Below are 106,228 nucleotides of genomic sequence, written 5' to 3'. Positions count from 1 at the left end.
CTATATCCGACGATTCCTACTGCCTTTCCGACTGGAGCTCTGAGGCCGCGATAAATCAGGGCAAAAGCACACACACAGAAAAGAGACTGGCACGCGTTCGCGCTCTTGCAGAAAGGCCAGGAATGGGCACTCCAAACGAGCCTGCCGCCCGGAATTCAGAGAACACGAAAGCTCAGTACCAAAAGAAATGGAAGAAGCCGCAAAGGAGTGAAAAAACACGTACCAATGGTTTTCCGAGACTATTCGATTGAACCGACGGACCGAGCATCAATCACTTCCGCGGCCTCGCGGGCGATTTCCAGCTCCTCGTCTGTCGGCACGATTAGGATTTTGGCTCGACTATGGGAGGCTTGCAGCTCCGACGTTTCAGACGCGTCCATTGCGTTTTTGCGTACATCGATCACGATTCCGAACGGCTCTAGACCCGAGCAGATTTTGTAGCGGATGGGAGCGGCATGCTCACCGATACCGCCCGTAAAGATCAACGCATCGATGTTACCCAGCACAGCCAAGTAGCCCCCGATGTATTTTTTGATCGCGTAACAGTACATTTCGACGGCCAACCGGGCGTCTTCGCCGCCGACCGCAGCACGCCGCAAAATTTCGCGCATATCATTCGCCCCGACGAGCGCCTTGAGCCCGGCGTTCCTGCTTAGAAGGCACTCCATGTCTCTCGCTGAATAATTGCGGGAGTTCATCAAATGGAGGACGATGCCGGGATCGATGTCGCCGCACCGCGTACCCATGATTAAGCCCGCCAAAGGCGTCATGCCCATCGATGTATCGACGCTACGGCCGTGCTTAATGGCTGTAGCGCTCGCCCCATTACCCAAGTGCAACGCGATGAAGTTGCACGACTCCGGCGGTCGCCCCAGATGGGCGGCGGCTCGTTTCGTGACGTACGCGAACGAGGTTCCGTGAAACCCGTACCGGCGTATTCGATCGTCCCGATAAAATTTTTTCGGCAGCGCGTAATGGTAGGCGTGAGGCGGCATGGATTGGTGAAAGGCCGTATCGAACACAGCGACCTGAGGCACGCCTGGCCAGAGTGCGCGGCAAACCTCAATGCCCAGCAAATTTGGCGGATTATGGAGAGGCGCGAGCGGAACAGCCGCTCGAATCGCCGCCATGACCGAATCGTCGACGACGACAGCGGAACGGAAAGTCTCCCCTCCGTGCACCACACGGTGGCCGATTGCAAAAAGCTCGTTCGGGTCCGGCAACTCGCCAGACTCGTCGAGCCTCCGCATCACTTCGGCAAAGGCTTGACGGTGGTCAGCGAATCCATGCCCCTCACCACCATCTTCAGGCGAAGAAGTGTGAGTCTCTCCAATTCGTTCGATAATGCCTGACAGCAGGACACGTTCGTCACTCAGATCAAACAACCGATACTTTACGGACGAACTACCCGAGTTGAGGACCAAAAGCTTCCTCTGCATGAGTTCTCAGCCAGCTTGTGGGAGTGCGTCTACGAAATCCTTTCCGGGCCGCGCCATCGTCGCTCGCTCATTATTGAGGCCATGTCCAATTGGCGAACTCCGGCTTGTCCACACCGTGCTCATACGCATAATTGCTGCACTCGATCTGCATGTCGCGAAGCTTTTCCTTGACATGGGCGCCCGCAACCAACAGCCCCGGCACGCGATTAATCACATCGATCGCCAGGCTGAAACGGTCGATTTCGTTCTCGATGGCCAATTCCAGCGGGGTATTGATATTTCCTTTCTCTTTATACCCTCGCACGTGCAGGTTCTTATGATTGGTTCTTCTGTAAGAGAGGCGATGGATCAGCCACGGATACCCGTGGAAATTGAAAATAATCGGCTTATCCAAGGTGAAGAGACTGTCGAAATCGCGGTCGTTAAGGCCGTGGGGGTGTTCGCTTGCAGGCTGCAGCTTGAACAAATCGACCACATTGATGAAACGGATCTTCAATGTCGGGAAGTGCTCGCGCAGGAGCATGACAGCCGCTAGCGCCTCTTTCGTTGGGATGTCGCCGCAACCCACCATGACGACATCCGGCTCCGAACCCTGGTCGTTGCTCGCCCAATCCCAGATTCCCAGGCCCTTGATGCAATGCTTTATCGCTGCTTCCATGTCCAAATACTGCAAATGCTTCTGTTTGTCCGAAACAATCACGTTGACGTTATAGGTACTTCGGAGGCAATGGTCCGCCACGCATAGGAGCGTATTGACGTCGGGGGGCAGGTAAATACGGGTCACTTCGGGGCTCTTGTTGACCACGAGATCGAGAAACCCCGGATCCTGATGAGTGAAGCCGTTATGATCCTGTCGCCATACGGTAGAGGTGATCAAGAGGTTCAGGGAAGATACGGGAGCGCGCCAGGGGATGTCGTTGGCGATATCCAGCCATTTTGCGAACTGGTTGAACATCGAGTCGATCACGTGGACGAAGGCCTCATAGGTCGAGAAGAATCCGTGCCGCCCGGTAAGCAGATAGCCCTCGAGCCAGCCCTCCAGCGTGTGCTCCGACAACATTTCCATAACACGCCCCTCCGGCGATAATTCGCCGCCGTCGGCGTCCTCCGGCAAGTAGTCGGCCAGCCACATTTTTTTGCTGGCTTCGTACACATCATCCAGCTTGTTGGAAGTGGTCTCGTCCGGACCGAATACCCGGAAGTTACTAGGATTTAGCGCCAGAATGTCGCGCAAAAAGCGTCCGAGGGGCCGCGTATTTTCCGACTCCACGGAACCAGGTTTCGGCACCTCGACCGCATAATCGCGAAAATCGGGCATCCTTAAAGCTTTACGGAGCAAGCCACCATTGGCATGGGGATTGGCGCTCATGCGCCGATTCCCCCTGGGAGCCAGAGCCTTCAACTCGGGAACGAGGCGGCCGGTGGCATCGAACAGTTTCTCCGGCTCATAACTTCGCATCCATTCTTCGAGCATCTTGAGGTGCTCCGGATTCTGGGCGACTCCTGCGAGCGGCACTTGGTGCGAACGCCAGAAACCTTCTATTTTGTGGCCGTCGACCGTCTTGGGTCCTGTCCACCCCTTCGGGCTGCGCAGCACGATCATAGGCCACCGCGGGCGGCTCAGGCCACCGCCCTGGCGGGCTTCCTGCCGAATCCGACGAATTTCGAGCACGCAATGTTCTAAAGTAGCCGCCATCGCTTGATGCATGGTTTCCGGATCGCTGCCCTCGACAAAATAGGGCGTCCATCCATATCCCGCGAACAGCTGCTCCAGTTCCTCATGGGAAATGCGCGCCAGGACGGTCGGATTATTGATCTTATATCCATTGAGGTGGAGGATCGGCAGTACCGCACCGTCCCGAACCGGATTGAGGAATTTATTCGAATGCCAGGAGGCTGCGAGAGCTGCGGTTTCTGCCTCGCCATCGCCGACCATTACGGTAACCAAGAGATCGGGGTTATCGAACGCCGCACCGAAGGCATGGGAAATGCTGTAACCTAACTCTCCCCCTTCATGGATCGATCCCGGCATTTCCGGCGTGCAATGGCTGCCGATTCCGCCTGGAAACGAGAATTCCCTGAAGAACAGACGCATCCCCTCTTCGTCTTCATTTTTATTCGGATAGATTTCGGAGTACGTACCCTCGAGATAAACCGGCGCCAATACGCCTGGCGCTCCATGACCGGGGCCGGTGATGAAAATCGCATCAAGATCGTACTTATTGATTAGGCGATTGAGATGAACGTAGCTGAAACTCAAGCCGGGACTGGAGCCCCAATGACCGAGCAAGCGTTTTTTGATATGCCCCGGCTGCAAAGGCTCTTTCAGCAGAGGATTGTCCTTCAGATAAATCATGCCCACCGCAAGGTAGTTGCACGCCCGCCAGTAGGCATCGAGTTTTTGCAGCTCGTCGGCCTCGAGTGGGTGTTCCGCGATAAAAGACGCCATGGGCTTACCTCGCTGTTTGTTAGCTGATGAACTTAAGAAACAAGGCCGATTAAAACTCGGCCTTCATCATTGACTTTGCTTCGAAAACAACCAATTTTAGTTTGACAAGCTTAGATGAGCATAATTTGATTACTTTTATCCGAAAAACCATGCAAATGCCGACGCGAACATCTATGAATTCGCGAAAACTTCCCACAAACGGCAACTCTTAAACGAGAACGTCGTGACACGGGTTGGAACGCATGAGAAACCGCACACGATTTTGGCGTCCATCCGGACTCGCCATAAAATGACGGCCTTCAAACATCGCCGGCGCATCAACTTTTGAACCCTCTCCGCAAGCTTGCCTCGCAAACCGTCATCTACGGCTTGAGCAGCATCATCGGCAGATTCCTCAACTATCTGCTGGTTCCGCTGTACACCTATACGTTTCCGGCGCAGGAATACGGCATCGTTTCGGAGTTTTATGCCTACGCCGGCTTTTTCGCCGTACTCCTGGTGTTCGGCCTGGAAACGGGCTTTTTCCGCTTCAGCAACCGGGAAGAACTCCGGTCGGACACCGTATACTCGACGGCGCTCGTCTTCTTGATATTGGCGAACCTGGCGTTTGTCTCCGGAATCGTCGTATTTCGCGAACCGCTTGCGGCGCTGCTCCGCTATTCGGAGCATCCGGAATATCTGGTGTGGTTCGGCGCGATTCTGGCGCTCGATTCCATCTCCGCACTGCCGTTCGCCAAACTGCGCTCCGAAAACCGGGCTTGGCGCTTTGCCGGCATCAAACTGATCGAAATCGTACTCGCCATAGGACTCAACCTGTTCTTCCTGGTTTATTGCAAAAAGGCCGAGGAGCTTTGGCCGAACTCGCTTGGAGCGCGTTTGTACGATCCGGCTATCGGTGTCGGCTATATCTTCCTGGCAAATCTTGCGGCCAGCGCGTTCAAGCTCCTGCTGCTCCTGCCGCAATTCCAAAGCTTGCGGCATGGGCTCGATTCGCGACTCCTGAAAAGCTTGCTGGCTTACTCTCTGCCGATGGTGGTGATCGGATTTGCGGGGATGGTCAACGAAATGCTCGACCGCGCCATCCTGAAATTTCTGCTGCCCTATGATCTTGCAACCAATCTGCGCATGCTGGGCATCTATGGCGCGTGCTACAAGCTGTCGATCCTGATGTCGCTCTTCATACAGGCCTTCCGTTATGCAGGCGAACCCTTCTTTTTTGCATATGCCGGACGGGCGGACGCAAAGCGCGCTTATGCGCTCGTGATGAATTATTTCGTGATCTTCTGCGTATTCATCTTCCTGGTGGTGACCCTGTACATCGACGTATTCAAGTACTTCGTCGGCGTGGAATACCGGGAAGGGCTTCACGTCGTGCCCGTTTTGCTCTTGGCCAATCTGTTCCTGGGCATCTACGTCAACCTGTCGATCTGGTACAAACTCACCGATCGAACCCTGATGGGGGCATGGGTATCCTTGATCGGCGCCGCGCTCACCATCGGCCTGAATATATGGTGGATTCCGATCATGGGCTACATGGGCTCGGCCTGGGCGACGCTGGCGTGTTATGCCACGATGACCGTCATTTCCTACGCTCTCGGTCAATACTATTACCCGGTGCGTTATCCGCTAGGAAAGATCGTGGGCTATCTCCTGCTCGGATTATTGCTGTACGGCGGACACAAAGATCTGGTGGAGTCGTGCGGCTTGACGTCCTGGACGGTCGGCACGGCATTCCTCGGGCTTTACCTCCTGATCGTCGCCCTGGTGGATATGCGCCCTATGCTCAGAAAACGGCAGCCGGCGTAAGGCTCGCTCTCGGCAGAACGTCGACAGACTGAAAATCAGTAGCGGTCATACGGCCCCGCCGCATGCCGAAGATGCTGAGCCAGATAATCCGGTCGATGCATGGGACCAGCCAAAATCAGGCCAGCCAGAAATCCCCCCACGTGTGCCCAGAACGCCACGCCACCGCCAGCCTCTTGCAGGGCTGGGAGTCCACCTGCGATCTGGATGAAGAACCAATATCCCAGCATGGCAATGGCAGGCAAAGCCACGGTAGTCACATAGAATCCGAGGAAGATCAGCGTCACTATTCTGGCCCTCGGATAGAGCCGAGCATACGCTCCCATTACTCCTCCGATCGCGCCGGACGCACCCACCATGGGTATTGCCGCAGCCGGATCGGTGAAGATCTGAGCGCCGGCGGCGGCCAAGCCACATGCGAGATAAAAAATAACGAACCGTATCGGCCCCATCGAGTCTTCGACGTTGTCGCCGAACACCCAAAGGAACCAGAGATTTCCGATGATGTGAAACCACCCGCCGTGGAGGAACATATGGGTCACCAGGGTCAGGACGGACGTGTCCCCGGTCAGCTCGCAGCCCAGATTTTCTCCGAGGGGAATGACGGTTCCGGCCGGTACACGATCGAACAGCTCACCCGGGATCAAGCCATAATTGCACAAGGACCACGCCAGCGGCTCGCCGTTACCCAAGCCTTGAACAAAAACCCAACTGGCGATATTCAGGCCGATTATCGCAATCGTCGCCACTGGCCTCCTGACAATCGGATTTTCGTCTCGTAATGGGAACATAGATTCCTCGCATGTCTTGTGAGTGGTATTTGGGAAACCCAAGGCCGTCGCGACACTCGACTCCAGCGCCATGCTAATTGGAGTCCGGGAGAAAAAGAAGCCAAGATCAAGCGAACCTGTAAACGGCGCCACTAGCCGCTATCAATAAAGGTCGACCGGATCGACGTCTATAGACCAACGGACTCGCTTGGCTTCATCAAGTTCCGAAATCAACGGCAGCAGTGACTCGATAAGTCCGTGCAGCAGATTGCGCCTGGCGGATTGAAACAGCAGTTGATAACGCTGCCGTCCGGCTCGCCGCGCCATCGGTGCGGGAACCGGCCCCAACACCAACAATTCGGGCGACGGTCGCTCGTTCGCAAGATCGGCAACTCGCCCCAAGAAGCTTCGCGGCGCATCGATGTCGGTCGCCTCCGCCCGCCATAGCGCCTGATAGGTAAAGGGGGGCAACTGCGCCGCTCGGCGCTCGTCCGTACAGGCTTTTGCAAAACCGGAATAGCCGTCCCTGATCAACACATGAAGCAATGGGTGGCCAGGGTGCCGAGTCTGCAAAACGACGGTGCCCATTCGTTCTTCCCGCCCGGCGCGGCCCGCTACTTGAATAATCAATTGCGCAGTCCGTTCGCCGGAACGAAAGTCGGTGCTGTAGAGGCCGGAATCCACGTCCGTGATTCCGACCAGCGTGACCCGCGGAAAATGATGGCCTTTCGCCAGCATCTGGGTGCCGATCAGGATATCCATCCGGCCTTCGTGAATGTCGTTCAAAAGCGTTTCCAATCGTCCTTTGCGCCGCGTGCTGTCGCGGTCGATGCGCACTATGCGGGCGCCTGGGAACAACTCTGCCAACGCGTTCTCCACGCGCTCGGTCCCGAGCCCCAAGGGGCGAAGGTCTTCACTGCCGCAGCCGTTACAAGAACGGGCCAAGGACTGTTCGAACCCGCAGTGATGGCAACGCAGACGCCCGTCACCGGCATGAACGACCAAGTTCGCGTCGCAACGTCGGCAACGGGCGACCCATCCGCAGGCGTGACAAATCAAAGTCGGCGCAAAACCGCGCCGATTGACGAACAACAGCGCCTGCTCGCCGCGGCTCAATGTGTCGGCAATATACGCGATCAGTGCCGGCGAAAGCCCTTCCCGCAAGCGATGCCCTCGAATATCGAGCAATCGGAAGCTGGGTTGGAGCGCCCCGCCTGCGCGATGAAGAAGCCGCAAATGCCGATACCGCTCCTGCGATACGTTGCAGAGACTTTCCAAAGACGGCGTGGCCGACCCCAACAGAATAGGAATGTTGAACAGCCGGGCTCGCATGACGGCCACGTCGCGCGCCGAGAAGCGGAAGCCATCCTGCTGCTTGAATGAAGTGTCGTGCTCCTCGTCCAGAATGATCATCCCCGGCGACTTCATCGGGGTGAAGACGGCGGAACGGGTACCGAGCAGAATACTCACCTCTCCTCGCTGCATTTGTAGCCAGGAACGGCAGCGCTCGGTTTCCGTGAGCCCGGAATGAAATATCGCGACCGGAACCGAGAAGCGGCTGCGAAAGCGGGCTTGCAACTGAGGCGTCAGATTGATTTCCGGCAGCAAGATCATGATCTGCTCGCCTCGCGCCAAAACCTCCTGCGTCAATTGCAGATACACTTCGGTTTTACCGCTGCCGGTCACGCCTTCCAGCAAGAAAGCGGCGTACGCGCCCATGGCCTCCCGAACGGCGGCTATTGCGCGCTGCTGGTCCTCGTTGAGATCGAAAGGAGGAGATTTGAGTGAATTGTGGGCAGGTACTTGCGCTTCCCGGCTCTGGCACCAGCACGCCAAACCTTTCCGAACCAGGCCGTCTACAGCACCGCGCCAGTCCCAATCCAGTTCGCTCAAAAGACTATGAGGAACGCCGTTCGGATGCTCGCGGAGCAATCCGATCAACGCCGTTTGGCGAGGGGCTCTCTTGCATGACTGCGCCGCGAAAGCATAGTCCTCCGTGACCAGGCGAAGAACCCGTTCTCCCGCGAGCTCGGCCGCACTGCCCTTGCGCAACAGGACGGCCAGAGCCGCTGCGACGACCTCACCGATAGGATGGTGATAATAACGGCTCGCCCAGTTGAGCAACCGGAGATCGTCGGAAGACAGCAAGGGATCGCTGTCGAGTATCGCTAACGCCTCCTTCAAACGTCCACGGTCCACCTCCGATTCTTCCGCAATGTCCATCAATACGCCAATTTTTCGGCGACGGCCGAAGGGAACTTCGACGCGGACGCCAAGCTTCAAACTCTGAATATCGGAAGCTGAAGGAGGAAGATAGTCGAACAGACGTCGCAAAGGCACCGAAACAGCGATCTTAAGAATTTTCGTCATGTTCAACGAACTGCCACAAATCCCGGGTAGAATCGGGAAAACCGCAACACGCTTAGCAGAAAAGCAAAATCTTGCTTATCCACAGTTTCTGTGGATAACTTTGTGGAATAGATGTCGGGATGTTGCCGAAAAATGCATGAAGACTAGACTTTCATTAAATTGTAAAGATTTTGACCAAAACTTACTTTTTATAATTTTATCAATGACTTATTCGGTCACAAAAAAATCTAATCGCGGCAGCACTGATTCAAATTTTTCCTTGACAAACAAATTGAATACACTGTGCATAAGTCGACCGACGACAGCAACCGGAAATCAAGTGTTTAACCATTCTGCAATGAAAGACAACAATCGAACGATGGAGGATCTATGGAGATTTATCATCTACAGGTGTTACGTACCGATGCCTCTGGCATGCCGCTGGAATGGATAGGCTACCAAGAGGCGGCAAAGCTTTATCATCTAGGTGAAGTAGCCTATAGCTGCGGTACCCACCTGTATACGCTGCGGGGTGGCATTAATGCCAAGACGGGGCGCCGCAGTCTCATCGAAGTCAATTCGATCATCGCCACACACCACCACCATAACAACGGCTACGGCATCGATCCCAACTACGTTCCGCCCTTAAGCAATCCTGCCCTATTCCGCCGCGACAACAATCTTTGTCTCTACTGCGGCCACCGATTTCACCATAGCGACCTTTCCCGCGACCACATCACTCCGATCAGCGTCGGAGGCGCCGACACCTGGAACAATGTCGTAACCGCATGCAAGCGCTGCAACAACCATAAAGCCGGACGAACCCCGGAACAAGCCGGCATGCAACTCCTAGCCATTCCGTTCACCCCAACCCACGCGGAATATGTCTACCTACAAGGACGCCGGGTATTGAGCGATCAAATGGAATTCTTGAAAGCGCATTTTCCCCGCAAAAGCCCTTTGCATCAGCGGTTAAGCTAGCGCCTTCAGCTCCCTCAGATGGTCTGCAACATCCGACAAAGAGTACGCGCGCTTCCGGCTAGTGTTTGCCGATTTTGTCCGAACCGACCAGACTGATCGCTTCCCAAAGCATGGAAACCGCCGGCACCAGAATCTGCCCGCGTCTCGCCTGATAAACAGCCAATCCCACCAACAAAAGAAAAAAGGCCGACTGCAAATCCACTAGCCCGCCACTCGCGGTGGTAAGGCTGCGGTCAAATGCATTGAGACCCTTGGTTGCGTGCTGACCCAGCGTGCGGACGGGTGTGGCCGACAAGGGTTTAACGGAAAATAAAGCGGCTTGCTCCGCATACCTTGCAACATCGATTGCACTCGTTTCCGCGGCGTGAAGCAGCAAAACGCTACCGGTAAACGCATTGAGCTTGACGCTGGTAACGCCCGGACATTCGGCTAAACGTTCGGCGAGAGCGGCAAAAAAGGCCGAATCATTGCGCTTTTCGGGAATTCTCAGCCGTAATCGACCGGCTAGCTCGTGAACGACGAAGGCCGAGACCATCTTTAGCCTTTCATATCGCTTTCCGCAGCGGCTTGCTCGGCGGCTTCGAATCCTTCCGCTGCGGCCGCCTGCTCTGCCAGCTCCGCTCGAACCTCGGCCACCAGATCTTCGAAGGTTTCGCCGGCTTCAGCCGCCCATTCGCGGCCTTTTTCGAACAGCAGGATGCCGGTCTTCACGGCTGCTCGTGCAACTGGCCGCAGCGCCGGCGCAAGAACGACACCGGCCGCCACCATGCCAAGCCCGATCACAACGCCTTTGGCCACACCGTTTTCAAGAAAATCGCCGAAACCAGCCATCGCTACCTCCCTGGATTCCAGAAACCCCATTGATAAGAAAAAACCTCGGCCGCATAAAAAGCCAAGGGTATTATGCCAGCGGGCCAAGAACCACGAAAAGTTTAAATAAGGGAAAGCTAAACTGACGCGTACGAGAGCCTGTACTCGGGGGTCCGCAGCTTATCGTACTCCGCTCGAATGAGCCTCGGGCCGTACTTCCGCTCGAGACGGCGGATCGTAAAGTGGCTATGTGCCATAACTTGAAAGTGCTGAATGAACACGCTGTTGACCAAAGCGCCGCCGACCGCCCCCACAATCGGGACGATTTCCGCCGCGGCTTTTTCCGAGACCGTTATGCCGAAACGGCTCGAGATCATCATAATAAAATCCACCAACATCGGCGCGCCGGCCCGATTGCCTAGGCCGTTCCGAGCGATATAGCTGGAGGCTGCCGCAACGGGCCGCTCCAAAGCGAGACGCAACCCGTAGTACCCGGCATCAGCCGCATCATCTTCCTTAGTACGCCCACCCAAGGCGAACACTTCGAGACATGCCAGACGGGTCGCGATATCGTCGAGATCTTCGCCCTCGCTGCGGGCGATATCGGCAATCGAACGCAGCATGAGAACGGTCGTAAACGGCAGCTCCACCAGCAAGGCCGGACCGCCTAAAAAACCACCGACCGCGCCGCTCGCGATGCTGAGCAACTTGTAATACACGTCGCGGGATGGCGTCCCCGGCTTATTGTCCAAGCTCGTGACCGCCACGCCCAAAGCCTTCCAAATGGCATTCTCGGCGCAGCGATGCAGTCTTCGGTACCATGGCGTTGGCAAAAGCTTAAGCCCTTTCTCCAAGGGTGTGCCGACCGCATCGGCAAGCCTGACGGCGAAGGCGGGATATTCTAGATGCCGATATGCCCGCTTGAGACTCAAATAGTCTTGGTGCGACAAAGCCATGGGTCTGCCACTCATAATCCGATCGCTCGCTCGGCCCGAACCGCTGTTTGCAAAGAGCGTGAAAATAGCCGCACGAGATTACAGTTATATGACGGCAGCCGTCGAGGGCCATGTTATTACCGCTCCCGTGCCGCCTCATGGAACGCTTTTCAATAAGGCGAGAGCAAATCCCAAAACCATTCTGATCGTACATTGAGGTTGCCGCGGCCAGATCCGACCAACACTGTCAGATGATTTGAACTGCCACTCCCGATTCGAAGCTGCCATTCGTAGCGGTCGTCCATGCGCCTGATTTTCGGCTAAAGCGGAAGATCGCGGATTGATGATTGCGACTTTGCCTGAACGTCAGCTTTTGATATTGCCCACGTAGCGCTTAGTACCCAAAGCTGCTGGGCCTTATTATTAACCCGGCCTATAAATATAGGCCGGGTTAATCCGGGGCAGGGATGCCCCGGCGCGGCGACAAGCCGCGTGAGCCCAGGCCGGGCGTGTACCGGGCCTGGGCGGCGGCCCGAAATACCAGGAGGGTATTTACGGGCCTGATTAATAAGGGCTCCAATGGCAGTTCTCCAGACATACGATCCCTACCCCTTTTTTTACTTGGACAAGGTGTCCTTCGAATATCGGTTTAGTCTCCTCCCGCCCCGTAAGGGAGCCGATATTTGGATCGAAATGACGGACAGCCACTTTCATCCTCGGCATCCAAATATTTCAATGATTCGTCGGCCACGCCCGCGATAACCTGCGATTCTGGCAAATCCGATTCTTTCATCAAATGCGTTATGGCGAAGAGGCGTTTCGCGTAGGAGGTGACTATGACGAAACACAATCGCAACGTGTATGGGGTAGTCCTACAGCCGTTGACAGTATTGCTTGTCTTTGTGGCATTAGCCTCATCTTCGAGAGCGGACGCTCCAAGACCCGCATTTACCGAACGCGGCATCGAAGGAAGGTGGGGATTTTCGGGGGAGTTCGGGATGATTGTGCCCCCCGCTGGCCCTCAAGCGGTGCCAACGGCCGCCCTTGGCACGGCGATCTTTGATGGCCACGGAGGCTGCGCGGTCACCACGACTGTCAATATCAACGGGACTATCCTCGGACCTCTCACGTCCAAGACGTGCACCCATTCGGTCAATCCCGATGGCACGGGCACCAGTGTCGCCGAGTTCTCGGGAACGGCCTTTGATGGGCCTTCGACAGTCGCGTTTGTGATCGTCGACCGCAATCGCGAGATCCGATTCATCAACACCACCCCCACGGTCGCCGGATTTGCCGCCAAGCGGCAGTAGCTAGAGCAGCTCGACAATGGCGTCGCATCTCCTGAATGACTCTTCACGTCAACACTGTTATGACCGCAAGCCTTAATTCCTGCACAAACAGCGATGACGGCAACCGCAGCGAAACCATGAAAGGAGGACAATATGGCACGAGTAGAAGGATTTGAGCCGGCGAATAGCGACCAGGTACCGGTAGATGCTAATGGAAATCCCGTCGCCGTGGGCGTGTGGGGCGACTCCACCACCGGAGTAGGCGTGTTCGGCACGAGCGGCGCTCTCCCTCCTAACGTAGCGAACATCCCTACTAACATCGCCGGGGTGGAAGGCCACAGCATCCAAAATCCGGGAGTATTTGGCCGCAGCATCGAGGGCGAAGGTGTCGCGGGCGAAAGCTTGCAGAGCCTAGGTATGCTTGGCCGAAGTGCAGCCGGCACCGGCGTATTGGGCGTTACATTTGTTCCAACTCCCGACGCCTCCGGTGTCTTCGGCTCCAGCACTACCGGTGGTAACGGCGTGACCGGCTTCGTCGGCGAGGCCACCGGCGTGGTGGGAAGTAGCATCAGGGGTACCGGCGTCCGCGGGACTAGCGGCGATGGGGATGGCGTACTTGGTGAACGTTTCGGTGTACCTACCGGCGGCTTCGAAGCCGGCGTACGCGGACTCTGCGATGCCGGGTTCGGCGTCGTGGGCTCCAGCAACTCTCTAGTGGGTGTGTTCGGCTTAGCCGGCACAGAGCGAACAAGAGGCATTGGCGTAGCCGGAGCAGCAGTCAATACCGGCACCGGCGTATCTGGCGTAGCGGGAGAAGGCACGGGCGTGCGTGGCGATAGTGCCTCTGGCTCCGGTGTGAGTGGCAATAGCCGCGGTGGTTTCTTCAGCGCCGGTGTGAGTGGCGATAGCAGCGGTGGTTTCATCAGCGTTGGTGTGTGGGGTACAAGTTCTGCTCAAAGGGGCATTGGCGTGTACGGCAGAGGGGGTGAAGATGGATGGGCAGCATTTCTCGATGGAAAAGTCGAGGTTTTTGGTCCTTTAATCAAGTCCGGTGGTGGCTTCAGGATCGATCACCCCCTTGAGCCGGCGCACAAGTACCTTGCTCACTCATTTGTCGAGTCGGCCGAGATGAAGAATGTTTATGACGGGGTTGCGGCTCTTGACGGGAATGGGGAGTGTTTTGTGGAGCTTCCTGAATGGTTTGAAGCCCTCAATTGCGACTTCCGCTATCAGCTCACCTCTATTGGCGAGCCTGCCCCTAACCTTCATGTCGCTCGGGAGATTTCAAACAATCGCTTCAATATTGCGGGAGGTAAGTCGGGGATGAAAGTTTCTTGGCAGGTAACAGGCATTCGCAAGGATTCTTGGGCGCAAGCACATCCATTAATAGTAGTGGAAGAAAAGCCTGCGGATGAGCAGGGTTATTATCGGCACCCAGAGTCGTACAATCAGCCCCCGGAAAATAGCACTTTTTGGAAGGGGAACTCTGAATTAAGGCTTCAGCTTGCGGCGCAACAGGAAGGCTTATTCAGCAAAGAGATTGACCAGCTACGAGCCAAACAGATGGCATCTCCAGAAGAGCCATCGAAGATCGACCGCGCCCGCCTTGAGGAGGAGTGGCGACGGGTGGAGGAGTTAGTGCAGCGAATGGGCCAGCCGACCCTGAGTAAGGATAGCGAGTAAACGAGGGCCTCGGAAAGCCACCACAGGCAGGACACAAAGTCCGCGCACGAAACGGACGGTCACGTCTACATCGGTTTCACTTTCGATGTAGGGTGCGTTGCGTGCACCCTGCATCGTCGAACCGTATGCAGCGCACAGTATCTCCTTCATCATTTTCTAGCTTTTAGCTCCCCTGAGTACATTCCGCAAATATTTGCGGAATCTCGACTGATTGGCTTGATTGGCGGGGTTGTCCTGCAGGTTGCCTATGCCGCAAGACTTCCCTGAATGTACTTAGAGCGTTTTCATCTCGCTCGTACGGCAAAACAGGCTTGGCGAAAGTCGTTGGCGCCTTCGGCTCGGGTGAATTGATTCAAGCATTCGTAGGTCGGCAATCCTTTGCCGACGAAGACGCTCGGCGGGACGTGTCGTCGGGAAAGGATTCCCGACCTACTCGCGAGTGCCCGTACAGGCGGTATGAAAATGCTCTAGCCCTGCCTGTCAGCGCCCAAGCCTAACTGTGCGTATATCGACTCCTCCCCGAGCGCAAGAAACCGATCGATAGGGATGGCGACAAGGAAGCGCATGCAGTCGTATATCCGGCATCTTGAAGTGGGCTCTTGGTGGCCCGTGCCGACATGGAATCTGCGCACGGAGCGCCAATCGCTACAAGCGGCACGCGAGCTGCCGGCAAAGTTATCGGCGTCAATCCGTGTGGGTACAACCCTCTTAGCCATGATGGGCGATCGGTCTCAAAGCAAGCGAGTGAATAGGACATCAAAACTCTGCGAACATCATTGTCACGAAGCCACGGCATAGGCGCTGCGCGCCAGCTTGCGCCGTGGTCGGCACGGCGGCCGCTATAGGGATGGCAGCCCGCAGCGCGGCGTAACAGTTCCGCATCAACTTCGAAATCTTTTGATCACACTCCATGGTTATCCTTGAACGTGTTTATCGGACTATCGAAGTCTCCAATAGCGATCATCCAAGGCCCCGGTACCGGAATGCCGCTTTTCTCTCGGCCTTGACCATTGGCCGATAGAGACACGTGACGAAATGTAGTTCACGGAAACATCAAGAAATGCGCATAGGATCGCCCCGGTACACGTATAACCTGGCTTGGGGATTAATTCCGATACCCCCCAGCGGGACTTGACGGGTATTCGGTCGCAAGGGAAAGTGCGCCGATAAACTCGAACGAGCCGGCCTTGGTCGCGCTGGACTCCGAGTCATGCCCCAAATTGAACAAATGCAGAAAGCAAATATGGAAAAAGCCATCGAAAAGAAAAGACGCCCGCTGAAATCTCGTAAGAGAAATCACCGCCAGGGCGAAACGGCGGGCACCCACCTGACGGCCAGCGTACCCCGCGCTCATTCGAACGAAACCGCGGCGGCCGTTCAGGCTCGCTTGAAAGAACACCGCTTCGATCATGCTGAATTGATCTGTGTCACCGATCCGGAAGATCGGCTGCTAGGGTGTATCGTTCTGGAGGATTTGATCGCCTTGCCCGCGGAGACGCCTATGGGAGACGTTCTTAAGGCACTGCCCATGGTCCGCGTAGACGAAGATCAAGAGAAACTGGCGTCCTTGGCGCTGCACCATCGGCTGACCGCGGTTCCCGTCGTCGACCATGGGGGACATTTCCTCGGCGTGGTACCGCCCCTGGCGCTGATGCACATCTTGCGACACGAGCATGTGGAAGATCTGCACCGCCTCGCCGGGATCAAACGCGAGACGCATCAGGCGCGGGAAGCTATGGAATCGGCCCCGCTGCGGCGAGCGCGGGACCGGTTGCCTTGGTTGATGCTTGGTTTGGCGGGCAGCGCCTTGGCGACCCAGGTCGTTGCGCAATTCGAGGCACAATTGCAGGACCGGATCGCCATCGCCTTTTTCATTCCGGGTTTAGTTTATATCGCCGATGCCATCGGCACTCAGACCGAGGCCATTGCCGTACGCGGGCTATCGCTCTCTCATGCGAACCTCCGCTCGCTGCTCGGCGGGGAAATGCGAACCGGCCTACTGATCGGCCTTACCTTGGCCGCCGTCACTCTCCCTATAATCTGGCTGATCTTCGGGGACTTTTATCTGGCGCTGGCGGTTGCCGTGGCGTTGTTTTCGGCCGGCTGCGTGGCGACGACGATCGGGCTCTTTCTTCCGTGGCTGTTGGGGGAGTTGGGAACGGACCCCGCCTACGGCAGCGGCCCCCTCGCAACCATTCTGCAGGACGTCATGAGTCTTTTGATCTATTTCGCCGCGGTCAACCTCTTTTTATTTTAGAAAGCGGCAGGGAATGCAGTGACTTCGCTCAACCCGGCTTAAGCTGCCCTGCCCCCTCCGCCGGCTGCGAAACCGATGATCTTGCTCAGGCTACGATCTATTTCCGTTACGACGCTGTTCATCTTTTGGCAATAACGCTTTAATGGCGCTCCGGGATCGACAGCGTCAAGGATCGGTCTCAAGGCCATCAGCTGATCTTTTGGCAATCCGGAGCCACAATGTATGCATCCACACATCGGTCTAGATCATCTCACAGGCTACCGCTTTCAGATCATCGAGCTCAGTGCGGATACCAACACGGTACTGCTCCACTACGAAGAAACCGCCTGGCCGCAGGAGGTCGAACCCACCCGCCGGATGGCGTGGACCGAATTCGTCGATCATCTTATCCAGGGCCACTTTGAAATCCTGCGAGATCCCGCCCAGTCGGACCGGTGAAAATGGTTGTCGCGAAGCCCGTGCGGCATGCAGCCTCGTTATCGGAATCGAGGTGACAGGCTGCTCCACGGGAATGGGGCATTCGCGTTTATCGCCGGTTTCGCCGATCGGCGATCACGGGCCCGTTAATCCGTCTTACGGGCTGCCGATGCCTCTCGCCCCATCAGAAAATTGGCGATGCGAAAGAGCTTCTGCCGTCCTTGGGGCGGAGAAAGCCCCCGAGTCAGAGGGAAAGCCAATTCCGCCAGTTCTTCCGCGCGCTCTCGTGTGAGCGTGGCGCAACGCCGCCGGTACTCGATCAGTGCGTGCCGTTCGGAAGGGGTAAGGGAAAAAGGCGGGGGTTCCGCCTCGGAATAGTCGTCGATGACGGCGGATTGTCCGGCATCCGGCCGATAGACCACCACGGTGCCGGCCGAGATGTCGCCCAGCCGTTTGTTGTCGGCGTTGCACCCCATGGCGATGAGCCCGAACGCGTAGCCGACCGGCAAAGCGTCGACAAAGCGCAAGGTGTTGCGGATGAAGGCGGCATCCCAGCCCGCCGGCGTTCCGTCTTCGCGCAACACCGCCAATTTGCACAGGCGTTTTCCCGGCGTAGCGCCGTCGTTCAAGGCCTCGAACGCGATGTTGTAAAACCAGCCGAGGACGAAATAAGTCAGTATGACAAGACCCTGCCCCAATGCGCCGAAATACCGCAGCACCACCACGGCGCACACGAAAATCAGAAGACGTATCAGGGCGTCGATCATAAAGGCGCGCGCCCGCGCCGCCGGCCCGGCGACACGAAGTCGAAGCTCGCAGCCCTCCGGGGTGGCGACGGATCGGACGGTGTCGAGCGGGGCGGCGGAAGCGGTCATGGCGTCAAGCGATGAAGATGTCTTTGTAGGCCTTGTACGTCGAGCCGATGAACACGGGCATCAGGATCAGCCAACCCAGGGCCAAGGGGATGGTCGCGAGGAATCCCAGCACCATGCCCGCAATGCCGTAGACCAGAAACGGCATGATGTTGCGGAGACACCCCCTAAAGCTGAGACCCATGGCCTCAAGCGCTCCCTTATCATGAAACACGACCAAGGCCGGCGCGAACCAAACGGCCATCATCACCGGAACAAGCAAGGCCATCATCACCAGAACGGCCAAGAGAAGCACCATCAGATCCGGCGCTTCCGGCGGGGTTCCCGACAAAAAGCCCACTGCACCCGAAGCCCCGAGTGCAACCGCGAATACACCGAATCCGATCACCGCGCTTCCGAGCAGGTACAGCAAACCGACCAGCAGAAGCGTTGCGAAACGGCTCTGGAATCCCGCGAACAAATGGCCGAAAGCGAGCCCTTGACCTTGTTCGAGGGAACGGCAACCGAGCATCAAACCGCCGAACAGCACCGGGTAGGCCAGGCTGAACAAGAGGTTCACAAACGGAATCAAGTTGAGGACGATGCCCAACAAAAGCATGACGACGACAATTCCGATCCAGGTTCCGGGTGCCTCCTTGAACAATCCCCAGCCTTCGCTCAACCATGCCCAGCCGCGCCCGGCATCGTTCCGATTCGGCTTTTCCAGAAGCACGCCGTTATTCTCTGGAATGGGATCGGCCACTCGCGACCGGGGAGCCTGAAAGGGATTGTGGGAAGCATCGTTGGAAGACGGATCACGACCCGTAGTGTCCATAGGAACCTCTCTTCTTTTTGGTTTAGTTAAAAAACGCCGCTACGCTTCATGTCCCAGTAGCGGTTAACGAGCGCCACCGGCAGTTCCGCCGGGGCGACATCCAGTACGGCGACACCCTGGGCGCGCAAGGCGGCCAATTGCCGCCGGCGCTCGCGGCGGTAATCCACCGCCGCCGCATAGGCCAAGGCGCCATCCAAATCGGTTACCGGCTCATGGAGGAGAGCGTCCAAGGACGTTTCCCTCAAATTCGCCAGGAGCACCAGATGCCGCCGCCGCAGAATGGCGAGGGCCGGCGGCAGCGTGGATTCGTCTTCGTCGCGCAGATTGGTGAGGAGCACGATCAGCGAACGTTTGCTCAAGCGCTCGCATAGGGCCTGGCTGGCGATCAGATAATCGGACGTTTGCAGCGAGGGCTGAAGGTCGTGCACGGCATTGAGCAAGCGCTGCACCGTGACGAGCGATTTGCGGGGAGCGAAGTAGCGCGGCTCGGCCTGGGCAAAAGTCGAAAGCCCCACGCCGTCGCCTTGGCGCAAAGCCACGTAGGACAACAGCAGCAGCGCGTTCAGCGTATGGTCGAAATGCGACAGGGCATCGTCCTTGGCACGCATGCGCTGGCCGCAATCCAGCAGAAACACGATGTTCTGGTCTCTTTCGTCCTGATACTCGCGGGCGATGGGTTTGCGCTTGCGGGCAGTGGCCTTCCAGTCGATTTGCCGCAAGGCATCGTCGCGGCAATACTCCCGCAACTGGTGGAAGTCCAGACCCTCGCCGCGCCGCCGCCTGCGCAGAACGCCGATCTGGGACAAGCGGTTATCGGTCGCGAACACCGAGTATCGAGTGATTTTTTCGAAATCCGGGTAAACCCGCACCGTCTCATCGCCGCCGACCCGGTACTGGGTCAGCCATAGGCGCAGCGGCGAAAGAAGCCGCAACTCGATCCCGCCGAAGACATGGGGCCCCCGTTCCAGGGGCTGCGCCATATAGCCGAGTTTCGCCCAATGGCCGCGCGACAGCTTGAAAAACAAGGGCAAGCCTTCTGCGGAAAACGTCTCGGGATGGCGGTCGAACACCCAGCCCGCGACGCTGCGCTCGGGGCTGGCGAGGCGGAGACGGACGGTTTGCGTCACCCCTACGGGCCAGGCATCCTCGATTTCCCGCTCGACCCGCACCGGATTGCGGCGACTGAGGGCCAACCACCCGTCCGCCAGTGCCGCGCTCAGCAGCGCCGCCCCGGCGAATTGCCAGACCGCAAGCCATGACGGCCACACCGCCACGAACACGGCGAGACCGAACCAGGCGGCGAGCGCGATCAAAAGGACGCGATGAGGCAGGAGCACGAGAAACCCCGGTCAGAAGCGCGGCGAGGGAACCTGGTCCAGCAGCGCCCGGAGCAGCGTGTCGGCACTCGATCCCTCGATATCCGCCTCCGGAGAAGTCGCCACGCGATGGCGCAACGCCGGCAAAGCCACCGCCTTGATATCGTCCGGCGTGGCGTAACTCCGCCCCGACAGCAGTGCGCTGGCGCGGGCCGCGCGGACCAAAGCGATGCTGCCTCGGGGACCCGCGCCGATGGACAGGCGCGGATGCTCGCGGGTAGCTCGGCTTATCGAAACGGCATAGCGGAGCACCCGGTCGTCCACCTCCACGTGGGCCGTCAACCGCTGCAGCGCCGCCACTTGTTCCGGGCCGATCAGGACCGCCACGTTATCCACGGCCAATTCGCCCCCGGACCGGCGCTCGATCACCTGGCGGGTGAGCGCCAATTCTTCCTCCAGATCGGGGTAATCGATGCGTATCTTGAGCAGAAACCGGTCCAATTGCGCTTCCGGCAGCGGATAAGTGCCTTCCTGTTCGATCGGATTCTGGGTGGCCAGCACCATGAACGGTTGAGGGACCGCCATCGAGCGGCCTTCCAGAGTCACCTGGCCTTCCTGCATCACTTCGAGCAGCGCCGCCTGGGTCTTCGCCGGAGCGCGGTTGATCTCGTCGGCCAGCAGGAGATGGGTGAAGACCGGCCCTTCGCGGGTAATGAACTGGCTGCTGCCCATATCGAAGAAGGTATGGCCGACCACGTCCGAAGGCATGAGGTCGGGCGTGAACTGAATCCGCGCGAAGCGTCCGGAAAAGGTCTTCGCCAGCGCCTTCACCAGCAGCGTCTTGCCCAGACCGGGCACGCCCTCGAGCAGCACGTGCGCGCCGCAGAGCAAACCGATCAGCACCTCGTCGATCATACGCTCCTGGCCGATCAGCACCTTGCGGAGCTCGGCACGAATCGACCGGAGCAGCACTCCGGCCTTGTCCACTTGTTCATCGAGCAAACGGGTTACCGCCATAAATCCTCACAATCGTTGTTCGAGTTCTTGCACCGTGCGCACGCAATCGACGAAATGCCGCGGCGAAAGCTTGTCCGGTGCGGCCAAGACCGCCGTCACCCGGTTCTCGGGAATCCCGCTCATACCGGAGAGAATTCTCGCCTGTTCCGACTCGGAGACCTGCGCGATGTGCGGATGCCGCTGAAGAACATGTCTCCGCAATTCCTGCCGCATCACGTTTTCCCAGTGAGCCCGCCCATCTTCGCCGTGACGCCAGACGGCGCGTCCGACGGCGGAAAGATGCTCGATCAGGCTGCGCCTCGCCGGATTCGCCGACGGCAGCATCCCGCCGAACCGCGGCACGATACGCCAAAGCCAGGCCGCGATCAGCAGCGCGCCGCTGATCAGCGCCATCCACGCGGATTCGGCCAGCCATTCCCAGAGCGTCGGAACCTCGAGCCTGGTAGCCAGACGCACTTCGCCCTGCGGCTGGTAATGCCGCATCAGCCCCCAGATCAGTTCGGCGTGATCGTGCTCGCCGATCCGCCGATTGGAGAGAAACGTGAAGCCGTCGAGTACCGTAATCCGGCCTTGGCCATAGTCGTAATGCAGCACGGTGCTGCGCGTATCGACCACTCCCGCTTTCCAGACCGGTGCCGGGTCGGTCGGCACCAGACCCCAGCCGTTTGACCCAAACGTCCTTTGCAGCCGCAACGGCTTGTCCCGCGCCGGAAGACGCACTTCAACCGTATCCGGCTCGTCGTCGGACCGCGCATCCGAAGGTTCGCACATCTGCGCTCCATCCTGTTCGTCCTCCGCGCCGTCTTCCTCCGTAGCGGCGGTTTTCTTGGGCTCGATCTTCGGGGGTTCGTACCATCCGATCCCCAGACGCTTGAGGACGGGGTCGTCGACTTGGCGGTATTCCGCCGCAACGATCAAATAGCCGCCGCGGCTCACCCAATCGAACAGGGCGTCGGCGCGGCGTGCATTGACGTAGATGCGGCGGCCGCGATCCAGCAGCAACACCCCGCCCGGCGTCAGTTCATCCAATACCAAGGCATTGCTGACCCGCGCCACCGGCCGCCCGAGCCGTCCCATGAGACGGTCGAAAGCCAGATAGGGATCGCGTCGAGCCTCCTTGCCCGGTTTCTCCCAAGTCGTGACCGGTACGTAGTCGAAGTTGGAAAAAAACCAGGCGGCGCTCAGCGCGACCAGCGCCAAAACCCCTGTCGAACTCCAGATCACCGTTCGGCTCAGAGGTAGTGAAAAAACCGTCGCGAGCGGTCCGAGTCCGCGCCGAGAAGCGGAGGCGTACAAGGGGGTACGTTGAGCATCGCAGGCGCGGACTTGGGTCGCGCAGTAGGTTTTTTTACTGCCTCTCATATATTAGTCCGCGAAATGATCAGACCAGCGGTCGCAGAGATCGGCGAGTTGCGGCACGGGCGGCGCGGCATGGGCGTAAGCCGCGAGCTTCCAGGCCCGCAACAGCTCGGCGAAATAACGCTCGCCGGCCTCGTCGATTCGCCCCCGTATCCGCTCCAGGCAATTGCCTTCGGTATCCCCCGGGCGGAAGTCGACATAAGCGCGATGAATCAAAGAAACCAGCGCCCCGCGATAAAGCAGCGACAGTGCGGCGGCATATTCCCCCGCCTCAAGGTGCCGTCTCGCAGCGGAGACGAGGTCCGCCGGCAGCGAATCCGGCCGCACGTCCAAGCCGAACAGGGTTTCCGGAACGCTGCGGACGGCAGGACTCCGGATCAGCCATCTCTCGCGATAGCGATAAAGCAAAACGATCAGGCCCGCGGTCAGTACGGCGGCTGCGACAAAGCTGAGGCTCCGGATCGCCTTCGCCATCCACTCGGCAAACGTCTTCAACAGCTCCAGCGCACCGGAATCGTCCGATGGCGACTCGCTCTCCGAATCGCGGTAGCGCCACGTCCAATCCTGAACTTCCCGGCCGAATACCGGATCGGCCAACACCTCCCGAATCGCCCGTTCCGCTTCGCCGGTCTCGGCGACGCTCGCGGGAGGCTGGTCCGCGAAGACGTCACCGGGAGCTTGAAACCAGAACAGGCCGGCGAAACAAAGACACGCCATCATCAGGGCCGCTTTCCGTGGAGTCTCCTCCCGCCCTTCCGATTCCGCCTCGATGCGCCGGCTCAGACGGCGAAAACCCAGCTCGATGTCCCAGCCTTCGAGTTCGTTGCGGCGATTGAGATACAGCGTGAAGCCGGCGGCGACGTAGAACGGCTCGATCAAAGTCTCCCCCGCCAGATACGCGAGGTCGGACAGCACCAAGAGCCAGGCGTCCGACTCGCCGTGAAAAAGAGCCGCCCAGTCGAAAAGCGGCTCGATCTCCCGCGGCCGAAACAGTTCGATCGAAAGGATCAGCGAAATCTGGAGAAATGCCGAGAAATGCGCACAGAGATAGGTGAGCCACACCGCGCATCCGCGCGTCTTGCTATCGAGCGCCCGGCGCCGAGCCGCCGCCGCTCGCCCGCGCTGGCCCTCCAGTTGCGCGATTGGAAGATGAAACGAACGGGCCAAGCTGAAACGCCCTAGGGTCAGCCCCATGAGCAAGCCGGAATTCCGGATGAGCCGCGGCAGCGACCGCCAAATCTCCCGCGTGCTCGGCGCCCGTCCGAACGAGGCTTCCGCGTAGACCTTCAACAGTATTCGATCGAACAGCGGCTTGAACCACCACACGCTGATCGCGGCAACGGCGGGCCACTGCCACAGGAGAAGAAACACGATCAGAGCGAACGGCACCATGGTGGCGAACCAGGCACGATAAACCAGCCGATGCCAGTGCCGCAGCACAACCAATCCCAGATCCAGGGCCTCCCAGGGCGTGCGTCGGCGGAGATCCAGACAGAGTCGTTCAAGCTGCACGGCGGCTTCGTCCGACGAGAGAGAAATAGGCCAGCAGCGAGAGCCAGAATGCCATCCCGACGCCGTATTTGAGCTCCACGGGAAGCGTTCGGATCGGCGACCAGAACGCTTCCACGAAAGCGGCGCAAAAAGTCAGTCCGGCCGCTGCGTAAAGGAGATGCACCGCCCGCTGCGCCGCCCGCTTGACCGCATCGGCGCGGCGGAGTCTCCCCGGCGCAATCAGGGCCAGTCCGATTTTCAGGCCGGCCGCACCGGAGAGTACGGCGCCTATCAGCTCCGGCGCGCTATGCCCCGCGACGAAGCCCCAAAACGTCTCGATATAGCCGACTTGCGTCAGATACCCCGCCACCGCGCCGATCACCAGCCCGTTATAAATCAGGAAAAATACGCTCCCGAGGCCGAAAGCGATGCCCCCTGCAAAGCACTGGAAGTCGATGCGCACATTGTTGGCAATGTAGAACCCCAGCATCATCACGTCGTCGGACGCATCCCGAGGCCGCCCCAGCCGTTCCGCCGTCGGGGCGTACATTTCTTCCACGGAACCCACCGTTTCCGGCGAGAGCAGGAAATAAACGCCGTCCGGATAAAACTGAAGCACGGCGAGAGAGAGAAACAAAGGCAGGAAAAACAGCGCCGCCGAAGCCCAGACCAGCCTGGCCTCGCTCCGGACCAGAACCGGCAAATCGTGCAACACGAAACGAAGCCACCGGCCTCCCCCCGCCCTGCGGGCGCCATAAATGCGCTGATGGACCGCCAAGACCCGATCGCGCAGCGCATCGAGCAGAGGCTCCGAATAGCGGCGGTCCCGCGCCAGGGATAAATCCCGGCACAGCCCCCGAAACTGACGCGGCAAACTCTCCACCGTGATCGCCGCCAGCCCCGGCTCGGCACCCGAAGCATCGCTCCGCTCCCCCCTTCCGCGAAGCCCGCCCGCCAGCCACCGATCCCACGCGTCCCAATCCGCTCGCCGCGTTTCGATGAATTGATATTCCTTCACATCCCGGTCCGAAAAGATTTGAAGGCTTAGTTTAGTCCAGGTGGGCGATCTTGGCCGCCGACCATGCTCGTTCCCAAGCTCCCGCTTGGGAGCCCCGCATCGGAAGCTCCGGCTTCCACTCGTCCCCGAAAATGAACGACTAAACTCAAACCCATGCCCCGTAGCCGCTACCATATCCTGCAAAATCAATCGCCCCACTTCCTAACGGCAACGATCAACCACTGGCGGCCGCCGTTCACCCGCCCGGAAACGGTGAATATCGTGCTGGATTGCTGGCGGTTCCTGCAGCTGGAATCCGGCTTCCAGCTCTACGGCTACGTCATACTGGAAAACCACCTGCATCTCATCGCCGCTTCGCCCAATCTGAGCCGGGATATGCAGCGCTTCAAGTCCTACACGGCCAGGCAAATCGTCGCGTACCTTAGCGCAGCGCGGATCGGCCAAAATATTGGAACTGCTGGCGCTATTCAAGCGACATCACAAAACCGAGAGCACCTACCAGATTTGGGAAGAAGGCAATCACCCGCAACTCATCGAATCGGAAGCGGTCATGCGCCAAAAAATGGACTACATCCACCAGAACCCCGTCAAACGCGGCTATGTGGATCAGGCCGAGAGCGTTTTTCGCCGCAGCATAGCGGTGTGAATTGGGAACTCGGCACACACCCCGAATGCAGGCACAAATATGGTTGTAGGTCGGCAATCCTTTGCCGACAAAGACGTCGGGAAGGGATTCCCGACCTACGGCAGCTCACAGGAGGCAAACTCCACGCGCAGCGGAAAGTTTGGTGTCCTTGTGTAGCCGATTGTTGGCCTTGCCTCGAAAATATCAACGGCTCGTTGCTCAGCCAGGAAATCGAGTTCCTTTTCTTCTGCGGTGGTCATGTAGGTGACATCCAGCGGAACTACTCTATCAATAGCGTCGAGTTGTCTCTTTATACCCCGCAAGTCAACGCCTTTTTCATACACAACCAAAAGATCGATGTCCGATATAGCTCGTGTTTTCCAAAATACTGAACCGAAAGCATAAACCTTAGCGAGAGAAGCCACTATCAGACTATTACCTCTTAGTGCAGCTATCAAAAACGAAAATGCAAAGTCTTTAAGCACTATTAATAGCTCCCAAAAATTGAGCCCACTTTAAAACAGCTGTCTCCGCTGAACGCGCTGCATTGATGGATTCACAGGAAAGTCGGCAATTGGGATTAGAAGCCAGTATAAAGTCACATTTTCCATATACATCAATACCGGTTCGAATTGCATCAGCGGTGAGGTCGTAATCATTTAGAGCTAAGACTCTCAGAGGCTTTCCGCTAAAGCGATTAACTAAATATAATCGATTATTGAGCCTGGTTACACTCGATACTGCCGCATGCTGCCTGAGACCACGTAGGATAAAACGTGTTTCTTTTGGAAGATATTCTCGAAATTCTTTTTCATTTGCTGCGGTATATAGATCGCCTAGCCCTCCAACGCCGAACGGCACACTCGCGGCGTACGAAAGCACGCTACCATCGAAGTATGCATTTCTTGGAATATTTAAGAGAAAATGGACTCTGGAATTTTGACAGGCGGCAGGAATATTGGTTAGGTAAACCTGTTTTTGTGACATCACCGCCACAATAATCTCGCGCTCACATTCCTTGACATGCAATGTAATCAAATGATCTTCAATAGGCACGGCTTTAATTATTTCTCCATGTGAGATCAGTTTGTCGCAGGCCCATGATGCAGCCGAATAGTCAGAGGACGTCATAATTACTATCCATAAATATGGCTTCAAACCCTACGGGGAACTGCCGCCCGTTTTCGTCCACTCCCGCTAAGTGTTTTGCTTCAAAGTCATCAACATGCTGACGGAATTGAATTAAAAGCAGCCTTTCGCCTTCGTCTAATAAGTGTATATTTGCATCACAGACACTAAGGATCTTGCGATTGTTCGGTATGATCTTTGACCTTATTTTCCGTATCCATTGGTTTGGGAGTGTGCTTTCCGGGTTAAACCGCTCATCTGTCATTGGTCCATACTCATGAAAGATAAATGCGTTTTCGCTGAGAAGCGATTCAATTCTTTGTCTTACATCTTTCCTAGACTCATATCTTTGTACTCCAAAAACATCTGCTATCCGTTGTTTGTGCATCGCCTTCCAATCTAGAAGCATTTCGATTGGGAACTTGTCCTCAGCCTTGTCAATCATCGTATGACATGTTGGACACAAAAGGATCAAGTTTTCATATCTTGCACGTTGCTCAGGAGTTAACTCTTGATTAGAACGAGGCCCAGCATCTCCAGCGCTAATCACGTGAGCAATCTCAGCGATGTGAATAACCTCCTCTTCTATATTCCGAAAGATTTCAGTCAAGCAGCCCGGATTCCCGCAAAACCCGCCTGAATCAGCGAACAAGCGCAGCTTAGTAGTTGTTGGTGGTGAAATTCTTCCGTTTACGCAAGTCATGGCTTTCAGGGGCTTAACAAATGATTGAGCGGTTTCTGTTTATCATCCGCGATGCTTTTACCAAACATCCCCCTGCCAGACAACGCGCCCCCGATTTTCATGATCTATCCTTCTGTCTATCTTCCCGTTCCGCAAGATAGGCCGATCTGGATATCCGCGCATGCTGGCTTCTCCCACGGAATTATCCCATCGCTACGGAGTCCTGCTCCTGCAACAGGGCATCGCAAGTCAGCCCCGCCCGCCCTATGTGAGATGGCTGCACTACTACTGGGATTTCTGCCATAAGTAGGCCTTTGAGCCCAACGATCGAACGAATCTTCCGGCTTTTGATGAAACGCTTCGCGCAAAGAACCAGGCAGATTTAAGGTCGAGATCCAGACGTCCATTAAGAGTTTCGTAACCAGCAGCTCTGCAAGGACGCAGGGCTTTTTTTCTGAACAGTGTGGCATGTAAATCCGTCCGCCAAAGCCTGAAGCCTTCGGCGAGCGTCCCACCGATCTTTGTTATAATCCCGCGGTCCAAGTCTCAAGCACGTCCATTCCACCACCTTCCCCACCCTTAAATGCCCGAGCACATCCTGTTTCTCACCGGCAAGCTGGCGGAAAAGCAGTTGCGCCGCACCCTCGAGGAGATGGAGCCGGAGTTCGGGTATACCGTGCATCAGCTGGGGCTGACGGTGGCGGCGCTGATGACGGCGGATATGATCCGGCGGCGGCTCAAGGACACCTTCGGGGCCGACCGCGTGCTGGTGCCGGGACGCTGCCGGGGCGATCTGGAAACCTTATCGAAGGACATGGGCATTTCCATCGAGCGCGGGCCGGAAGAATTGCACGATCTGCCGGAGTTTTTCGGCAAGAAGAAGAAAAAGCCGGACATCACGCGTTACGAACTTCGCATATTTGCGGAAATCGTCGACGCGCCCCGGATGGACATTGACGGCATTCTGCGCCAGGCGCGGGACTACCGGAAGGACGGCGCCGACGTGATCGATGTCGGCTGTTTGCCGGAGACGCCGTTTCCGCATCTGGAGGAAGCGGTTCGCGCGCTCAAGGCCGAGGGGTTTCAGGTCAGCGTCGATTCGCTGGAAAACGACGATCTGCTGAGAGGCGGCACGGCGGGCGCCGACTATCTGCTCAGCTTACATGAAGAGTCGCTGTGGATCGCCGATCAGGTGCCCTCGACCCCGATTCTGATCCCCGCCAAGCACGGCGACCTGGATTCGCTGGATCGAGCCATTCAAGCCATGCGGGCCAAGGGCCGAGAATTCATCGTCGATCCTATCCTGGACCCCATCCATTTCGGATTCACCGAGTCGCTGGTCCGCTACCACGAGATTCGGAGGCGCCATCCTGATGTCGAGATCATGATGGGGGTCGGCAATCTGACCGAGCTCACCCATGCCGACACCGCCGGCATCAATGCGACCCTATTGGGAATCTGCTCGGAACTGCACATCAAACAGATTCTCGCCACCCAGGTCAGCAAGCATGCCCGCAAGGCTGTGCGCGAAGCCGATCTGGCGCGCCGCATCCTGTTCGCCGCGCGCGAACTGAATACTCTGCCCAAGCATATCGACGACCGGCTGATGGCGCTGCACGAACGCGCTCCATTTCCGCTCAGCCGCGATGAAATCGACGAAATCTACCGGCAAATCAAGGACCCGAGCTATCGCATCCTGATCAGCCCCGAGGGCGTGCATATCTTTAACCGCGAAGGCTTTCACACCGCCGCAGACCCGTTCGAGCTGTATCCGAAGCTGGGCGTGGAAACCGACGGCGGCCATGCCTTTTATCTGGGGGTCGAGCTGGCCCGGGCGCAAATTGCCTGGCAGCTCGGCAAGCGTTACTCGCAGGACGAGCCCTTGCAGTGGGGCTGCCACGTGGAAGCGCCCGAGCCGACGATCGATCCGCACGCCTACAAACCGGCCGGGTCGACTTTGCAGAAAACACCGAAAGACGAAGAATGATTCGCGAGACCATCATCACGAGCTGCTCGCCCCAAGGCGTTGCGCATATCGCGCCCATGGGCGTGCACGTATTGGACGACGAACTGCTCATCATGCCTTTCCGGCCGTCCACGACCCTGGATAACGTTCTGGCCACCCGCACGGCCGTCATCAATTACACTGACGACGTGCGCGTCTTCGCCGGCTGCCTGACCGGCCGGCGCGACTGGCCTCTGCTTCCGGCGGAAAGCGTCCCCGGCCAAAGGCTGGCCGAAACCCTCGCCCATGCCGAACTGGAACTCCTGCGCTGGGAGGAGGACGAACTCCGCCCGAAGCTTTATTGCCGCGTGGTTCACGAAGCGAATCACGCCCCGTTCCGCGGCTTCAACCGGGCGCAATTTTCGGTACTGGAAGCGGCTATCCTGGTCAGCCGCCTGGATAGGCTGCCGTGGGACAAGATCGAATCCGAACTCGCCTATCTCCGCATCGGCCTGGACAAGACGGCTGGTCCCAACGAACTGGAGGCTTGGGGCTGGCTGATGGATGCGGTCGAGGCGTTCAAACACGGCAAGACGGACAAGGCAGCTCCGATATGACCGGCATGCTCGCGAGCGTTGCCAGCCTTGCCGAAGCCCGGCAGGTTCGGGAAATCGGCGTCGACATCGTCGATTTGAAAAATCCCGCCGAAGGCGCCCTGGGTGCCCTGCCCGTCGCCGATGTCGGCCGCATCGTCAGCCAGCTGGGCCGCGACCGGCCGGTCAGCGCCACCGTCGGCGATCTGCCGATGGAAGCCGATGTCGTGTTGTCCGCCGTGAAAGCAATGGCGGCGACCGGCGTCGATTACGTGAAAATCGGTTTTTTCCCGGGCGGGGACTGGGCCGGCCTCATTCATGGCTTATCCTCCTTAGCCCGCCGCAATGTACGTCTCGTTGCCGTCCTGTTCGGCGACGAATCGCCGGAGCTGCATTGGGTCGGAGAACTCGCTACGGCCGGTTTCGTCGGAGCGATGCTGGACACGCGCGACAAGAAAAAAGGATCGTTGCGGCAAGTATGCCGGAATGATTATCTTCGGGCATTCGTTGCCGAAACCCGCTCGCACGGCTTGCTGTGCGGCTTGGCCGGATCGCTTCGCGTGCCGGATATCGCGCCTCTCCTGGCATTGAAACCCGATTACCTGGGCTTTCGGGGCGCTCTGTGCGGCGGGGATCGTACCGATGCCCTGGATCCCGAGTCCGTACTCACCGTTTTGAACCTGGTCCATGGCGAATGCGTTAACGCATCGCCGCGAATCACCGCGTAATTTCGAAAACCCATGCTCTACGACTCGCTCCGTCCTCTGCTGTTTCGACTCGACCCCGAAACCGCCCACCATCTAAGCCTGGCCGCTCTTCAAGGCTTTAGCCGGCTGGGATCGCTGAATCCCCTTCATCATTCGGCCGCCCCCAAGCCGCGAACGGTGATGGGCCTCAGCTTCCCGAATCCGGTAGGTCTGGCAGCGGGGCTCGACAAGAACGGCGAATGCATAGACGGCCTGGCCGCTCTGGGCTTCGGCTTCATCGAGATCGGCACGGTGACGCCCCGCCCGCAACCGGGCAATCCGAAGCCGCGTTTGTTCCGCCTGCCCGAGGCCGAGGCGCTCATCAACCGCATGGGATTCAATAATAAAGGTGTGGACTACCTGGTCGAGCAGGTCAAAAAGGCGCGTTACAGCGGCATATTGGGCATCAACATCGGCAAGAACCGCGATACCCCATTGGATCGGGCGCTCGACGACTATCTGATCGGATTGCGCAAAGTGTATCCGCACGCCAGCTATGTCACGGTCAACATTTCCTCTCCCAATACGCCCGGCCTGCGCGACCTCCAGGCCGGCGAAAACCTGGACCATCTGCTGTCCGGCTTGCGGCAGGAGCGGGAGAATCTGACCCAGACTCACGGCCGGCGCGTTCCGCTGGCCGTCAAGATCGCGCCCGATCTCGAACCGGGGCAAATCAAGCAGGCGGCGGACGCCCTGGTCAAATACGGAATCGATGCGGTGATCGCCACCAATACCACCGCCTCCCGAGAAGGCGTCGAAGGACTCGCTCACGGCGAAGAAACCGGCGGACTCAGCGGCCGCCCTTTGTTCTGCAAATCGACCGATGTGGTCGCCCGACTCGGGCAGGCTTTGCAGGGCGCCGTTCCCATCATCGCTTGCGGCGGCATCGCCGGCGCCGAGGACGCTCGCCGGAAATTCGAGGCCGGCGCGGAATTGATCCAACTCTACACCGGCTTCATCTACCGGGGCCCGGCTTTGATCAGGGAGATCGTCGAAGCTTTGTAACAGCCGCCCTAGTCTCTCCCTACGGCTCGAAAATTTCTGACTAAACTTGTGACTCAGGTTGCAAAACAATAATTAACCCAGAGATCGAGCCATGCTGAAATCCTTCGTAGAAAACCTGAATTTATCCCGCCAGATGTACCTGGCCATGGGTGTCGGCATCGCCGGCGTCGCCTCGGTGACTTTCATGAGCATCAAGACGGCGGGCGAAAATGACGATATTACCGGCGTAATCATTACCGCGGTCGCGGCATCGGTCACGATGCTGGCACTGGCCGCCTATTTGGGCCGGCACTCCGCAAAACGCGCCGAAAAACTGGTGGACGCGCTGAGCGCGATGGCCGCCGGCGACTTAACCAAGAACATTTCCCTGGAGGGCAAGGACGAATTCTCGTGGATGGCCTGGAAATGCAGCACGGTGATCAAAAACCTGGCCGGCATGGTGCGGGATATCGTCAAGGATGCCGAACAAGTGGCGGCGGCGGCGGAAGAATTGTCGACGATCACCGAGCAAAGCCGGCAGCGCGTCTTCAACCAGAACGAGCAAACCGAGCAAGTCGCCTCGGCCATGACGGAAATGTCGGCGACCGTCCACGAGGTCGCCCAGAACGCATCCCGCGCCGCCGAAGCCGCTCAGGACGCCAACGAACAGGCCAAGAACGGCACCACGGTCGTCAAGCACACCATCCAAAGCATCAATGGCCTCGCGACCGAAGTGGAGAAAACCTCCGAAGCCATCAACAAGCTGAAAGAGGATAGCGTGGCCATCGGCGCCGTTCTGGACGTGATTCGGGGCATTGCCGAGCAAACCAATCTGCTGGCCCTCAACGCCGCCATCGAAGCGGCCCGCGCCGGCGAGCAAGGCCGCGGCTTCGCTGTGGTGGCGGACGAAGTCCGCACTCTGGCAAGCCGCACCCAACAATCGACCCAGGAAATCCAGGGCATGATCGAACGCCTCCAGACCGGGGCGAACCAGGCCGTCTCCGCGATGGTGCAGGGCAAGAGCGCGGCCAAGACCAGCGTCGATCAAGCGATCAACGCCGGCGAATCGCTGGAGATCATCAATCGCTTCATCGACACCATCAAGGACATGAACACCCAAATCGCGGCGGCCGCCGAGGAACAAAGCATCACCGCCGAAGAAATCAACCGCAATGTTGTCAACATCAGCGGAATCTCCCATGAAACGGCTCAAGGCTCCGAGCAAACGGCAGCCGCCAGCGAGGAATTGGCCCGACTGGCCTCGCACCTTCAGGAACAGGTCGGCCGCTTCAAGATCCGCTAGCCGTCCGCCGCCGATCGATTTCGGTTCGGAACATTTGTTGCCCATAACTGGCGTGATCGTCCTCAGTAGGTCGGCAATCCCTTGCCGACGAAAGTGTCGGCAAGGGATTGCCGACCTACGAACTCCCACCCTTACTTTCCCGAAGAGGATGGGCACGGCTTAAGGCCTTTGCCCATCCTGCGTGCTGAACCCGATTTCGACTGCCAGTCGGGACCGTGCCGGTCCGAACCTGCGTCGAATCCGGAAAGTCGCCGCTGAACCGGTCGGCTGACAGGATTCATTCGATACCGCATCCGTACATCTCCTTGAATCGCGAATGGCGATTTTTTGCGATAATCCCCGTTCGCATCTCGTCCCCTGCTTTCCAACCCGCCGATGAAATCCAAACCTTCACCGCTGAAATCCGTGCCGGCACTGAAAGCCGCGGCCCAGCGCGCTCTCCAGAGCGGGTATTTCAAGGACGCGATCGCGTCTCTGAAGGACCTCTTGAAACAGGAGCGCCGGCAGGAGTCGGAAGACCTGCTGGCCGAGGCCTATCTGGGACGTGCCCGCGAACTGGCCGGGAAGGGCATGTTCCAGGAGGCGGCGATGCTGTGGGAGAACCATGCCGGTCTTCGCCCCGGCACGCCGCTTTCGGGGGAGTACCTGACCTGGCTGCTCAAGGCCGGGCAGATGGTGAAGCTCGGCCAGGCGCTGGCAGCGGTCCCCGATGACTTTGTCGCCTCCGCGACCGGGCGGCGTCTGGTCGAGGCCGCGGCTTTGCTGGCCCTGGAAAACGACAAGCTGCTCGATGCCCTGCCCAGGGAGCATGCCATCGTCCGGCAGCAGCCGCTGCTCCGGAAAGCCCTCGCGGCTTATGCGGAGCGCCGGGAAGCCGAAGCGGAGGAATGCCTGCGGCAGGTATCGTCCCGCTCGCCGTACCGAAATCTGCGCACTCTGCTCAAGGGCCTCCTCGCGGTGGAACGCGATCCCGACGGGGCGTCGGAAGTCCTGGACCGCGTCGATCCCGATTCGGCCTGCCGGAATCTGGCCGCGGCTCTGCGCGAACAGTTGGCAACCCCTGCGCCGGACGTGGCGGCTTATCTCAAGCTTCCGCCGAAGCTGCGTGCCGTCGCCGACAAGCTGAAAGGCTACGGCAAGAAGGAACTGGCGCTGTTGCGGGACATCCAGAACGCCGCCCAGGCCAAGGGTGCCCGGCCGCTCCTGGAAGCGGTCCTGCGTCACCGCGCCGAACTGGGCGAGGCCGAAAGCCGCCGCTTCTGTCTCGCGGCCCTGGCGGATTCCCCGGAGGCCATCCCGCTCTACGAACGGGCGTTCGGCAAGCTCACCCCGTTCGAACAATGCCGCATCAAGGCGCTCCACGCCGAAGAGATACTCGATTATCCAGAGGCCAGCCGGTATTGGCAGGAATGCATCGCTCTCTTGAAGAATGCCCCGCAGGGCCGCGATGAACCTCTCACCCAGGCCCTGATCTTCCGCCATGTGGCCGACCTGGCCGAGAAGGAATTCCCCGAGTTGGCCATCGCTTGCCTGGAACAGAGCCTGGAACTGGACCCGGACGACAAGCCAGCCTACCTGAGGCTGATCGGACTGCTGGAGCAGTTCGACGACGCCAAGGCCGCACTGTCCTGGCTGGACCGCGCCGTGAAGCGCTATCCGCGGGACCCGGAGGTTCTGCTTCCGGCGATGCGGGCGGCCCAGCGACGCAAGGCGTTCAAGAAGGTGGCGAACTATGCCAAGACCCTCCTTGAAGTCGACCCCATCAACAGCGATGCCCGCCGCTTTCTGCTGGAGGCTCATCTGGGCCACGCCCGCAAGCAGCTGAAAGCCAGGCGCGCGGATCTCGCGGAAGCGGAATTGGCCGTGGCCCGCAAGCTCGATCCCCAGCGGCGCAGCGCGGCCCTGCTCTGGCTCGATGGGCTGTCGGCCTTCTGGCAGGCCGACAACGAACGCTGCCGGAATCTTTGGCAGGAGGCATGGGCCGCCGCGGGCGGCGGCGCGGCGGCCTGGTTTCAGTGGGCGATCGAAGTGCTCGCGGCGGATATGCCCCTGAAGGGTTCCGACAGGCTCGTCCAGGGGCTGGACAAGGAGCATTCGGCGGACAAGGCGGAACTCATGGCCCTGGTCAGGCTGCTCGGCCAGTACCGCGGGGAGGGGCGGCAGAATCTTTCGCAGGCTCTCCACAAGCTGGCGCCGATGCTGAAGCGCAGCTTCAAACAGGCGGAACTGTCCGAGGAGGATTTCTTCGGCCTCTGCCAAGGCTTCGGCGCTGCCGGCCAATACGAGCTTCTGGGCGAATGCGCGAAACAGGCGGCGAGGCGGTGCCGCTACGCGCCGGTGTTCGCGTATTTCGAGGTTTATGCGAAATGCCGGGGCGATGCGGGCAGGCTGCTGCCCATGGATGGGCTCCGGCTACAGATGAATCTGGACCAGGCGCACCAGGCGGGCGACCGCCGCACCGCGGCCTTGATCGATCAATTCCTGCGCAAGCACGAGGAATCCCTGCAACCCGATTTTCATGAGGCTTTTCCGGACGGGCTGGACAGTCTCGACGAGGAGGCGGCCGAGCGGTTCGCGGAGCGCATCGAGGAACTCGACCGCTTGTCCCCCGAGGAACGGGCGAAGGAATTGCTCGGCGACTATCCCCCCGAGCAGCTCGAGAAGCTATCGGAGAAGGATGCGCTGGGTTTGATTCTCGACAAATTGCTGGGCGGCCTGGGTGTGGACGCGAGCCGGATTCTGGACGGACTGCCCCTGCCCGGCCGCGGCAAGAAATCCAAGAACACGAAAAAATCCTAGGAGAGTCCATGGAAACCCCTTACGAAGTGCTGGGCGTGGAGGAAGACGCCGGCGACGAGGCAATCAAGAAGGCTTATCTACGCAAGGTCCGGGAATTCCCGCCGGAGCGGAACGCCGGGGAGTTCCGGCGTATCCGCAAGGCTTATGAGCTCATCGAGACCGACAAGAAGCGCCGGGAATACCGGTTGTTCCATCGGGAAAAGCCCGACGTTTCCGTCCTGCTGCGCCAGATTCTGCGACCGGGCCGGCCGGAACGGCCGGATGCCGGCACCCTGATCCGGACGCTCACCGAGGGCCTGGCCGAGCATTTGTCCGAGACGCACACCGATACATGATGGACGAAGCGAACAAGATCCGTCTGCTGGAAGAATTCCGGCAGTACCTCGATACGCCCGCCGGTTTCGAGGAAGACGCGGCGAGGCAGACCGACCTTTTCACCCTGTTCGGTGAGCTGGCGGCGCTACGCACCGAGGTCCGGACCGAGTCGCGCCAGTTCCGCACCGCTCTCGATACGGTCGGCGAAGCGCACGAATGGCTCAGGGACAGCCAGAGCAATCTGAATCGGACTTTGGAGCGGTTTCAGGGCGAGTTTTCCACCCTGCGCCGCAGCGCCCTGCGTTCCGCGCTGCTGGATCTTCTGGATGTGCACGACCGGCTCTCCGCGGGTCTCAATGCGTTGCGCAACTACCGTCCGGTCAAGGGCTGGTTCCGCATCAAGTCGCGTCCGGAGGACCGGCGCTTTATCGAGAGCATACGCGAAGGCCAGGGCATGAGCCTCAGACGGCTGGAGGAAATCCTGGCGCGCCACGAGGTCCGGCCGCTGGAGGTCATGGGTCTGCCCGTCGATCCCCACACCATGACCGTGCTGGAACTGGACCGGCAGCCCGATCTCGAAAACGGCATCGTCACGGCGGAACTGCGCAAGGGATTTCTCTGGGGCGACGAAGTCTTACGTTTAGCGGAAGTCAGGGCCAACAAACTATGAGCGACATCATCATCGGCATCGATCTCGGCACGACCAACTCGGAAGTGGCGATTCTGAAGGAGGGCAAGGTAACCGTCATCCCCGACCGGGAAGGACGCAAGATCCTGCCGTCCTTCGTCGGCATCGGCGAGCACGGCGACGTCCTAGTGGGCGAACCGGCGCACAATCAGTACATTCTCTACCCGGAGCGCACGGTCAAGTCCATCAAGCGCCACATGGGCGAAGATCTCAGGGTGGAGCTGGCGGGCCAGCACTTCAGCCCGCAGGAAATCTCCGCCATCATCCTCAAGCGTCTCAAGGCGACCGCCGAGGACTACCTCGGACGGAGCGTGCAAAAGGCGGTGATCACCGTCCCCGCCTATTTTTCCGACGCCCAGCGCCAGGCCACCCGAGAAGCAGGGGAGATCGCCGGTCTCGACGTGGTGCGCATCATCAACGAGCCCACGGCCGCGGCGCTGGCTTACGAGGCCAAGACCGGAACGCGCAAACGGATACTGGTGTACGACCTGGGCGGAGGCACCTTCGACGTGTCGGTGGTGAGCATCGAGGACGATGTGGTGGAAGTCCTGGCCAGCCACGGCAACAACCGGCTGGGCGGGGACGATTTCGACGCCCGGATCGTCGATCATCTGGTCGAGCACATCAAGCGCGAGCACGACTTCGACATCACCGAGTCGCGGCAGATCATGGCGCGTATCAACCGGGCCGCGGAGAGCGCCAAGCGAACCCTGTCCGACCAGCCCTTCGTGCGCATCGACGAGGAATATCTGTTCGAGAAGGAGGGGACGCCCATCCATTTGTCGCTGGAGCTGTCCCGCTACGAGTACGAGCAGATGATCGCGGGCTATATCGACGAAACGCTGGAAGCGGTGCACATCGCCCTGCGCGGCGCCAACCTGACCGCTTCCGACATCGACGAAATCCTGCTGGTGGGCGGCAGCACCCGCACGCCCGTCGTCAGCGAGCGGCTGTTCGGCGAGCTTCGCAAGGAGCCGCACCGGAACATCGACCCCGATCTGTGCGTCGCCATGGGCGCGGCCGTCCAGGCCGGGGTGATCGCGGGAGAATCGGTATCCGCGGTGTTGGTCGACATCACGCCCTACACCTATGGGACCTCCGCCATAGCCGAACTCGACGGCGAACTCTACCCCTACGTCTATGTCCCCATCATCCGCAAGAACACCCCGCTGCCGGTGAGCAAGACCGAGGCCTTTTACACCAGCTTTGACGGTCAGCAGGAAGTGGACGTCCGGATTTACCAGGGCGAGGCCCCGGACGCCCTGAACAATATCGAAATCGGCGAATTCAGGGTGAAGGGCCTGCGCAAGGTGCCCGCGGGCAACACCGTCACGGTCAGCCTGGATCTGGATCTGAACGGCATCCTGCACGTCTCGGCTCGGGAGAAGGACACCGGCCTTTCCAAGTCCATCACCATCAACAATGCCATCGCCCGTTTCCAGGGAGAGGAGATGGGGGCGGCCAAGGCCCGCATCGACGCCCTGTTCGGGCCGGCGGCCGGAGCCGAAACGCTTGTGGAAGGAGCGGCTTCGGAGCGGCATCATACGGAGGTCAAGGCGCGGGCTCTGGTGGAAAAGGCGGAACGCCTGCTGGAGAAAGCGTCCGAGGAAGACCGCGAGGACATGATCGACCTCATCGAAGATATCAGGGACGGCATCGCCGCCGGCGATCTCCAGGCCGTCGAGACGGCGGTGGAGCGTCTCGCCGACATTCTCTATTACCTCGATACCTGATGGAGCGCTGCCCCACCTGCCAGGCCCGGTTGCGGGAGGACCCGGTGTGCGCCCGCTGCCGGACCGATTTGAGCCTCCCGCTCGCCGCCGAGGCACAGGCGTGCGCGAAGCTGCACCAGGCCGTCGCCCGGCTCGGCGCGGGCGACGCCGCCGCGGCCCGGCAGGCGCTGGAGGAATCGCTGCAGCTCAAACGCTCGCCCCTGGCCCTGCTGCTGCGGGGATTTCTGGCTCGCCGCGGGCGCTGAGCCTTTCGACCGAGGCGATCCTTTGCAAGGAACATCGCCCGGCCCCCTTTGAACCTAAGGAACGGCGGTTGACCGCTTATTCCATCCGGCATTCGAGTGAACATTATCGTAGGGTGGGTTAGCGAAGCGTAACCCACCGGTCCGAAGTCGTTCGGTGGGTTACGGCCTCGCCACCTAACCCACCATCGATGGGTTTCACTTCGCTCTACCCATCCTACAAGAATGAATTCCTCGGAAAGTCGTAGGTCGGCAATCCTTTCCCAATCGCAAACGGTGTCTTCGGGAGCGCCGAAGCCACCCTTCCGACGAACCCGTTGGCCCAACGGCCGGGTCTACCGAAGGGTCTTAGGAATTACCGGGACGGGCTTATCCCCGCCTACCTTTTAACCACCTTGTCTGGTCGTTCGATAAAAGGAAACGGCGATGCCGGAACTGGCTGCGGATCAGAGCGGCTTCTTGCCGACATTTTCCAGGATCGCGCTCACAGCGGGATGCTTGAGTTTCCTGCGTTCCGTGATCGCGTAGAACCGTTCCCGCACGGAATCGATCCGGCCTATGGCTTCCACGTCGTACTGACGTTGAATCTCCTCCTCGACCGCAGAGGGCGCGACGAACAGCCCGGTTCCGCCACTGCCGAAGGTCTTGAGCAAGGCGCTGTCTTCGATTTCCGCTTGGATTTTCGGGCTGATGTTCTCGGCGTCGAACCACTGATCCAGCGAGCGGCGGAGCGCGGTATTGCCGGTCGGCAGCAAGAAAGGCGCTCCGCTGAGGGAACGGGGAAAGTCCGGGCGGTACGCACTGGCTAACTCGGGGATTCCGAACACCGTGACTCCGCACTCTCCCAACAAGTGGTTGAAAGCTTTGGCACCGTTCGCCGGCGTGACGGGGACGTCCGACAGCACCAAATCGATGCCCTGCAGCGACATCTCCGCCAACAGGCGTTCCGCCTTATCCTCATAGCAAAGAATCTGCACCGGCTCCGGCAGGCGGAAGGCCGGCTCGATCAGGCGGCAGGCGACCAGCTTGGGCAAAGCATCCGCCACGCCCACCACCAGCCGGAGCGCCCGCCCGGTCGGCCGGCCTTTGAGCGTGTTGGCCAGCTCCTGACCAAGGGAAAAGATTTCATCGGCATAGTGGAACACGATGCGGCCGGTATCCGTCAGTACCAGTTTGCGGCCATTCTTGTAAAACAGCTTTTCTCCGATGGTTTTCTCGAACACCGCCAATTGACTGCTAATGGTGGGCTGCGCCAGATGCAGCTTCTCGGAAGCGCGGGTTACGCTTTCCTCGCGAGCTACATTCCAGAAATAAAACAGATGCTGATAGTTGATGCGCCCCATAAGAACAGATTAATTGATTTTATCTATAAATGAATTTCAAACATTCTATTTTATTATAATAAGCTCAATCTATAGGCTATGCCCCGTCAGTCAATTTCAGCGTGAATCAACGATGCAAAAACTGTTACAGGGGCTACACCGATTTCAGAACGACCTTTTCGGTTCTCAGCGCGAGCTGTTCGAGCGGCTGGCAAAAGGACAGCAGCCCGAAGTGCTGTTCATCACCTGTTCCGACTCGCGCATCAATCCGAACTTGCTCACCCAGACCGAACCCGGCGAACTGTTCATTCTGCGCAACGCCGGCAACATCGTGCCTCCCTATGGCGCGGTCATGGGCGGCGAAGCCGCCACCATCGAATTCGCGGTGGCCGGTCTCGGGGTCAAGGACATCATCATCTGCGGACATTCTCATTGCGGCGCGATGAAAGGCCTCTTGGAACGGCCATCGACCCGCGACTTTCCGGCCCTGAGCCAATGGCTCTCCTATGCGGAATCCACCCGCCGCGTCGTTCACGATAAGTATGTAGACCTGGAGAGCGCTTCCCTGCTCAATATCACCATTCAGGAGAACGTGCTGGCGCAAATGGAGAATCTGCGCACCCATCCGGTGGTGGCCTCCGGGTTGGCCCAGAACAAACTTAAACTGCACGGTTGGGTCTACAAGATCGAGACCGGCGAAGTATTCGGCTATGACGCGGGAAGCGGGCAGTTTTTGCGGCTGACCGAGCAGCGCCCCATGCCATCCGTACACGAACGCACACTCATTGCAACGGAAATCTAGGTCCTCGCATTTTTCTATCGTTGAAGCTCTTCCTGAACTTCCGACCGCCCAAAGGGCAAATCGTGTTATGAACGCACAGACCTTGCGACTATCCGCTTTTCGCGCCGCCTGGAAAACGGACCTCCCCGCCTCTATCGTGGTTTTTCTGGTGGCCCTGCCGCTCTCCATGGGTATCGCCATCGCTTCCGGCGTGCCTATGGCGCACGCCGCCTCGGCCGGCCTCATTACCGCCATCATCGGCGGTGTCGTCACCGGAGCATTGTCCGGCTGCACGCTTCAGGTGAGCGGGCCGGCGGCCGGCTTGGCGGTGATGGTCGCTTTGTTCGTTCAGGAACACGGCTTCCAAACCCTGGGCGTCATCGTGCTGCTCGCCGGCTTGGTGCAACTGGCTGCGGGCCTGTTGCGGCTGGGCCAGGTGTTCCGGGCCGTGTCGCCGTCGTTGATCCAGGGCATGCTGGCAGGGATCGGCATTCTGATCTTCGCCTCCCAGTTCCATGTCATGGTGGACGATATGCCTCCCGGGACCGGCAAGGAATTCGGCGGCATCATCAATCTGTGGACCTTGCCGCAGGCGGTATGGAAAGGAATTTCCGAAACGGTTCACCGGCCGGCGGCCCTGATCGGGCTGCTCACCATCGTAACCATGTTCTTGTGGAACAGGCTCACGCCGCAAAAGCTCAAGCTGCTGCCGGCTCCCCTTCTCGGCGTCGCGGTCGGCACCTCCTGCGCCGCGATATTGCAGGCGGACCTCAAGTACGTGCCAGTCCCCGACAATCTGCTGGAAGCGTTACGCTGGCCCGGCGGATCCGATCTTCGAGCTCTCTCCTACCGGGCGATTTGGCTGGCGGGCCTGTCTCTGGCCTTCGTAGCCAGCGCCGAATCGCTGCTGACCGCCACCGCGGTGGACTCTATGCAGCGGCATGCGCCGCGTACCCGCTACGATCGGGAACTAGCCGCCCAGGGCGTCGGCAACATCCTGTGCGGACTGGCCGGTGTATTGCCGATGACCGGCGTGATCGTCCGCAGTTCCGCCAATGTGCTGGCCGGTGCGAGAACCCGGCTATCCACGATCCTGCACGGCGTCTGGATGTTGGTGTTCATCACCCTTCTACCGGGCGTCCTGAGCTTGATTCCGGTGGCCAGCCTAGCGGCGGTGCTGGTCTACACCGGCGTCAAACTGATGAATCCCAAAGCCATGCGCACACTGTGGCGCACCGACCGGGCGGAAGCCGGCATATACGCGGCGACCCTCGGTACCGTGGTAGTGGTGGACCTCCTGACCGGCATTGCTGTCGGAATCGCTCTGGCGTTGGCTCGATTGCTGTGTAGCTTCTCGCATCTGGAGGTTGCGGTCGAAGAGGAAAAAGGGAGCGTCCGGACCACGATCCGCCTCAAAGGCGCCGCAACCTTCATCCGTCTGCCGAAGCTCGCGGCGGCCCTGGAGCGGGTCCGTCCCGACGCGCACGTGCACGTGAATTTCCACGAACTGACGTATATCGATCATGCCTGCTTGGATCTTCTGATCAATTGGGAACAACAGCATAAGGCAGCCGGCGGCGAGCTGGTCATCGACTGGGACAGACTGCGCGCCGTCTTCCAGCAGCACGCCTGGGGAGAACGGCGCATCGAGGCCGCATGAAGATCCATCCTGACGGGCCGTGGCCTGGAGTTTGCCGAAGGATTCCGCGGACCGGCTGCGACGCGGTCCATCCGGGTTGCAGCTATTGAGGGAAGTCCGACAGGACTCCATCGGACGCAGAACAATGATGGACTGGAAGAGTTCCGTTCAAGATTGTTACCATGCGTTCGTACAGCTTGCTGTGACGAATCCTCGCAATACCGCGCCGTTTAAGTCAAACCTAAGGAAATCGGAGGAGGCCTTGTATGTGCGAGGTCAAGGCGAACCAACATTGAGGAAATCATCATGAACATTAAAGAAGAATTGGAAAAATTTCGGGACGGCTTACTTCAGCAACGGGACGAACTGCGGGTGCAGCTCAACTTGGCGAAACTCGAGGCTCAGGAAGAGTGGAACAAGACGGAAGAAAAGCTGGAAGAGTTCAAGAGCAAGCTCGCCGGAGTCGCCGACGAAGCCAAAGACGCCTCGGAAGATGTCTGGACCAGCGTCAAAATGCTCGGTGAAGAAGTAAGAAGCGCCTACGAACGGATCAAGAGCCGGATATAACTGCCACCGCATCTTTCGGCATCCCGCCTGCGAAGGCGGGATGCGCCGCCGCGTCAGCAACAGCGTTTGACGCCGCTCCATCGCCGATGCAGCTCGGCATCAAAAAACTCTTTGCGGCTCAAAGGCTCCCCGCCCTCGCCTGCGTGGTGGACACGCCAATGCGCCAGATACTTTTCATAGGCATCGTCGCCGGTCATTTCCCGCAGCAGATGCCATAGCGTCTTGACTGTTTTCATCATTTAATAATCCACTTCGGCAATTCACTCCCGAGATCGAAAGCCGCTTAGGAGTTCAGCGTGATCAATTACAACCCCAAATCGTGGTGGGGCCTCATTTTCAAATTTCATAAAAGCGACACGTTCAGAAGGCTGTTGCCGGCCATGAGTTCGGTCGCCTTATTCACCGCGGCCATAGCCTATATCGATCGCGATCTGCTGCCCGAGGAATTCAAGGGCACGAATCTGGTTCACTCCCTACTGGGCTTCGTCATCTCGCTGCTGCTGGTTTTTCGAACCAACACGGCGTACGAGCGCTGGTGGGAAGGCAGGCGGCAGTGGGGAACCTTGGTCAATACGTCCCGCAATCTGGCGCTGAAGTGCAACGCATTCCTTCGACAAAACCATCCGTCCAGACTCATCATCGCCAAACATATTGCCGCTTATGCCTCGGTGCTGAACGAGCATCTCCGCGATGCCGAACCGCTGCAACGCCGACCGGCCGGCGTGCACCGGCCGAATCTTATCGCCAACAGCCTGTTCAGGGAAATCGACCGACTGCACCGGGGCGGAGATCTCGCCGGAGTGCATTATCTGAACATCAACAGCGAACTCACCTCGCTGACGGACATCTGCGGCGCCTGCGAACGCATCAAGAAAACGCCGATCCCGTACTCCTACAGCCTTTTCATCAAGAAGTTCATTTTCGTCTACATCGTCACCATGCCGTTCTGCTTCGTGCACGAATTCGGGTACTGGACGATCCTGTTCACTACTTTCGTGTTCTTCGTTCTGGGCAGCCTGGAGCTGATCGCGGAAGAAATCGAGAATCCCTTCGGCGACGATGCCAACGACCTTCCCACGGAAGAACTGGCTAAGATGATCGGCTCCAACGTGAGCGAAATTTTGCTGAAAAAGCGGGCGACCGTCGGCTCCAGCGTGGCGAAATACGCCGATCCCGGATCCCGCGCATCGGTCACCTCGGCGCATTGACGGTTTTGATGAACCCGTCCGCTTCCCGGCGCGAGGCAATGGCCTTGCGTCGGTTTATGCGCCTGCGGGGAAGGTTTGGGTGGTGATGTCCCATTTGGTCGGACTTACACCGTGCCGGTTGCCATTGGCTCTTTAGAGTATTTTTCATCCCGGTGTACGGATTCGTGTCGGGCGGGAAGAACGTAGGTCGGCAATCCCTTGCCGACTTATCGGCTCGGCAAAGGACTTTGTGGGAAGGGGCGTCCTGGCACTCCCAGGACGCCCGTTTGCGATTGGAAGGGGGACTTTGGTGCTCCCAAAGTTCCCGTTTGCGATTGGAAGGGTCGCGACTAAAGCGACCGTTTGCGATTGGGAAGGGATTGCCGACCTACATATCGGGCTCCCTGATACCGAATCGGAAAATGCTCTAGGGTCAGGCGTTTACTTTTTTGAATTTGGCTTCTTTCATTTCAAGAAGCAAACAACAAAGGTCTGACTGTGTCTTGCAGTTCGCCGGCAAGCCGAATATCGACAGTATTTCGCCGCCGAGACAAAAACGGCCCTGAAGTTTTCCGTTCGAAGTGCCCGTGTCACGGGCACTCGGTACGACAGGTTGACCTTTACACCCGTTTAGTGTCAATTTTCCGTCACTGAACTCTCTCAGGACTTACTGCTCAAGGAGTGTCCTATGGTGGTGCAAGATCAGGATTATTGGAAGGATCGGGTTTCGGTGCCCGGAGAAGTGCGCAAGGTACACAAATCCGGAAAACCCGTGCGGACCAGATGGCGTCTCGTGCTCGCGGCGCTCCTCGGCCTTAGCGCTCTCGGGCTCGTGCTCGTGCAAAGCCACGGCGGGTTCGGCGGGCTTGCCGATCGCGTTACGCCCCTGCCTGCTGCGCTGCAAGACATTCATGCATCGGTCGAGCAGGCATTGGGCAAACTCTTCAGGGCCGAAGACGACGATAAATTGACGCCTCTCGTCAACGAGCTATCGGAAAAGAAAAAACGGTTTTATGACCGAATCGCCGACTTTGGGGCCGAGGCTAAAGCCAGGTTGTCGATAGACGAAACCTTTTACGGGCTGGAGGATGCCGTGGACGGGTTCTGGCAGGACGGTTTGAGCCGAATTGATCGAGCGGTTCGGCAGGACCTTCTGGTCAAGGGGGCCATTCTGGGCATTCTGTTGCTCATTTGCGTTGGCTTCGGCTCGGGTCTGCTGGCCGTGTTTACCCGATCGGTCCGGCAACTGGACGAATCCATCCGAAGACTGGGAGCGGGAGACTTCGGCAAACCCATCCGGGTTACCGGACCGAAAAACCTTCGGCTTCTCGGTGATCGGCTCGACTGGCTGCGCACCCGTTTGCTGGGCCGGGAAGAGTCGAAGCAACAGTTCATGAGCAAAGTCTCGAACGAATTCGAAACGCCGCTTTCCGGCATTTTCGAAAGCACCGGCCTGCTTATGGCCGAGGCGTTGAATCCGAAGCAACGCGACCTGTTGGCGCGGCTGAGCCAGGACGTTCAGAAACTGCAAAACCTGTTCGATGAGTCGCTCCACTATGGCCAGGTCAAGGACAATCCATCGCCGCAACCGAAGGACGCGGTGAACATGAAGACGTTGCTGGCATCGGTGATCGAAGATTATCGGGACTCCCTAAATGCGAAGTCCCTCACCATCAAGGAGTTGATCCAGCCGGTCGAATTCCTCGGTGTTCCCGACCAGGTGCGGACGATTGTCGACAATCTGCTCTCCAACGCCATCAAGTTTTCTCCGGAAGGGGGCAAGATCCGGATCATTCTTCGTGACTTGGGAACCGGTATGCAACTGGAGGTCGAAGATGACGGTCCCGGAATAGACACCACGGAGCGTACGCGGATATTCGAGCCGTTTTTTCGAGGCAAGGCGGCCCACATGACCGACACCGAGGGTGCCGGCTTGGGGCTGGCGATCGTGAGCGAGTGCGTGGCCAATCACCAGGGAAAAGTCGAAAGCATCGAACCGCGGCAGGACGAACAGGGCGCCCGCATCCGGGTCGAACTTCCGCTGGTGGAGGTTTCTTAAGTAAAAGCAGCCCATATAACCTATGTAGGGCGGAATAGCGTATCCCAATCGCAAACGGTCATCCGGGTAGTGCCCCGACAACCCGCCGCCGCATGGGAACCTTCCATTCGGCGCATTACGCTAAAGCTAATGCGCCCTACACTAGCTGAGATTATCCAAACCTGCGAGTTTCAGGGCATAGGATGTGCTGAACAAAGTGAAGCGCATCGATCTGAACTGCCCCGGACTCGCGAGCGAAGCGGGACAGCGTAGCGTGGCGAGGCCGCCCATAGGGTGCCGGACAGGGATTGTCCGGCATGAACCCATCGATCGCGACCGATGCGCCTCCTATCGTCGGCAGCATCCTATACCAGTCAAGAGTCGGTTTGGGTCAAGTTATCGATGGGAAGACACTCCATGAAACTCTCCGACTTTCACCATAGATCTATCGCACCCCGAGGACGGCTGTTCATTAGGGAATAACCGGTTTTGCTGCCGGGCGCACGCGGATTCCTTCGAAGACATAGCAAAGAGCCTGTACCAGCAGGCCCTCGAACCCTTCGACACGCTCAGGACAGGCCCTTCGACGAACTCAGGGCGAACGGCCCACTGGACAGACTCAATGTCTTGTCAGGCGGGACCGCCGACCGACTTGATGAACTCGTCCGCCTCCCGGATCGACACTTCCATGGACCTTATAAGCGCCGAAATATCGGTTTGGAGGCTGTCGAGTTCGCCCCGCAGGGAGGCGATGGCTTGGGCATTGAGGTTGTGCTTCAGGAATAGAACCTGATCGCGGAACGTCAGCAATACCGGCTCCATTTTGGATTCGGCGCGTTTCATGGCGGCGATGAGCTGATCGTAGCGCCGGCGCGTCCCCGTGAGCTTTTGCTGGCTGCTGCGCTTGAGCGACGGGTTCTGGTATTGGGAGAGTTCATTTTCCCATTCGTCGAACAAGGCTTCCGAAACGTCCTCGATGTCGTCGATCCGTTTCCGAACCTCGTCCGCCTTGGCCCGGCTGCGCTCGTATTCGGCGTCGAGCTCCCGGTACTTCTCTTCCAGGCTGCCGCCCTTGAAGCCGGTGAGCGCGGTAAACCGATCCAGCGCGTTCTTGAACTGTGTCTTGGCCTCTTCCTGGCTGTCGCGGGCCTTTTCTACGCGGTGAACGAGAATGTCGCGCTTGTGAAAGCCCAGCGACTCCGCCGCCCTGTAATAAGCGGAAGAACAACCGGTCAGGATGAGGAACAGGAGCAGGAAAAAGCTCCGCCGCGCGACGAGCTGTACATGGTTGGGCATGGGAAAGCGGCTCCGAAAACGAACAGGCTCAAGATCGTACTACATTCAGATCGAGAAAATCGCTCGAACAGGCGATGCACGGATCGTAATTGCGGATCACCCGCTCTCCGTACTGCCGCAATTCCTCATCGGTTCTTTCCGGGCCGAACGATTGCAGCGCTCCGAAAAGATCCTCCTCGATACACGCCTGGTTATGCATGGCCGGAGAAACGATCCGTGCGCGCATCACGCGACCCTGGGCATCGACTTCGTAGCAGTGCCAGAGAATGCCCTGCGGAGCTTCGGTACAGGCGAATCCGGTCCCGGCACGAGTTCGAGCCTCGACGTACGATGCCTGCGGCTCATAGCCGTCCAGCAGGCGAATGGCATCGGTTATGGCGAAATACACCTCCACCGCTCGCGCCACGATACTGTGGAAAATATTTCGGCTGGGAAAAGCGATGCCGGCTTTGCGCAGAGCCTCGGCCACCGGACCGGGCAACAGGTCCCGGTTCAGGTTCAGCCGCGCCAAGGGCCCCGCGAGATAAGGCCTTCCCTCGATCAATGAATAATCGGTCTTGGAATGCGGATCCCGGTGCACTTGGAAATACCTTTCGAAACTCTCGACGGCTATGTCCAAGCCGGTACTGGAAACGATGGTGCCGCCACACATCGGGTACGCGTCCGGATGCCGCAGGGCCACGTTGATGAACGATTGTTCGCTGGAAGGCAGATCGATGCCGCCCGTCCAAGCCACCAAGGACTCCGCTTCCGGCAAGGCCGCGCGCAGCCGCTCGACCGATTGCCTGACCTGGGCCTTGGACGGCGCATGGTGAAATCCGCCGATGCGGACTCCCGCCGCGCGGGAAGACGAGGCGTGAAACAGGCGGATCAACTCGCAACCCAGATTATGCAGACGCAGTCCGCGACGCACTTCGTCCGGAAAATCCCGAGACATTTCCGCGAGGCTCGAAAACCCAAGGAAATCCGGTGCGGCGAGCAAATGAATGTGCAGCGAATGGCTCGCGATCCACTCGCCGCAGCACATCACCCGCCGCATCGCCTGAATCCAGGCTGTCGGACGGCAGTCCAAAGCCGATTCGAGGCCTTGCACGGCGCTCATTTGATAGGCTACGGGACCGGTCCCGCAGATGCGCGCCAGCGTGTCGGGCACGTCGAAACATGCCCGTCCTTCGAGAAATGCTGAGAGCAGCCGGGACTGCTCGAAGATGTGAAGCGCAAGGCTTTCGATCCGCGCGTTGCGGATGCGCAAGTCCAGGATGGCATCCCCGTCCAGCCGCGCGGGTCCGGATCCGGTATCGACAGCTTGTTGTTCACTCATGAATTCGATTGCCATCGCCTTGCTACCTCGTAAAAAGTGATGGCGATCGATTTAAGCGGAGACACATGTTTCGGCTAGGTTCACCCTCCCTGCAAGCCAATTCCGGTAGAAACGCCGCGGCGGAACTTCCGCGCGAGCGACCGCATGCCCGGCGGTCCTCGACGATACCCCCTTGTCCGGTGCCAAAGCGCGCAAGCCTCGCTCGAAAGCAGTTCGACGCGAAAGCGCCGTGACCGCTCATCGCCCCGCTCCTCCGAAAAAACCGGGAACGGAAAAAGATCGCAAAAAAACCCTTCTTGGCAAAAACAGCGACCGAGAGGCCATGTCACACTCCCTGTAACGTCCATGAAAATATCCGTTCCGGTCATCGACCGGGTCGCGGCAAACCGAAGCACGCCAAAAGGCTCCATCGGAGCGGAACTAGGTTACTACCGCCGCTCCACCTTGCATAGAACTCGTTTCGAAAACCGATTTGAAAGCGTCACACCGGCATTCATCCACGGCTACACTTTTAAGATCGAAAACCCCAAAAGGCCCCCTCACTCATGGCTCGTGTCATCGCCATCACCAGCGGTAAAGGCGGCGTCGGCAAAAGCAATCTGGCCGTCAATCTGGCCTGCGCGCTGTCGGAGCACGCGGAAAAGACCTGTCTGTTCGACGCCGATACCGGTCTCGCCAACGTCAATGTGCTGCTGGGCGTACATCCCGAAGCCACTCTCGCCGACTGCCTGAAGGGGCGAAAGCGTCTGGACGACGTCATACTCCGCTACCGCGAGAATTTCCACATCGTTCCCGCCGCATCCGGCATCGCGGAGTGCGCCAATCTCGAACCGGAGCAAAGGCACCGGCTGATTCTCGGCCTGGCCGATCTGGATTCGAGCTACGACTACATCCTGATCGATACGCCGGCCGGCGTGGAAAACAACGTGCAGGATTTCTTGCTGGCGGCGGGCACGGCGATTCTGGTCATCACGCCGGAGCCCACGTCGCTGACCGACGCCTTCTCGCTGATCAAGATCCTGAAAAACCGCGAGGCCGAGATCGATTTTCACGTGCTGGTCAACATGACCAAAGACCGCGCCAGCAGCCTGGAGGTGTTCAACCGCTTTCGGGGCGCGATCAAGAACTACCTGGGCTTGGACGTCGATTATCTCGGCTATGTGCCGCTCGATGAGGCTCTGCTGGATGCCGTGAGCTTGCAGACGCCGGTGACGCAGACCCACCCGAGTTCTCCGGCGAGCTGGGCCATCAAACAGATTGCCGAAGTCATTCGGGAGCGGCTGCCGGCCACAGGGGATGCATCGAACTTCAGCCGCTACTGGGACAAGGTGGAAACCGATCTGTCCCGGCAGGCACCGGAACCGCCGGTCACGGACGCTGACGGCAACCCGGATCGACCGCCAAGCACGGAGAACGATGCGCCTGCGGCCGAGCGCGCGCCATTCGTCCCAACGCCGACGCGCGAGTCCATAGAATCCCAGATCGAAACCTATCTCAAACGGTTCAGCGCTTTTCCGTTCGATACGATTCAAATGCTTTATCGGGATCTCGAAGTCAAGGGATTTCCGGAAATCGATTTAAAAGAGATTTGCACGACGCTGGAAGCCATTTACGAGCGACGCTACGAACGGCCTATCAAAAGTCCCGACAGCACGATCGTTCAGTTGCTGGCGAACGCTCGCGGGTCGGACGAAAAGACCCGCCAACTCGCGGAATTCCTCAGATCGAGCTACGAGCGGCAGTTCGGATGCAAACTGATCGATCCTCTGGTCGAGATGGAACGCTGGATTTCCGAGGAGGCTTTCACCGAGGCGGATTTCGAGCGCTTGCTCGAGAAAGCCCGAGAATGGTTTCGAATCCGCTTCGGGAAACCCTACGCGGACGAAAAGGACCGGCTGATCGAACAGCTTAGAATCGAGATTGGTGCCTTGGGGGAGCGGGAAGCGGCGCTGCAAGCCAGCGCCGAGATCCTGATGGAAGCCTTGCGACCGGTTCGGGATTCCAAAATGCGCTTGGACGAACTAGCGCAGCGAAAATAAAGCCCATTCTCGATCCTGTTAGCCTTTGCCTAACAGGAATCCCTTCCCAATCGCAACGCAAACGTCGCTTTAGTCGCGACCTTTCCCGACACGACGAATCGTCGGCAAAGGATTGCCGACCTACAAATCTGTGTCGCCAAGTAGGTCGGGAATCCTTTCCCGACGCAACGGATGTGTCGGCAATGGATTGCCGATCTACAAGAGCTTATTTCGGCCTATACACCGGCGCGGCGCCGATAGAACTTTAAGCGATCACAAATCCAGCGCATTCAGCAAGTCGTTGGCTTTGGCGTCACGCTCGCCCAGCGGTTTCAGATCGAACCGGGTTTCGATGAATTTCAGGATCGATGTGCCGTCATAGAAGGTGTGATCGACATACCCGCGCTTGGCGAACGGGGAAATGACAATGGTCGGCACGCGGTTGCCCGGTCCCCAGCGGTCACCCGGAGGTGGCGGGACATGATCCCAAAACCCGCCGTATTCGTCGTAAGTGACGATGATCACGCTGTTCCGCCAGAGCCGGCTTTGTTCGATCTTGCGGATCACCGCCACCGCCTGCATCTCCCCGGCCAGAAGATCGGCATAGCCGGGATGCTCGCTATGGGCTCCGATGGGCTTATAAAAGGAAACCGCCGGCAAATTTCCTTTTTCGATGGCCTTCAATAAATCCGTTTCGTCCTTGAGATGCCTGGCCCTTTCGCGGGTTCCCTGGGCGTAGCGGTCGAAATACGCGAATGGCTGATGATGGTACTGAAAACTTTCGTCGGCTTTCCCTGCGATCGCGTCATTCCAGCCGCCGGAATACCACGCCCATGAAATCTTTTTCTCCGACAGGCGATCGCCGATCGTGGGAAAAGTTTGCGGCGGCAAAAGCCGGCGCGGATCGGTGATCTTCGGACTGTGAGGCGTCTGCATCGTCTGAATGGTGTTCACGGCATAGCCGTCGGGCGTAAACACGCCGTCCTTGATCAACTCGCCTTTCTCGTTCAAGACGACGGTCGATTCGGCCGGCGGGTCGTCGTGATGCGGCGTACAGGCGCAGACCAGCCAAAAATGATTCAAGAGCGACCCGCCGAAAGCGGCCTGAAAGAAACGATCCGCCAGCGTGTATTTTTCTGCGTACTCCCACAACGGAAGCTTGCGGCCGTCGTAATACCCCATGGCCAGGCCGCCGGCATCCGACACGGCCGCGAAACGATCCATGCGCCCGCCGTTGATTTGGGCCTGGTGTTGATAAAATCGATGTAGCGGATCGCCGATTTTTTGATCGATCGCAACATACTGGCTGATCTCGAACGGACGGTTCGGCAAATCCGAAGGAAAGCGCTCGTCGGGCACAGGCGGCTTCTTTTCGGTATTCATTACCCTGGGCAGGGTGGCGTAGACCCCGCCTTGACGATCGGTCTGCCGCATCGTTTCCTCCGGCGCATTCGCCAATCCGTCCGCTCCCGGAAACAGTCCGTAGAGATTGTCGAAGCTGTGGTTCTCAAGATAAATCACCACGATGTGGCGAATCCGGTCCAATCCTGGGTTCCGGCTCGATTTGGCCGAAGCAGATAAGGGCGTCGAGAGAATCAGAAATATCAGGAGGACATTCAGGCAGGCTGTTTTTTTCATCGCGGATGTTCGAAAGACTTAAGTCGCTGATGCCGTCAAATTCGTAACCGGTTATTTTACGCAGTCCAGTGTTACGTCGCGTGACAAATCCGCTCAGACTGATGCCCAAGCCAAATCGCCCGAGTGCCCGCAGCGATAGAAACATGACTGTCAAAGTCGATAAGCAGCCGACTCGGCCCGTGATCCTGATCGGAGCGAGCAATCTCGCACGGGCCTTTCCCTTGGTCGTGAACGGTCTGCGAGCGGGATTGCGGGAGCCTTTGGACGTGCTGGCGGCGTTCGGGCATGGCCGATCTTACGGGCTCTGGAGCCGGATGCTGGGCCGAACGCTTCCCGGCATCGTCCGGTGCGGGCTGTGGACCGCTCTGCGGAAACACGGTTCGGACAGTCTTCCACCGCTCGCGGCCGTGACCGATATCGGCAACGATCTGGTTTACGGCGTCACCGTTCCGCAGCTGCTCGCCTGGGTCGAAGCCTGCCTGAACCGGCTGGCCGAGCAACGCGCCGAAATCGCCTTGATGGCCTTGCCGCTGGAAAGCGTCGAACGGCTTAATCCCTGGAAGTTCGAATTGTTGCGCAGGACTTTCTTCCCGGCGCACCGAATCGCGTGGCCGGTGCTGTTCGATCGTGTGAACCGCTGCCAGGAAGAAATGCGGCAGCTCGCGAGGGTATACGGCATCCGCTTGATCGAGCCGCCGGCCACCTGGTACGGCTTCGATCCGATCCATATGCTGCGCCGCCGGCAGCCGGAAGTCTGGCGCGAATTGTTTTCACAGTGGCCGGCCTGGGATCGGTCCGCTTCCATTGCCTATCCGCCCTTGGCGGAGTCGATCCGCCTGCGCGCGATTCGTCCCGCCGAACGCTACCTGTTCGGCCATCGACAAATCACTTCGCAGCCGGTCCTGAAGCGGAACCGGTTCAAGCTTTCGATGTACTGAGGGCAAAAAAACGGGCTCCGCGGAGCCCGTTCGTGGATGGGTCGGATCGGAAAGTGTCACTCTTTGCCGATCTGGTAAATCTCTTCTTCGTCGTCCTCGACGATCTTGCCGGTCGCGGCGTCGACTTCCATCTTGACCTCCTTGCCATCGGCGGTCTTGATGTCGAATTCATAGGACGCATCGCCGTTGGACTCGATCTCGTATTCGGTCTCGACGATCTCGCCCGGATGCTTTTCGAGGGCGATCTTCTTGGCTTCCTCTTCGCTGATCTTCATCTTGGCCTTGAACAGCGGATCGTCGGCGCTATCGACTTCCTGTTCCTCCTCGGTAATTTTTCCCGTGTTGGCGTCGCATTCGTATTCCCAGTCCTTGCCGTCCGTGCCGGCGATCTCGAATTCATAGGTAGGGGCGCCACGCTCCTTCTTGAACTCGAGCTTGACGACCTCTCCGTCTTTCTTGGCCAGCGCCGCCTCCAGGCATTTTTCCATGCTGACCTTGGTTTTCGGCATTTTGATTTTTTCGGCGAATGCCGCGGTCGCTCCCAAGGACAAAAACAGTGCGGTGAATGTTGTTATTGTGATGCGTGTTTTCATCGTTTGCCTCCGTTGGCTTCTGGCGGGAACATCGGACTCCCTAGAGATTTTGATTCAGCGATCCGCGTTTGTTCTTCAAATCGGATGCCGGATTCGAGTATAAGAGCCTTCTTATTCATTAACAATAACATGCCGTACCCCCTACATCCGGTAAGGGACTCTTTTCGGTACCCGCGTCGCCGCTGATCGGCCGGCGCGTGTTCGACTCGCGTCGAGAATCCAAGCTATCGCACGAGCAGGTGAAACCGCCTACATTCGGGATATCGCCCTTCAGCGCTCCTCGAGCCTGAATTTCATCGTGAGCGTGGCGCGCTGGGCCACGGCGCGGCCTTCGCTGAAGGCGGGCTTGAAGCGCCACCGCCGGATCGCCTTGAGCGCGGCCTCGTCGAATACCCGCTCGGGGCTGGCCGCCACCACCCTCGCCGCGCTCACCGTACCCGAAGGGCTGACGTCGATCTCGATCCGCACCCAACCCTCGATTTTTTGCGCGCGGGCTCGGGGCGGATATTCCGGCAATACACGGGAGAGTACGACCAGATCCCCGGCGCCGGAACCACCTTCGCCGGTCGAGCCATTCCCCTCTCCGGTCGGCTTCTTTTCCGGATTCCATTGCCCAGGGGGTGCCGTAAGGCGTGAGTCGGAGCCCGACACAGGGCTAAGCGGGGCGCCCGTGCCCTGTTCGGGAATATCCAGCCGAGGGGCCGGTACGCCCGGCGCAGGGGCCGGCGCTTTCCGAGGCTTGGGGGCGCCGGTACGGCCGGACCCGCGCGCCGGCGCTTTGCCGGAAGGCTTGGCGGGACCGGATGGCGGGCGCCCGGTCGACGGCCGGGACTCCGGCGCGACCTCGGTCATCGGCTTGGGCGCGGGCGGCGGAACCGGTTTCGACTCCTCGGTCTTCGGAATGATGCGAATGAAATCGACCGGCTGCGGATTGGGCGTCGATATCAGCCTGGTCTCACGGTGACTGATCAGGGCGCCTATCAATAACAGCAAGGCCAGATTAATGACCGCCGCCGCGGCGAAGGCTCCGGCCAGGACCCATCTCGAGCGGCTCGAGATCCCGGCAAGGGAGGTTTTCATGGCGTGTCTGGAGCCGTACTGGCCGCGACCGAAATGTTGACGAAACCGGCGAGGCGCAGCTGATCCATCACTTTGACCAGCAAGCCGGTGCTGGTATGGGCGTCTGCCAGAATGATGGCGGCTTGGGCCGGATTGGCGAGGCCCAGTTGTTCGAGCCGGGCGCGCAACAGGCGTATGTCGATGGAAGCATCGTGCAGCCAGATTTGTTCGTCGGCGGTGATGGTGATGATCACCGCCGCATTCTGCTGCGGCACCGCCGTTGCGGCCTTGGGACGCTGAACCGCCACCGCCGACTCGCGGATAAAGGAGGTCGTCACCAGAAAAAAGATCAGCAGGATGAACACCATATCGATGAGCGGCGTCAGGTTGATCGCATCGGCGCTTTCGTCGCCGCCGTCGGTGCGGCGCGTGAACAGGCTGCGTTTTCTCATGGCTGCCGCAAACGGTCGGCATAGCGGCGCTCGAAGGCCCTAGCGCGGCGGTTGAGGTTGTAGCCGACCCCTACGCCGAAAAGTCCCATCACCAGGCCCGCCAGCGTCGTGATCAGCGCCTGGGAGACGCCTCGCGCGACGATGCGCGTTTCCGCACTGCCGAATACGCGGATCAGGTCGAAGGTTTCGATGATGCCGGTCACCGTGCCCAAGAGGCCCAACATCGGCAGAATGCCGGAAAGGGTCTTGATCAGGCGCAGATGGCGGCGCAGGGCAATTTTCATCTCGATCACCGCGGCGGGGGAACGCACAAGCGGCACACGTCGCTCCAAGAACCTGGGCAATGTGCGGAGAAAGAACCAGTAGCGCTCCAAGACCAAGGTCCACAGCAGCAGGGAGACGGCCAGCAACGGCCACATCACCGGGCCGCCCAAATCCATCAGATCTTCGACGTGCTGCTCGGATTTATGAAGAAAGCTCAAGAAAGTTTCGAACACCCGGCTGCCCATCGTGCCTCCTCTTCGTGGGCGAATTAGACCCTGTTCTTCGGCGGAATGTCCCCATCCGCCGGGGCATTCCGCCGTTCGAGGCGAGCCGCGAGCGCAGCCGAGGCATGCGCATCGAGCAAGGCGGCGAGGGTCTGGCTCTTCCCCAGCAGCAGGCTGTGCAACAGCAGGATCGGAATGGCGGTAACCAGCCCCTCCACGGTAGTGACCAAGGCCTCCGAAATCCCGCCCGACATCAATTTCGGGTCGCCCGAGCCATGCAGGGCGATCGCCTGGAAGGTCTTGATCATGCCGGTCACCGTGCCGAGCAAGCCCAGCATCGGCGCAATGGCGGCCACCAATTTCAGGAAAGGCAGAGCCCGCTCCAAGTGTGCCTGTTCGCCGGTCAATGCCTCTTCCACGGTCAGGTACAGGACCTCCTCCTCGTTCGTGTTCGCTTGTTCGAGCCGCGCGAGCACCCGACCCAGAGGGTTGTCGAGCCGGGGTCGCGACGACTGTAGCTGGTTTCGGATACGCTGCCCGATCCGCGTCAGCTCGACGAAGCGGTAGGCGGCAAGTGCATAGGCAACGCCCGCAAGCACCAGGATCAGGTAGCCGACGACGCCTCCCTGGGCTATGCGTTCGCGCAGAGTCGGAACCTGCACCAACAACTGCAAGGTTTGCCCAGCCGAGGGATCGATGGCCACCGGCGCCAGCGACGGCGCCTCCACGCGGGCATACTCCCGAGCCAAATCGAGGAGGTTCGGGGCCGGCTGCCTGGGCAGTTCGATCAAGCGGTCGACCTCGGGTGAATAAACCAGGTAACGTCCTTCGGAGAGGAAGCTGAATCCTCCCAGACGAAGCACTTCTTTCTCGGCTGCCTGCCCGCTCGGTGCGTAAACCGGAGCCCGGAAGCTTGCGATGCTGCCCAGGGCGTCGAGCTGGTTCTGCAAGCTGGCGAACAGCTGCGTCAGTTCGTGGGCGTTCGGCATATGGCGGCTATCGGCGAGCCGGTCGATCAGTTCCCGTTGGTGCGAAGGATCGCCCGCCAGAACCTGCTGCACATAATAGGGCTTGAGATTCGCGGCGCTCTCGCGGATGCTTAAGAACAATTCCTCCTTGGCCGCCAGCACCGTCGTCAGTTCAGCCTCCACTTCCGACGGCGGGGCCGGCTGTTCGGCTTTCGCCTCGAGTGCGGCCAGGGCGGACGGAAGAAAAACCCCGAACACCGCACAGGCGGCCGCAATTCCCAGGACGCGGAGCACGCAAAGCGGCCTCACGGTGACTTGGGCCCCGGCAGCGGCAGCACCATCAGGTGCGGGGGTTCCAGCTTGCGCGCCGTGCGTAGCCCGCGGGCGATGGCTTCGTTCTCCTCGCCGGACAGTCGCTGCCAGCGCCGCAGGTCGTTGCGCCAGATGCCCGATTCGTGCCCATCCAGGGTCTGGTAGTAGAGCGCCAGGCGACCGATGCTTAGGAAATCCACCAGGCGTTCGTCGTTCCCCGTCCGGAGCACAGCCCGGTAAGCTTCGACGCTCCTCGCATAGTCGAGCTCGACCCGGTAGGCTTCCTGAACGCGCCGATATTTCTCAGCCGCGGACGCGGCAGGATCGCGGATCAGTTTTTCCAGCCTATCGAGCCGATCGCGGCGCTCTTCGAGAAGGAAAGGAGGGCCATTTTCGATCCCTTGCTTCAATGCGGAAACAGCGTCGGACAAGATGCCGTTCAATCGCTGGTCGAGCTCGGAAAGCGTCTGAAGCTTCGCTTCCGCCGCGTCCAGCGATGCCGACGGCTCGGACGAACTCGCCCCTGGCCCGTTAGTGGGCTGAGATGGCGCCGCCAAGGCCAAGGACGGAGCGACGGCCATCAGGCAGACGGCGAAAACGAATTGCGCACTTCGGCGAAGAAACACCTTGGGTCGGACCGATGTCCAGGATTGTATTGGCCGCAGGATATCACAGGCTTTTCATCAGCAAGCAACGGGAAAACTTCCCGACCGGAGCGTTGGGACATTTCTCTTGCCGCAAACTTCCGATGTGAATGCTACGCCGTCTCGCGGTCATGGATCGGTTCCTAATCGGTAGTCTTCGGGAAACCATGCTTCCCGAACTTGAGCGCGCTATTTACTCGGTAACGGAAACCGTTGCTCGACGCCGCACCAGCAGAAGCAAGAGTGCTCCCGGCAAGGCCGTCAATAGATGCAGGGCACCGAAGATCAGGGATACGGCGAGGCTTTGCTCGGGCGTCAATCCGGCGGGAGCGAGCAAGAACACCGCGGCCGCCTCCCGCTTGCCCCAGTCGGAAACCAGCCCCGGCAGCGAACTGACGCCCAGCAATAACAGCGGCCCGAGCATGAGCACAGTCAGAGCGTCGCCGGAAATGCCGAGCCCGACGGCCGCCAAGGCGAAATTCGCGGCCAGCAGTAGCTGGATCAGCACGGACAACCCGTAGTGTCGAGGCGAGCGCAGCGGATTGCAAATGGCGAGCACGACGCCGGCATGCAGCCGCGCCATCGGCCAGAATCTTCGGAAGACGAGCACGGCGACGCTCACCGCAGCGATCAGGATCAGGGCGAACAAGCCGATCTGAAATCCGGGAAATTCGCTGTACAACCCAAGGTAAACCGGCGTCAATCCAAGCACCATGAGCAGCAGGACGATCTTGCCGGAGAACCGGTCTATGACCTGGCCGATAATGAGCTGCCAGGTTTCGGCGCTGCCCCGCATCAATTGAAACCGCGCGAGTTCGCCGACCACCAGCGGCGGTCCGCACTCGCTGACGCTTTGGCTGATCCAGAGGACACGGATGAAGTCCTTGAAAGGCGCACAGATTCCCAAGGCACGGCTGATATACCACCAGCGCAGCGCAAACACGGCTATCGAGAGCAGGAAGATTCCGACGATCGCGACACCCATGGCGGGATCGCAGCGGCTGAGTTGAGTTATCAGCGCGGAGCGGTCTATCTTGGCGAAAATGAAGGTCAAGACCGCCAGCATCATGATAAAGCGCACGCTCCGGCGATTGAGCCACGCCCCCGATTTCAGGAGAACTTGTTTCACTACTTTGATGCCTTATTTATATGGAGATCATCGTCGGCTCGGGCGCCGTGAAATCGAACCCCGCGCGTAGTCTTAGAGCATCTTTCATCGGTTTTTTCGTCATCGTTCTCGCACTGGGATTGCCCGGCTGCTCCGGCGATTCGCCGGAAGCCATGTTCGAGAATTACCTCGACCGCCTCGCGAACGTGACCGAGGTCGACATCGACGAAGCTATTGCACCGCCCGCCGTGCCGCCTTATCCGCGGCTACGGGACATCGTGCTCCCGATCGATGATATCCGAATCGGCGTCATCACTTATCTCGAAATGACCCGATGCGGGCTGGTCGGCGAAATCAGCGCGCGGAACAGCTCTCTCGGACGAGTACAGCGGGAAAGCGGCCGCTTCCTTTACGAGCTGAATCTGTTTCGGAAACTCTCCGAGTGCGAAGCGAGACTTGGAGGACCGGGCGAAGACCCGGAATTCGGCCGCAAGATAGAGTCCCTCCGGCAAGCGAAAGCCGACAATTTACCCAAGGCATTCTGGAACGCGACCTTCGCGGCCAAGGAATTCCGCGTCTTCATGGATACGGCAACCGCCCCGCTTCTGCGGAGCGAAAAGATTTCCGTGGCCCGCTTCGAAAGGCCGATTCGGTATCTCGCTTCGCTGGGCGCGAAACTCGAGGAAGCGCCTTCGATACCTCCAAGCGAATTCGAACAGCACTATTTCGAACTTCAAACCGATAAGACCGGCGGCAAAATCGTACGCGCCCTGAGCCTTAGCGGGTTTTATCTGGACCGGGTCGGGCTGCTTCTGGAACAAACCGCATCGACCGGGCGAATGTGTCCCATGGGCAAAAAAACCCGGCGGGCCGAGTATCTGTTCAATGTATTCGTCAAGTTTTACGCCGGCGAAGTGCAATCCTACATCAGCCGGCTTCATCAAACCGCATCGCCATTGATCGAAAGCGTGAGGCATTTGAAAGAAAGCCAAAGGGCCGAAATCCCGCCAGCATTCGACAGCTATTACGCCGCGACGCTCGACCCGGCAACCGAGCAAGGCCTGTGGCATCGCTTCAACGCCGCACTGCAACGCCACACCCGCGCCTGGCAGGCAGTATTGAAACCCTGCGGAATGATGCCGGGGGGACCCGCGGCTTAAGCAAGCAGGTCAGATTTCGTACTTGCCCGAATTCTGCGACGGGACGACTGATGCCATTTCATGGGAGTCGAAGGAAGCGAACATATCCCGCGCGGAATGACATGTCGGAAAAGACGGATAAAATTGTTCTGACGAGGGCGACGCGGAACGGCAACCGCTCCTCGGCATTACCAAGATCCGGCGTTTATTTGATACAACAAGGAAAACCCATGAGCACTCTGACACTCGATATCGCCAATGCCATTATCGACGGCGCATTCAGAAAAGCGCGGGACTTAGGATTGGCACCGCTGGCAGTGGCCGTTTTGGACGAAGGCGGTCACTTGAAGACGATGCAGCGGCAGGACGGCGCATCTTTCATGCGAGGTTCCATCGCCTTGGCCAAAGCCTGGGGAGCCATAGGGATGGGCGTATCCTCGCGCGAATTGGGTAAAATGGCGAAAGAACGTCCCCATTTCATGACGGCCTTGACCGAAGTGGCGGATGGCCGGCTCATGCCGGTGCCAGGCGGTGTGCTGATCCGCTCGGCGGACAATCGGATCGTTGGCGCGGTCGGAATCAGCGGCGACTTGTCCGATCTCGACGAAAGTTGCGCGATTGCGGGAATCGATGCCGTCGGCCTAATCCCGGATTATGGGAAGAAATAACGATATACTGGCGTTTGCGTTCCCGGTCCGGCTGTGGCGTGGCCGGCGGGGCGGTCTCGGCTTGTTCGGCACAAGCCGGGCTCCGTCGGTGCAGCGGCATTTTCCGGACAGAACGACCGAACCCGGCACACACAACTTATTCGGTATCGACTCGGCAATATTGGTGTTTATACTGTTTGCCTTTTTTACCGCGAAACCCCAAAAAACCTGTAGTGAAGAACCTCGTCAAGACTCGAATTCCGACCGGCTACGGCGAATTCACCCTTTATCTTTACACCGAGCACGGCAAGGACCACCTTGCCTTGGTGAAATCGGACGTAAACGGTGAGAGCGGCGTCCCCGTCCGGGTCCATTCGGAATGCCTGACCGGCGACGTCTTCGGCTCTCGGCGCTGCGACTGCGGGGATCAGCTCAAACACACCCTTCAATATCTCGGACGCTCCCGCTGCGGCGTACTGCTTTATCTGCGTCAGGAAGGACGCGGCATAGGCCTCCGCAAAAAGCTGGAAGCCTATAATCTCCAGGACCGCGGCCTCGACACGGTGGAGGCCAATATCAGCCTCGGCCATCAGCCTGACGAACGGAATTACGGCGTCGCCGCGCTGATGCTCAAGGATTTGGGCGTTCGCTCGATCCGGCTCATCACCAACAACCCCCGTAAAGTCGACGAACTCACCGAATACGGGATCGAGGTCGAGGCGCGCATTCCCATCGAGGTCGGCCATCATGACGACAATGCCGGCTATCTGCGTTCCAAGGCCGAAAAGCTGGCCCATTTGCTGACATTCCGGGAAAGCACGCCGTTCCACCGCGAATTCGCATTCATCGAGCCGTTGATAGACCAGCTGTCGCTGGCCCATGCCCCGGCGGAAAGCGGCCCTTTCGTCACCCTGACCTATGCCCAAAGCGTCGACGGCAGCATCGCCGTCGACAGCCAGGTTCCCTATGCCCTGAGTTCGAGGCAGTCGCTGACGCTCACCCATTTCCTGAGAGCGCACCACGACGCGCTGCTGGTCGGGGTCAACACCATCCTCAGCGACGATCCCCAGCTCAACGTCCGTTACTATGAAGGCGAAGATCCGCAGCCGGTCATTCTCGACAGCAACCTGCGGACGCCGCCGGACTGCCGCGTTCTGAAGCAGTCGAAAAAGCCGCCCGTCATCGTGACCACCGGCGAATCGGACCCGGCCAAGCGCGAGGCGCTGCTCTCGGCCGGCGCGAAAATTCTCGTGGTGGGAGCAAGCGAGGACGGCTGCGTCGACTTGAAAGAAACCCTGACGAAACTGCGCCAAATCGGTATCCGCACCCTCATGGTCGAGGGGGGATCGAAGATCATCGGCACCTTTCTCAAACATCATTTAGTGAACTACTGCGTGATTACAATAACACCAAAAATCATAGGCGGGCTCAAAGCCATCGACGATCTGTGCCGCTCCGGCGAGCAAGCCCCTTTAAGCATCACGGACTGCCAGTACCATGTCCTGGGTTCCGACATCATCGCCTTCGGCCCGGTCGGATACGTCTGATGCGAGTACAAGCCGTTTGTCATGTAGCCCCCAAATCGGTGGCGGTGCAGGAAATCGATCTGCCCGCCCCACGGACCGGAGAATTACTGATCAAAGCCCTGTGCTCGGCCATCAGCCCTGGCACCGAATCCCTGATCTTCCGGGGCGAGGTGCCCGAGGATCTGCCTCGGGACACGAGCATCGGCAGTCTGCAAGGAAACTTCAGCTATCCGTTCCGGTACGGTTATGCCCTGGTCGGGGAAGTCGCCGCCGTGGGAGCGGACGAAGACCGGGACTGGCTGGGCCGCCGGGTCTTCGCCTACCACCCCCACCAAAACTACGCCGTCGTCGATAAGAAGGATTGCCTGGTCCTGCCGGAGGGCGTTCCGGCGGAGCGCGCACTGTTTCTCGCCAATATGGAATCGGCGCTGAATCTGGTGTTCGATGCGGCGCCGCTGCCCGGAGAGCGGATCATGGTTTTCGGGCAGGGCATCGTCGGACTGCTCACCACCGCCGTCCTCGGCCGATTTCCGCTCGGAGAACTGATCACGGCCGATCCTCTCGCGTTCCGCCGACAAAAATCCACCGAGATGGGCGCGGCCCTGGCCATCAACCCGGCCGTCAAACGCGAAGTCGCGGCGCTTAAAGAGTGTCTTTTCTACGACGGCGCCGACGGGCTGGATGCCGCCATCGAAGTCTCGGGAAATCAGACCGCTCTGAACCAGGCCATCGAACTGACCGGTTTCGCCGGCCGTATCGTGATCGGTTCATGGTACGGCCAAAGCGAGGCGCCGCTCGATCTCGGCGGCCATTTTCACCGGCGGCGCATCCGGTTGGTTTCGAGCCAGGTGAGCACGATCGACCCGCGCCTTTGCGGACGTTGGAGCAAGAAGCGGCGGCTCGACCTCGCCTGGGAGTGGCTGGCCGAAATCCGCGCGGAACGTTTGATCACCCATCATTTTGCGCCCAGTGCCTGCCAGGAAGCCTTCGAGCTGGTCGACAGCAAGCGGGCTGGGGTGTTGCAGCCGATTTTCGAGTACACCTGACGATCCGAGGAACCGCGATGTACCAGCTAGCCATCACCCGCGACTTCATCGCCCGCCATTTCCTGATCGGCGGAGACTGGGGCGCCGAGAATCATGAGCACAGCCACCACTACAAGGCGGAAGTACTGATCGAGGGCGAACAGCTCGACCGACACGGCTATCTGATCGACATCGTGGATCTGGAGCAGGCGACCATGGCGCTGATCGGAGAGTTCAAGGACCGCGTACTCAACGATCTCGAACCTTTTCGCGGCCTCAACCCCAGCCTCGAACGCTTTGCCCGCATCTTCTGGGAACGGCTCAGAGATCGGGTGACGCTGCACGGCGTAAAGATGACGATCAAGCTTTGGGAGAACGACCGGGACTGGGCGGCCTTCGGCGGGACGCTTTAACTCCGGCGGCTGTGGACATTCCTTTCCACGACTATCTCGAAGCCAAGTTCGCGCTGGACGAGCGCAGCCTGAACCGCGAGGTCCAAACCGAGTTTGCTCGGTGGCTATCGGGCAAACCGCGCTTGACCTGCCTCGACCTCGGCACCGGTACCGGTGCTTCCGTGCTGCGGCTTCTGAAGCTGGCCCCCGAAACCGATTTGCACATCACCGCCGTGGATCGGGACGGGACCCTTTTGTACACCGCCCGAGAAAGAACGGCTGATCTGCTCCGGCAGAAAGGCTTGTATGTCTCGGTGGAACCGGCCGGCATCCGCGCCCGGCAAGACGGCCGTGAAATCGCCGTGGATTTCGTCTGCAGCGACTTACGACACTTCGAACCGAATGAAGCTCCCGGCTCTTATGACGCGGTCATTGCCCACGCGGTGATGGATCTTCTGCCGCTCCGGACCATGACCGGACGGATCGCGCGCTGGCTGCGGCCGAAGGGAATCTTTTACGGCAGTGTCAACTATGACGGCGAGACCGTGCTGTTTCCGGTCTATGCCGATGAAGCGTTCGAAAACTCCATCCTTGCCGTATACGACGCTTCCATGGAAGAGCGCCGGGTATGGGACGAAAACAGCGGCGGCGCACGCTCCGGAAGACGGCTGCACCGCGTCCTCGGCGAAACCGGCTTCGAACCGATCGCCTACGGCAGCTCCGACTGGAACATCACCCCGCTCCGCCGCATTTATCGCAACCGCGATGCCGTTTGCCTGGCCGCCCTGCTGAACATGATCCGGGACGAAGCCCTAAGATCGGGACAATTCTCCACGGATTCGCTCGACCGATGGTACCGGGAACGCTCCGAGCGATTGACGGCCGGAGAACTCGGCTTGATCATTCATCAGATCGATCTGTTGGCGGAGAAGGTTTGATCTTCGGTATTCGGCGGGTTACGCGGGGGTGCCCGCTAACCCGCCCTACGAGCCTATGGATTCCGAATTAGAATTAGCTCGTTACTTCGCGCCCGGATGACGCGGGCCGCCGTGGTGCTTCCATTTGTGAGCGCGCTCGCCGAACGGGGTCAGCTCATCGAAGACTTTGCGCTGTTCCGGGGTCAGCGTGGCGTAGAAGGTCTTGGTCGCGGCCAGGGCTTCTTCGAGATAGGTCTGTTTTGCCTTATTGTGGGCGATCATTTTTTCCAGACGCTCCGGGGCCGGCAGGTTCTTCATGGCCTCGCGGTCGGGACGGGACTGTTTCTTCTTTTCCTTGATTTCCTTGATCTTGGCGGACCAGGTATTCCAGTCGGCTTCCTGCGCCGACGTAAGCTTCAATTCCTTGCGCAGCTCGGCCATCCGTTCCTCCATGAAGCGCTCCCGCCGCTCTGCCCGCGAACCGGCGGGACCCTGGTTGTAAGCGCCGGATTCAGGCTTGGCTTCTCCGGACTCGGCGATAGCGGCTACGGGGGTGAGCAGGGCAAGACTTATCAAGAGTGCTTTAGGATAAGATTTCATGTGGATTCCTCCGGTTTTGTGAAACGTCGGCCGAAGCCGATTCTGTTTAGACCGCCGGGACCGTCCCGCCGTCTTCGGAATCTATTTCACACCGGCCATGTATCGGACATGTGTCCGGCAGGCGGTGATTTTGTATCATTTTTTATCGTTGGCAGCAGGCGATACAAAACGATACAAAAGCCCATGACTCACGCCGGCAACCGCGGTAAAAAGCCTCCATGGAAACCACAGAGCATATCCTCGTCGTCGACGACGACCGCGAAATTCGCCTACTGGTCGGCGACTATCTTAAACAGCACGGCTACCGCGTCAGTCTGGCCGCCGACGGCCGGCAGATGCGCGAAATATTGGAAAGCAGCGGAATCGACCTTATCGTCCTCGATCTGATGCTGCCCGGCCAGGACGGCTTGAGCCTGTGCCGCGACCTGCGCGCGCGTTCCGATCTTCCGGTACTGATGCTGACCGCCCGCGGCGAGCCTATCGACCGGGTGCTGGGGTTGGAAATGGGCGCCGACGACTATCTCGCCAAGCCCTTCGAACCGCGCGAACTCCTGGCCCGCATCCGCAATATCCTGCGCCGCGCCCGTTCGCTGCCGAACAGGGGTGTTTCGGACTCGGCGCATCGCTGGCGATTCGCCGGCTGGACCCTGGATGGGCAGACGCGCCAACTCACCTCTCCCCAGGGCGTGGTAGTCGCGCTATCCGGAGCCGAATACCGCTTGCTGGAGGTATTTCTCACCCATCCCAACCGGGTGCTCACCCGCGATCAGCTCATGGATCTGATCCGCGGCCGAGAGGCTGATCCCTTCGATCGCTCCATCGACCTCCGGGTCAGCCGGCTGCGCCAGAAGCTGGGTGATAACGCACGGGCGCCAAACCTGATCAAAACACAGCGGAACGAGGGCTATGTACTGGCCGCCGTGGTGGAGCAGGAATCATGAGGACACCTCGAAAAACCTACTGCGCGTCCCGATTGCTGCGTTGCGCGGTGCTCGGAATCCTCATGTACTCCGCGTACACTCCGGTTCCTGTGCTCCGGACGCCTTGCACTCGGGGCGCTCGCGACGGTTTTTCGAGGTGTCCATGAGCGTCTCCTTTCCGCCCCGCTCGCTTGCCGTCCGGCTGTTTCTTCTGCTGCTCGCCGGGGTGCTGATGGCGGTCTTCGTTACCGTGAGCCTGGCATTGCGGGAGCGCAGCCACATCGTGCACAGTTTTCGGGAACAAAGCGCGGCCGATCGCATCGCCGATATCCTGCACCTGCTCGCTGCCCTGCCGCCGGAACAGCGCCTCGCCACGGTCCAGGCCCTGCCGTCCGGGCAATGGCGCATCGAACCTGCGGAGGGAACGGCGGAGCCGACGCCACCTCTGCCGTTCAATCGCAACCGGTCATCCGGGGAAGGGGCATCCAGGCACTCCCTGGATGCCCGTTTGCGATTGGAGCACCCGGATGACCCTTCATTCACCGCCGCTCTCAGCGAAGCAGCCGGACCATCGATTGCGGTGGAAGCAGCATGGCGAACCCGAAACTCTGACTGCCGGGACCAACCGGCCGATTGCCAGCCGTCCCGGACCGTCGGTGCACAGGTCCGGTTTGCCGACGGACAACGGGTTCTGATCGAAGCGCGCCGCGAACTCCCGCCGCCACGACAACCGAGGGCCGAGGGATTCGTCACGAGCCTTTCGATTTTGGCGGGTTTTTTGGCGATCGTGGCCTGGTTCGCCGTCCGCCTGGTCCTACAACCCTTGCGGCGCCTGGTTCACGCCGCCGAGTCGTTCGGCCGCGATCCGGAACATTCCTCCATGGACGAATCGGGACCTGTCGAAGTCAGGCAAGCCGCCCGGACCTTCAACCGGATGCGGGAACGCTTGCGCTCCCATATCGAAGAGCGAACCCGCATCCTCGCCGCTATCACCCACGACTTGAAGACGCCGCTCACCCGATTGCGCCTGCGGCTGGAGCAGTGCCGGGACGAGCCGCTTCGCGCCCGGCTGGCGGAGGACGTGGCGGCCATGCAGGCGCTGGTCGACGAGGGGCTGGACCTGGCGCGCAGCCTGGACTCGGGGCCGCCGCAGCAAACGATCGATCTCGGAGCCCTGCTGCAAAGCCTCTGCGACGATACCGTCGATGCCGGCGGCAAGGCCCGTTTCGAAGGACCGGACGGCGCGCTGATCTCGGGCCGGCCGGAAGCCCTGCGACGCAGTTTTCTCAACCTGATCGACAACGCGGTGAAATACGGTGGGGAAGCCGATGTGAGTCTGGAGCGCTCCGGCGATGACTGGCTGATAAGGGTGCGGGACTCCGGCCCCGGCATCCCGGAAGAGTATTTGGGCGAAGTGATGCAGCCGTTTTTCCGCCTGGAAACCTCGCGCTCGCGGGAAACCGGCGGCACCGGCCTGGGTCTGCCGATCGCCGCCAACCTGCTCGGCGCCCAGGGCGGAACGCTGAGCCTCCACAACCGCCCGCAAGGCGGCCTCGAAGCGCGGGTGCGCTTGCCGGTGTTTCGAAACCGGCCAAGGACTTGACCCATTTGTCGGCAAGGGATTGCCGACCTACGACTTCGTAGGGCGGGTTAGGCGCACATCGGTACGGCGCGGCCGTTGATCGCTGCGCTAAGCGTGCACCGTAACCCGCCGAAACGCGCGGTGCCTTGCCGTTCGCTTCGGCGGGTTACGGTGCACGCCAGACTCATTGAGCTACGAGAGGGTCGTGGGGGCGCACCTAACCCGCCCTACCAATCACTTTTTTGCCCGGAAAATGCAATAGCGGACCATCTTGTCGCGGAACACCTTGTACTGGGCGAGCGCGACCTTGAAATTCGCGGTCTGTGCCTTGCTGCGGAGTCCCAGCCATTGCATGGTCAACTGCATCGGATAGGTCCACAGGGCAGTCAGGTACATTCTGCGGGACGAGGGCATGGTTTCGGCCGTGGCCTCGGTGATGTGCACGTCGCGGAAGCCGCATTCCTCCATGCCGGCCTGGAACTCCTCGACGCTGGCGAGGTTCGGCACGGCCCACCCGTTCAGGCAATCCATGACCGCCTGCCATTCCTCTTCGTTGAATTCCCGGCGCGTGGCATAGCCGTCGCAGGCGATCAGCGTGCCGCCCTTGCGCAGCAGGCGGTAGGCTTCCCGGAAGAAATCCCGCTTGTCGGTCGCATAGCAACTGCTTTCGACCGCCCAAACCACGTCGAAGGATTCGTCCGGGAACGGCGTCTTGCAGAAATCCGCCTGCTGAAAATCAACTTTATCGGACACCCCGTGGCGCTCGGCGTTCCGCTTGGCGTGCTCGACCTGCCGGGCACTGACCGTGACGCCGGTGGCGCGGCAGCCGATATGCTTCGCCAGCCAGATCGAGCTGCCGCCGATGCCGCAGCCCGCATCCAGGACATGGTCTTCCGGCTTGATGCCGGCGATTTCGGCGAGTATGCGATTCTTGTTCAGCAAGGCCTGGCTGTGGGTCTTGGTATTCTCGTCCCAATAACCGTAATGCAAGGCCAGGTTCTCGTTGTCGAACCACGCCGTCCGGTAATCCCAATAACAGTCGTCGTAATGCTTCGCGGTGTCTACGCGAATGTCTTCCTCGGAAAACTCGGCGCCGTGGCGCAGGCTATCGTTGCGGTAATCTTTGTTCGGTTCGAGATAGTACGACATCGGTCTTTTATAGTTGTCAGTCAAAAACGGAAAATCGGTTCGGATGTCCGGCACGTTCGGTTGGCGCGCCGGCCGGGAAGCGGGCGTAATGATAACCCGAAGGATACGGATCAGCCGCGTCTTGCCGCACGGCAATAGAGTCCGCCGCGAAAGGACGGGACGCGCAACAGACGTCCGACGCCGTCCAGCAGCGTCAGAATCCGGGCAAGATAGGGCGGCATGTCGCCGCGCGGGATGAAGGTCCAGGAGCCGATGCGCTCGACCTCGAATCCGGCGGTTTCCAATAAATCGGTCAATTTTTTCTTCCCGAGAAAACGGTCCGTGCTCAGATGCTTGGTGCTGAGCCTCAGCCAAGGCGCAATTCGGGTGTACCAGACATATTCCGCGTTCGGCGTGAGACAGACGAAGACGCCGCCCGGCTTTAGAACGCGGCAAGCCTCGCGTAGCGCCTGCCGCTGATCGAGCATGTGCTCCAAGGCGCCGACGCTCAGCACCGCATCCGCTTCGGCATCGCCCACCGAGCTCAAGCTTTCGGCGGGCGCCACGCTCAGACGGATGCGCTCGCCATGCGGGTGTCCAAGACGAAGATGCTCTGCCTGCTCGATCATGCTGGGCGAAAGATCGGTGCCGTGCACGCGCTCGAATCGGGCGGCCAGGGGAAAAAGATGCATCCCGGTGCCGCAGCCGATTTCGACCAGTGAACCGTGACCGGCGCGTTCCAGCAGGCGGGCTATGATGCCGAGCCGGTAGCGCAAAAGCTTTTCCGCCTTGCCGTGGCAATCGCGGTAAACCGGCGCCAGACGGTCGAAAAACGCCCGAACGTCGTCCAAGCCTTTTATCGGCGTAGTGCGAAGACTCATGGCATCATCCCGGGCGTTGCGGCCGATAGAGCTGAAACAGGGAGTGCAGAAACGAGGCGCATAGCGCGAACGTCGCCGCCACGGCGAAACCCGTACAGTGGAGCTCGACCGGCAGCAGGCACAGAACGAATACGACGATGGCGATCACCGAGACGGAGCGGGTGAACCAGTTGCCCGCCGCGACGCGCCGGGGCGGCCCCGCCAGTTTGACGAACAGCACGAACAGATAGCGCAACAAGCCGGGAAACAGAATCCAAATGCCGACATGGCCGCGGTTATAAAGAAGCAGGCATAGAGTTAGAAAAAAGAACGCATCCACTTCCTTGTCGAAGCAATCGCCGAAGGCCGAGGTCAGGCCGCGGCGTCTCGCCAGCCAGCCGTCCCAGTGGTCGGCGTATAAAATGGTCAGGGCGAAGGACGCTAGAAACCAGCCGTTCGATAGCGGAAAAAGCAGCAGAAAGAGCGTTGCCATCAAACGGATCAAGGTAATCGCGTTAGCCGCCCCGAACGCCCCGGAAGGCGTCCATTCCCGCCGGAACTGATGGATCAGGGCAAGAAAAGATGCAGCGGCCATCGCTGCGAGAAACTCCGGCGGGGACTTAAACCACAGACCTCCGATCGCGAGCCCCATCAGCATCGCATGGCGTTCGCTCCATTCGACCAATCGGGATTCAAGAGATAGCTTATGACTCATTCTGGTTATTTCGGTTGATACGATGAGACTCGTGTTCATTCATCCGCCGCTCGATGCCTGCCCTTCCGGCGGCAATGTCTTCAACCGCCAAATCATCCGCCAGGCGCGAGAAACAAGCTTTCCGCTCGAAGCCGCGGAAGTCCCGCCGGACGGCGCGATTCCCTATTTGCCGCGCAACGCGATTATTCTATGGGACAGCCTGCTTCTGGAAGACTTGTCGAATTATCCGCTAGAGCAATTTCCGATTCGGTGTCAGAGCGCCCGACAGGTAGGTCGGCAATCCCTTGCCGACTTATCGGCTCGGCAAAGGACTTCGTCGGAAGGGGCGTCCTGGCGCTCCCAGGACGGCCGTTTGCGATTGGGAAGGGATTGCCGACCTACGTTCTTCCCGCCCGACACGAAGCCGTACACCGGGATGAAAAACGCTCTAGCCGGGGATGAAGCAGTGCACGGGCTCTTGGTGCATTATGTCCCCTTTCTGAACCCGCTGCTCGACGCGGACCGGCGGAAAGAAGAGGAAGATCGGTTCGAGCGGGCGGCGGAGCGCGTCCGGTTCTTCATCGCGACCGGATTATCGATTCGATGCCTCCTCGAACGGCGCTACCCCGGTAAGCCGGCTTTCCTATGCGAACCCGGAGTCGATGCCGCGTTTCTTGCCGCGAGACAAGCATCGGGCAAGCGGTCAACGGACCAGCCGGTTCAAATCGCGACCGTCGCCAACCTGCTTCCCGCAAAAGGGCTGACTGAACTGCTCGAAATCCTGGCCGGACTCAGATATTGCGACTGGGCTTGGCACGTTGCGGGCTACGACCGAATCGACCCGAACTATGCCGGGCGCTTCCGCTCACGCATCGCGGATCTCGGACTGCAAACCCGGATTTTCCTTCACGGCGTTCTGGATACGCCGGAACTGGCGCGGTTTCTCGGCGGAATGGATGTTTTCGCCTTCGCCAGCCGATTCGAAGCGTACGGTATGGCTTTGGCGGAAGCGGCGGCCGTTGGCCTGCCCATCGTGACCACGGAGGTCGGCGAAGCATCGCGCATCGTGCGGCACGGAGAGACCGGCTTCATTGTACCCCTCGCGGACCGCGAGGCTTTTCGGAATGGCCTGGAGCGACTGCTGTCGGACCGCGACTTGCGACGCCGTTACCGCTCACGGCTGCTGCGGAATACGCCTCGCGGCTGGGAGGCCGCTTTCGCGGATTTCAGGAATGCCGTCCAGGCCGTTTGCACCATGATCGCCGGGTAGAACAATCCCCAGCAAAGCAAAACCTCACAGCCCCAGCGCACGCAACAGCTGATCCGCCTGCTGAAAGCTTGCCAGATGAAATTCGGCCAAATCGGCGCCCGGCAGACTTTCGCTTGGACGTCCTCGGGTAAAGAGCACCGTCCTGGCCCCGGCACGGATACCGGCTTCGATGTCGAAACGGTAATCGCCGATCACCGCGACTTGCGCGGGGACAACACCCCAAGTCGCGCAAATATGGCGGATAGCCCAGGGATCGGGTTTTATCGGACCGTCATCCCGCGTCATCACCAGTTCGAAATCCAATCGGCAGCGGGTCAGAGTCGCATCGGCGACTTCCCGGCTATTACGGGTAAACACGGCTTGGCGAACACCCAATCCGCGCAAACGATCCAAGAAACAACGCACACCGGGCAGCACTACGGCACGCGCCGCGCCGGCCGCCTCGTGGCGGAGGAGGATGGCCCGGCATCGAATGGCCTCCGCTTCGGCCAGGTCTTCCATGGCCTCCAGCAGCGGAACGCCGTCCGGCAGCCCCATTTCGCGGCGCATCACGGCGAAATCGAGACCGGAATCGACCAGGGTTCCGTCCATGTCGAAAATGACCCCGGCAACGGGACCGGAATGAGGCTCGCGCCGCGGCTTTACCCGTTGACGCTCAGTGCTGCCTGACATCGGTGCCGACCCGCGCTGCCGCCATTTCGAATTCCAACAGCCCCAGCAATTTGGCGTAGCGGTCCTCCACGCTGACTGCCTCCACCAATGCCTGGCGCTCTGCCACTTCAAACGGCAACTGGCTGATCAGGACATTCACCAAAACGGGGAAAGACATCTGCTCCATGACCGTCCAATCGGTGCTCAGGCTCTTACGCTGAAAATAGTCCTTGAGCAGCTCCATGAGCTTTCCCCGGTCGCACGAAATGGCATCCGACAATGCGTAATCGACACGAAATCGATCCCAGTCCGGGATGACGCGACGATAATCCCGGGTGGTTGGTATTTCTTCGCGGATATCGAAACGACAGACGCCGGTCATCACGATCAGCAGGCGGCCGTCCAGGGTTTCGCTGAACGAGGTGATGCGTCCCGCGGTGCCGGTTCGGTATACCCCTGGCTGATTCTCGTCCTTCGAGGCCGGATCGGGCTGCACCATGCCGATCATCCGGTCGGTACCCAGGCAATCGAAAACCATGTTGAGGTAGCGCGGCTCGAATATATTCAGCGGCAACTGAGCCCCCGGCATGACGATGGCGTTGCGCAGCGGGAAAATCGGCAGCGTGGCCGGCAAGCGCTCGAAGGGTAAAGTGAAGGGGTTTGTCGCCATAGGGTGTTTTCGATGTTCTCGAATCCTGTCGTCTGTGTTCGGAATTTAGACACTTCCGCTAAGCTCCGGATATAACATGCGTATTCCTGATATTTCACAACATTATCCACAAACCGCTCCACAGCTTTTGTGGAAATCGCGGAGCTAGAGCATTTTCCGGTTTGATTTAGCGCCCCAGAATACGGTAGGTCGGCAAACCCTTGCCGACGCGCTGGGTTGGCAAGGGGCTTTGTCGGAAGGGTCGCGACTAAAGCGACCGTTTGCGATTGGGAAGGGATTGCCGACCTACGAATTTCCCGATCATCACCGCCAAACTAACGCTCTAAAACCAGGCCCTTATACCCGCCACCGCCCTTACGCTGTGCTTGTGCTCTCTAAGCGACTGCTCCTCGACGTAATCGAAGCCGATATAAGGCGCGAATTCCCGCACGATTTCGTAGCGCAGCCTGAGTCCCGCTTCGAATTCGGTGATGCCGGCCTTTACGCCGCGGTTCTCGATGTCGTCCGCGGACACGTTGATTTCGATGCGCGGCTGGGCGATGAGGCGTTGGGTTAGTAAAAGCTCGTAGGCCAGCTTGAAGCGGCCGAGCACATTGCCGTTCTCGCTGATGAACATCGCCGCCTCGGTCTCGAAAAAATAAGGCGCGAGCCCCTGGATGCCGATGACGCCGTCGAAGGTGCGTTCCGGCTCGAACGCGCGGCGGACGCCGATCTGGGCGTCCCAGAAGGTGGCGATGTTGCGGCTGTAGAGCAACTGAAGGTCGGCCCGCCCGAAAATGTCCTGTTCGAAGACGTAATCGCCCTCGCTTTTCACCCACAGTTTGTTGTAGTCGCTGCCGGTCCAGCCTTCGATGTCCCATTTGAAGAGGTGAATGTCCCCGTTCCCCTCGTACTCGAACCGTTCGAACCTAAGATAGTTGTAGATCGCATCGTCCATCTGAGCGGTCGCACGGCCGCTCCCGAACATCATCAAAATGGCCGCGGCACAAACCGGAACGGAACGCCGGACACGGTGGTGTTCGAGACTCGGAATCACCTTCTCAAGCTCCCTTTTTCGCCGCTGTATCGGGAGGCTCCACGATGATCTTTCGGAACATCCCGGTTTCCATGTGATAGACCAGATGGCAATGAAACGCCCACTCGCCCGGCGCGTCGACCGGCACGTCGACGTGCACGGTCTCGCCCGGCTTGACGTTTACGACGTGTTTGCGCGGATTGAACGGCCCCTTGCCGTTATCCAGGTCCTGCCACATGCCGTGCAGATGCAGAGGGTGGTTCATCATGGTCTCGTTAATGTAGGTAAAGCGCACCCGTTCGCCGTACTTGAGGCGAATCGGCTCGGCCTCGGAGTACTTCTGGCCGTTGATGGACCAAATGTAGCGGTTCATGGTACCGGTGAGGCGCAGAATGATTTCCCGGTCGGGCTCGCGCCAGTCCGCATGCTTCTCCGCGCTCTTGAGATCGGCATACGATAGCACCCGATGGCCCGTGCCGGCGCGTTCTTCGACATGCTCCGCCATGGCATGGCCTTCGTGACCGGCGTGTGAAGACATGGCGTGATTCATCTCCGGCATCGCGGCATGATCCATGCCCGCCATATCGTGACCTTCATGCCCGTTCGTCCGATGTTCCTTTTCCGGCGTATGCTTCATGGCCGCGTGCGGCCCGCCGGCCGCAGAACCGTGCTCCATGCCGTGGGCCGCCGCCATCTCGGCCAAAGTCACCAAGGGTCGTGGCCGTAGCGCCGGAACCTCCGCCCTCATGCCGCGCCGGGGAGCCAGGGTCGCTCTCGCATAACCGCTGCGGTCCATGGCTTCCGCGAAGATCGTGTAGGCCTGGGGTTCGCGGGGCTCGACCAGCACGTCGTAGGTCTCCGCGACGGCGATACAAAACTCGTCCACCTCGACCGGCTCGACGTTTTGCCCGTCCGCCTGAATGATCTGCATTTTGAGCCCCGGTATGCTCACGTCGAAATGGGTCATCGCCGCGGCGTTGACGAAACGGAGCCGGATGCGCTCGCCCGGCTTGAACAGAGCCGTCCAGTTGGCTTCGGGACCTTGGCCGTTGACGAGGAAGGTGTAGGTATAGCCGGTGACGTCGGCGATGTCGGTAGGGTCCATCCGCATCTCGCCCCAGGCCAGCCGGTCGGCCATGGTTTCCTTGACGCCCTTGCCGGACAGATCCCGGAAGAAATCGAACACGGTGCGCTTCTGGAAGTTGTAGTAGTCGCTCTGCTTCTTCAGCTTCGAAAGCACGCGGTGCGGGTTCTCGTCGGACCAGTCGGACAGCATCACCGTATACTCGCGGTCGTAAGCGTGAGCTTCGCCCTTCGCGGGCTCTATGACGATCGCGCCCATCAACCCAAGTTGCTCCTGCATCGCCGAATGGCCGTGATACCAGTAGGTCCCGCTCTGGCTCAGCCTGAAGCGGTAGCTAAAGGTTTCGCCGGGCGGAATCCCGGGAAAGCTGATGCCGGGCACGCCGTCCATGTCGTAAGGCAGCACGATGCCGTGCCAGTGGATAGAAGTCGGCTCGTCCAATCGGTTGGTCACGCGCAAGGCGACTTCCTCGCCTTCCCGCCAGCGCAGCGTGGGCGCCGGCAATGAGCCGTTGGCCGCGATGGCGGTCCGTTCCCGTCCGGTCAGATTCACCGCTTTCTTGTCTATGACCAGCTCATAGCTTCCGGCCTGGACCGGCGGCGCCGACAGAACCGCGAACCAGAAGGCCGCGATTCGGCATTGCCGGATAATGGCATTTACGGTTTGCACGGATTTTCGCCTCTAAGTGTTCTCGGGAATTTCAACGCTTCGGGATTTGGCCGCCAACAGCATCGCGTTCAACTCGAAAAAGCTTTCAATGTAGAGCAGGTTAGGCACGCATCGTACGTAACCAGCAAAGTTTCTTCGGCATCTCCGGCGGATACGGCATGGTTCGTGGCAGTGCGCGCCTCCCACCCTATATCGGAAAACGGAATCGGAACCATGTTTTCGGCCTATCTCTAACACTGCTTGACGGCGATGGCATACAAGGCACTCGCTTCGATACCGGAGACTTTGCCCTCGCGAAGTAGGCCCAGATTGCTTTCCCTGATCAACGCCTGCTCTTCGAGCGAGAGCAGATCGATCGTGCCCCGGTAGCCGCATCCGCGCGCGATGGTCCACCAATCGTCGGGCGACTTTAGCGGATGAGAGTAGTTTTCGGCATGTATCTCGGCTTCGCGGATACCGCCTTCGGCGAGCATGGCGCGCAGCCCGATGGAATCGTCGATCCGGTCCCAGGGATTGAATCCCTTGTAGAGATCCGGCCGGACAGAGCGCACGGTATCCCAGAATAGACTATCGGCCGGCTCGAAAAAGTCCCGTCCCCAGGTGGTTATCGCCAATTTGCCGCCCGGACGAACCAGGCGCCACAACTCGCGCACCGCCTGCGCCATGTCCGGCACGAAAAAGATGCCGAACACGCACACCACCGCGTCGAAGCTGGCGGCCGGCAAACCGAGGTCGAGCATGTCGCCAGTCCGAAATTCAATATTGGTTAGTCCACGCTTGGCGGACTTGGCCCTGGCGAGCGTCAACAGCCTTTCGGCCAAGTCGATGCCCAGAACGAAGCCGTCCGGCCCCACCCGCTCGGCAGCCGGCAGGGCCGAGGCGCCGCTGCCGGAGCAGAGGTCGAGCACCCGTGCTCCCGGCCGCAAACCCAGCCGGTCGATCGTTCGCCGTCCATGGTAATCCCAAAATCCCAGTTCCGGCGCATCGAATAGGTCGGCGGCGGCGTTATAGGCCGTGGCCGCCCGGTGTTTTGCCTCGTCAGGAGTGACCATGTTTGTTCCCCTAGTTTGGTTGAGCTTGTATTAGTACTAATGACACCGCTGCTTGAGATTGCGGCCCAAAAGCCAGTAGTTCACCGGCCATGCGGCGATGAACCCGGCCGGCAACGCCGCCAGATATCCCAGCCAGAACCGGAACGAGAGCATCGAGGCCGCTTGCACGCCGCCTAGATGATAATCGGTCAGATTCATCGCCAGCTCCATGACCGCGATGGACACGGTTTCGCCGATCCAGATCGTGCGGAACGCCCGAACCCAGCCGAAGCCTTGACGGACCAAGGGCCATAAGCCCAAGGTGTAGCCGCTGACGAAACCCAGAACCGTGGCGAGCATCATGGTGGTCCACGGATTTAACCCCAAGCTCACCCCGATGGCCAGCCCGACGAATTCGCCGATGGCGCAACCGCTCAGGCAATGAACGGTCGCGTGAGTCGCCAAATGCGTCGGCGAAGAGCGGCTGGCTCCATGATGGTGAGCGTGCGCCGTGGAAAAACTGGCACCGCCGTGAAGGGGTATGTGATGAATATCATGGCTCATGAGTCGCTCCTTATGATGTTGATGTCGTGGCATTGTCGCGCTTTGATTCGAGGGTATTGTCCCCGAGGACCGCTTCGATGATCGGGCATCCGCATACCGGACCGGCGCCGTCACAGGCATGGACGAGTTCGGCCAGGGTCCGGCGGACCCGGTCGAGTTCGGCGATCTTTTGCTCCAGTTCCGCGAGACGGCGCTCGGCAATCGCCCGAACCGCGCTGCGCTCGCCGACGCCGTCGTTTAGCGCCAGCAGTTCGGCGATTTCTTCCAGCGAAAACCCGAGCGCCTTGGCCCGGCGGATAAAGCGCAGCCGATCCACGTCGTCGGGCTGGTAAAGCCGGTAGCCGGCCGCCGTGCGCGTCGTTTTTTTCAAAAGGCCGGCGCGCTCGTAAAAGCGAACCGTATCGATGCTGATCCCGGCCTGAGCCGCAGCTTTCCCGATGGTGAGCATGGAGCACCCTCCTCTTCTCAGTGCATGCGTCGATAGCGTAAACCCTGGACCCAAGTCCAGAGTCAAGCGTCCGTCGCGGTATTTACAAATATTCGGGGAGATTTGGCGGAACGGGATTTCGATTTCGTTTGGGCGCGGCTTTCGCCTTCGGAATTCCGCATGTCGGGCCGAGGCTATTCGAACTCCACCGGCGCCACAAAAGTCGAAATGTTTACGGATGAAGGAATGCGCAGCGGCCGGCGGATTCGAAGCGGAATACCGGCCGAGATCGATATCCGGCGAGACATGGCTTCAAGGAGGTTTATCCATGCGATTCAAGCGATTGGTGAGCACCGGAATGGTGCTGTTGGCAACCCTGATCCAGTTGCAGAATGCCTCGGCCGCCACCGAGGAAGAGGACTTCCTGGTCCGTAACGTCCAGGATCTGATCGACCTTTGCACCACGCCCCGGGACGATCCGCTGAACGTTGCCGCCGTGCACTTTTGTACCGGTTATCTGGTTGGCGCCTACCACTATCACGAGTCCATGCACTCCGGGCCCGACAGCCAACCCTTGGTGTGCCCTCCCGATCCGAAGCCGACCCGGCAGCAGGCGATCGCGGAATTCGTCTCCTGGGCGCAAGCTCACCCGGAATACAACAACGAGCGCCCGGTGGATGTGATGTTCCGATTCATGACCCAAAAATGGCCGTGTAAAAAAACGGCTCGATCCGGCATGACCGATTGATCCACAGACAAGCGAGGGCCGCGATGAAATCGCGAATTTTCTTGAGTCTTTTGGGCGCAGCCTTGTTATCGGGGTGCGCCGGCATGTCTCCCAGCGAGCAGCGGATGTTGAGCGGCACTACCGGTTCCGCGGCGGCAGGCGCGGCAATCGGCGCCATTGCCGGGAATGCGGGCCTGGGCGCGGCGATCGGCGCGGGCACAGGACTGGTGGGCAGCTATCTGTACGACCAGCACAAACAGGCCGAGGAGCGTGCCTACCGCCAGGGTTATCAGCAGGGGCGCCAGCAACCAGCCCCGACCGCGCCTTGACCGGCTCAAAACAAATATCCCGCCAACATTTTCAAGAGATCGATAACGGGAATTTCGATGGCCAGCACCGGCACCATCGGCAAGGCCGCCGCCGCAAACAGAGTGATGACGGTTTGCCGGCCGATGGGCACCATGCGAACGGCACTCACGGCTTCGTGCATGGAACGCACGTCCGCCACGGGACCGAGTTCCGGAGCATTGAGCAGAGCGTCGTCGCGAACCGTTTCTCCTCGGATCCAGCGGCGGTCGACCAGTCTCCCGTGCTGTCCCGCCAAGGCGCCGTAATCGAGCAGGGCCTTGCGCCGCAGGCGTTTCAACTTGCCGATGAGCACCAGCAGCGGGCCTAAACACAGAGACAGTGCGAGCATCACATAAAGCGCCATGGGCATCCTCAAGGACTCGACGCGCGCACCGTGGTAAAGAACGCTGTGCGCGAAGTGCGAGGCCAGCACCATGGATACGCCCAATATGAACGGAATAAACACCTGCGGGGCCATGCCGAGAAAACCCAGGCCGCCGGCCCGGTCCGGATGAACCGGAACGAGTTCGAGGTCCAGCTTGGAAACGCGTAGCAACAGAATCCCGAATACCACGACGCGCCATACCCACAACCCTATCAGGAAGCTGAAAATCGGGCGCAGCACGAGGAGATACCACCACCCCGCGAAGATGAGCCCGACCGGGTCGGTATCCCGGTCGATGGCCCAGGATGCCTCGTGCAGCCGCTCGAACTGCTGCACGGCAAAAATCACGTTCGCTGTCACGAGGCTGACGAGGATCGCGAAAATCCACCAGGAATTCAGCAAGCGGTCGGTGGTATTCAAAGCCGCGCGGAACTTCGGCATCGAAGATTCGCCGACCAGCCCCGAGACGACAAAATGGCGAATCAGCGATTCGAGGCGCAAAAGGGCGCTCTCGCCGATGATGAAGAGCGGTATCGCGATCAGGCAACGAGAATGAATGGCGAAGTGAAGGAGCAAGGGTTCCGAGATTTCGCCGCCGAATGCCCGACCGGCGAGCGAGGCCGGGACGACGATGGGCACCCAGCACAACAGCGCGAAGAACAAGGCGCGCCGCTTTACGCCCAAATCACGGGACGGTGCCAGCCCGATCGCCCGTTGCAGGCGAAAGAACGGGTCCTTGCCCACGAACAAATGTGTAATGCCGTGATCCGGTTCCTGTCGATCCATTCCACCGTCCCTTGATAGCCGTGGTGAACTTTTTGTCCGGAACTACGGTATCACATTGACGCTGAAAATTTTTCGTCGGATGCTGTGAGTTAGCGGTCGAACCGCGATCTAAAAAGGTAACCGCTCGCCCCGCTTTCGAGGCGGGAACGGAAATCGGCTCGTTTTGAAAAAAAACCTTGGAGGGACTGATCATGTGGTCGATTTATCGACGTTGTACAGCGGAGTTTATCGGAACGTTCTGGCTGGTTTTCGGCGGCTGCGGCAGCGCCGTTCTTGCCGCCGCCTTCCCGAATGTCGGAATCGGATTGCTCGGCGTATCCCTGGCATTCGGTTTGACCGTGCTGACCATGGCCTATGCCGTGGGCCATATTTCCGGCGGCCATTTCAATCCGGCGGTTTCCGTCGGTCTTTGGGCCGGAGGCCGCATACCGGGGTCCGACCTAGCACCGTACATTGCATCTCAGGTTTTCGGCGCGATCCTCGGCGCCGGCGTGTTGTATCTGATCGCGAGCGGAAAGGCCGGATTCGATGTCGCCGCGGGATTCGCCGCCAACGGTTACGGCGAACATTCGCCCGGAGAATATTCCATGGGCGCGGGCTTTTTAACGGAAGTCGTGATGACCTTCATGTTCCTCATGATCATACTGGGCGTCACCGACTCGCGCGCTCCTCAAGGGTTCGCGCCGCTGGCCATCGGCTTGGGCCTCACCCTGATTCACCTGGTGAGCATTCCGGTGACCAACACTTCGGTGAATCCGGCCCGAAGCACCGGCCCCGCGTTGTTCGTGGGCGATTGGGCGCTAGTCCAGCTCTGGCTCTTTTGGGTCGCCCCCCTGATCGGAGCCGTTCTCGCCGGACTGGTCCACCGCTGGTTGTCGGCAACCATCCATCGCGAGGATTGGCAGGCGGCCGCCGCAACCCGGGGACCGAAGACGATTCCATAGCTGCAGGCGGCCCAAAAATCGGACGGCTCGGGCTGACTTCGGCACAGTTCTAAAGCCAGCCGGGCGCACAAGGATGTTGCCCCGGTTCCATCCCCGTTTGCTTTGATTCATGGGACGATTCATCTCCGAAATCCATAAAAAAACCCGGCCGGAGCCGGGTATCCCCGCAGGTCTGGACTGACATCGAGGTTAATCTTCAGCTTAGCGGAGATCCACCGGTTCACAACCCACCATAGGCAGCACCCCAGCTTATTCAAACACGGGTGAAGCCGCACCGGAATTAGAGCGGTTTCCGTTCGCATGTAATTCCATTCGGCATTCGAGTGAATATTCATCGTAGGATGGGTAGAGCGAAGCGAAACCCATCGATGGTGGGTTAGCCCCTAGTCTCCGCTCGGGACAGGCCCTTCGACAAGCCTGTCCTGAGCATCGTCGAAGGGCTCGGGACAGGCTCCGCGTAACCCACCGATTGGAAGTCGCTCGGTGGGTTACGGCGCACGCGAAGTGCAGTGACCGTCGGTCGGTCAGTGCTGATGGGCGCCTAACCCACCCTACAAAACACGAATTTCTGATCGAAAGCGATCTGGAATAGGAGTTGATTGAAACCGGCTCCCGCAGGCCATAAACCCATCCGGCAACAGATCTAAGCCTCCAACTTGCATTCACCGAGTTTGGCCGATCCCATCGGGGGACGCTCTCAATGTTCTCCCTCTCTCGGCCAAGCCCGCTTTCCGGCGCCGGTAGGTCGGCAAGGGATTGCCGACCTACCTGTGTCGGGCGCTCTGACACCGAATCGGAAAATGCTCTAGGGTCGAACGCTGCATCAGTATCGATCTCTCCCGAGTTTAAGCAAACGGAGCAGGTGATGACTGCCATAACAGTCAAGACCAAAGGCATGGCGGTTGCCGAGCGAACGACTCTCGGTATGGAACCTTACGGATAGTCAGAAAACCCCGCTGGGCCTAAGTTATCGACCTTTGTGGAGACTGTGGAGGAGGCATGAACGGTCCGACCGACGAAGGGAAAAAGCGATACCCGCCCAACGGCTTGTATCAAGCCAAGTACATGACCCAGCCGCACGCCTGTACGTGCACGGCGGAGTGTACCGATCCCTGCGATGGCGAGGACTGCGGTTGCAGCGCATGCCTGGCGCTACACGACGGTGTGGCTTCCATCGACTGATCGCGCCAATCCATAACGAGTGTCGGCTCGAAGGCAAGCCCGAGCTGCAAGACCTATGGTCGGGCTACGGCCGGATTTTCCATCACTTGATCGGCAGGCATGAAAAGTCGGGATTACCGAACCTCTGCCTGAGGTTTCAAACTGCGGATTCAATACGGAACGGTGCCATGCGTCTGTCTTTCTCTAAACATCGGGGTAAAGGGGCAGTCGCACGATGAATTCACTCCCTCGGCCGGAGCCTCCGCTTTCGGCTTCGACCCACCCGCCGTGCAGTTCTACGATGCGCTTGACGATGGTCAGACCGAGCCCCAACCCGCCTTGAGCGCGGTCCAGGGTGCGCTCGGCCTGGGTGAAGGGCGTAAAGAGGTGAGGTAACAACTTGCCGGGTATGCCTTCGCCCGTATCCCGAACCGAAACGACCGCCTCGCCGTTCTCCCGAGTTAGGCTCAGCCAGATCCGACCGCCTTCCGAGGTGTACTTTGCTGCGTTGTTGAGCAGGTTCGACACGACCTGAACCAGGCGCACGCTGTCCCCCTCCACCTGAATCGGGTCTTCCGGGATGAAAATGGTGAGGGCGTGGCGCCGCGCCTCGACGAAGGGCCGCGCGGTTTCGACGGCTTGGGCGATCACGGCGGCGAGTTCCACCAGCGTTTTTTTCAGTGCCAGCTTGCCTTGGACGATCCGCGACACATCCAAGAGATCGTCCACCAGCCGGATCAACTGGGTGACTTGACGGTCGATCACCTCACAGGCCCAGATCAACCTGGGCTCCGACGCGCCGAATTTGCGCTGGATGTGGACGGCATTCCGGATCGGCATCAAGGGATTGCGGAGCTCATGCCCCAGCATCGCCAGAAATTCATCCTTGCGGCGGTCGTATTCCAGGCGCAGTTCTTCGGCTCGCTTGCGCTCGGTGATGTCCAGGAAGGTGCCGATGATCTGCAGGACCGATCCGTCGGCCTCGCGGGCGAACACCCCATCTCGCGAAATGCACCAGATCCAACGGCCGTCAGCGGTTCTGATCCGGTACTCGATTTCCAGTGTTTCGCCATTGGCCGTGTCGAGCAAGGCCTTGAAATGGGCGATGATGCGGCCTTGGTCGTCAGGGTGAAACAGATTGAAAAAGTCCTTCCCGCTCAGGCTCTGGAGGTCCTCGAGGGTATAGCCCGTCAGCTCGGTGCACTGGGCATTGATGAAGACATCCCGCCCGGCTTTCACATCGTAGATGTAGAGGCCGTTCAGAGAGGACATCAGGACCTTCTTGGCGAAGGCATCCCGCTCCTTGAGCTGCTGCTCGGCCGCTTTGCGCGCGGTGATGTCGCGGGCAATCGTGGACGCGCCCATGATTCGGCCCTGTTCGTCTTGCAGCGGCGAGACGGTGAGCGAGATGGCGATCCTTCGGCCGTCCTTGCCGAGACGCTCGGTCTCATAGTGATCAACCCGCTGGCCCTGGCCGATTTTCATGAGAATCTCCAGATCTTCCGCCTGCCGTTCGGGCGGAATGATGAAGCTGATGGGGCGGCCGATGGCTTCGTCCGCGGCGTAGCCGAACAGCCGCTCCGCGCCGGCATTCCAGCCGGTGATGACTCCATCCAGGGTCTTGCCGAGTATGGCATCGTCGGAAGACTCCACGATGGCCGCCCATTGGCGCTGCAAGGCATCTGTGCGCATCCGCTCGGTAAGGTCGGTGAGAGCCGTCAAATACCGGACCTCCTCCGCGTCATGGGTGAAGGTTTTCCGGCTGGCGAGCTGGACGGCGAGGCGGTCTCCCGTTGATGTTAGAAGGGTCAGCTCCGCCACGGCTTGGTCCTGCTGCAGACAGCCTTTGAGATGCGTTAGAAGTGTGGATTGGTCTTCGGGAGCCACGTAGCGGCGCAAGGGAGAGCCCACCAGATGCGTGCGCTTCCGGCCGAGCATTGTCGCCCCGGCCATATTGATGTCTCGGATCACCCCCTCAGAGTTCAGGCTCACATAGCCGATCGGCGCCCCGTCATAGAGCTCGGCATAGCGGTTGCGGGACCGTTTAAGGGCCCGCTGGGCCTCCTGAAGTTCGCGGTTCTGGGCCTCCAATTCCCGCACCTGTGCCTGGAGTTCACGGATCGTCCGCGTCAGCTCGTTTCGAAGCCGCTGGACGTCGCTGCAGTCCCGGCACGCTGCCAGGCTATGAAGAAGCTTGGCATCCGATAAGTCTTTGATGGTGGTCATTCTGGGATCCCCGTCTCCTCTTAAGTAACGTCATGGGCATCCCAGCCACTTCCGCCGCACCCAACGGGTACCGTTCTTCCCCCAGGCGGCGGCGGACTGAAAAGTTCTCCTTAGACTCGTTTCAAGGCCACGGTTGCACTGATCGCCGGGGATTGGACTCAAAAAATTGAACTTCACGAACGGCCATTGCCGGAATGTTTCCAGAGCAAACCTTGGGCGGGATAGCCGGCAGCCCGCGTGATCGGATTTCACCCAGCCGAATCGGAGCTGCGCCTATCGGATACTTATCTGTACTCTCACCCGAATGGCTTTGGAAAAAGCACCCAACGTTCGGTAAGAGCGCTTGTCAAAAATCAATCGGACTCAGAAAAGCGGTCCACCAATTCATAAGGAGTAAATGTCATGAACACCATTACGGTCAGAACCGATGGAGCCAGGGTCGGCGGTATCTGGTATGACGCCGGCTGCTATAGGGCGCCATTGCACGCGCAATTCGAAGGCCCCGGCTATTACTGGCTCGAACCCGTGGCCGATCATCATGGCGTCAGGTATTTCGAGAAAGGCATCTCGCTCGGGGCCTGCGATACCCAAGCGCAGTTGGATAGCGCGATTGACGTGGTGATTCGTGAGCATGGCGAGATGACGGATTCCATTTGGTTGCTCGGCGCAACTACCGCAATCAGCATTACCGTGGAGACGTTCGACCGATAAGCCTCGCTCCACGGCCAGAACCCGGTTCCGGCCGGATTTCTTGGTCTGTTACGAAGGCTTATCAGAGAGACAAGGATTTGTACTTATTTTGTGGCTGAATCAGATTCGGTCTAATGGGGCTCCCACGGGACACGCGCCGGAGGACGAGCCGGCCGGCCGAACCGCCGCCCCAGCTAGCCGTTCGGGTTCTGGCTTCGTTCTTTTCCGACCAAGCACCCGCTTCGATTGACGGGTCGGTCTGATCGGCGGGACCGGCCGCCGACACTTGTTCCAAAGGACGCTATGGATAAGCAAAGGACGCCGCCCAGATCGTGACGCCTAACCCGATAAGAAAAGGCATCGTTTCGCTTCGGCTGGCGTTTCGAGCCGTGGACCGAGGCGTTCGGAGCAGGTGAAGACGACCGCGATCAACTAGATGCCCGAGCTCTGGGCAGGGAGCGACAGATGATCAAGGACGCTTTCATTCTCGACCTAGCCGTCTACGAAGACCGAGGAGCGGATAAATCGCATGCTCCCGGCGTCTGCCGTTTCAAGTGAAGCCGAAGGTTAGCTCTAAATGTCAGTCCAGACCTATCGCGCTTAATGGAAGCACATGGCCTCGCGCGCATCATCGGCCGAATAGGTGGCCAAGCCGATTGGATTTCCCATTTCTCATCCAGGAAGGAGAGCAAAATGGCCGTTAGTCAAGATTTCGCCAGCGTGGATCTGTCCGTGAAACCATATCTGGGCAGCGGCGCCCAGGAAATGCATCTGGAAAGCATTGTCCGGCTGTGGCGGGAACGCTTCGACGAAGACCACATCGAGAAGAGGCAGATCCTGTTCCGATGGCTGACCGAGAGGAATCCGTTCCGGGAGGGGCGTACGCCCTACTATCTCCTCACTCACGGCGGGCAGGTCGTCGGCATGCACGGACACATGCCGCTCAGATTTTCTCTGAGAGGCCGTCAGATGACGGGATATCTGGCGCATGACGACCTGCTGGCAAAGGCGTATCGAGGGAAGGGGCTCGGAAAGGTCCTGCTTCGTGGCGTGGCCGAACAGACCACCGATTTCGCCGGTGCCCTCTGGTTCAACGAGCCCAATCGCCACCTCTACCTCAAGGCTGGATGGCTTCCCGTCCCGGACTTTTATCCCTACTTCAAGATACTCGATCCGGCACCCTTCATCCGGCAACGGGTCGGCGGGCGCATTTCCCGCACCACACTCTCTTTGCTGGCCCGGAGTGCGCTTCGGGTGGGGGAACTCGCCCTTCGCGCCAGAATACCGCGGCGGATAGCCATCATCCCCATGATGCATTTCGACGAGCGCTTCGATGAGTTTTTCTCTAGGGTGTCTCCCGCCTTCGGACTGATGGTCGTCCGGGACCACCGGTATCTCAACTGGAAATTCGTCGAGCGTCCGTTCAGTAACTACCGGCGGTATGCTGCGTTCAATAGCCAGGATACCCTCTGCGGGTACGCCGTGATCAAGCGAGCGAAAACGGGAGACCGTCTCCGCGGCCAAATCCTCGACATACTCGCGGATCCTCGGGAGCCGGAAGCGTTCGAGGGATTGCTGAACCAGTGCCTCCAGGATTTCAAGCGAAGCGGAGTGGATTGTGCGGAGATCATGTGCACCTACCCACCGTTCATCCGACAGCTTAGGCGCACCGGCTTCCTGCGGGCACGCACACCGGAGCCGTTTATGGCCTGCAAGTGGGAGCAGCAGTTTGAGCGGTCTTTCGTCTCCAGCATTGGCAACTGGTATCTCACCTTCGGCGATGCCGATGGGGATGCCTGGGACGTGAACTCTCCGGAGCCCTGGTAGGCAGATCGCACCGCGGATCCTCCACGACCGTTCCCCCAAGACAGGTTCGGATGGATACCGTGGCCGCTACCCCGCGTGTTCCAGCCGAGCAAGGTGGGCACGGAATGTCCTGCCCGCTTTACCCGCGCTTTGCGTGAGAGCCTCGGATCGATTGGTTTCACGAGATGGTGGTCAATCTCGGCGGCTTGGCTCGGTGCGTCCTCTTGAGTAAACCGGTCAAAGATCTGGTGCATGCGCTCAGGGATAACCCTCATACCAATCGGTCTCTAAACGTGACCGGCCGTTTCAATCAGTCTCAAGAGGCCTTTTTCGTTATCCACTCAAGGAGAGGACTTATGAAACTCAAGCACCTAGGATACGTAGCATTGTTCAGTGGTTCGATCGCATCGAGCGCCGCCTTCGCCGCGGAATATGGCACTGCCGCGGAAGCCCGTGCCATGCTGGAGAGGGCTGTCGCCGAGCTCAAGAAGGACAAGGCCGATGCTCTGGCCAAGTTCAACCAAGCCGAGGCCGGTTTTCGGGATCGCGACCTCTATCCGTTCTGCGCCGGCCCGGATGGCCGCATTACCGCCCACCCAACGGAAGTCGGCACGAACCTCAAGGAGATGAAGGATCAGAACGGCAAACCCTTCGGCACGGAAATGTTCAAGATCGCGGAGGAAGGCAAGATCAAGGAAGTGACCTATGTGTGGCCGCGCGCTCCTGGCACCCAGTCGATTCCGAAAGTGAGCTACGTGACCAAGGTGGACGACCAGGTATGTGGAGTCGGTTATTACAAGCAATAAAGAGTCGCCTCAAACTCGCCGAAAGGAGAGCGTGCCATGCCGTCTCTATGGGGGTCGCCACCTAGCACAAAGGGCGAGGAACTTGGATGGGGCCGCAAGCGCCTGTCCAAGGCGGGTCCCTCCTGGCCGGCTAAGCCATTGCGGCGCAGGCAAGATTTTCTGTTACGAGCTTTTGCGGACGTACTTCTTTCCTATCTGACGCTGGCATTCGCATGTCAGGCATGCGACGGAGACGAATAGCTGATCAGACAGTGAAAAGCCGCTGGCTAAATATCAATCTTAGGTATATTCACTTATTGTTGCCATCCGGAGGGAAAAGGAACAATCCCATGGGGGTTATCGGCGAATTCTTTGGGAGGGACAATATGGCCAAACCGGCATTGGGCAATGCTATTGGTATACTCGCAGCGCTCGGACTCGCAGCCGTGATATCCGGCTGTGAAAGCACGAAGAAAAAGCCCCCCGGCGTGCAACCCGAAGGACGGGAAAAAACCACAAAAACCCGAGCGCTCGAATCCGGGGCTGCCATGCTGCAAACCCAATCGCCCCTGCGTCCGATGGATATCTATCTATCGGGTTTCCACGTCGCCAAGAGGGACCCATCCCATCAGATGGAGGCGCATCATTATTGCCGGCAAGTCAACGAGGACTTTGCCCAGTGCGTGCTGTTCGACGGCAACACCGCCGACGCCAATCTGATCGGCATCGAGTACATCATCTCGGAAACGCTGTTCGAGTCTCTGCCCGCGCAGGAAAAGAGATACTGGCATCCCCACAATTACGAGATCCTTTCCGGCCAGCTCACGGCGCCGGGGATACCCGACGCAGCCGAGAAAGAACTCATGAGAGGAAAAATGAACAGCTACGGCAAGACCTGGCATGTCTGGAACTCGGCGCCGTTCGGAAAACGCGGCGACAGGATGCCTCTGGGCGGCCCTGTCCTGGAATGGTCGTTCAATCGCGACGGCGAGGCGTTACCCGGCTTGGTCGAAGAGCGGGACCGGCGTATGGGGACCGACATCGTTCAGGAACGCCTCAACCGAAAAGATCTTGTTCCCTTGGCCAAACCTCAAAGCGGCGTAGACGTTTTGAAAAAGAAGTTCCCGAGACCGACCAAATCCATTCCGGGCGTTATAAACAAGAACAGTAAGCTGTCCAGAAAAAAGAACCCGGACGGCCGATTATCAGACAGAAATTGACCGTAAGCGTGAAAGCGTCCGTCGTACGCAGAGAGCCTTCACACGAGCGGTGAGGCGGATCGCGCGCTCCGGCTTCACCGCCCTTCAGCCACAAGCCAAGCCGTTCAGCAGGAATAACTCATTCGCTTCCCGACGGCGGATAAGTCCTTGGCGCAGCCGGACTTTCCGAAGGCGGACGCGCTGAAGTCTCCTTCCCAACGTCTCGATGGGTTACGATCGTCAGTTCCACGCGCCGGTTTTGCGCCCGGACGGCCTCGTCTGTGCTCGCGGTTTTCGGCATTCTCTCCCCCATGCCTTCTTGCGAAATGCGGGCGGCGTTCACTCCGTTGGATGTCAGGTAACCCGCTACCGCGCCGGCACGTTGCTCGGAGAGCCGTTGGTTGCCCTTGTCCGAGCCGATGTCGTCGGCATGTCCGGTGACGGTGACGGTTGATTCAGGGTATTGGTTCAGAACCGAGGCCACCGATTTCAGCGTGCTTTGCACCTGCGGCGTCAGGCTGGCGGACCCGAATGCGAACGGGACATCCAAGTCGAGAGTGTTTTCCGTGGTACGTTGCACCTCTACACCGGCATCCTCGAGCGCCAGCCGTATCGCTCGTCCCGAGCGGTCCACGCCCACGACTTTGCCCAACGGACGCTTCTCACCAGTGTGCGGATCGGTCGCACAGCCCACCACCATCAATGAGCACAAGCCTATTGCAAGCCATCGCCTATTCATAACAACCTCCTGTCACCTCGGTATTCGATGGATCGTCGGACATCGCCGACATCGGTCAACCGTTCCGGCATCTCCTTTCAACATTCGTTTCAAGGGCTTACATTGTGTTCAGACCTTTTCAGGGGCTCGTAGTTGCCCGCCAAGTGATGGGAAGAGTCATCCGACAATCATGAACACTCCCATTCGGTCTCGAGACGCGATTGCGGGACCTTAATGAAAGGGAATTAAGCACCGACAATACTGTCTCCCTCTAAAGATGACGGACGGCGAGAAAGCGCATTGGGTCCGCAAGGAATGCCCGACTATGGAGGATAACGTATGAAACCCGCCGCTGGATTGATCGTTCTCGCGCTGGTGACGGCTTTGGGCGGCTGCGCCACCGCGAGACCGGTACTCTACCCCAACGAGCATCTTCAGAATGTAGGACAAGTTGCCGCCGATCAGGATATCGCCGAGTGCAAGTCCTTGGCCGAAGCGGCCGGCGCAGACTCTCGCGCAACCGGCGCCGGCCGGGCCGCCAGAAACACGGTAGGCGGCGCCGCCATGGGCGCGGCGACCGGGGCGGTCGGCGGGGCCGTGGTCGGGTCGGCCGGCGCCGGCTCTGCTATCGGCGCCGCGAGCGGCGCGGCGGCAGGGCTGATTCGATCCATGTTCGGCCGCTCGGGGCCGGATCCCGCTTATCAGTCGTTCGTGAACCGATGCTTGCAGGAACGCGGTTACGACGTCGTCGGTTGGGACTGATCGTCGGGTTCTCCCTTCAGAAAGCCGATGATTGGAAGATTTATTAACCCGGCCTATAAATATAGGCCGGGTTAATCCGGGGCAGGGATGCCCCGGCGCGGCGACAAGCCGCGTGAGCCCAGGCCGGGCGTGTACCGGGCCTGGGCGGCGGCCCGAAATACCAGGAGGGTATTTACGGGCCTGATTAATAATACACTCGCCCATCGTCACGGCCGCGTTTCCGCCAGTCTATCGAGCATGCCCCGGATCGCTTCGATCTGCGGTCCGTTCTTGGTGTGATAATCGGCGCTGTCATACCCCCACCAGTCCCAACAGGCATTGGGATTCCATACGAAATTCAAAGTCCAGAACGGCCATCCCCAGCCATAGCGCGCTTCCGTCTGCGGATATAGGACGATCAGATCGTTGGTGTCGGCCCAGCGGTTGTAGCCCGCCTGCCGGTAAAAGGCGTCGCCGACTTTATCCTCGTTTTGCAAACAGCCGTGGAAGGCGACATGCACCCGGCAACGCCTGGTATTACACGAATCCGGAATATACGCCATCCCCGAATCGCTCATGCTGTGATCGTGGGCCTTCCGGTCGGGCAGAAATTCGTTCTGATCGAACGCGACGAAACGCCCGCCGGGCTCGGCGGCGGGCGGTTCGAGCGGCCCATGGCTGTGAGCCAGCAGAGCTCCTGCCGCATCGTAGTCGCAGTCGTTGAGGAACGGAGGCCCCGTATAGGAGCAGGCGGCTCCGTCGGTTTCCGTAATCATGGCATGCCCTGCGTCCAGGTCTTTCTTGTAGACGATCCCGTCATCGCCCACATAAGACCGGTAATAACGAAACAAGGCGTCCATCACCGGCTGTTCGACGACCCGATCTTCGGTACCGGAAAATAACCACACCCGGTCGGCCCGAAGTTGAACGGGATCGTCGATGGCACCGGACTGCGCAAGCTGGTCGGTAAGATTCTTGAGATGCGCGGCATCGGGGACAGGATGGGTTTCATCGGGTTTCATACAGTTCCGTGTTGCCCTGCCGGAGTTGTTCTCGGCGCAGTAATACGGTCCGCCGGCGATGACCCCGGCGCCGCGGACGATACCGGAATGGGCGACATGGAACTGCACCGCCAGATAAGCGCCCGAGGAAATCCCCGAGACCGAGGTCTGTTCAAGATCGACGCCGTAGGCGGGTAGACGCTCCGCTTCGGCATCCGCGCCCACGCTCAAGATGGCCAGCCCGGCAGTCAATAGCATTCCGCCAATATTTCGCAACACGCTGAAACCGTCCATGATGTCGTTCTCCCTGTGCTCGTATTCGGTCGCTCTCCACAGCACGATACGGCGGATTAGCCCGATTTTGGCGCCCGCTGCGCCATTCTTTATACGACAGCCACGAAGGCCGTTTTTTCCCGGCCCTGTTTAAGCGGAGGATTGACCTCTCATCCGAACTTGGCCTTAATACTCATGAGTTACTCACAAATTTGAACTCACGGCTTCAGTTGGAATGTTTCCATAAAAATGAGTAACTAATGAGGGCTATCCATGCGCGGACTCAAACCGGAAAAATACGCGGCGGCGCTGAGTTACTTGCGGCGTATGCTCACAGAACCCGATAAGGCGCCGGAAATATTAGTAACTCATGATCGCGTCGCAGCCGAACAGCTCAATCTCTGTTCGGATCACCACCAGTTGAACGCGTGGATCGAACGCCATTTGAACGACACCGGCTGGAAACGCCTGCAGAACGCCCTGAACCAGCGCCGGTGCTCGGAGAACTTGCAGCGGATGAGCCTCAAGAAAAGCACCTACGCCGCCTTGGCCAAGCTGGCCAAGGAACAGCGAATGACGATCAACGAGGCCGTCGAGCACCTCCTGCAATTGCGGAAGGCGGAATCATTAGTTACTCAGCAATCACCTGAATCAGCGGCAGCCGACGATGTTAGCGAGGAGATGCTGATCTGGATGATGGCTCGATCTTCGGGTTCCGAGCCATAGAAGCTTCGAATCTCGGAGCGGGTGGAAGGGCTAAGAGCTAAGAGCCTATGCCAGTAAGTCCCAAACCCTTCGACGGGCCTGTCCTGAGCTAAGTCGAAGGGCTCAGGACAGGCCCGTCGAAGGGCTCAGAGCGAACGGCCTACTGAGATAGGCTCTAAGACCAGGATTTCCGGCGAAGCACCGTTTGGGGTACATAAACTTGACAGTCCCCTTCGACGCAATGATATCGTCGGATCAGAATCGCAATCCAAATGGCACTAGGGGAACTCGCTCACCATCATGTACGCGCCGTATTTTCAGCTCAGCGAGCCCCCCTTTTCCATTGCCCCGAATCCGCGCTATCTCTATCTGAGTCCCCAGCACCAAGAGGCGCTGGCTCATCTTTTGTACGGGATCAGTGTCGGCGGAGGATTCGTCGTGCTGACGGGCGAAGTCGGCACGGGAAAAACCACCTTGTGCCGCTGTCTGCTCGACCAACTGCCCGAAGACGTCGATCTCGCCCTGATTTTCAACCCCCGGCTGAACCCCCGCGAACTGCTCGCCAGCATTTGCGACGAACTGCACATTGCTTATCCCGAAGAGCGGGCCAGCCTGAAGCAATTGATCGACCTGCTGAACCGGCATCTGCTCGAAATCCACGCACGGGGGCGACGGACCATCGTCCTGATCGACGAAGCGCAGAACCTCAGCTTCGAAGTGCTGGAACAGATCCGGCTGCTTACCAATCTCGAAACCAACCAGGCCAAGCTGCTGCAAATCATCCTGGTCGGACAACCCGAACTCGGCATTCTTTTGGCTCAGCCGAACTTGCGGCAGCTTTCGCAACGGATTTCCGCGCGGTTTCACCTGCGTCCGCTGAATTTCCGGGAAACGATGGCCTACATCCGGCATCGCCTGGCCGTCAGCGGCGCCAGAGATACGCTGTTCAGCCGGCTGGCGGTCGGTGAAATCTGTCGCCGGTCGGGCGGAATTCCGCGTCTCATTAATCTTATTTGCGACCGGGCATTGTTGGGCGTTTACACCCTTGGAAAAAGCAAAGCGGGCTATGCAATTGCCCGGAAAGCCGCCAACGAGCTGATGCCGAAAGCCGACATTACACGCTCCGTACGCTTTTCAGCCGTTACGCCCTTTGGCCTTCTGACCGTACTCGCCGTTTGCGGGTCGATCTATGCAGGCCTTGCGCTCCGTTCCGACCCGGCTGTCATACCGCGTCACTTATCGGCTCTGCTGGGTCCGCTTTTGGCCGACGATCCGCCCATTGTTCAGCCGAAGCCGGATGCCCCGGTTCCTTCAGCGCCCTCAACCGCGCCGAAAAGCGCCCCGGAGCCCGAGAAAACCGCAGACGCGCCCCCCACCGCAGCGCGCGCTCCCGAGCCGGTGTTTGCCGAGTTGATGTCAGACTCCGGCCTGACCCGCGACAAGGCTTTTGCCCGACTCCTGGCTTTGTGGCAAATCGAGCCGCCGGTCGACGCGACCGACTTTTGCCAATTTGCCGAACAAAAGGGATTGCACTGTCTGTCGACCAACGGCAACTGGTTCCAACTGCGAAGCCTCGATCATCCGGCCGTACTGGAATTCGCAGTGCCGGACGGCACGAAGCGCTATGCGGTCCTGGTCGGCATCCGCGACGACAAGATCGAGCTGAGCTTCGGTACTCAACGCCATGCTTTCGAACTCGCGGACATTCTTCCATTTTGGCGGGGCGGTGCCGCTTTGCTCTGGAAGCCGCCCAAGGGCGACGCCAGAACGTTAGTCGCGGGCAGCAAAGGTGAAGCCGTGAGGTGGTTGAGACGGATGCTGCGTGCACCGGCTGAAGACGGAGCCGACGACTATTTCGACACAAAACTCAAGGCCCGCGTGGTCGCCTTTCAGGTGGAACACGGGCTGAATCCGGACGGCGTAGCGGGTCCCTATACCATGATTTATCTTGTCAAAAGAGCCGATGATCCAGGCATTCCCAGGTTAACCTCAGGTCCTCGATAAAACCGGAACAGCGCCGATGTCCTACATTCTCGAAGCACTCCGAAAATCGGAACGCGAACGGCAAGCGGGCCAAGCCGCGCCGCCCGTTCCCATCCCGCTCGATCAAGCACCGCCGCGGCGCCGCGGTCTGGCGTGGTCGGCAGCGTTTCTCATCGTGCTTAACGGCGCCGTCCTGGGCTATCTTTGGCTCACTCGATGGGGAAACACTGGACCGGTAACGCAGCCCACCGTGGCCGAATCGGCCGGACCAACCGTTGAACCCGCCGCGATTAAGAACGCCGCCGCACCCGGCGTCACGCCGGTTCCACCGGAGTCAGCCCCGGTGATATCGAGTCCCGAGGAACTCCCTCAGCCCGCGAAAGATATGCCACCGGCACTCGCTCAGACTGAGCAGGCACCGGCAGCCCAACGCCCAGGAGCGAAGGCCGACGATCCCGTCAATCCGCCGGTTACACCCCCAAAACCTTCCAAGCCCAAATCCGCGCCCTCAGAATCTACGGAACGCTCCCCGACGCCGGTAACCGAAAAGCGGCTCGTTAAGCCGGCGGAAAAAACCCGGCAACCGATCGATCAGGAAACTCTAACGGAATCTGCTGCGAGCGAAAACGCCAACCCTCCAGTCGCATTCCGCGCTCCCGCAAGCGCGCCGGAAACTCGCGACCTGCCGCCCCAGCCTCTCGCGGACGAACCCGCGATTCCGTTCATCCATGCCTTGCCCATCGATTTTCAGCAGCGGGTGGGCCCTATCACGATCAACGTATTCGCCTACTCCGAACAGCCGGAAGAGCGGTTTGCGATCATCGACATGAAAAAATACCGGGTGGGCGACAGCATCCAAGGCGGCGCGGAACTCCTGGAGATTCGCTCCGACAGCCTAGTGCTGCGGACGGAAGGGCGTAAATTCCGCATTCCGCGGCCGTAACGCCTTCGGTCCCGCCGGGCCACCGGCGAACAATGAGCGTCCATGCCCGCATACGTTACATCCGAAACCGGCCGCAATAGGAAAAGGTTCGCCCGAACCAGGGGTGAACGATCTCGAAATCCAGGCGCACTTCGTCATCGGATACCGGACTCTCGACGATAACGGCATCCCCGAGCAGTGCCCAATTGGGAATTCCGATCATCATCGGCCCCAGTTTCCAGCAGTGCTGCAATCCGGTGAACACCAGCGCCCCGTCCTCGACGCTGAGCCTCATGCGGATGCCGACCCCGAAGCGCAGAATCTCGACGATCTGGCCTCTGCCGGCCGGTTCCATTCGGGACAGAAATTCGGTAACTCGGCCGTCCGGGAAAGAGAAGGTGCGATGCCAGTAGAGGGAGTCGGGGGTCGTCGGGTCGGTTCTATTCCGAACCTTGACGGGAACATTATCGCCCGGATAAGGCACCAAGGCCTTGAACCAACGGGCAAGCATCAGCCAAGGCTTGACCAGGGGCGCATGGCGAATCTCGTCCATCACACCATCGAGAGTCATGTCTTCTGCAAATGATGGCGAGAGGTCGTAGTGCCGGCGCACGGCAGGAGCCAGCCGCGCCCAGTGCTCTTCTCCGAGAACCCGCCGAACGACGGGCATGTGGCGTACGGTCATAAATCCCCCTTTTCAAACGAATGTCGGCTTGCAAACCATCAGATACAGCGTAGCTAGCATGGCGATGAAGGCCGGCACCCCCAGCCAAAACCACTTATTCAGATCTCGCCAATAACGCTCGGGCAACGGCTCGCCGGTGGCAAGCGCCCGGTCGCAGTCGTTTCGCATGCGGATTTGAAGGTACACGACCGGCAGCCAGCAGCCCCCGGCGATGATATACATCAGCACGGACGCGACCAGCCACGGCGAATCCAGCGGATAACCGTAAAGCGCCGCAAGCGCGAACCCCGAGACCGGCTGGACGACGACGGTCGGCGTCGTGAACAGCCAATCGGCCAGCACCACACGCCGGTTGGTGATCGCCATCGCCTGCACATTGCGGCTGAGGTCGGTGGTGAACTTGAAAAAGGCGGTTCCCATACCGGTGCCGAACAGGAACATCGAACTCAGAATATGAACCCATTTGATGATCAGGACGTCCATCAGCGTTTCTCCGCGGCCATAATCGCCAAGGTAGCGATGAGAATCGGAATGTTCTTCGCGATCGGCGCGAAGGGATGGAGCCAAAATTCGGGCAAGCTTACGGTGATGACCGCGGTATAAGCGAGCATCGCCAAGAGCTGAAGTAGGCCCACCAGGACCACGTGAAAACGCGTCAGCAGAGCGACTCCGAGCACGACATCCAGGGAGGCGGCACCGTACAGCACCCAAGGAGCCGCCGAACCGGTAATGCCCGTGGCCGCCAAAAGCTCGAGACTTTCGCTCTCCGGAAAAAACAACGCCGAGGTCAGCCCCGACCAGATCCACAGCAGCGCCAAAGCGTACCGCAGGACCGGGATGATGAAGAACAGCCGGGCGTAGATCCGTTCGGCCGACGTGCCGGGTCGATTTCGGAGAGCGGATGCCAAGCCTTCGGTACGAAGCCCCAGGCGGGCGGACAAAATGTCCGGGTCCCCGGTATTGCCCCGCTGAAGCATGCGCAATGCTTCTCCGTTGAAAGGAGTCGCCGTCATCGCGCCGAGCCGGTCGGCAATGGCCAACAGCCAGCGATAGGGAATCGGAATGAAATGCGCTTCCCCCGAGCCTAGCCAATTTCTGAGCACGCCCAGACACTCGCGCAATGTCATGGGCTCCGGCCCGACCACGGGAAGCCGCAGGCGAGCCGGCGCACCGGATTTCAGCAGCCGCAGCACGGTCCGCGTCAAGTCGTCCACGTGTACCGGCTGAATCTTCTGTCCGCCGTCGCCGACCAACGGGATGACCGGCAGGGCCGCGAGCGCGCAGAAAAGAGCCGAACTCTGCCCGCCGGGTCCGAACACCAGCGAAGGCTGAAGGATGGACCAATCGAGATCCGTCGTCGCCAGGAAATCGTCGGCGGCCTTTTTGCTGAGGTGATAACGGCTGAACGCCGAATCGTCTGCACCCAGAGCGGAAATTTGAATGACCTTCCGTACGCCGGCCCGGCGGCACGCCTCGAACAAGGCTATCGGGGCATCGCGATGCACGTCGTCGAACCGGCTGTTCCGACGCTCGGCAATGATCCCGACCGCGTTGATCACCGCATCGACCCCGTATAAATGGGGCAGCCAGTCGAGAGACTTCAAAAGATGAGCAAAGTCGATGGAAATCGATTGGACTCCCGGCGCATCACGGGAAGGCGATGCTCGGTGCACCCCCGCGATCACCTCATGCCCATCCCTCGCCAGCGCATGCACGATATGGCGTCCGATAAATCCCGAAGCTCCGGTCACAAGAACTCGCATCGCGATCTCCTTTTATTTCTGATATTTCAGTCTTAACAGAAAGATAAGCGGAAAAAAATCAGCTCTTCGAGCCCAACAATTTCTCGATCTTGGCGCCCAGATCCAGCAACTTGATCAATGCCGGCCTCGGCAAGCGCCGTATCTGGTCGTACCAAGAAAGCAACCGCTCCAGGAACTTGGCCACCGCCTCGATACGGCGCTGCACTTCGGGCCCGCTTTCGTCCTCATTGCCGTCGAGCACGCACTCCCGAAGCACGGTCAGCGTAGGGTCCAACTCGCGGCGCTTGCGGTTTTCGGCAATGGCGAAAAAAGTGTCCCACAAATCCGAGAGGGCCTCGAAATGATCACGGCGGTCGCCTTTGACATGGAGTAGCTTGACCAGGCCCCAGCTCTGCAACTCCTTAAGACTGGTGCTCACATTCGAGCGCGCCACCCCCAGAGTTTCGGCGATCTCGTCGGCGGTCAAGGGTTTCCCGGCGAGGTACAGCAGAGCGTGAATCTGCGCCACGGTGCGATTGACGCCCCATCGCGACCCCATTTCCCCCCAGTGCAGAACGTATTTTTCCATGACCGGCGTGAGTTTCATATCTTTTTATCTGAATTTTCAGAACTGACGGAAATAATAGACCACGAGCCGATCTTGCAGTCAACTCGTTTTTGGTCGGCTAACGTTTACCGCCGGAACGACTCGGACCGCCAGGTTTGAGGCGATAATGCTTTCAGTCTCTCCTCGGGAAGCATTCAATACGCCCAAGCGGCCGCAACGCTGCGTCTTGGCCCATCGAACTGATGAACCAACGACTGTCGCTACGCCGCCTGCTCCATTTCAGGATCGTATTGCCCCAACGCCGCGGCTCCGTTGAAGCGTGCACGCCGGATGAGGGCTTGCTGGGCTGCGGTCTTGTTTTCCGCCTGGCCGCGCCAGATCGCCATCGGCGATGCCTGCAAGGCCCGGCTGAACGAGAAGGTCAACGTCCAAGGCGTTTTCAGGGCCTGGGCCTTCACATTGATCGCGTTGAGATTGGCGCTGGCGACCGTATCGCTCTGGCCGCCGGACAGGAAGGCAATGCCGGTGACTGCCACCGGTACGGTTCGCCTGAGGCAGGCCAGCGTCATCTCGGCAACTTCTTCAGGCGGCGCCTGACGAGGGCAGTCCGCGCCGGATAGCACCATGTTGGGCTTCAAGATCATGTCCTTGAACCCGACGCGGTAACGCGTGAGCGCATCGAAAACCTCATGCAGTGCCGCCTCGGTCGCCCATCGGCAGGTTTTAATATCGTGCGCTCCGTCCATCAGCACTTCGGGCTCCACGATGGGCACCAGCCCATGGACCTGACAGAGTCCGGCATAACGAGCCAGCGACTCGGCGTTCGCGCGCAAACACTGGGACGTGGGTATGCCCTCGCCGATGGCGATTACCCCGCGCCATTTGGCGAAGCGCGCCCCCATCCGGCGGTATTCGTCCAGCCGACCCGCGAGTCCGTCGAGCCCCTGGGTAAACCGTTCGCCGGGAAAGAACGGCAAGTCCACCAAGCCTTTGTCCACCTTGATGCCGGGAATGATCCCTCTTTCGGCGAGGAGTTCCGGGATAAGCTTGCCGTCGGATGCGCGCTGGCGAATCGTTTCGTCGTACAGAATCACGCCGCTGATGTATTTTTCCAGTTCCGGCGCGGTAAACAGCATCTCGCGATAGTCCCGACGAGACTCCTCGGTACATTCGATCCCGAGCTTCTTGAATCGTTTTTCGATGGTGCCGGTACTCTCATCTGCGGCGAGCAGTCCCTTGCCCGGCGCAACCATGCGCGCGGCTATTTGTGCCAACTCATCAGACATAAGCCCTCCTTCTTTAGCGTGGAAATTCATGTTCGGCTAACCCAAGTTGGAGATCAGCCGTACATAGGACCTTAGACCGAGCGCATCGCGGAGGGTGCCAATCGTTCCACGCCTGCCTGCATTTAAACTGCCGAAGGTCCGCTCCGATCCGTCGCTTCCCGCATTATGATCAGCCGCAAACTTGCCCGTTTTCCCGCATTGTAGGCGCAACGCCCCACTGTTCGGATTGTCGAACAGATTTAACGAATGAACGGAGGGAAAAGCCATGCACGTCAGCTATGAAGAAGCACAACGCGCCATCGCCGCAGCACTTAAAAAATCCGAGGAAATCGGCGCACGCAGTTGCATCGCCGTGGTGGACTCCGGCGCAACCCTGAAGGCGTTTGCCCGGATGGACGACGCTTGGGTCGGCAGCATCGACATCGCGATTCGAAAGGCACGGACTGCCTGTTTCTTCGGCATGCCGACCGGCGAGATCGGCAAGATGTCTCAGCCCGGAGGATCGTTGTATGGAATCGAGGTTTCCAATGAGGGCTTGATCACCTTTCCCGGCGGGCTCCCTATTGTGAATGCCGATGGCGTTCTGATCGGCGCGATCGGAGCGAGCGGCAGTACGGTCGAGAATGATCACAGGGTTGCAATGGCTGGGTGCGAGGTGATCGGTGTGTCCGATCTACCGGAACATCCCTGGCGAACCTGAAAATCAGAGGAGCGGAACGTTATGGACGAGAAACAAATGGCGAAGAGCTTAGGCTGGTTCAGTATCGGTTTGGGCCTTGCCGAAGTCGCGGCACCGAGGAAAGTCGCCGATATGGTCGGCCTCGACGGTCGGCACGGCATTGTGCAACTGTTCGGACTTCGCGAAATCGCGACCGGGATCGGCATACTAATGCAGCCCGGAAATCCCAATTGGCTCCAGGCGCGGGTTGCCGGCGACGCGCTGGACCTGGCTTTGCTCGGATCGGCTCTGGGCGAAGACAACCCGAAACGCGGCAGAGCGGCGGCGGCCATGGCAGCGGTAGCCGGCGTGACGGCCCTGGACATCATCGGCAGTGAACAACTGAGCCAGAGCGCCGGAACCAAAAGTGGCACCATCCATGTGCGGGAAAGCATCACGATTGACCGCCCGGCCGAGGATATTTACCGGTTCTGGCGCGATCTCGAGAGCCTGCCGCGCATCATGAATCACATCGAATCCGTGCGGGAGATCGGACCGGGCCGTTCCCATTGGGTTGCAAAGGCACCTGCCGGAATGCATGTCGAATGGGATTCGGAAGTGATCGAAGACCGGCCGAACGAATTGATTGCCTGGCGTTCGCTCGAAGGCGCGGATGTGGACAATGTCGGGTCGGTACGCTTCGAGCGTGCACCGGGCGGACGCGGCACGGTATTCAAGATAGAGATGGATTATCGGCCGCCGGGCGGCATCATCGGCGCCAAGATCGCGAGGCTGTTCGGCGAAGCGCCCGAGAAGCAAATCGCCGTGGACTTGCACCGCTTGAAGCAGCTCATGGAAACCGGCGAGATCGCAACCACCGAGGGGCAACCCGCGGGGCGGGCTCGCAGCCTGTCGAGAAAGTACGACGAAATCGTCCAAACCTGACACTAAATTCCGCCGCCCGTTTTCATAGCGCTCAGCGGCTCATCGATTCGGACAAGGAACACTGTCATGAAAGCGAATTGTTGGTACGGCAAGAACGATCTTCGGGTGGAACAGGTACCCGATCCGGAAATTCTCAACCCACGCGATGCCATCGTAAAAATCACATCGACCGCAATCTGCGGCTCCGATTTACACCTTTACGACGGTTTCATCCCGGCGATGGAAAAGGGCGACATCCTCGGCCACGAATTCATGGGCGAAGTCGTCGATGTCGGACAGGGCGTAAAGAACCTGAAGGTCGGCGATCGCGTGGTGGTCCCTTTTCCCATCTCTTGCGGCAACTGTTTCTTCTGTCAAAAAAAGCAGTATTCGCTATGCGAAAACTCCAACCCGAACGCGGTGATGGCCGAAAAGCTCTGGGGGCATTCGCCGGCGGGAATCTTCGGTTATTCGCACCTGGTCGGCGGATATGCCGGCGGGCAAGCCGAATATGCGCGAGTCCCCTTCGCCGATGTCGGCCCGATCAAAATCGAGAACGGCTTTACCGACGAGCAGGTTCTGTTTCTTTCCGACATCTTCCCAACCGCCTACATGGCGGCGGAAGCCTGCGACATTCAGCCCGGCGACACCGTGGCGGTTTGGGGCTGCGGACCGGTAGGCCAGCTCACCGTCAAGAGCGCCTATCTGCTTGGCGCCGAGCGGGTCATCGCGATCGACCGTTTCCCCGATCGGCTGCGTATGGCGCGTGAACAAGGGAGGGCGGAGACCCTCAATTACGAGGAGGTCGATGTCTACGATTCGCTCATGGGCATGACCGGAGGCCGTGGACCGGACGCCTGTATCGATGCCGTCGGCATGGAAGCGCACGGACACGGCATTCAATACGCCTACGACCGCGCCAAGCAGGCGACGATGCTGGAGACCGACCGGCCCATCGTGCTGCGCGAGGCCATCATGGCCTGCCGCAACGGGGGTACGGTCTCCGTCCCCGGAGTCTATGGCGGATTTATCGACAAGTTTCCCATGGGTTCCGTCATGAACCGGTCGCTGACCATCAAGACCGGGCAAACCCATGTGCAACGCTATCTGCAGCCGCTACTAGAGAAAATCCGGAACGGGGAGATCGACCCGAGCTTCATCGTCACGCACCAGATGCCGCTCGACGACGCGCCCGAAGGCTACGAGATGTTCAAGCACAAGCAGGACGAATGCATCAAGATCGTGCTGAAGCCGTGAGTAGGAATGAGCAGATCTTCCAAGTGAAGACTTCCAAAAAGAAAGGCCTGCCGGGAAGCAGGCCTTTTTAAGATAACGGTTAAAATTGAGGGACAGTTTCCGCGTTGGCTGATGGTCGGTTAAATCGTCAGGCTCATTGAGCTTTATGCTCGGATTCACCCGCCGACCAAATCCGATGGATTTCGGTCTTTGCCGACAAGCGATCGTTCTTCACTTCGCTCCTCTCGGCCCAACTACTGAGCCGGTTGTTCACCCGGCGGTTGTTCACCCGGCGGTTGTTCACCCGGCGGTTGTTCACCCGGCGGTTGTTCACCCGGCGGCTGTCCACCCGGCGGCTGTCCACCCACGGTGATGGATGTGAGCTGGCCGCGAATTTCCCCTTGGGGGTTCTGCTCCGAGTGTACATTCACATAGATGTTTCCGGCCTGAATGGCCTGAATCAACTCAGACATGTTGGTGATCGGGGTGCCAATTGTAGTCGAGCAGCCCATCTGTTCAGCAGTCATTTGGTCCGCCTCCTGAACGATATTGGCATCCGACACGGTTGCTCTAAGTTCAAGTGGTGCAATTAAGCCACCTCGGACCATTCCCAACAAGTCTACGACTATCGGACCGGCTTGCCCCGGTGGAGCGCAATGCAAATGCGCCTGGGTCAGTCTTGTCCCATCTTCGGTGTCGACTTGTTGCAATTGCTGCACGCTGACGTGGTAAGTTAATTGTGTCGAATCCTGATTGAGGGTAAAGATTCCCACCCCCCGGACTGTGGACTCGACTGGCGGAACCTCTTCCTGGCCCGTCAAATTCGCGACAAACGGTCCCTGTCCTTCTTGACTATAGACAGCGCCGGAAAATAATCCGGCCAACAAAATCGATATCGCTTTTTTGCGCATGATCATATCCCTATCCTCCGTGTAAATCCTCTGTTCCCGGTGACACACCACTTCGAGAACGATTACAACTCTGTAAGTAAATCCAGACTTACGGACCTGCCCTCTTGTTCTTCTGTGATTCGATGTTGCTACAGGTGCTTCCGTTCCGACACAGATTTCCTCATGTGCGAAACAGTGTTTTTCTTATTAGTAAATTATCTGAGACAGAGGTAGATATGTCATTGGACCAAACCGCTGCGTTCCAAGATATCGGGCAATATTGCCGGCACTGTTTTCCGCTGCGATGCAATGACGAACATCGGCCGCACCGGGAGGGCAATTCCGCGGGGTAATAACGCACGATCACAATTGCACCGGTTGCGAACGGATAAGGTTGGTAATTACTGTCGGCGTTTCGGCCACGATTGTCCCCATCATCACGCGAGAGGTGAAAGGACAAATGCGCGAGATTGAAAGAATCGGTTCCGATAGGCATGAACTATCGAGCGTCGAAATATACTTCGGCTCCGAAGCCGCCAATCGCGCGAACACAAATCTGCGGTTTCGTCGCGAGGACAGGCCGCTTTCTCCAAGCTTGGCACGCGAAATTCGTTGACCCAGCCTTGGTGAATTGCAAGACGGCGCTCCGGAGCGTCACCACGGAACGCCGACCGATCACCAATCAACAACACTGTGTTACCACGTCGTTGACCGGGCCAGGCCTGTTGTAAACTGTGCCGCCAATTTTCTACGACGTTCTTGCGCGAGGTTTATTCATGGCGAACGGTTTTATCCAACCCAGACAGGCGTCTCCCGATGCGTGGCGAAACTGGATCAAGCAGGGGTTTGAGCTGGTTTCGCGGAAATGGCCGGTATGGATTGCCGTAATGACCGTGTGCTGCCTGGTTACCGGCGCCGCGGGCGCTGCGGAACCGATTGCGGGATATCTGACACTCGCGCTCGGGTTCAATCTCGCGGTGGTGGTGGATCATGAGTCCGATTGGATAGGAATGAGCTCGCGTTTCGGTTCGCTGTTCCGCGACGCAGTCAAATTCGCCTTTCAGGTAGGCATGTTCGTGTTTCTGACGACCATTCCCCTGAACATGGCTATCACCGCCAGCAAAGCGGCAGCCGTGGCCAATGAGAGCAGTCGAGTCGTTTCTGCCAAAACGGCAAACACTTACGGTGAAAGCGATTTGTCGACGCAACTCGCGCACGTTTATGAAGAAAGCGGAAATAATCTTATCGAATGGGCAATGATCTTACCCGTCGGCCTCGGCTTTCTTTATCCATTGCGGAGTCTAGGTGCAGGCTTCATCAGGGCGCTCGCGTACGGACAACATGGCGCCGCGCTGAATCGGAGCTCGATTCTCATGATAGCCGCCTTTTCTTTTGCGAGCGTACTGGTTTTCACAGCATTCGGGCTGTATCCGCTCATTCCCATCGTTCAAGGCTTCTGGATCGCCGTGAATTACGTGATGTTCCGAGACATTTTCTTGGGTATCACCGAAAACCGCCGGATTTCCGCCAAGGCGGCGAATCGGCTCGATGAGGTGCAAACAGCGGTATCCCGAATTTAGAGTAAGCGTCCGAGCCTTACCGTGTTGACGGCGTCAAGCCGCGATGGGCTGGGTCAGTTCCGTCACCTGATCGGCCAGGTTCCAGGGTAGGAACTCGTCGATTCGATTGACGGGATGCTCGGCGATGCGGGCCAGCACGGTCCGGAGGTACGCCTCCGGATCGAGGCCGTTGAGCTTGGCCGTGCCAATCAGGGTGTAGATCGCCGCCGCTCGCTGGCCGCCGGCGTCGGAGCCGGCGAATAGATAGTTCTTCCGGCCGAGCGCCACCACCCGCAACGCGCGTTCCGCGGCATTGTTGTCGATCTCCAGACGACCGTCATCGCGATAGCGGGTCAGCGCCGGCCAGCGGGTCAGGGCATAGCGGATCGCCTCGGCTAGCGCCGACTTTTTCGAGACCTGTGTCAGCGTGGTGTGCAGCCAGGTCTGAAGCGCCGCGAGGAGCGGACCCGCGCGGGCTTGCCGCGCCGCCGCGCGGGCCTCCGGCGGCTGGCCCCGGATCTCGGCTTCGATCATATAGAGCGCACCGATACGCTGGAGCGCCTCGGCCGCCAAGGGACTCCTGTGGGCCTTGTGGAGCTCGTAGAACTTGCGCCGGACGTGCGCCCAACAGGCGACTTCCTGCACGCGACCGGTGTCGTACAACCCGTTGAACCCGGCATAGCCATCCGCCTGCAGGGCGCCTTCGAAGTCCTTGAGATGCGTCCTGGGATGCTGGCCTTGGCGGTCCGGCGCGTAGGCGAACCACACCGCGGGCGGCGTGAGATCACCGGCCGGGCGGTCGTCCCGGACATAGGTCCACAGCCGACCGGTCTTCGTCTGGCCCTGACCGGGCGCGAGCACCGGGACCGGCGTGTCGTCGGCATGGAGTTTGTCGCCGGCGAGCACATGCCGGCGGATTGCCGCGACCAAAGGCCGAAGGAGGCCCGCGGCGTCGCCGACCCAATCGGTCAAGGTGGAGCGGGACAGGTCCACGCCTTCGCGGGCGTAAATGACCGACTGGCGGTACAGCGGCAGATGATCGCCGTATTTCGAGACGAGCACATGGGCCAGCAGTCCCGGACCCGCCAAGCCTTGGGCGATGGGCCGGCTCGGCGCCGACGCCTGGACGATGCGGTCGCAGCGGGCGCAGGCACACTTGGGGCGGACGTGGCGGATCACCCGGAAGCGGGCCGGGACGTACTCCAGGATTTCGGCGACCTCCTCGCCCAAGGGCTTCAAGGGACCGCC

The 106,228-nt window shown here is 59.5% G+C and carries 103 protein-coding genes; 51 read left to right on the top strand and 52 right to left on the bottom strand.

Annotation, left to right across the window (positions count from 1 at the left end; genetic code table 11):
* Positions 1-251: hypothetical protein (locus B2A78_RS26365; protein ID WP_205780795.1), on the top strand; the 251-nt coding region annotated here is incomplete at its 5' end.
* Here the strand turns inward: B2A78_RS26365 and B2A78_RS15415 are convergent.
* Entirely contained in the window at positions 240-1,439 is a 1,200-nt protein-coding gene (locus B2A78_RS15415) for an acetate kinase (protein ID WP_077730892.1), read from the bottom strand. The genes B2A78_RS26365 and B2A78_RS15415 overlap by 12 nt on opposite strands.
* Before the next feature lie 70 nt (positions 1,440-1,509).
* Positions 1,510-3,888 carry a phosphoketolase family protein gene (locus B2A78_RS15410; RefSeq protein WP_077730891.1) on the bottom strand — a complete coding sequence of 793 codons (2,379 nt, stop codon included), beginning with the start codon at positions 3,886-3,888 and terminating at the stop codon, positions 1,510-1,512.
* 324 nt (positions 3,889-4,212) lie between these two features.
* On the opposite strand from B2A78_RS15410, the gene B2A78_RS15405 reads away from it, so the two are divergent.
* Positions 4,213-5,694 (top strand): polysaccharide biosynthesis C-terminal domain-containing protein, encoded by a 1,482-nt coding sequence (locus tag B2A78_RS15405; RefSeq protein ID WP_077730890.1) that lies wholly within the window; start codon positions 4,213-4,215, stop codon positions 5,692-5,694.
* Between the two features lie 35 nt (positions 5,695-5,729).
* Here B2A78_RS15405 and B2A78_RS15400 read toward each other — a convergent pair whose 3' ends face one another.
* Together B2A78_RS15400 and B2A78_RS15395 are read right to left on the bottom strand one after the other, a co-directional pair.
* The gene (locus tag B2A78_RS15400) at positions 5,730-6,440 is read right to left on the bottom strand and encodes a rhomboid family intramembrane serine protease (RefSeq protein WP_240502550.1); all 711 of its coding nucleotides are present in this window, start codon (positions 6,438-6,440) and stop codon (positions 5,730-5,732) included.
* 183 nt (positions 6,441-6,623) lie between these two features.
* Entirely contained in the window at positions 6,624-8,831 is a 2,208-nt protein-coding gene (locus B2A78_RS15395) for a primosomal protein N' (RefSeq protein ID WP_077730888.1), read from the bottom strand.
* Between the two features lie 369 nt (positions 8,832-9,200).
* Between B2A78_RS15395 and B2A78_RS15390 the strand changes: the two genes are divergently transcribed.
* The gene (locus B2A78_RS15390; protein ID WP_077730887.1) at positions 9,201-9,791 is read left to right on the top strand and encodes an HNH endonuclease; all 591 of its coding nucleotides are present in this window, start codon (positions 9,201-9,203) and stop codon (positions 9,789-9,791) included.
* A 58-nt stretch (positions 9,792-9,849) separates the two neighbouring features.
* Here the strand turns inward: B2A78_RS15390 and B2A78_RS15385 are convergent, their stop codons facing one another.
* From B2A78_RS15385 to B2A78_RS15375, 3 genes are all read right to left on the bottom strand, one after another.
* On the bottom strand, positions 9,850-10,326 hold the full coding sequence (locus tag B2A78_RS15385) for an HMA2 domain-containing protein (RefSeq protein ID WP_077730886.1): 477 nt from the start codon (positions 10,324-10,326) through the stop codon (positions 9,850-9,852).
* A 2-nt stretch (positions 10,327-10,328) separates the two neighbouring features.
* Positions 10,329-10,622 carry a DUF5132 domain-containing protein gene (locus B2A78_RS15380; protein WP_077730885.1) on the bottom strand — a complete coding sequence of 98 codons (294 nt, stop codon included), beginning with the start codon at positions 10,620-10,622 and terminating at the stop codon, positions 10,329-10,331.
* Between the two features lie 116 nt (positions 10,623-10,738).
* Positions 10,739-11,557 carry an EcsC family protein gene (locus B2A78_RS15375; RefSeq protein WP_240502549.1) on the bottom strand — a complete coding sequence of 273 codons (819 nt, stop codon included), beginning with the start codon at positions 11,555-11,557 and terminating at the stop codon, positions 10,739-10,741.
* A gap of 815 nt (positions 11,558-12,372) precedes the next feature.
* Between B2A78_RS15375 and B2A78_RS15370 the strand changes: the two genes are divergently transcribed.
* From B2A78_RS15370 to B2A78_RS15355, 4 genes are all read left to right on the top strand, one after another.
* Complete coding sequence (locus B2A78_RS15370) at positions 12,373-12,846, top strand: hypothetical protein (RefSeq protein WP_077730883.1); 474 nt, start codon at positions 12,373-12,375, stop codon at positions 12,844-12,846.
* A gap of 132 nt (positions 12,847-12,978) precedes the next feature.
* Positions 12,979-14,508, top strand: a complete 1,530-nt coding sequence (locus B2A78_RS15365; protein ID WP_077730882.1) for a hypothetical protein — start codon at positions 12,979-12,981, stop codon at positions 14,506-14,508.
* 1,210 nt (positions 14,509-15,718) lie between these two features.
* Positions 15,719-16,765, top strand: a complete 1,047-nt coding sequence (locus B2A78_RS15360; protein WP_205780793.1) for a magnesium transporter — start codon at positions 15,719-15,721, stop codon at positions 16,763-16,765.
* 222 nt (positions 16,766-16,987) lie between these two features.
* On the top strand, positions 16,988-17,203 hold the full coding sequence (locus tag B2A78_RS15355) for a hypothetical protein (protein ID WP_077730881.1): 216 nt from the start codon (positions 16,988-16,990) through the stop codon (positions 17,201-17,203).
* 125 nt (positions 17,204-17,328) lie between these two features.
* Here B2A78_RS15355 and B2A78_RS15350 read toward each other — a convergent pair whose 3' ends face one another.
* From B2A78_RS15350 to B2A78_RS15320, 7 genes are read right to left on the bottom strand one after another with little or no spacing between them, the layout of a single operon-like run.
* Entirely contained in the window at positions 17,329-18,057 is a 729-nt protein-coding gene (locus tag B2A78_RS15350) for an RDD family protein (protein ID WP_077730880.1), read from the bottom strand.
* Between the two features lie 4 nt (positions 18,058-18,061).
* Positions 18,062-18,868 carry a BPSS1780 family membrane protein gene (locus B2A78_RS15345; RefSeq protein WP_077730879.1) on the bottom strand — a complete coding sequence of 269 codons (807 nt, stop codon included), beginning with the start codon at positions 18,866-18,868 and terminating at the stop codon, positions 18,062-18,064.
* A 26-nt stretch (positions 18,869-18,894) separates the two neighbouring features.
* Positions 18,895-20,205: a DUF58 domain-containing protein gene (locus B2A78_RS15340; RefSeq protein WP_077730878.1), complete on the bottom strand. Its 1,311-nt coding sequence runs from the start codon at positions 20,203-20,205 to the stop codon at positions 18,895-18,897.
* Positions 20,206-20,217: 12 nt separating this feature from the next.
* Positions 20,218-21,201, bottom strand: a complete 984-nt coding sequence (locus B2A78_RS15335) for a MoxR family ATPase (protein WP_077730877.1) — start codon at positions 21,199-21,201, stop codon at positions 20,218-20,220.
* 6 nt (positions 21,202-21,207) lie between these two features.
* Positions 21,208-22,563 carry a DUF4350 domain-containing protein gene (locus tag B2A78_RS15330; protein WP_143735187.1) on the bottom strand — a complete coding sequence of 452 codons (1,356 nt, stop codon included), beginning with the start codon at positions 22,561-22,563 and terminating at the stop codon, positions 21,208-21,210.
* Between the two features lie 3 nt (positions 22,564-22,566).
* Entirely contained in the window at positions 22,567-24,072 is a 1,506-nt protein-coding gene (locus B2A78_RS15325; protein ID WP_077730875.1) for a DUF4129 domain-containing protein, read from the bottom strand.
* Positions 24,062-25,069: a stage II sporulation protein M gene (locus B2A78_RS15320; RefSeq protein WP_077730874.1), complete on the bottom strand. Its 1,008-nt coding sequence runs from the start codon at positions 25,067-25,069 to the stop codon at positions 24,062-24,064. Before B2A78_RS15320 ends, B2A78_RS15325 begins: the two co-directional genes overlap by 11 nt.
* 448 nt (positions 25,070-25,517) lie before the next feature.
* On the opposite strand from B2A78_RS15320, the gene B2A78_RS26675 reads away from it, so the two are divergent.
* Positions 25,518-25,715 carry a hypothetical protein gene (locus B2A78_RS26675; protein WP_240502548.1) on the top strand — a complete coding sequence of 66 codons (198 nt, stop codon included), beginning with the start codon at positions 25,518-25,520 and terminating at the stop codon, positions 25,713-25,715.
* A gap of 95 nt (positions 25,716-25,810) precedes the next feature.
* Here B2A78_RS26675 and B2A78_RS15310 read toward each other — a convergent pair whose 3' ends face one another.
* The 3 genes from B2A78_RS15310 to B2A78_RS15305 are packed head-to-tail and all read right to left on the bottom strand — an operon-like array spanning position 25,811 to position 27,432.
* Positions 25,811-26,179 carry a nucleotidyltransferase domain-containing protein gene (locus tag B2A78_RS15310; RefSeq protein WP_077730873.1) on the bottom strand — a complete coding sequence of 123 codons (369 nt, stop codon included), beginning with the start codon at positions 26,177-26,179 and terminating at the stop codon, positions 25,811-25,813.
* Positions 26,172-26,825, bottom strand: a complete 654-nt coding sequence (locus B2A78_RS25705) for a hypothetical protein (protein WP_143735185.1) — start codon at positions 26,823-26,825, stop codon at positions 26,172-26,174. The genes B2A78_RS15310 and B2A78_RS25705 overlap by 8 nt, the downstream gene beginning before the upstream one ends.
* Complete coding sequence (locus B2A78_RS15305; RefSeq protein ID WP_143735184.1) at positions 26,812-27,432, bottom strand: HNH endonuclease; 621 nt, start codon at positions 27,430-27,432, stop codon at positions 26,812-26,814. The genes B2A78_RS25705 and B2A78_RS15305 overlap by 14 nt, the downstream gene beginning before the upstream one ends.
* 253 nt (positions 27,433-27,685) lie before the next feature.
* Here B2A78_RS15305 and B2A78_RS26905 point away from each other — a divergent pair, with 253 nt between their 5' ends.
* The 11 genes from B2A78_RS26905 to B2A78_RS15250 all read left to right on the top strand — a co-directional run bounded on the left by B2A78_RS26905 (position 27,686) and on the right by B2A78_RS15250 (position 38,855).
* Complete coding sequence (locus B2A78_RS26905) at positions 27,686-27,814, top strand: hypothetical protein (RefSeq protein ID WP_276205399.1); 129 nt, start codon at positions 27,686-27,688, stop codon at positions 27,812-27,814.
* Between the two features lie 273 nt (positions 27,815-28,087).
* Positions 28,088-29,491 (top strand): DUF6513 domain-containing protein, encoded by a 1,404-nt coding sequence (locus B2A78_RS15300; RefSeq protein WP_077730871.1) that lies wholly within the window; start codon positions 28,088-28,090, stop codon positions 29,489-29,491.
* Complete coding sequence (locus tag B2A78_RS15295) at positions 29,488-30,066, top strand: DUF447 domain-containing protein (RefSeq protein WP_077730870.1); 579 nt, start codon at positions 29,488-29,490, stop codon at positions 30,064-30,066. Before B2A78_RS15300 ends, B2A78_RS15295 begins: the two co-directional genes overlap by 4 nt.
* Positions 30,063-30,770 (top strand): (5-formylfuran-3-yl)methyl phosphate synthase, encoded by a 708-nt coding sequence (locus B2A78_RS15290; protein WP_077730869.1) that lies wholly within the window; start codon positions 30,063-30,065, stop codon positions 30,768-30,770. The genes B2A78_RS15295 and B2A78_RS15290 overlap by 4 nt, the downstream gene beginning before the upstream one ends.
* Positions 30,771-30,782: 12 nt before the next feature.
* Positions 30,783-31,793 (top strand): quinone-dependent dihydroorotate dehydrogenase, encoded by a 1,011-nt coding sequence (locus B2A78_RS15285; RefSeq protein ID WP_077730868.1) that lies wholly within the window; start codon positions 30,783-30,785, stop codon positions 31,791-31,793.
* A gap of 91 nt (positions 31,794-31,884) precedes the next feature.
* Positions 31,885-33,075, top strand: a complete 1,191-nt coding sequence (locus tag B2A78_RS15280; RefSeq protein WP_077730867.1) for a methyl-accepting chemotaxis protein — start codon at positions 31,885-31,887, stop codon at positions 33,073-33,075.
* Positions 33,076-33,450: 375 nt separating this feature from the next.
* Complete coding sequence (locus B2A78_RS15270; protein ID WP_143735183.1) at positions 33,451-35,874, top strand: tetratricopeptide repeat protein; 2,424 nt, start codon at positions 33,451-33,453, stop codon at positions 35,872-35,874.
* Positions 35,875-35,882: 8 nt separating this feature from the next.
* Positions 35,883-36,209: a J domain-containing protein gene (locus B2A78_RS15265; protein WP_077730864.1), complete on the top strand. Its 327-nt coding sequence runs from the start codon at positions 35,883-35,885 to the stop codon at positions 36,207-36,209.
* A complete protein-coding gene (gene grpE, locus B2A78_RS15260) occupies positions 36,206-36,859 on the top strand; it encodes a nucleotide exchange factor GrpE (protein ID WP_077730863.1) in 654 nt (217 codons plus the stop codon). The genes B2A78_RS15265 and grpE overlap by 4 nt, the downstream gene beginning before the upstream one ends.
* Positions 36,856-38,610, top strand: a complete 1,755-nt coding sequence (locus B2A78_RS15255) for an Hsp70 family protein (protein ID WP_077730862.1) — start codon at positions 36,856-36,858, stop codon at positions 38,608-38,610. Before grpE ends, B2A78_RS15255 begins: the two co-directional genes overlap by 4 nt.
* The gene (locus tag B2A78_RS15250) at positions 38,610-38,855 is read left to right on the top strand and encodes a hypothetical protein (RefSeq protein WP_077730861.1); all 246 of its coding nucleotides are present in this window, start codon (positions 38,610-38,612) and stop codon (positions 38,853-38,855) included. Before B2A78_RS15255 ends, B2A78_RS15250 begins: the two co-directional genes overlap by 1 nt.
* 443 nt (positions 38,856-39,298) lie before the next feature.
* Here the strand turns inward: B2A78_RS15250 and nhaR are convergent, their stop codons facing one another.
* Complete coding sequence (gene nhaR, locus B2A78_RS15245; protein WP_077730860.1) at positions 39,299-40,195, bottom strand: transcriptional activator NhaR; 897 nt, start codon at positions 40,193-40,195, stop codon at positions 39,299-39,301.
* 112 nt (positions 40,196-40,307) lie between these two features.
* Between nhaR and B2A78_RS15240 the strand changes: the two genes are divergently transcribed.
* From B2A78_RS15240 to B2A78_RS15230, 3 genes are all read left to right on the top strand, one after another.
* The gene (locus B2A78_RS15240; protein WP_077730859.1) at positions 40,308-40,976 is read left to right on the top strand and encodes a carbonic anhydrase; all 669 of its coding nucleotides are present in this window, start codon (positions 40,308-40,310) and stop codon (positions 40,974-40,976) included.
* Between the two features lie 67 nt (positions 40,977-41,043).
* The gene (locus B2A78_RS15235) at positions 41,044-42,615 is read left to right on the top strand and encodes a SulP family inorganic anion transporter (RefSeq protein WP_077730858.1); all 1,572 of its coding nucleotides are present in this window, start codon (positions 41,044-41,046) and stop codon (positions 42,613-42,615) included.
* Between the two features lie 285 nt (positions 42,616-42,900).
* The gene (locus B2A78_RS15230; RefSeq protein ID WP_077730857.1) at positions 42,901-43,161 is read left to right on the top strand and encodes a hypothetical protein; all 261 of its coding nucleotides are present in this window, start codon (positions 42,901-42,903) and stop codon (positions 43,159-43,161) included.
* 53 nt (positions 43,162-43,214) lie between these two features.
* On the opposite strand, the gene B2A78_RS15225 is transcribed toward B2A78_RS15230, so the two are convergent.
* Entirely contained in the window at positions 43,215-43,400 is a 186-nt protein-coding gene (locus B2A78_RS15225) for a YbdD/YjiX family protein (protein ID WP_205780792.1), read from the bottom strand.
* A gap of 57 nt (positions 43,401-43,457) precedes the next feature.
* Here B2A78_RS15225 and B2A78_RS15220 point away from each other — a divergent pair, with 57 nt between their 5' ends.
* Positions 43,458-44,369, top strand: coding sequence for a bestrophin family ion channel (locus B2A78_RS15220; RefSeq protein ID WP_077730856.1), 912 nt, complete (start codon positions 43,458-43,460; stop codon positions 44,367-44,369).
* A 667-nt stretch (positions 44,370-45,036) separates the two neighbouring features.
* Positions 45,037-46,407 (top strand): HAMP domain-containing sensor histidine kinase, encoded by a 1,371-nt coding sequence (locus B2A78_RS15210; protein WP_077730854.1) that lies wholly within the window; start codon positions 45,037-45,039, stop codon positions 46,405-46,407.
* 609 nt (positions 46,408-47,016) lie between these two features.
* On the opposite strand, the gene B2A78_RS15205 is transcribed toward B2A78_RS15210, so the two are convergent.
* Both B2A78_RS15205 and B2A78_RS15200 read right to left on the bottom strand, forming a co-directional pair.
* Positions 47,017-47,682, bottom strand: a complete 666-nt coding sequence (locus tag B2A78_RS15205; protein WP_077730853.1) for a DUF2959 domain-containing protein — start codon at positions 47,680-47,682, stop codon at positions 47,017-47,019.
* Positions 47,683-47,710: 28 nt separating this feature from the next.
* Entirely contained in the window at positions 47,711-49,003 is a 1,293-nt protein-coding gene (locus tag B2A78_RS15200; RefSeq protein WP_077730901.1) for a nickel-dependent hydrogenase large subunit, read from the bottom strand.
* Positions 49,004-49,548: 545 nt separating this feature from the next.
* Between B2A78_RS15200 and B2A78_RS15195 the strand changes: the two genes are divergently transcribed.
* Positions 49,549-51,042, top strand: a complete 1,494-nt coding sequence (locus B2A78_RS15195; RefSeq protein ID WP_077730852.1) for a MinD/ParA family protein — start codon at positions 49,549-49,551, stop codon at positions 51,040-51,042.
* Between the two features lie 252 nt (positions 51,043-51,294).
* Here B2A78_RS15195 and B2A78_RS15190 read toward each other — a convergent pair whose 3' ends face one another.
* Positions 51,295-52,566 (bottom strand): alkaline phosphatase family protein, encoded by a 1,272-nt coding sequence (locus B2A78_RS15190; RefSeq protein WP_240502547.1) that lies wholly within the window; start codon positions 52,564-52,566, stop codon positions 51,295-51,297.
* Positions 52,529-52,804, bottom strand: coding sequence for a hypothetical protein (locus B2A78_RS26670; protein ID WP_240502546.1), 276 nt, complete (start codon positions 52,802-52,804; stop codon positions 52,529-52,531). Before B2A78_RS26670 ends, B2A78_RS15190 begins: the two co-directional genes overlap by 38 nt.
* On the opposite strand from B2A78_RS26670, the gene B2A78_RS15185 reads away from it, so the two are divergent.
* Positions 52,803-53,597, top strand: coding sequence for a hypothetical protein (locus B2A78_RS15185; RefSeq protein WP_077730850.1), 795 nt, complete (start codon positions 52,803-52,805; stop codon positions 53,595-53,597). The two genes, B2A78_RS26670 and B2A78_RS15185, sit on opposite strands and share 2 nt — an antisense overlap.
* Before the next feature lie 56 nt (positions 53,598-53,653).
* On the opposite strand, the gene B2A78_RS15180 is transcribed toward B2A78_RS15185, so the two are convergent.
* The 7 genes from B2A78_RS15180 to B2A78_RS15150 form a co-directional block, all read right to left on the bottom strand.
* A complete protein-coding gene (locus B2A78_RS15180; protein WP_077730849.1) occupies positions 53,654-54,190 on the bottom strand; it encodes a PepSY domain-containing protein in 537 nt (178 codons plus the stop codon).
* A gap of 270 nt (positions 54,191-54,460) precedes the next feature.
* Positions 54,461-55,270, bottom strand: coding sequence for an energy transducer TonB (locus B2A78_RS15175; protein WP_077730848.1), 810 nt, complete (start codon positions 55,268-55,270; stop codon positions 54,461-54,463).
* Positions 55,267-55,701 (bottom strand): biopolymer transporter ExbD, encoded by a 435-nt coding sequence (locus tag B2A78_RS15170; protein WP_077730847.1) that lies wholly within the window; start codon positions 55,699-55,701, stop codon positions 55,267-55,269. The genes B2A78_RS15175 and B2A78_RS15170 overlap by 4 nt, the downstream gene beginning before the upstream one ends.
* Positions 55,698-56,210, bottom strand: coding sequence for a MotA/TolQ/ExbB proton channel family protein (locus tag B2A78_RS15165; RefSeq protein ID WP_077730846.1), 513 nt, complete (start codon positions 56,208-56,210; stop codon positions 55,698-55,700). Before B2A78_RS15165 ends, B2A78_RS15170 begins: the two co-directional genes overlap by 4 nt.
* Before the next feature lie 23 nt (positions 56,211-56,233).
* Positions 56,234-57,466: a MotA/TolQ/ExbB proton channel family protein gene (locus B2A78_RS15160; RefSeq protein ID WP_077730845.1), complete on the bottom strand. Its 1,233-nt coding sequence runs from the start codon at positions 57,464-57,466 to the stop codon at positions 56,234-56,236.
* Positions 57,463-58,050, bottom strand: a complete 588-nt coding sequence (locus B2A78_RS15155) for a DUF3450 domain-containing protein (RefSeq protein WP_077730844.1) — start codon at positions 58,048-58,050, stop codon at positions 57,463-57,465. The genes B2A78_RS15160 and B2A78_RS15155 overlap by 4 nt, the downstream gene beginning before the upstream one ends.
* A 256-nt stretch (positions 58,051-58,306) precedes the next feature.
* Entirely contained in the window at positions 58,307-59,242 is a 936-nt protein-coding gene (locus tag B2A78_RS15150) for a lysylphosphatidylglycerol synthase transmembrane domain-containing protein (protein ID WP_077730843.1), read from the bottom strand.
* Between the two features lie 20 nt (positions 59,243-59,262).
* On the opposite strand from B2A78_RS15150, the gene B2A78_RS15145 reads away from it, so the two are divergent.
* From B2A78_RS15145 to B2A78_RS15120, 6 genes are all read left to right on the top strand, one after another.
* Positions 59,263-60,381 (top strand): DUF3080 family protein, encoded by a 1,119-nt coding sequence (locus B2A78_RS15145; RefSeq protein ID WP_077730842.1) that lies wholly within the window; start codon positions 59,263-59,265, stop codon positions 60,379-60,381.
* A gap of 209 nt (positions 60,382-60,590) precedes the next feature.
* Entirely contained in the window at positions 60,591-61,028 is a 438-nt protein-coding gene (locus tag B2A78_RS15140; RefSeq protein WP_077730841.1) for a heme-binding protein, read from the top strand.
* Positions 61,029-61,240: 212 nt separating this feature from the next.
* A complete protein-coding gene (gene ribA / locus B2A78_RS27000) occupies positions 61,241-62,554 on the top strand; it encodes a GTP cyclohydrolase II (protein ID WP_346425849.1) in 1,314 nt (437 codons plus the stop codon).
* Positions 62,554-63,579 (top strand): zinc-binding alcohol dehydrogenase, encoded by a 1,026-nt coding sequence (locus B2A78_RS15130; RefSeq protein ID WP_077730839.1) that lies wholly within the window; start codon positions 62,554-62,556, stop codon positions 63,577-63,579. Before ribA ends, B2A78_RS15130 begins: the two co-directional genes overlap by 1 nt.
* A gap of 17 nt (positions 63,580-63,596) precedes the next feature.
* The gene (locus B2A78_RS15125) at positions 63,597-63,971 is read left to right on the top strand and encodes a 6-carboxytetrahydropterin synthase (RefSeq protein WP_077730838.1); all 375 of its coding nucleotides are present in this window, start codon (positions 63,597-63,599) and stop codon (positions 63,969-63,971) included.
* Entirely contained in the window at positions 63,926-64,888 is a 963-nt protein-coding gene (locus tag B2A78_RS15120; protein ID WP_168175444.1) for a class I SAM-dependent methyltransferase, read from the top strand. The genes B2A78_RS15125 and B2A78_RS15120 overlap by 46 nt, the downstream gene beginning before the upstream one ends.
* Before the next feature lie 81 nt (positions 64,889-64,969).
* Here the strand turns inward: B2A78_RS15120 and B2A78_RS15115 are convergent, their stop codons facing one another.
* Positions 64,970-65,467, bottom strand: a complete 498-nt coding sequence (locus B2A78_RS15115) for a Spy/CpxP family protein refolding chaperone (RefSeq protein ID WP_077730836.1) — start codon at positions 65,465-65,467, stop codon at positions 64,970-64,972.
* 218 nt (positions 65,468-65,685) lie between these two features.
* Here B2A78_RS15115 and B2A78_RS15110 point away from each other — a divergent pair, with 218 nt between their 5' ends.
* The gene (locus tag B2A78_RS15110) at positions 65,686-66,408 is read left to right on the top strand and encodes a response regulator transcription factor (protein WP_077730835.1); all 723 of its coding nucleotides are present in this window, start codon (positions 65,686-65,688) and stop codon (positions 66,406-66,408) included.
* Positions 66,409-66,550: 142 nt separating this feature from the next.
* Positions 66,551-67,990 carry an ATP-binding protein gene (locus B2A78_RS15105; protein ID WP_143735182.1) on the top strand — a complete coding sequence of 480 codons (1,440 nt, stop codon included), beginning with the start codon at positions 66,551-66,553 and terminating at the stop codon, positions 67,988-67,990.
* Positions 67,991-68,203: 213 nt separating this feature from the next.
* On the opposite strand, the gene B2A78_RS15100 is transcribed toward B2A78_RS15105, so the two are convergent.
* The 3 genes from B2A78_RS15100 to B2A78_RS15090 form a co-directional block, all read right to left on the bottom strand.
* Positions 68,204-69,118 (bottom strand): methyltransferase domain-containing protein, encoded by a 915-nt coding sequence (locus tag B2A78_RS15100; protein WP_077730900.1) that lies wholly within the window; start codon positions 69,116-69,118, stop codon positions 68,204-68,206.
* Between the two features lie 110 nt (positions 69,119-69,228).
* Positions 69,229-69,978 (bottom strand): class I SAM-dependent methyltransferase, encoded by a 750-nt coding sequence (locus B2A78_RS15095; RefSeq protein ID WP_077730833.1) that lies wholly within the window; start codon positions 69,976-69,978, stop codon positions 69,229-69,231.
* A 4-nt stretch (positions 69,979-69,982) separates the two neighbouring features.
* Complete coding sequence (locus tag B2A78_RS15090; RefSeq protein ID WP_168175443.1) at positions 69,983-70,672, bottom strand: CDP-alcohol phosphatidyltransferase family protein; 690 nt, start codon at positions 70,670-70,672, stop codon at positions 69,983-69,985.
* Positions 70,673-70,694: 22 nt separating this feature from the next.
* Between B2A78_RS15090 and B2A78_RS15085 the strand changes: the two genes are divergently transcribed.
* Positions 70,695-71,921 (top strand): glycosyltransferase family 4 protein, encoded by a 1,227-nt coding sequence (locus B2A78_RS15085; RefSeq protein WP_077730832.1) that lies wholly within the window; start codon positions 70,695-70,697, stop codon positions 71,919-71,921.
* 24 nt (positions 71,922-71,945) lie between these two features.
* Here the strand turns inward: B2A78_RS15085 and B2A78_RS15080 are convergent, their stop codons facing one another.
* The 7 genes from B2A78_RS15080 to B2A78_RS15045 form a co-directional block, all read right to left on the bottom strand.
* Entirely contained in the window at positions 71,946-72,593 is a 648-nt protein-coding gene (locus B2A78_RS15080) for an HAD family hydrolase (protein ID WP_077730831.1), read from the bottom strand.
* Positions 72,577-73,242 carry an LON peptidase substrate-binding domain-containing protein gene (locus tag B2A78_RS15075; protein ID WP_077730830.1) on the bottom strand — a complete coding sequence of 222 codons (666 nt, stop codon included), beginning with the start codon at positions 73,240-73,242 and terminating at the stop codon, positions 72,577-72,579. The genes B2A78_RS15080 and B2A78_RS15075 overlap by 17 nt, the downstream gene beginning before the upstream one ends.
* A 322-nt stretch (positions 73,243-73,564) precedes the next feature.
* On the bottom strand, positions 73,565-74,278 hold the full coding sequence (locus B2A78_RS15070; protein ID WP_240502545.1) for a copper resistance protein B: 714 nt from the start codon (positions 74,276-74,278) through the stop codon (positions 73,565-73,567).
* 4 nt (positions 74,279-74,282) lie between these two features.
* A complete protein-coding gene (locus B2A78_RS15065; RefSeq protein ID WP_205780791.1) occupies positions 74,283-76,010 on the bottom strand; it encodes a copper resistance system multicopper oxidase in 1,728 nt (575 codons plus the stop codon).
* Positions 76,011-76,240: 230 nt separating this feature from the next.
* Complete coding sequence (locus B2A78_RS15055; protein WP_077730828.1) at positions 76,241-77,062, bottom strand: methyltransferase domain-containing protein; 822 nt, start codon at positions 77,060-77,062, stop codon at positions 76,241-76,243.
* Between the two features lie 36 nt (positions 77,063-77,098).
* Complete coding sequence (locus tag B2A78_RS15050) at positions 77,099-77,605, bottom strand: DUF4396 domain-containing protein (protein WP_168175442.1); 507 nt, start codon at positions 77,603-77,605, stop codon at positions 77,099-77,101.
* 10 nt (positions 77,606-77,615) lie between these two features.
* On the bottom strand, positions 77,616-78,053 hold the full coding sequence (locus B2A78_RS15045) for a MerR family DNA-binding protein (RefSeq protein ID WP_077730827.1): 438 nt from the start codon (positions 78,051-78,053) through the stop codon (positions 77,616-77,618).
* Positions 78,054-78,360: 307 nt separating this feature from the next.
* On the opposite strand from B2A78_RS15045, the gene B2A78_RS15040 reads away from it, so the two are divergent.
* The gene (locus tag B2A78_RS15040; RefSeq protein WP_077730895.1) at positions 78,361-78,780 is read left to right on the top strand and encodes a Rap1a/Tai family immunity protein; all 420 of its coding nucleotides are present in this window, start codon (positions 78,361-78,363) and stop codon (positions 78,778-78,780) included.
* Between the two features lie 23 nt (positions 78,781-78,803).
* Complete coding sequence (locus tag B2A78_RS15035; RefSeq protein ID WP_077730826.1) at positions 78,804-79,088, top strand: glycine zipper family protein; 285 nt, start codon at positions 78,804-78,806, stop codon at positions 79,086-79,088.
* Between the two features lie 5 nt (positions 79,089-79,093).
* Here the strand turns inward: B2A78_RS15035 and B2A78_RS15030 are convergent, their stop codons facing one another.
* Complete coding sequence (locus B2A78_RS15030) at positions 79,094-80,278, bottom strand: hypothetical protein (protein ID WP_077730825.1); 1,185 nt, start codon at positions 80,276-80,278, stop codon at positions 79,094-79,096.
* A 191-nt stretch (positions 80,279-80,469) separates the two neighbouring features.
* Here B2A78_RS15030 and aqpZ point away from each other — a divergent pair, with 191 nt between their 5' ends.
* Together aqpZ and B2A78_RS15020 are read left to right on the top strand one after the other, a co-directional pair.
* On the top strand, positions 80,470-81,222 hold the full coding sequence (gene aqpZ, locus B2A78_RS15025) for an aquaporin Z (RefSeq protein ID WP_077730894.1): 753 nt from the start codon (positions 80,470-80,472) through the stop codon (positions 81,220-81,222).
* Between the two features lie 999 nt (positions 81,223-82,221).
* Positions 82,222-82,404, top strand: coding sequence for a hypothetical protein (locus tag B2A78_RS15020; protein WP_077730824.1), 183 nt, complete (start codon positions 82,222-82,224; stop codon positions 82,402-82,404).
* A gap of 183 nt (positions 82,405-82,587) precedes the next feature.
* On the opposite strand, the gene B2A78_RS15015 is transcribed toward B2A78_RS15020, so the two are convergent.
* Positions 82,588-84,609 (bottom strand): PAS domain-containing sensor histidine kinase, encoded by a 2,022-nt coding sequence (locus tag B2A78_RS15015; protein ID WP_077730823.1) that lies wholly within the window; start codon positions 84,607-84,609, stop codon positions 82,588-82,590.
* 402 nt (positions 84,610-85,011) lie between these two features.
* Between B2A78_RS15015 and B2A78_RS15010 the strand changes: the two genes are divergently transcribed.
* The 4 genes from B2A78_RS15010 to B2A78_RS14995 all read left to right on the top strand — a co-directional run bounded on the left by B2A78_RS15010 (position 85,012) and on the right by B2A78_RS14995 (position 89,110).
* Positions 85,012-85,320 (top strand): hypothetical protein, encoded by a 309-nt coding sequence (locus B2A78_RS15010; RefSeq protein WP_077730822.1) that lies wholly within the window; start codon positions 85,012-85,014, stop codon positions 85,318-85,320.
* Between the two features lie 672 nt (positions 85,321-85,992).
* Complete coding sequence (locus B2A78_RS15005) at positions 85,993-87,126, top strand: GNAT family N-acetyltransferase (RefSeq protein ID WP_077730821.1); 1,134 nt, start codon at positions 85,993-85,995, stop codon at positions 87,124-87,126.
* A gap of 335 nt (positions 87,127-87,461) precedes the next feature.
* The gene (locus tag B2A78_RS15000) at positions 87,462-87,911 is read left to right on the top strand and encodes a cache domain-containing protein (RefSeq protein ID WP_077730820.1); all 450 of its coding nucleotides are present in this window, start codon (positions 87,462-87,464) and stop codon (positions 87,909-87,911) included.
* Between the two features lie 365 nt (positions 87,912-88,276).
* The gene (locus B2A78_RS14995; RefSeq protein WP_077730893.1) at positions 88,277-89,110 is read left to right on the top strand and encodes an OBAP family protein; all 834 of its coding nucleotides are present in this window, start codon (positions 88,277-88,279) and stop codon (positions 89,108-89,110) included.
* A 118-nt stretch (positions 89,111-89,228) separates the two neighbouring features.
* Here the strand turns inward: B2A78_RS14995 and B2A78_RS14990 are convergent, their stop codons facing one another.
* Positions 89,229-89,828 carry an OmpA family protein gene (locus B2A78_RS14990; protein ID WP_077730819.1) on the bottom strand — a complete coding sequence of 200 codons (600 nt, stop codon included), beginning with the start codon at positions 89,826-89,828 and terminating at the stop codon, positions 89,229-89,231.
* A gap of 318 nt (positions 89,829-90,146) precedes the next feature.
* Between B2A78_RS14990 and B2A78_RS14985 the strand changes: the two genes are divergently transcribed.
* Positions 90,147-90,569 (top strand): glycine zipper family protein, encoded by a 423-nt coding sequence (locus B2A78_RS14985; RefSeq protein WP_077730818.1) that lies wholly within the window; start codon positions 90,147-90,149, stop codon positions 90,567-90,569.
* Between the two features lie 206 nt (positions 90,570-90,775).
* Here the strand turns inward: B2A78_RS14985 and B2A78_RS14980 are convergent, their stop codons facing one another.
* Positions 90,776-91,843 (bottom strand): polyhydroxybutyrate depolymerase, encoded by a 1,068-nt coding sequence (locus B2A78_RS14980; RefSeq protein WP_077730817.1) that lies wholly within the window; start codon positions 91,841-91,843, stop codon positions 90,776-90,778.
* A 252-nt stretch (positions 91,844-92,095) separates the two neighbouring features.
* Here B2A78_RS14980 and B2A78_RS14975 point away from each other — a divergent pair, with 252 nt between their 5' ends.
* The 3 genes from B2A78_RS14975 to B2A78_RS14965 all read left to right on the top strand — a co-directional run bounded on the left by B2A78_RS14975 (position 92,096) and on the right by B2A78_RS14965 (position 95,453).
* Entirely contained in the window at positions 92,096-92,548 is a 453-nt protein-coding gene (locus tag B2A78_RS14975) for a hypothetical protein (protein ID WP_077730816.1), read from the top strand.
* A gap of 279 nt (positions 92,549-92,827) precedes the next feature.
* Entirely contained in the window at positions 92,828-94,531 is a 1,704-nt protein-coding gene (locus B2A78_RS26900; protein ID WP_077730815.1) for an AAA family ATPase, read from the top strand.
* A gap of 16 nt (positions 94,532-94,547) precedes the next feature.
* Positions 94,548-95,453, top strand: coding sequence for a general secretion pathway protein GspB (locus B2A78_RS14965; RefSeq protein ID WP_077730814.1), 906 nt, complete (start codon positions 94,548-94,550; stop codon positions 95,451-95,453).
* A 55-nt stretch (positions 95,454-95,508) separates the two neighbouring features.
* Here B2A78_RS14965 and B2A78_RS14960 read toward each other — a convergent pair whose 3' ends face one another.
* From B2A78_RS14960 to B2A78_RS14940, 5 genes are all read right to left on the bottom strand, one after another.
* The gene (locus tag B2A78_RS14960; protein ID WP_077730813.1) at positions 95,509-96,117 is read right to left on the bottom strand and encodes a DUF4166 domain-containing protein; all 609 of its coding nucleotides are present in this window, start codon (positions 96,115-96,117) and stop codon (positions 95,509-95,511) included.
* Between the two features lie 12 nt (positions 96,118-96,129).
* A complete protein-coding gene (locus B2A78_RS14955) occupies positions 96,130-96,600 on the bottom strand; it encodes a DUF2269 domain-containing protein (RefSeq protein WP_077730812.1) in 471 nt (156 codons plus the stop codon).
* Positions 96,600-97,880, bottom strand: a complete 1,281-nt coding sequence (locus B2A78_RS14950; protein WP_077730811.1) for an NAD(P)H-binding protein — start codon at positions 97,878-97,880, stop codon at positions 96,600-96,602. The genes B2A78_RS14955 and B2A78_RS14950 overlap by 1 nt, the downstream gene beginning before the upstream one ends.
* Positions 97,881-97,938: 58 nt before the next feature.
* On the bottom strand, positions 97,939-98,466 hold the full coding sequence (locus tag B2A78_RS14945; RefSeq protein WP_077730810.1) for a GbsR/MarR family transcriptional regulator: 528 nt from the start codon (positions 98,464-98,466) through the stop codon (positions 97,939-97,941).
* A 221-nt stretch (positions 98,467-98,687) separates the two neighbouring features.
* On the bottom strand, positions 98,688-99,713 hold the full coding sequence (locus B2A78_RS14940; protein WP_077730809.1) for a class I fructose-bisphosphate aldolase: 1,026 nt from the start codon (positions 99,711-99,713) through the stop codon (positions 98,688-98,690).
* Between the two features lie 265 nt (positions 99,714-99,978).
* Here B2A78_RS14940 and B2A78_RS14935 point away from each other — a divergent pair, with 265 nt between their 5' ends.
* The 3 genes from B2A78_RS14935 (at position 99,979) to B2A78_RS14925 (ending at position 102,552) form a co-directional block, all read left to right on the top strand.
* The gene (locus tag B2A78_RS14935; RefSeq protein ID WP_077730808.1) at positions 99,979-100,413 is read left to right on the top strand and encodes a heme-binding protein; all 435 of its coding nucleotides are present in this window, start codon (positions 99,979-99,981) and stop codon (positions 100,411-100,413) included.
* A gap of 21 nt (positions 100,414-100,434) precedes the next feature.
* Positions 100,435-101,316 (top strand): SRPBCC family protein, encoded by an 882-nt coding sequence (locus B2A78_RS14930; RefSeq protein WP_077730807.1) that lies wholly within the window; start codon positions 100,435-100,437, stop codon positions 101,314-101,316.
* 66 nt (positions 101,317-101,382) lie between these two features.
* Positions 101,383-102,552: a zinc-dependent alcohol dehydrogenase gene (locus B2A78_RS14925; RefSeq protein ID WP_077730806.1), complete on the top strand. Its 1,170-nt coding sequence runs from the start codon at positions 101,383-101,385 to the stop codon at positions 102,550-102,552.
* 233 nt (positions 102,553-102,785) lie between these two features.
* Here B2A78_RS14925 and B2A78_RS14920 read toward each other — a convergent pair whose 3' ends face one another.
* Complete coding sequence (locus B2A78_RS14920) at positions 102,786-103,448, bottom strand: CHRD domain-containing protein (protein ID WP_077730805.1); 663 nt, start codon at positions 103,446-103,448, stop codon at positions 102,786-102,788.
* Positions 103,449-104,197: 749 nt separating this feature from the next.
* Between B2A78_RS14920 and B2A78_RS14910 the strand changes: the two genes are divergently transcribed.
* Positions 104,198-105,001 (top strand): hypothetical protein, encoded by an 804-nt coding sequence (locus B2A78_RS14910; RefSeq protein WP_077730803.1) that lies wholly within the window; start codon positions 104,198-104,200, stop codon positions 104,999-105,001.
* Positions 105,002-105,034: 33 nt separating this feature from the next.
* On the opposite strand, the gene B2A78_RS14905 is transcribed toward B2A78_RS14910, so the two are convergent.
* Positions 105,035-106,228 (bottom strand): IS66 family transposase (locus tag B2A78_RS14905; protein ID WP_077730802.1); only part of this gene is annotated, 1,194 nt, incomplete at its 5' end.

Source organism: Methylocaldum sp. 14B (assembly GCF_002005105.1).
Taxonomy (GTDB): Bacteria; Pseudomonadota; Gammaproteobacteria; order Methylococcales; family Methylococcaceae; genus Methylocaldum.
This window is presented reverse-complemented; position numbering and strand designations above follow the sequence as displayed.

Coding starts and splice junctions, on each gene's coding strand:
- B2A78_RS15110 (WP_077730835.1), top strand. CDS start 65,686: ATGGAAACCACAGAGCATATCCTCGTCGTCGACGACGACCGCGAAATT.
- B2A78_RS26670 (WP_240502546.1), bottom strand. CDS start 52,804: ATGTTTCTATCGCTGCGGGCACTCGGGCGATTTGGCTTGGGCATCAGT.
- B2A78_RS15175 (WP_077730848.1), bottom strand. CDS start 55,270: ATGAAAACCTCCCTTGCCGGGATCTCGAGCCGCTCGAGATGGGTCCTG.
- B2A78_RS15225 (WP_205780792.1), bottom strand. CDS start 43,400: ATGATGAAAACAGTCAAGACGCTATGGCATCTGCTGCGGGAAATGACC.
- grpE (WP_077730863.1), top strand. CDS start 36,206: ATGATGGACGAAGCGAACAAGATCCGTCTGCTGGAAGAATTCCGGCAG.
- B2A78_RS14965 (WP_077730814.1), top strand. CDS start 94,548: ATGTCCTACATTCTCGAAGCACTCCGAAAATCGGAACGCGAACGGCAA.
- B2A78_RS15365 (WP_077730882.1), top strand. CDS start 12,979: ATGGCACGAGTAGAAGGATTTGAGCCGGCGAATAGCGACCAGGTACCG.
- B2A78_RS15185 (WP_077730850.1), top strand. CDS start 52,803: ATGACTGTCAAAGTCGATAAGCAGCCGACTCGGCCCGTGATCCTGATC.
- B2A78_RS15295 (WP_077730870.1), top strand. CDS start 29,488: ATGATTCGCGAGACCATCATCACGAGCTGCTCGCCCCAAGGCGTTGCG.
- B2A78_RS15280 (WP_077730867.1), top strand. CDS start 31,885: ATGCTGAAATCCTTCGTAGAAAACCTGAATTTATCCCGCCAGATGTAC.
- B2A78_RS15235 (WP_077730858.1), top strand. CDS start 41,044: ATGAACGCACAGACCTTGCGACTATCCGCTTTTCGCGCCGCCTGGAAA.
- B2A78_RS15095 (WP_077730833.1), bottom strand. CDS start 69,978: ATGAGTCTTCGCACTACGCCGATAAAAGGCTTGGACGACGTTCGGGCG.
- B2A78_RS15250 (WP_077730861.1), top strand. CDS start 38,610: ATGGAGCGCTGCCCCACCTGCCAGGCCCGGTTGCGGGAGGACCCGGTG.
- B2A78_RS15000 (WP_077730820.1), top strand. CDS start 87,462: ATGAAACTCAAGCACCTAGGATACGTAGCATTGTTCAGTGGTTCGATC.
- B2A78_RS15055 (WP_077730828.1), bottom strand. CDS start 77,062: ATGGTCACTCCTGACGAGGCAAAACACCGGGCGGCCACGGCCTATAAC.
- B2A78_RS15100 (WP_077730900.1), bottom strand. CDS start 69,118: ATGTCGTACTATCTCGAACCGAACAAAGATTACCGCAACGATAGCCTG.
- B2A78_RS15240 (WP_077730859.1), top strand. CDS start 40,308: ATGCAAAAACTGTTACAGGGGCTACACCGATTTCAGAACGACCTTTTC.
- B2A78_RS15075 (WP_077730830.1), bottom strand. CDS start 73,242: ATGGCGACAAACCCCTTCACTTTACCCTTCGAGCGCTTGCCGGCCACG.
- B2A78_RS14930 (WP_077730807.1), top strand. CDS start 100,435: ATGGACGAGAAACAAATGGCGAAGAGCTTAGGCTGGTTCAGTATCGGT.
- B2A78_RS15035 (WP_077730826.1), top strand. CDS start 78,804: ATGAAATCGCGAATTTTCTTGAGTCTTTTGGGCGCAGCCTTGTTATCG.
- B2A78_RS14950 (WP_077730811.1), bottom strand. CDS start 97,880: ATGCGAGTTCTTGTGACCGGAGCTTCGGGATTTATCGGACGCCATATC.
- B2A78_RS15380 (WP_077730885.1), bottom strand. CDS start 10,622: ATGGCTGGTTTCGGCGATTTTCTTGAAAACGGTGTGGCCAAAGGCGTT.
- B2A78_RS15155 (WP_077730844.1), bottom strand. CDS start 58,050: ATGGCCGTCGCTCCGTCCTTGGCCTTGGCGGCGCCATCTCAGCCCACT.
- B2A78_RS15415 (WP_077730892.1), bottom strand. CDS start 1,439: ATGCAGAGGAAGCTTTTGGTCCTCAACTCGGGTAGTTCGTCCGTAAAG.
- B2A78_RS15205 (WP_077730853.1), bottom strand. CDS start 47,682: ATGCCCAACCATGTACAGCTCGTCGCGCGGCGGAGCTTTTTCCTGCTC.
- B2A78_RS15270 (WP_143735183.1), top strand. CDS start 33,451: ATGAAATCCAAACCTTCACCGCTGAAATCCGTGCCGGCACTGAAAGCC.
- B2A78_RS15015 (WP_077730823.1), bottom strand. CDS start 84,609: ATGACCACCATCAAAGACTTATCGGATGCCAAGCTTCTTCATAGCCTG.
- B2A78_RS26905 (WP_276205399.1), top strand. CDS start 27,686: ATGCTGGCTTCTCCCACGGAATTATCCCATCGCTACGGAGTCCTGCTC.
- B2A78_RS14995 (WP_077730893.1), top strand. CDS start 88,277: ATGGCCAAACCGGCATTGGGCAATGCTATTGGTATACTCGCAGCGCTC.
- B2A78_RS14975 (WP_077730816.1), top strand. CDS start 92,096: ATGCGCGGACTCAAACCGGAAAAATACGCGGCGGCGCTGAGTTACTTG.
- B2A78_RS15010 (WP_077730822.1), top strand. CDS start 85,012: ATGAACACCATTACGGTCAGAACCGATGGAGCCAGGGTCGGCGGTATC.
- B2A78_RS15300 (WP_077730871.1), top strand. CDS start 28,088: ATGCCCGAGCACATCCTGTTTCTCACCGGCAAGCTGGCGGAAAAGCAG.
- B2A78_RS15230 (WP_077730857.1), top strand. CDS start 42,901: ATGAACATTAAAGAAGAATTGGAAAAATTTCGGGACGGCTTACTTCAG.
- B2A78_RS15020 (WP_077730824.1), top strand. CDS start 82,222: ATGAACGGTCCGACCGACGAAGGGAAAAAGCGATACCCGCCCAACGGC.
- B2A78_RS15395 (WP_077730888.1), bottom strand. CDS start 8,831: ATGACGAAAATTCTTAAGATCGCTGTTTCGGTGCCTTTGCGACGTCTG.
- B2A78_RS14935 (WP_077730808.1), top strand. CDS start 99,979: ATGCACGTCAGCTATGAAGAAGCACAACGCGCCATCGCCGCAGCACTT.
- B2A78_RS14920 (WP_077730805.1), bottom strand. CDS start 103,448: ATGATCATGCGCAAAAAAGCGATATCGATTTTGTTGGCCGGATTATTT.
- B2A78_RS15410 (WP_077730891.1), bottom strand. CDS start 3,888: ATGGCGTCTTTTATCGCGGAACACCCACTCGAGGCCGACGAGCTGCAA.
- B2A78_RS15050 (WP_168175442.1), bottom strand. CDS start 77,605: ATGAGCCATGATATTCATCACATACCCCTTCACGGCGGTGCCAGTTTT.
- B2A78_RS15210 (WP_077730854.1), top strand. CDS start 45,037: ATGGTGGTGCAAGATCAGGATTATTGGAAGGATCGGGTTTCGGTGCCC.
- B2A78_RS15390 (WP_077730887.1), top strand. CDS start 9,201: ATGGAGATTTATCATCTACAGGTGTTACGTACCGATGCCTCTGGCATG.
- aqpZ (WP_077730894.1), top strand. CDS start 80,470: ATGTGGTCGATTTATCGACGTTGTACAGCGGAGTTTATCGGAACGTTC.
- B2A78_RS14910 (WP_077730803.1), top strand. CDS start 104,198: ATGGCGAACGGTTTTATCCAACCCAGACAGGCGTCTCCCGATGCGTGG.
- B2A78_RS15130 (WP_077730839.1), top strand. CDS start 62,554: ATGCGAGTACAAGCCGTTTGTCATGTAGCCCCCAAATCGGTGGCGGTG.
- B2A78_RS14925 (WP_077730806.1), top strand. CDS start 101,383: ATGAAAGCGAATTGTTGGTACGGCAAGAACGATCTTCGGGTGGAACAG.
- B2A78_RS15115 (WP_077730836.1), bottom strand. CDS start 65,467: ATGAAATCTTATCCTAAAGCACTCTTGATAAGTCTTGCCCTGCTCACC.
- B2A78_RS15105 (WP_143735182.1), top strand. CDS start 66,551: ATGAGCGTCTCCTTTCCGCCCCGCTCGCTTGCCGTCCGGCTGTTTCTT.
- B2A78_RS15330 (WP_143735187.1), bottom strand. CDS start 22,563: ATGAGAGGCAGTAAAAAAACCTACTGCGCGACCCAAGTCCGCGCCTGC.
- B2A78_RS15005 (WP_077730821.1), top strand. CDS start 85,993: ATGGCCGTTAGTCAAGATTTCGCCAGCGTGGATCTGTCCGTGAAACCA.
- B2A78_RS14990 (WP_077730819.1), bottom strand. CDS start 89,828: ATGAATAGGCGATGGCTTGCAATAGGCTTGTGCTCATTGATGGTGGTG.
- B2A78_RS15085 (WP_077730832.1), top strand. CDS start 70,695: ATGAGACTCGTGTTCATTCATCCGCCGCTCGATGCCTGCCCTTCCGGC.
- B2A78_RS15040 (WP_077730895.1), top strand. CDS start 78,361: ATGCGATTCAAGCGATTGGTGAGCACCGGAATGGTGCTGTTGGCAACC.
- B2A78_RS15335 (WP_077730877.1), bottom strand. CDS start 21,201: ATGGCGGTAACCCGTTTGCTCGATGAACAAGTGGACAAGGCCGGAGTG.
- B2A78_RS15385 (WP_077730886.1), bottom strand. CDS start 10,326: ATGGTCTCGGCCTTCGTCGTTCACGAGCTAGCCGGTCGATTACGGCTG.
- B2A78_RS14980 (WP_077730817.1), bottom strand. CDS start 91,843: ATGGACGGTTTCAGCGTGTTGCGAAATATTGGCGGAATGCTATTGACT.
- B2A78_RS15090 (WP_168175443.1), bottom strand. CDS start 70,672: ATGAGTCATAAGCTATCTCTTGAATCCCGATTGGTCGAATGGAGCGAA.
- B2A78_RS26900 (WP_077730815.1), top strand. CDS start 92,828: ATGTACGCGCCGTATTTTCAGCTCAGCGAGCCCCCCTTTTCCATTGCC.
- B2A78_RS15180 (WP_077730849.1), bottom strand. CDS start 54,190: ATGAAAACACGCATCACAATAACAACATTCACCGCACTGTTTTTGTCC.
- B2A78_RS14985 (WP_077730818.1), top strand. CDS start 90,147: ATGAAACCCGCCGCTGGATTGATCGTTCTCGCGCTGGTGACGGCTTTG.
- B2A78_RS15200 (WP_077730901.1), bottom strand. CDS start 49,003: ATGAGTGAACAACAAGCTGTCGATACCGGATCCGGACCCGCGCGGCTG.
- B2A78_RS15355 (WP_077730881.1), top strand. CDS start 16,988: ATGCATCCACACATCGGTCTAGATCATCTCACAGGCTACCGCTTTCAG.
- B2A78_RS14945 (WP_077730810.1), bottom strand. CDS start 98,466: ATGAAACTCACGCCGGTCATGGAAAAATACGTTCTGCACTGGGGGGAA.
- B2A78_RS15290 (WP_077730869.1), top strand. CDS start 30,063: ATGACCGGCATGCTCGCGAGCGTTGCCAGCCTTGCCGAAGCCCGGCAG.
- B2A78_RS14955 (WP_077730812.1), bottom strand. CDS start 96,600: ATGGACGTCCTGATCATCAAATGGGTTCATATTCTGAGTTCGATGTTC.
- B2A78_RS15080 (WP_077730831.1), bottom strand. CDS start 72,593: ATGTCAGGCAGCACTGAGCGTCAACGGGTAAAGCCGCGGCGCGAGCCT.
- B2A78_RS15285 (WP_077730868.1), top strand. CDS start 30,783: ATGCTCTACGACTCGCTCCGTCCTCTGCTGTTTCGACTCGACCCCGAA.
- B2A78_RS15045 (WP_077730827.1), bottom strand. CDS start 78,053: ATGCTCACCATCGGGAAAGCTGCGGCTCAGGCCGGGATCAGCATCGAT.
- B2A78_RS15350 (WP_077730880.1), bottom strand. CDS start 18,057: ATGACCGCTTCCGCCGCCCCGCTCGACACCGTCCGATCCGTCGCCACC.
- B2A78_RS15375 (WP_240502549.1), bottom strand. CDS start 11,557: ATGGCTTTGTCGCACCAAGACTATTTGAGTCTCAAGCGGGCATATCGG.
- B2A78_RS15265 (WP_077730864.1), top strand. CDS start 35,883: ATGGAAACCCCTTACGAAGTGCTGGGCGTGGAGGAAGACGCCGGCGAC.
- B2A78_RS15170 (WP_077730847.1), bottom strand. CDS start 55,701: ATGAGAAAACGCAGCCTGTTCACGCGCCGCACCGACGGCGGCGACGAA.
- B2A78_RS25705 (WP_143735185.1), bottom strand. CDS start 26,825: ATGACGTCCTCTGACTATTCGGCTGCATCATGGGCCTGCGACAAACTG.
- nhaR (WP_077730860.1), bottom strand. CDS start 40,195: ATGGGGCGCATCAACTATCAGCATCTGTTTTATTTCTGGAATGTAGCT.
- B2A78_RS15145 (WP_077730842.1), top strand. CDS start 59,263: ATGGAGATCATCGTCGGCTCGGGCGCCGTGAAATCGAACCCCGCGCGT.
- B2A78_RS15360 (WP_205780793.1), top strand. CDS start 15,719: ATGCCCCAAATTGAACAAATGCAGAAAGCAAATATGGAAAAAGCCATC.
- B2A78_RS15125 (WP_077730838.1), top strand. CDS start 63,597: ATGTACCAGCTAGCCATCACCCGCGACTTCATCGCCCGCCATTTCCTG.
- B2A78_RS15030 (WP_077730825.1), bottom strand. CDS start 80,278: ATGGATCGACAGGAACCGGATCACGGCATTACACATTTGTTCGTGGGC.
- B2A78_RS15255 (WP_077730862.1), top strand. CDS start 36,856: ATGAGCGACATCATCATCGGCATCGATCTCGGCACGACCAACTCGGAA.
- B2A78_RS14960 (WP_077730813.1), bottom strand. CDS start 96,117: ATGACCGTACGCCACATGCCCGTCGTTCGGCGGGTTCTCGGAGAAGAG.
- B2A78_RS15165 (WP_077730846.1), bottom strand. CDS start 56,210: ATGGGCAGCCGGGTGTTCGAAACTTTCTTGAGCTTTCTTCATAAATCC.
- B2A78_RS15140 (WP_077730841.1), top strand. CDS start 60,591: ATGAGCACTCTGACACTCGATATCGCCAATGCCATTATCGACGGCGCA.
- B2A78_RS15370 (WP_077730883.1), top strand. CDS start 12,373: ATGACGAAACACAATCGCAACGTGTATGGGGTAGTCCTACAGCCGTTG.
- B2A78_RS14940 (WP_077730809.1), bottom strand. CDS start 99,713: ATGTCTGATGAGTTGGCACAAATAGCCGCGCGCATGGTTGCGCCGGGC.
- B2A78_RS15195 (WP_077730852.1), top strand. CDS start 49,549: ATGGCTCGTGTCATCGCCATCACCAGCGGTAAAGGCGGCGTCGGCAAA.
- B2A78_RS15345 (WP_077730879.1), bottom strand. CDS start 18,868: ATGGACACTACGGGTCGTGATCCGTCTTCCAACGATGCTTCCCACAAT.